The 111933-nt window shown below is 67.2% G+C and carries 107 protein-coding genes, 2 tRNA genes and 4 pseudogenes (2 of these 113 only partly in view); 52 read left to right on the top strand and 61 right to left on the bottom strand.

Annotated elements, in window-relative coordinates:
- A protein-coding gene (locus AC1RSI_RS02525; protein WP_052004996.1) for a divergent polysaccharide deacetylase family protein crosses the window boundary here: on the bottom strand, positions 1 to 180 show its beginning. Its footprint begins 1011 nt before the window's first position; only the first 180 of its 1191 coding nucleotides appear in the window; the start codon lies at positions 178 to 180; the stop codon falls past the left edge of the window.
- A 171-nt stretch (positions 181 to 351) separates the two neighbouring features.
- Here AC1RSI_RS02525 and ppc point away from each other — a divergent pair, with 171 nt between their 5' ends.
- Positions 352 to 3051, top strand: coding sequence for a phosphoenolpyruvate carboxylase (gene ppc, locus AC1RSI_RS02530; protein ID WP_328287931.1), 2700 nt, complete (start codon positions 352 to 354; stop codon positions 3049 to 3051).
- Positions 3052 to 3190: 139 nt separating this feature from the next.
- Positions 3191 to 3529: a UrcA family protein gene (locus AC1RSI_RS02535; protein WP_035308186.1), complete on the top strand. Its 339-nt coding sequence runs from the start codon at positions 3191 to 3193 to the stop codon at positions 3527 to 3529.
- A gap of 48 nt (positions 3530 to 3577) precedes the next feature.
- Here AC1RSI_RS02535 and AC1RSI_RS02540 read toward each other — a convergent pair whose 3' ends face one another.
- Both AC1RSI_RS02540 and AC1RSI_RS02545 read right to left on the bottom strand, forming a co-directional pair.
- The gene (locus AC1RSI_RS02540; protein WP_035308188.1) at positions 3578 to 4543 is read right to left on the bottom strand and encodes a magnesium and cobalt transport protein CorA; all 966 of its coding nucleotides are present in this window, start codon (positions 4541 to 4543) and stop codon (positions 3578 to 3580) included.
- A 130-nt stretch (positions 4544 to 4673) separates the two neighbouring features.
- The gene (locus AC1RSI_RS02545; RefSeq protein WP_035308190.1) at positions 4674 to 6857 is read right to left on the bottom strand and encodes a M3 family metallopeptidase; all 2184 of its coding nucleotides are present in this window, start codon (positions 6855 to 6857) and stop codon (positions 4674 to 4676) included.
- Between the two features lie 128 nt (positions 6858 to 6985).
- Here AC1RSI_RS02545 and AC1RSI_RS02550 point away from each other — a divergent pair, with 128 nt between their 5' ends.
- On the top strand, positions 6986 to 7843 hold the full coding sequence (locus AC1RSI_RS02550; protein WP_008262261.1) for a glutamate racemase: 858 nt from the start codon (positions 6986 to 6988) through the stop codon (positions 7841 to 7843).
- 186 nt (positions 7844 to 8029) lie between these two features.
- On the opposite strand, the gene AC1RSI_RS02555 is transcribed toward AC1RSI_RS02550, so the two are convergent.
- Positions 8030 to 8893: a cation diffusion facilitator family transporter gene (locus AC1RSI_RS02555; RefSeq protein WP_230307665.1), complete on the bottom strand. Its 864-nt coding sequence runs from the start codon at positions 8891 to 8893 to the stop codon at positions 8030 to 8032.
- Positions 8894 to 8911: 18 nt separating this feature from the next.
- Between AC1RSI_RS02555 and AC1RSI_RS02560 the strand changes: the two genes are divergently transcribed.
- On the top strand, positions 8912 to 9085 hold the full coding sequence (locus AC1RSI_RS02560; protein WP_230307664.1) for a hypothetical protein: 174 nt from the start codon (positions 8912 to 8914) through the stop codon (positions 9083 to 9085).
- 6 nt (positions 9086 to 9091) lie between these two features.
- On the opposite strand, the gene AC1RSI_RS02565 is transcribed toward AC1RSI_RS02560, so the two are convergent.
- Genes AC1RSI_RS02565 through argH form a run of 4 tightly spaced genes read right to left on the bottom strand, consistent with a single transcriptional unit; the run spans position 9092 to position 12742 of the window.
- Entirely contained in the window at positions 9092 to 9748 is a 657-nt protein-coding gene (locus AC1RSI_RS02565; RefSeq protein WP_154726430.1) for a hypothetical protein, read from the bottom strand.
- A gap of 49 nt (positions 9749 to 9797) precedes the next feature.
- The gene (gene lysA / locus AC1RSI_RS02570) at positions 9798 to 11072 is read right to left on the bottom strand and encodes a diaminopimelate decarboxylase (protein WP_154726429.1); all 1275 of its coding nucleotides are present in this window, start codon (positions 11070 to 11072) and stop codon (positions 9798 to 9800) included.
- Positions 11073 to 11078: 6 nt separating this feature from the next.
- Entirely contained in the window at positions 11079 to 11309 is a 231-nt protein-coding gene (locus AC1RSI_RS02575) for a hypothetical protein (RefSeq protein WP_008262007.1), read from the bottom strand.
- Entirely contained in the window at positions 11306 to 12742 is a 1437-nt protein-coding gene (gene argH, locus AC1RSI_RS02580) for an argininosuccinate lyase (RefSeq protein ID WP_164952696.1), read from the bottom strand. Before argH ends, AC1RSI_RS02575 begins: the two co-directional genes overlap by 4 nt.
- Between argH and AC1RSI_RS02585 the strand changes: the two genes are divergently transcribed.
- The gene (locus AC1RSI_RS02585; RefSeq protein WP_154726428.1) at positions 12741 to 13406 is read left to right on the top strand and encodes a TlpA family protein disulfide reductase; all 666 of its coding nucleotides are present in this window, start codon (positions 12741 to 12743) and stop codon (positions 13404 to 13406) included. The genes argH and AC1RSI_RS02585 overlap by 2 nt on opposite strands.
- A 4-nt stretch (positions 13407 to 13410) precedes the next feature.
- Here the strand turns inward: AC1RSI_RS02585 and AC1RSI_RS02590 are convergent, their stop codons facing one another.
- The gene (locus AC1RSI_RS02590) at positions 13411 to 13719 is read right to left on the bottom strand and encodes a hypothetical protein (protein ID WP_154726427.1); all 309 of its coding nucleotides are present in this window, start codon (positions 13717 to 13719) and stop codon (positions 13411 to 13413) included.
- 499 nt (positions 13720 to 14218) lie between these two features.
- Positions 14219 to 14295, bottom strand: a tRNA-Met gene (locus AC1RSI_RS02595).
- 221 nt (positions 14296 to 14516) lie between these two features.
- Between AC1RSI_RS02595 and AC1RSI_RS02600 the strand changes: the two genes are divergently transcribed.
- The 4 genes from AC1RSI_RS02600 (at position 14517) to AC1RSI_RS02615 (ending at position 19718) form a co-directional block, all read left to right on the top strand.
- Positions 14517 to 15752: a PQQ-dependent sugar dehydrogenase gene (locus AC1RSI_RS02600; protein WP_154726426.1), complete on the top strand. Its 1236-nt coding sequence runs from the start codon at positions 14517 to 14519 to the stop codon at positions 15750 to 15752.
- Positions 15753 to 15810: 58 nt separating this feature from the next.
- Entirely contained in the window at positions 15811 to 16032 is a 222-nt protein-coding gene (locus tag AC1RSI_RS02605) for a hypothetical protein (RefSeq protein WP_154726425.1), read from the top strand.
- Positions 16033 to 16303: 271 nt separating this feature from the next.
- A complete protein-coding gene (locus AC1RSI_RS02610; protein WP_008260643.1) occupies positions 16304 to 17509 on the top strand; it encodes an acetyl-CoA C-acetyltransferase in 1206 nt (401 codons plus the stop codon).
- 16 nt (positions 17510 to 17525) lie between these two features.
- The gene (locus AC1RSI_RS02615; protein WP_154726433.1) at positions 17526 to 19718 is read left to right on the top strand and encodes a 3-hydroxyacyl-CoA dehydrogenase NAD-binding domain-containing protein; all 2193 of its coding nucleotides are present in this window, start codon (positions 17526 to 17528) and stop codon (positions 19716 to 19718) included.
- A 583-nt stretch (positions 19719 to 20301) separates the two neighbouring features.
- On the opposite strand, the gene recA is transcribed toward AC1RSI_RS02615, so the two are convergent.
- The 6 genes from recA to AC1RSI_RS02645 all read right to left on the bottom strand — a co-directional run bounded on the left by recA (position 20302) and on the right by AC1RSI_RS02645 (position 26144).
- Positions 20302 to 21381, bottom strand: coding sequence for a recombinase RecA (gene recA, locus AC1RSI_RS02620; protein WP_008261712.1), 1080 nt, complete (start codon positions 21379 to 21381; stop codon positions 20302 to 20304).
- Positions 21382 to 21550: 169 nt separating this feature from the next.
- Entirely contained in the window at positions 21551 to 23434 is a 1884-nt protein-coding gene (locus AC1RSI_RS02625) for a M20/M25/M40 family metallo-hydrolase (protein WP_492322610.1), read from the bottom strand.
- 67 nt (positions 23435 to 23501) lie between these two features.
- Positions 23502 to 24458 carry a right-handed parallel beta-helix repeat-containing protein gene (locus tag AC1RSI_RS02630; RefSeq protein ID WP_291753705.1) on the bottom strand — a complete coding sequence of 319 codons (957 nt, stop codon included), beginning with the start codon at positions 24456 to 24458 and terminating at the stop codon, positions 23502 to 23504.
- A gap of 1 nt (position 24459) precedes the next feature.
- Entirely contained in the window at positions 24460 to 25284 is an 825-nt protein-coding gene (locus AC1RSI_RS02635; protein ID WP_154726962.1) for a phosphatase PAP2 family protein, read from the bottom strand.
- Positions 25281 to 25673, bottom strand: a complete 393-nt coding sequence (locus AC1RSI_RS02640) for a hypothetical protein (RefSeq protein ID WP_221205239.1) — start codon at positions 25671 to 25673, stop codon at positions 25281 to 25283. Before AC1RSI_RS02640 ends, AC1RSI_RS02635 begins: the two co-directional genes overlap by 4 nt.
- Before the next feature lie 192 nt (positions 25674 to 25865).
- Complete coding sequence (locus AC1RSI_RS02645; RefSeq protein WP_008261484.1) at positions 25866 to 26144, bottom strand: hypothetical protein; 279 nt, start codon at positions 26142 to 26144, stop codon at positions 25866 to 25868.
- Positions 26145 to 26245: 101 nt separating this feature from the next.
- Between AC1RSI_RS02645 and AC1RSI_RS02650 the strand changes: the two genes are divergently transcribed.
- Positions 26246 to 27250 (top strand): LLM class flavin-dependent oxidoreductase, encoded by a 1005-nt coding sequence (locus AC1RSI_RS02650; RefSeq protein WP_154726963.1) that lies wholly within the window; start codon positions 26246 to 26248, stop codon positions 27248 to 27250.
- Between the two features lie 9 nt (positions 27251 to 27259).
- On the opposite strand, the gene AC1RSI_RS02655 is transcribed toward AC1RSI_RS02650, so the two are convergent.
- Positions 27260 to 28234: an alpha/beta fold hydrolase gene (locus tag AC1RSI_RS02655; protein WP_447941399.1), complete on the bottom strand. Its 975-nt coding sequence runs from the start codon at positions 28232 to 28234 to the stop codon at positions 27260 to 27262.
- 47 nt (positions 28235 to 28281) lie between these two features.
- Between AC1RSI_RS02655 and AC1RSI_RS02660 the strand changes: the two genes are divergently transcribed.
- Positions 28282 to 29118 carry an aldo/keto reductase gene (locus AC1RSI_RS02660; protein ID WP_008264070.1) on the top strand — a complete coding sequence of 279 codons (837 nt, stop codon included), beginning with the start codon at positions 28282 to 28284 and terminating at the stop codon, positions 29116 to 29118.
- Positions 29119 to 29168: 50 nt separating this feature from the next.
- Here the strand turns inward: AC1RSI_RS02660 and AC1RSI_RS02665 are convergent, their stop codons facing one another.
- The 4 genes from AC1RSI_RS02665 to AC1RSI_RS02680 form a co-directional block, all read right to left on the bottom strand.
- Positions 29169 to 29918, bottom strand: a complete 750-nt coding sequence (locus AC1RSI_RS02665; protein ID WP_154726965.1) for a glucose 1-dehydrogenase — start codon at positions 29916 to 29918, stop codon at positions 29169 to 29171.
- Positions 29919 to 30016: 98 nt separating this feature from the next.
- Complete coding sequence (locus AC1RSI_RS02670; protein WP_008263087.1) at positions 30017 to 30310, bottom strand: ArsR/SmtB family transcription factor; 294 nt, start codon at positions 30308 to 30310, stop codon at positions 30017 to 30019.
- A 69-nt stretch (positions 30311 to 30379) separates the two neighbouring features.
- Entirely contained in the window at positions 30380 to 30778 is a 399-nt protein-coding gene (locus AC1RSI_RS02675; RefSeq protein WP_154726967.1) for an HIT domain-containing protein, read from the bottom strand.
- Positions 30779 to 30780: 2 nt separating this feature from the next.
- The gene (locus AC1RSI_RS02680; protein WP_447941398.1) at positions 30781 to 31695 is read right to left on the bottom strand and encodes an SIMPL domain-containing protein; all 915 of its coding nucleotides are present in this window, start codon (positions 31693 to 31695) and stop codon (positions 30781 to 30783) included.
- 138 nt (positions 31696 to 31833) lie between these two features.
- Here AC1RSI_RS02680 and mdh point away from each other — a divergent pair, with 138 nt between their 5' ends.
- Entirely contained in the window at positions 31834 to 32796 is a 963-nt protein-coding gene (mdh, locus tag AC1RSI_RS02685) for a malate dehydrogenase (protein ID WP_035308980.1), read from the top strand.
- Between the two features lie 233 nt (positions 32797 to 33029).
- Here mdh and zapE read toward each other — a convergent pair whose 3' ends face one another.
- Complete coding sequence (zapE, locus tag AC1RSI_RS02690; protein ID WP_154726482.1) at positions 33030 to 34121, bottom strand: cell division protein ZapE; 1092 nt, start codon at positions 34119 to 34121, stop codon at positions 33030 to 33032.
- Between the two features lie 141 nt (positions 34122 to 34262).
- On the opposite strand from zapE, the gene AC1RSI_RS02695 reads away from it, so the two are divergent.
- Together AC1RSI_RS02695 and rarD are read left to right on the top strand one after the other, a co-directional pair.
- Positions 34263 to 35309, top strand: a complete 1047-nt coding sequence (locus AC1RSI_RS02695) for an aspartate-semialdehyde dehydrogenase (protein WP_035308977.1) — start codon at positions 34263 to 34265, stop codon at positions 35307 to 35309.
- A 194-nt stretch (positions 35310 to 35503) separates the two neighbouring features.
- A complete protein-coding gene (gene rarD, locus AC1RSI_RS02700) occupies positions 35504 to 36430 on the top strand; it encodes an EamA family transporter RarD (RefSeq protein WP_154726481.1) in 927 nt (308 codons plus the stop codon).
- Here rarD and AC1RSI_RS02705 read toward each other — a convergent pair whose 3' ends face one another.
- From AC1RSI_RS02705 to AC1RSI_RS02745, 9 genes are all read right to left on the bottom strand, one after another.
- Complete coding sequence (locus AC1RSI_RS02705) at positions 36431 to 37042, bottom strand: hypothetical protein (protein ID WP_154726480.1); 612 nt, start codon at positions 37040 to 37042, stop codon at positions 36431 to 36433. It lies immediately after the preceding gene.
- A 9-nt stretch (positions 37043 to 37051) separates the two neighbouring features.
- On the bottom strand, positions 37052 to 38185 hold the full coding sequence (locus AC1RSI_RS02710) for a serine hydrolase domain-containing protein (RefSeq protein WP_154726479.1): 1134 nt from the start codon (positions 38183 to 38185) through the stop codon (positions 37052 to 37054).
- Positions 38186 to 38224: 39 nt separating this feature from the next.
- Entirely contained in the window at positions 38225 to 39139 is a 915-nt protein-coding gene (locus AC1RSI_RS02715) for a hypothetical protein (protein WP_154726478.1), read from the bottom strand.
- Between the two features lie 112 nt (positions 39140 to 39251).
- Complete coding sequence (locus AC1RSI_RS02720) at positions 39252 to 39521, bottom strand: ATP synthase F1 subunit epsilon (protein WP_008260049.1); 270 nt, start codon at positions 39519 to 39521, stop codon at positions 39252 to 39254.
- Positions 39521 to 40036, bottom strand: a complete 516-nt coding sequence (locus tag AC1RSI_RS02725) for a hypothetical protein (RefSeq protein ID WP_035308967.1) — start codon at positions 40034 to 40036, stop codon at positions 39521 to 39523. The genes AC1RSI_RS02720 and AC1RSI_RS02725 overlap by 1 nt, the downstream gene beginning before the upstream one ends.
- 2 nt (positions 40037 to 40038) lie before the next feature.
- Positions 40039 to 41574 (bottom strand): F0F1 ATP synthase subunit beta, encoded by a 1536-nt coding sequence (gene atpD, locus AC1RSI_RS02730; protein ID WP_008261723.1) that lies wholly within the window; start codon positions 41572 to 41574, stop codon positions 40039 to 40041.
- A 37-nt stretch (positions 41575 to 41611) separates the two neighbouring features.
- The gene (locus tag AC1RSI_RS02735; RefSeq protein WP_154726477.1) at positions 41612 to 42490 is read right to left on the bottom strand and encodes a F0F1 ATP synthase subunit gamma; all 879 of its coding nucleotides are present in this window, start codon (positions 42488 to 42490) and stop codon (positions 41612 to 41614) included.
- Positions 42491 to 42524: 34 nt separating this feature from the next.
- The gene (gene atpA / locus AC1RSI_RS02740) at positions 42525 to 44057 is read right to left on the bottom strand and encodes a F0F1 ATP synthase subunit alpha (RefSeq protein WP_154726476.1); all 1533 of its coding nucleotides are present in this window, start codon (positions 44055 to 44057) and stop codon (positions 42525 to 42527) included.
- Positions 44058 to 44132: 75 nt separating this feature from the next.
- Entirely contained in the window at positions 44133 to 44687 is a 555-nt protein-coding gene (locus AC1RSI_RS02745) for a F0F1 ATP synthase subunit delta (protein WP_008260465.1), read from the bottom strand.
- 265 nt (positions 44688 to 44952) lie between these two features.
- Here AC1RSI_RS02745 and AC1RSI_RS02750 point away from each other — a divergent pair, with 265 nt between their 5' ends.
- The 3 genes from AC1RSI_RS02750 to AC1RSI_RS02760 all read left to right on the top strand — a co-directional run bounded on the left by AC1RSI_RS02750 (position 44953) and on the right by AC1RSI_RS02760 (position 47566).
- On the top strand, positions 44953 to 45849 hold the full coding sequence (locus tag AC1RSI_RS02750; protein WP_154726475.1) for an endonuclease/exonuclease/phosphatase family protein: 897 nt from the start codon (positions 44953 to 44955) through the stop codon (positions 45847 to 45849).
- A gap of 111 nt (positions 45850 to 45960) precedes the next feature.
- Positions 45961 to 46788, top strand: coding sequence for a TerC family protein (locus AC1RSI_RS02755; RefSeq protein WP_008260276.1), 828 nt, complete (start codon positions 45961 to 45963; stop codon positions 46786 to 46788).
- A gap of 4 nt (positions 46789 to 46792) precedes the next feature.
- A complete protein-coding gene (locus AC1RSI_RS02760; RefSeq protein WP_154726474.1) occupies positions 46793 to 47566 on the top strand; it encodes a glutaminyl-peptide cyclotransferase in 774 nt (257 codons plus the stop codon).
- 69 nt (positions 47567 to 47635) lie between these two features.
- Here AC1RSI_RS02760 and katG read toward each other — a convergent pair whose 3' ends face one another.
- The gene (katG, locus tag AC1RSI_RS02765; RefSeq protein WP_154726473.1) at positions 47636 to 49906 is read right to left on the bottom strand and encodes a catalase/peroxidase HPI; all 2271 of its coding nucleotides are present in this window, start codon (positions 49904 to 49906) and stop codon (positions 47636 to 47638) included.
- A gap of 142 nt (positions 49907 to 50048) precedes the next feature.
- Between katG and AC1RSI_RS02770 the strand changes: the two genes are divergently transcribed.
- The 3 genes and pseudogenes from AC1RSI_RS02770 (at position 50049) to AC1RSI_RS02780 (ending at position 51873) form a co-directional block, all read left to right on the top strand.
- Positions 50049 to 50948 (top strand): hydrogen peroxide-inducible genes activator, encoded by a 900-nt coding sequence (locus AC1RSI_RS02770; protein ID WP_008259481.1) that lies wholly within the window; start codon positions 50049 to 50051, stop codon positions 50946 to 50948.
- A 23-nt stretch (positions 50949 to 50971) separates the two neighbouring features.
- Positions 50972 to 51088 (top strand): annotated as a pseudogene (locus AC1RSI_RS02775) (ketopantoate reductase C-terminal domain-containing protein); the annotation flags it as partial.
- A 146-nt stretch (positions 51089 to 51234) separates the two neighbouring features.
- Complete coding sequence (locus AC1RSI_RS02780) at positions 51235 to 51873, top strand: hypothetical protein (protein WP_154726471.1); 639 nt, start codon at positions 51235 to 51237, stop codon at positions 51871 to 51873.
- Between the two features lie 75 nt (positions 51874 to 51948).
- On the opposite strand, the gene acnA is transcribed toward AC1RSI_RS02780, so the two are convergent.
- Positions 51949 to 54675, bottom strand: a complete 2727-nt coding sequence (gene acnA, locus AC1RSI_RS02785; RefSeq protein ID WP_154726470.1) for an aconitate hydratase AcnA — start codon at positions 54673 to 54675, stop codon at positions 51949 to 51951.
- Between the two features lie 372 nt (positions 54676 to 55047).
- Here acnA and ccmA point away from each other — a divergent pair, with 372 nt between their 5' ends.
- From ccmA to AC1RSI_RS02820, 7 genes are all read left to right on the top strand, one after another.
- Positions 55048 to 55671 (top strand): heme ABC exporter ATP-binding protein CcmA, encoded by a 624-nt coding sequence (gene ccmA / locus AC1RSI_RS02790; protein ID WP_447941396.1) that lies wholly within the window; start codon positions 55048 to 55050, stop codon positions 55669 to 55671.
- Positions 55668 to 56375: a heme exporter protein CcmB gene (ccmB, locus tag AC1RSI_RS02795; protein WP_154725892.1), complete on the top strand. Its 708-nt coding sequence runs from the start codon at positions 55668 to 55670 to the stop codon at positions 56373 to 56375. Before ccmA ends, ccmB begins: the two co-directional genes overlap by 4 nt.
- Before the next feature lie 54 nt (positions 56376 to 56429).
- A complete protein-coding gene (locus tag AC1RSI_RS02800; RefSeq protein ID WP_154725893.1) occupies positions 56430 to 57149 on the top strand; it encodes a heme ABC transporter permease in 720 nt (239 codons plus the stop codon).
- 1 nt (position 57150) lies between these two features.
- The gene (ccmD, locus tag AC1RSI_RS02805; protein WP_154725894.1) at positions 57151 to 57351 is read left to right on the top strand and encodes a heme exporter protein CcmD; all 201 of its coding nucleotides are present in this window, start codon (positions 57151 to 57153) and stop codon (positions 57349 to 57351) included.
- The gene (locus tag AC1RSI_RS02810) at positions 57348 to 57944 is read left to right on the top strand and encodes a DsbE family thiol:disulfide interchange protein (RefSeq protein WP_154725895.1); all 597 of its coding nucleotides are present in this window, start codon (positions 57348 to 57350) and stop codon (positions 57942 to 57944) included. The genes ccmD and AC1RSI_RS02810 overlap by 4 nt, the downstream gene beginning before the upstream one ends.
- Positions 57945 to 58002: 58 nt before the next feature.
- Positions 58003 to 58269: a hypothetical protein gene (locus AC1RSI_RS02815; RefSeq protein WP_154725896.1), complete on the top strand. Its 267-nt coding sequence runs from the start codon at positions 58003 to 58005 to the stop codon at positions 58267 to 58269.
- 277 nt (positions 58270 to 58546) lie between these two features.
- Positions 58547 to 59047: a MarR family winged helix-turn-helix transcriptional regulator gene (locus AC1RSI_RS02820; RefSeq protein ID WP_447941395.1), complete on the top strand. Its 501-nt coding sequence runs from the start codon at positions 58547 to 58549 to the stop codon at positions 59045 to 59047.
- Between the two features lie 62 nt (positions 59048 to 59109).
- Here the strand turns inward: AC1RSI_RS02820 and AC1RSI_RS02825 are convergent.
- The 6 genes and pseudogenes from AC1RSI_RS02825 to AC1RSI_RS02850 all read right to left on the bottom strand — a co-directional run.
- Positions 59110 to 59904 (bottom strand): annotated as a pseudogene (locus tag AC1RSI_RS02825) (methyl-accepting chemotaxis protein); the annotation flags it as partial.
- A gap of 173 nt (positions 59905 to 60077) precedes the next feature.
- Positions 60078 to 60587, bottom strand: a complete 510-nt coding sequence (locus AC1RSI_RS02830; RefSeq protein WP_447941390.1) for a lytic transglycosylase domain-containing protein — start codon at positions 60585 to 60587, stop codon at positions 60078 to 60080.
- Between the two features lie 601 nt (positions 60588 to 61188).
- Positions 61189 to 61449 (bottom strand): hypothetical protein, encoded by a 261-nt coding sequence (locus AC1RSI_RS02835; RefSeq protein ID WP_447941388.1) that lies wholly within the window; start codon positions 61447 to 61449, stop codon positions 61189 to 61191.
- 136 nt (positions 61450 to 61585) lie between these two features.
- Entirely contained in the window at positions 61586 to 62050 is a 465-nt protein-coding gene (locus tag AC1RSI_RS02840) for a GcrA family cell cycle regulator (protein WP_205682270.1), read from the bottom strand.
- Positions 62051 to 62170: 120 nt separating this feature from the next.
- Positions 62171 to 62599, bottom strand: a complete 429-nt coding sequence (locus AC1RSI_RS02845; RefSeq protein WP_248120193.1) for a single-stranded DNA-binding protein — start codon at positions 62597 to 62599, stop codon at positions 62171 to 62173.
- Positions 62600 to 62633: 34 nt separating this feature from the next.
- Complete coding sequence (locus tag AC1RSI_RS02850; RefSeq protein WP_205682268.1) at positions 62634 to 62990, bottom strand: single-stranded DNA-binding protein; 357 nt, start codon at positions 62988 to 62990, stop codon at positions 62634 to 62636.
- A 180-nt stretch (positions 62991 to 63170) separates the two neighbouring features.
- Between AC1RSI_RS02850 and AC1RSI_RS02855 the strand changes: the two genes are divergently transcribed.
- The gene (locus AC1RSI_RS02855) at positions 63171 to 63779 is read left to right on the top strand and encodes a DUF433 domain-containing protein (protein WP_248120191.1); all 609 of its coding nucleotides are present in this window, start codon (positions 63171 to 63173) and stop codon (positions 63777 to 63779) included.
- Positions 63776 to 64207: a type II toxin-antitoxin system VapC family toxin gene (locus AC1RSI_RS02860; RefSeq protein WP_314137145.1), complete on the top strand. Its 432-nt coding sequence runs from the start codon at positions 63776 to 63778 to the stop codon at positions 64205 to 64207. The genes AC1RSI_RS02855 and AC1RSI_RS02860 overlap by 4 nt, the downstream gene beginning before the upstream one ends.
- Before the next feature lie 5 nt (positions 64208 to 64212).
- Here the strand turns inward: AC1RSI_RS02860 and AC1RSI_RS02865 are convergent.
- From AC1RSI_RS02865 to AC1RSI_RS02885, 5 genes and pseudogenes are all read right to left on the bottom strand, one after another.
- Positions 64213 to 66693, bottom strand: a pseudogene (locus AC1RSI_RS02865) (strawberry notch C-terminal domain-containing protein); the annotation flags it as partial.
- A gap of 19 nt (positions 66694 to 66712) precedes the next feature.
- Entirely contained in the window at positions 66713 to 67816 is a 1104-nt protein-coding gene (locus AC1RSI_RS02870) for a copper resistance protein B (protein ID WP_492322611.1), read from the bottom strand.
- A 725-nt stretch (positions 67817 to 68541) separates the two neighbouring features.
- Positions 68542 to 70410: a copper resistance system multicopper oxidase gene (locus AC1RSI_RS02875; protein ID WP_314137057.1), complete on the bottom strand. Its 1869-nt coding sequence runs from the start codon at positions 70408 to 70410 to the stop codon at positions 68542 to 68544.
- 136 nt (positions 70411 to 70546) lie between these two features.
- Entirely contained in the window at positions 70547 to 71035 is a 489-nt protein-coding gene (locus tag AC1RSI_RS02880) for a DUF305 domain-containing protein (protein WP_447941385.1), read from the bottom strand.
- Between the two features lie 212 nt (positions 71036 to 71247).
- The gene (locus AC1RSI_RS02885; RefSeq protein WP_282438953.1) at positions 71248 to 73599 is read right to left on the bottom strand and encodes a heavy metal translocating P-type ATPase; all 2352 of its coding nucleotides are present in this window, start codon (positions 73597 to 73599) and stop codon (positions 71248 to 71250) included.
- Between the two features lie 99 nt (positions 73600 to 73698).
- Between AC1RSI_RS02885 and AC1RSI_RS02890 the strand changes: the two genes are divergently transcribed.
- From AC1RSI_RS02890 to AC1RSI_RS02900, 3 genes and pseudogenes are all read left to right on the top strand, one after another.
- A complete protein-coding gene (locus tag AC1RSI_RS02890; protein ID WP_248120162.1) occupies positions 73699 to 73974 on the top strand; it encodes a metal-sensitive transcriptional regulator in 276 nt (91 codons plus the stop codon).
- A 138-nt stretch (positions 73975 to 74112) separates the two neighbouring features.
- Entirely contained in the window at positions 74113 to 75216 is a 1104-nt protein-coding gene (locus AC1RSI_RS02895) for an acyltransferase family protein (RefSeq protein WP_248120160.1), read from the top strand.
- 395 nt (positions 75217 to 75611) lie between these two features.
- Positions 75612 to 75662: pseudogene (locus tag AC1RSI_RS02900) on the top strand (hypothetical protein); the annotation flags it as partial.
- 181 nt (positions 75663 to 75843) lie between these two features.
- On the opposite strand, the gene hutC reads toward AC1RSI_RS02900, so the two are convergent.
- On the bottom strand, positions 75844 to 76572 hold the full coding sequence (gene hutC, locus AC1RSI_RS02905) for a histidine utilization transcriptional repressor HutC (protein ID WP_248120159.1): 729 nt from the start codon (positions 76570 to 76572) through the stop codon (positions 75844 to 75846).
- On the bottom strand, positions 76569 to 77972 hold the full coding sequence (locus AC1RSI_RS02910; protein WP_248120156.1) for a formimidoylglutamate deiminase: 1404 nt from the start codon (positions 77970 to 77972) through the stop codon (positions 76569 to 76571). The genes hutC and AC1RSI_RS02910 overlap by 4 nt, the downstream gene beginning before the upstream one ends.
- Positions 77973 to 78058: 86 nt before the next feature.
- Here AC1RSI_RS02910 and hutI point away from each other — a divergent pair, with 86 nt between their 5' ends.
- The 5 genes from hutI to AC1RSI_RS02935 are packed head-to-tail and all read left to right on the top strand — an operon-like array spanning position 78059 to position 83847.
- On the top strand, positions 78059 to 79264 hold the full coding sequence (hutI, locus tag AC1RSI_RS02915; RefSeq protein ID WP_248120154.1) for an imidazolonepropionase: 1206 nt from the start codon (positions 78059 to 78061) through the stop codon (positions 79262 to 79264).
- Positions 79249 to 80793, top strand: coding sequence for a histidine ammonia-lyase (gene hutH, locus AC1RSI_RS02920; protein WP_248120225.1), 1545 nt, complete (start codon positions 79249 to 79251; stop codon positions 80791 to 80793). The genes hutI and hutH overlap by 16 nt, the downstream gene beginning before the upstream one ends.
- Positions 80793 to 81614, top strand: a complete 822-nt coding sequence (gene hutG / locus AC1RSI_RS02925) for an N-formylglutamate deformylase (RefSeq protein ID WP_248120152.1) — start codon at positions 80793 to 80795, stop codon at positions 81612 to 81614. Before hutH ends, hutG begins: the two co-directional genes overlap by 1 nt.
- Positions 81611 to 83278 (top strand): urocanate hydratase, encoded by a 1668-nt coding sequence (hutU, locus tag AC1RSI_RS02930; protein WP_248120150.1) that lies wholly within the window; start codon positions 81611 to 81613, stop codon positions 83276 to 83278. The genes hutG and hutU overlap by 4 nt, the downstream gene beginning before the upstream one ends.
- Positions 83275 to 83847 carry a HutD/Ves family protein gene (locus AC1RSI_RS02935; RefSeq protein WP_248120148.1) on the top strand — a complete coding sequence of 191 codons (573 nt, stop codon included), beginning with the start codon at positions 83275 to 83277 and terminating at the stop codon, positions 83845 to 83847. Before hutU ends, AC1RSI_RS02935 begins: the two co-directional genes overlap by 4 nt.
- Positions 83848 to 83865: 18 nt before the next feature.
- On the opposite strand, the gene AC1RSI_RS02940 is transcribed toward AC1RSI_RS02935, so the two are convergent.
- From AC1RSI_RS02940 to AC1RSI_RS02950, 3 genes are all read right to left on the bottom strand, one after another.
- The gene (locus AC1RSI_RS02940; RefSeq protein WP_248120147.1) at positions 83866 to 84600 is read right to left on the bottom strand and encodes a PepSY domain-containing protein; all 735 of its coding nucleotides are present in this window, start codon (positions 84598 to 84600) and stop codon (positions 83866 to 83868) included.
- A 10-nt stretch (positions 84601 to 84610) separates the two neighbouring features.
- Complete coding sequence (locus AC1RSI_RS02945) at positions 84611 to 85309, bottom strand: PepSY domain-containing protein (RefSeq protein ID WP_248120145.1); 699 nt, start codon at positions 85307 to 85309, stop codon at positions 84611 to 84613.
- Between the two features lie 74 nt (positions 85310 to 85383).
- On the bottom strand, positions 85384 to 88071 hold the full coding sequence (locus AC1RSI_RS02950) for a TonB-dependent receptor domain-containing protein (RefSeq protein ID WP_248120143.1): 2688 nt from the start codon (positions 88069 to 88071) through the stop codon (positions 85384 to 85386).
- Positions 88072 to 88572: 501 nt separating this feature from the next.
- Between AC1RSI_RS02950 and AC1RSI_RS02955 the strand changes: the two genes are divergently transcribed.
- A complete protein-coding gene (locus AC1RSI_RS02955; RefSeq protein WP_248120141.1) occupies positions 88573 to 89850 on the top strand; it encodes an ATP-grasp domain-containing protein in 1278 nt (425 codons plus the stop codon).
- Positions 89851 to 90278: 428 nt separating this feature from the next.
- Here the strand turns inward: AC1RSI_RS02955 and AC1RSI_RS02960 are convergent.
- Together AC1RSI_RS02960 and AC1RSI_RS02965 are read right to left on the bottom strand one after the other, a co-directional pair.
- Positions 90279 to 90353, bottom strand: a tRNA-Gly gene (locus tag AC1RSI_RS02960).
- A 219-nt stretch (positions 90354 to 90572) separates the two neighbouring features.
- Positions 90573 to 91355 carry an SDR family NAD(P)-dependent oxidoreductase gene (locus AC1RSI_RS02965; RefSeq protein ID WP_040349825.1) on the bottom strand — a complete coding sequence of 261 codons (783 nt, stop codon included), beginning with the start codon at positions 91353 to 91355 and terminating at the stop codon, positions 90573 to 90575.
- 55 nt (positions 91356 to 91410) lie between these two features.
- Between AC1RSI_RS02965 and AC1RSI_RS02970 the strand changes: the two genes are divergently transcribed.
- Entirely contained in the window at positions 91411 to 91800 is a 390-nt protein-coding gene (locus tag AC1RSI_RS02970; protein WP_008258645.1) for a YkvA family protein, read from the top strand.
- A 157-nt stretch (positions 91801 to 91957) separates the two neighbouring features.
- On the opposite strand, the gene AC1RSI_RS02975 is transcribed toward AC1RSI_RS02970, so the two are convergent.
- On the bottom strand, positions 91958 to 92959 hold the full coding sequence (locus tag AC1RSI_RS02975) for an NADPH:quinone oxidoreductase family protein (protein ID WP_035307540.1): 1002 nt from the start codon (positions 92957 to 92959) through the stop codon (positions 91958 to 91960).
- Between the two features lie 144 nt (positions 92960 to 93103).
- On the opposite strand from AC1RSI_RS02975, the gene AC1RSI_RS02980 reads away from it, so the two are divergent.
- Positions 93104 to 93973, top strand: coding sequence for an isoaspartyl peptidase/L-asparaginase family protein (locus tag AC1RSI_RS02980; RefSeq protein ID WP_008261662.1), 870 nt, complete (start codon positions 93104 to 93106; stop codon positions 93971 to 93973).
- Positions 93974 to 94054: 81 nt separating this feature from the next.
- Entirely contained in the window at positions 94055 to 96904 is a 2850-nt protein-coding gene (locus AC1RSI_RS02985) for a M16 family metallopeptidase (protein ID WP_492322612.1), read from the top strand.
- A gap of 64 nt (positions 96905 to 96968) precedes the next feature.
- On the opposite strand, the gene AC1RSI_RS02990 is transcribed toward AC1RSI_RS02985, so the two are convergent.
- The 3 genes from AC1RSI_RS02990 to AC1RSI_RS03000 form a co-directional block, all read right to left on the bottom strand.
- Positions 96969 to 97799: a S1 family peptidase gene (locus tag AC1RSI_RS02990; protein ID WP_008264237.1), complete on the bottom strand. Its 831-nt coding sequence runs from the start codon at positions 97797 to 97799 to the stop codon at positions 96969 to 96971.
- 15 nt (positions 97800 to 97814) lie between these two features.
- Entirely contained in the window at positions 97815 to 98255 is a 441-nt protein-coding gene (locus AC1RSI_RS02995) for a DUF350 domain-containing protein (RefSeq protein WP_008263805.1), read from the bottom strand.
- Positions 98256 to 98324: 69 nt separating this feature from the next.
- Positions 98325 to 98657: a metalloregulator ArsR/SmtB family transcription factor gene (locus tag AC1RSI_RS03000; protein WP_008263381.1), complete on the bottom strand. Its 333-nt coding sequence runs from the start codon at positions 98655 to 98657 to the stop codon at positions 98325 to 98327.
- A gap of 90 nt (positions 98658 to 98747) precedes the next feature.
- Between AC1RSI_RS03000 and AC1RSI_RS03005 the strand changes: the two genes are divergently transcribed.
- Together AC1RSI_RS03005 and AC1RSI_RS03010 are read left to right on the top strand one after the other, a co-directional pair.
- Positions 98748 to 99659: an acyl-CoA desaturase gene (locus AC1RSI_RS03005; RefSeq protein WP_008260768.1), complete on the top strand. Its 912-nt coding sequence runs from the start codon at positions 98748 to 98750 to the stop codon at positions 99657 to 99659.
- Complete coding sequence (locus tag AC1RSI_RS03010) at positions 99656 to 100102, top strand: hypothetical protein (protein WP_040349827.1); 447 nt, start codon at positions 99656 to 99658, stop codon at positions 100100 to 100102. The genes AC1RSI_RS03005 and AC1RSI_RS03010 overlap by 4 nt, the downstream gene beginning before the upstream one ends.
- Here the strand turns inward: AC1RSI_RS03010 and rlmN are convergent.
- Both rlmN and AC1RSI_RS03020 read right to left on the bottom strand, forming a co-directional pair.
- Complete coding sequence (rlmN, locus tag AC1RSI_RS03015) at positions 100062 to 101234, bottom strand: dual-specificity RNA methyltransferase RlmN (RefSeq protein WP_035309125.1); 1173 nt, start codon at positions 101232 to 101234, stop codon at positions 100062 to 100064. The genes AC1RSI_RS03010 and rlmN overlap by 41 nt on opposite strands.
- A gap of 81 nt (positions 101235 to 101315) precedes the next feature.
- Positions 101316 to 101615: a DUF6356 family protein gene (locus AC1RSI_RS03020; RefSeq protein ID WP_008263032.1), complete on the bottom strand. Its 300-nt coding sequence runs from the start codon at positions 101613 to 101615 to the stop codon at positions 101316 to 101318.
- A 154-nt stretch (positions 101616 to 101769) separates the two neighbouring features.
- On the opposite strand from AC1RSI_RS03020, the gene AC1RSI_RS03025 reads away from it, so the two are divergent.
- Entirely contained in the window at positions 101770 to 103125 is a 1356-nt protein-coding gene (locus AC1RSI_RS03025) for a trypsin-like peptidase domain-containing protein (RefSeq protein ID WP_008264152.1), read from the top strand.
- Between the two features lie 346 nt (positions 103126 to 103471).
- Positions 103472 to 103807 (top strand): DUF2794 domain-containing protein, encoded by a 336-nt coding sequence (locus tag AC1RSI_RS03030; RefSeq protein ID WP_154726339.1) that lies wholly within the window; start codon positions 103472 to 103474, stop codon positions 103805 to 103807.
- Between the two features lie 7 nt (positions 103808 to 103814).
- On the opposite strand, the gene AC1RSI_RS03035 is transcribed toward AC1RSI_RS03030, so the two are convergent.
- Positions 103815 to 104369 (bottom strand): hypothetical protein, encoded by a 555-nt coding sequence (locus AC1RSI_RS03035; RefSeq protein WP_154726340.1) that lies wholly within the window; start codon positions 104367 to 104369, stop codon positions 103815 to 103817.
- Positions 104370 to 104545: 176 nt separating this feature from the next.
- Positions 104546 to 105295 carry a Bax inhibitor-1/YccA family protein gene (locus AC1RSI_RS03040; protein WP_008263679.1) on the bottom strand — a complete coding sequence of 250 codons (750 nt, stop codon included), beginning with the start codon at positions 105293 to 105295 and terminating at the stop codon, positions 104546 to 104548.
- Positions 105296 to 105425: 130 nt separating this feature from the next.
- Between AC1RSI_RS03040 and thpR the strand changes: the two genes are divergently transcribed.
- The 5 genes from thpR (at position 105426) to mmcB (ending at position 108368) form a co-directional block, all read left to right on the top strand.
- Complete coding sequence (gene thpR, locus AC1RSI_RS03045) at positions 105426 to 105965, top strand: RNA 2',3'-cyclic phosphodiesterase (RefSeq protein WP_008264190.1); 540 nt, start codon at positions 105426 to 105428, stop codon at positions 105963 to 105965.
- Positions 105962 to 106537: a GNAT family N-acetyltransferase gene (locus AC1RSI_RS03050; protein WP_008262253.1), complete on the top strand. Its 576-nt coding sequence runs from the start codon at positions 105962 to 105964 to the stop codon at positions 106535 to 106537. Before thpR ends, AC1RSI_RS03050 begins: the two co-directional genes overlap by 4 nt.
- Positions 106538 to 106598: 61 nt before the next feature.
- A complete protein-coding gene (locus tag AC1RSI_RS03055) occupies positions 106599 to 107132 on the top strand; it encodes a lipocalin family protein (protein ID WP_492322613.1) in 534 nt (177 codons plus the stop codon).
- Between the two features lie 149 nt (positions 107133 to 107281).
- On the top strand, positions 107282 to 107818 hold the full coding sequence (locus tag AC1RSI_RS03060; protein ID WP_492322614.1) for a carbonic anhydrase: 537 nt from the start codon (positions 107282 to 107284) through the stop codon (positions 107816 to 107818).
- Positions 107819 to 107921: 103 nt separating this feature from the next.
- A complete protein-coding gene (gene mmcB, locus AC1RSI_RS03065; protein ID WP_291752269.1) occupies positions 107922 to 108368 on the top strand; it encodes a DNA repair putative endonuclease MmcB in 447 nt (148 codons plus the stop codon).
- A gap of 1 nt (position 108369) precedes the next feature.
- On the opposite strand, the gene AC1RSI_RS03070 is transcribed toward mmcB, so the two are convergent.
- Positions 108370 to 109158: a C40 family peptidase gene (locus AC1RSI_RS03070; RefSeq protein ID WP_008259698.1), complete on the bottom strand. Its 789-nt coding sequence runs from the start codon at positions 109156 to 109158 to the stop codon at positions 108370 to 108372.
- Between the two features lie 82 nt (positions 109159 to 109240).
- Positions 109241 to 110620 (bottom strand): leucyl aminopeptidase family protein, encoded by a 1380-nt coding sequence (locus tag AC1RSI_RS03075; protein ID WP_492322615.1) that lies wholly within the window; start codon positions 110618 to 110620, stop codon positions 109241 to 109243.
- A gap of 75 nt (positions 110621 to 110695) precedes the next feature.
- Between AC1RSI_RS03075 and AC1RSI_RS03080 the strand changes: the two genes are divergently transcribed.
- Positions 110696 to 111511 carry a tetratricopeptide repeat protein gene (locus tag AC1RSI_RS03080; RefSeq protein ID WP_492322616.1) on the top strand — a complete coding sequence of 272 codons (816 nt, stop codon included), beginning with the start codon at positions 110696 to 110698 and terminating at the stop codon, positions 111509 to 111511.
- 247 nt (positions 111512 to 111758) lie between these two features.
- Positions 111759 to 111933 carry the beginning of an HAD-IA family hydrolase gene (locus AC1RSI_RS03085; protein ID WP_492322617.1) on the top strand. It continues 491 nt past the right edge of the window, so only the first 175 of its 666 coding nucleotides appear in the window; it begins with the start codon at positions 111759 to 111761; its stop codon lies beyond the right edge, outside the window.

The following is a 111933-nucleotide window of genomic DNA, read 5'->3' on the forward strand; positions in this document are numbered from 1 at the left end:
CGGGTCGCCGAGGACGGTCAGAAACAGGGCCGTCGCGGACAGCAGGAAGAGGCCGGAAAGCCCCGCGATCACCGGCGGCTTCTTCAGCGCGGCGACGACGGGTTTCAGGCTCGGCTTTCCACGCGCCGCGGGCGGAGAACCGGCGGCGGCGGCGAGGGCGGACTGGCGTTTGGCGAACATGGACACGGGGCGGAATCCTTCACGCCCAGTCTTGCATCGCGCCGGTTAAGAAACCCTAACGGCGGGTTCACCATGACCTTTCCTATCGCGACCTGTCATGGAACGTGCGTTGACGGCGGCGTTTCGGCTCTTTCACATGCCGGTCTCCCCGCTGCCGACTAGGACATGCCGATGATGACCCCCGCCGCCGACGACGCCCTGCGTGAAGAAGTCCGACTGCTGGGCGGCATTCTGGGCGAGGTCATTCGTCAGGAAGGCGGCCAGGATCTGTTCGATCATGTCGAGGCGGTGCGCCAGGCCTCGGTCGCCTATCACCGCGACCCGGCCTCGCATCCGGCCAAGCGGCTGGAGAAGCTGTTGACCGCCATGACGGTGGATCAGGCCGCCGGCCTGGCCCACGGCTTCGCCCTGTTCTCCCTGCTGGCCAATATCGCCGAGGATCGCGCCACCCGTCGTCGCGCCCAGGACCAGGTCGTGGCCGGCGCCCGTCCCGATACGCCCGAAGGCGCCCTGCAACGGCTGGCCGAACAGAAGGTGGACAAGGCGGCGGTGCGCGCCCTGCTGGACGAGGCCCTGGTCTCGCCGGTCCTGACCGCCCACCCGTCCGAGGTGCGGCGCAAGAGCGTCATCGACCGGATCGCCGCCGTCAGCGACATGCTGGACGCCTGCGACAAGGCCGGCGACGCCTGTTCCGCCGCCCAGATCAACCAACCGCTGCGCCGCCAGATCGTCATCCTGTGGGCCACGCGTCTGGTCCGCACCCAGGGACTGGTGGTGCAGGACGAGATCGACACCGTCGTCTCCTTCCTGGACCGCATCTTCCTGCGCGTCGCACCGAAGCAGTTGTCGGCCTGGCGGCGCCTGCTGGACGCCCCGGACCTTCAGCCCTTCATGCGGGTCGGCACCTGGGTCGGCGGCGATCGGGACGGCAATCCGAACGTCGACGGCGCCGTGCTGGCCGCCGCCTTCCGCACCCAGTCCCGCGCCGTCCTGGGTTATTACCTGGAAGAGGTTCACGCCCTGGGCGCCGAGCTCAGTCTGGCGGCCGAACTGGCCCAGGTCTCGCCGGAACTGGCCGTCTTGGCGGACGCCGCCCACGACCCGTCCCCCCATCGCGCCGACGAACCCTATCGACGCGCCCTGACCGGCGTCTACGGTCGCCTGGCCGCCACCTATGAGGCGCGGGGCGGAACCCCGCCGCCCCGCCGCGCCGTTGTCGCCGCCGAGCCCTACCCCGGCCCCGACGCCTTCGAGGCCGATCTGAAGATCATGCGCGACAGCCTGATGGCGTATAATGGCGAGGTCTTCGCCGACGACCGGCTCAGCGACCTGGTCACCGCCGTCGAGATCTTCGGCTTTCACATGGCGACCCTGGACCTGCGCCAGAACTCGGACGTCCACGAACGGGTCGTCGCCGACCTGCTGAAGACGGCCGGGGTCTGCGCCGACTATTCCGGTCTGGACGAAGAGGGGCGGCTTTCGGTGCTCGCCGCGGAACTGGCCTCGCCGCGCCTGTTGTTCAGCCCCTATGCCGACTACGCCGCCGAAACCCTGAAGGAGCGCGGCATTCTTCAGGCCGCCGCCGAGGCCCTGGCCGCCTTCGGCCCCCAGGCGATCCGCACCCATATCGTCTCCAAGACCGACGCGGCCTCGGACCTGCTGGAGGTCTATCTGCTGCTCAAGGAGGTCGGCCTCTATCGCCCCGAGGATCCCGCCGCCTGCCCGATCCAGGCCGCCCCCCTGTTCGAGACCATCGAAGACCTGCGCGCCTCGCGTCCGACGCTGGAGCGCCTGCTGAAGGAGCCGTCCGCCCTGGCCGTCGCCAAGGCGCGCGGCGTTCAGGAAGTGATGATCGGCTATTCGGACTCCAACAAGGACGGCTCGTATCTGACGTCCGGCTGGGAGCTGCACGAGGCCTCGCGCGCCCTGGTCGAGGTGACCAAGGCCGCCGGCCTGAAGCTGCAGCTGTTCCACGGGCGCGGCGGCACGGTCGGGCGCGGCGGGGGTTCGTCCTTCGCCGGGGTGCTGGCCCAGCCGGAAGGCACGGTTCAGGGCCGCATCCGCACCACCGAACAGGGCGAGGTCATCGCCAACAAATACGGCGAGCCCGAGATCGCCCTGCGCAACCTCGACGCCCTGACCTGCGGCGCCGTCCTGGCCTCGCTGGACCAGGGCAAGGATCACGTGTTCACCGCCGACCACGGCGCCACCCTGTCGGACCTGTCCGCCCGGTCGATGGCCGCCTATCGCAAGCTGGTCTATGAGACCGACGGCTTCGTCGACTATTACCGCGCCGCCACCCCCATCGCCGAGATCGCCGATCTGAAGATCGGCTCGCGCCCGTCATCGCGCACCGCCTCGACCCGGATCGAGGATCTGCGCGCCATTCCCTGGGTGTTCAGCTGGTCGCAGAGCCGGGTCATGCTGCCCGGCTGGTTCGGTTTCGGTTCGGCCGTCCAGGGCCAGGACATGGCCGAACTGAAGGCCATGGCCGAGGTCTGGCCCTTCTTCCGCACCCTGGTCCAGAACATGGAAATGGTCATGGCCAAGTCGGACATGACGGTCGCCCGCCGTTACGCCACCCTGGTGCCCGATCCGGCGCTGGCGGCGCGCATCTATGGCGAGATCCGCGACGAGTGGCAGAGAACCCACGACGCCGTCCTGGCCATCACCGGCCATGACAGGCTGCTGGGCGGCCAGCCCGAGCTGGATCGGCTGATCCGGCTGCGGATGCCCTATGTCGAGCCGCTGAACCATGTGCAGATCGAACTGATCCGCCGCCGCCGCGCCGGGGATGAAGACCCCCGTGTTCGCGAGGGGATTCTGCTGGCGATCAACGGCGTGGCGGCAGGGCTGCGCAACAGCGGCTGATTACAGCCGCAACCATGACGACGATTTAATCCGCCTGTCTTGGATCGGCGGCTGAACCCTCATTGAGCTGTTACACAACACGCGTATTGCGCCTTCGTCGCCGTTTCGAGCGATTATCTTTCTCTTTAGGAGCAAAGCGATGAAGGTTCTCTCCCCCGTTCTCTTCGCCGTCGCCGTCCTGTCCGTGTCCCCCGCCCTGGCCCAAAGCGATGACGCGCGGATCGCCTTCCGCGATCTGGACCTGTCCTCGGCCGCCGGCGCCGCCGCCTTCGACGGCCGCATCGACCAGGCCGCCGCAGACCTGTGCCGCAACTTCACCGTTACGGGCAGCCGGATCGTTCGCAGCCACGCCTGCCGCTCGGCCGTTCGCGCCGAGGCGATGCGCCAACTGCCGCGTTCGCGCCAGGTCGACTACGCCCGCGCCCCGCGCGACGCCCGTCAGGTCGCCCAGGTCGTCGGCCTGTTCGCCAACAGCTGATCCAAGACCGGCGAAGGGCGCCCGTCGCCCTTCGCCGCATCGGCCGGCCTACAGCCACTTCGTGCGTTTGAAGGTGATGTAGAGGCCGACGCAGACCGCGACGATCAGACCCATCACGGCCGCGTAGCCGTAACGCCAGTGCAGTTCGGGCATGAACTCGAAGTTCATGCCGTAGATGCCGGCGATGGCCGTCGGCACGGCCAGCAGCGCCGCCCATGAGGCCAGCTTGCGGGTGATCACCCCCTGCCGCTGCTGTTCCAGCAGATTGGCGACCTCGAACACCGAGGCCAGGATGTCCGTCAGCCCGTTCAACCGGCTGTTCACCCGACGCACATGGTCGGCGATGTCGCGGAAATAGGGTCGGATGTCCGGGTCGATACAGGGCAGGTCCAGCGACTGCAGCCGACCCGCCACCTCCTCCATCGGCCCCAGGATGCGCCGGAACTTCAGCAGTTCGCGGCGCAGGGTGAACAGGCGGCGGATCTCGCGCCGCGACAGGAAGGCCTCCAGCGCGCGCTGCTCCAGCTCCAGCACGCTGTCCTCGGCTCCGTCGACGATCGGCACATAGGCGTCGGCGATGAAGTCCAGCACCCCGTGCAGGACGAAGTCGGGACCGGCGCGAAGCTGTTCGGGGGAGGCCTCCAGCTGGGCGCGCAGGGCCGTGTGCGACCGGGCCGAGCCGTGGCGAATGCTGATAACGTGGTCCGTGCCGACGAAGACGTGGGTCTCGCCATAGCGGATGACGTCGTCCACCTTTTCGGCGGTGCGGGCGACGACGAACAGTTCGTGGCCATAGACTTCGACCTTGGGCATCTGGTGGGCCGACAGGGCGTCCTCGACCGCCAGGGGGTGAAGGTGGAACCGCTTCACCAGGACATCGAACTCGGCGTCGGTCGGCTCGTGCAGGCCGATCCAGACGAATTCGCCGGGTTTCATCGTCAGGCCCTTTTCCGTCAGCGGCGCCGCCCGTACGCGCTTGCCGTCACGATAGACGTAGGAGGCGACGACGGACATGCGGGCTCTTCTCTCGGCGGATTCTGATCCTGATCTAGGCCAGGTCGCGCCCAAACGAAACGGCCGGCGGATCGCTCCGCCGGCCGTTCGCTCATTCAGTCCAACTCGGCCGAAGGCCGACAGGCCAGGATCAGGACACCGGGAAGCCGCGGACCTTCAGCAGGGCCGCCACGTCCGGGGCGCGACCGCGGAAGGCGCGATAGGCTTCGGCCCGGTCGGTAGTGTTGCCCGGCGCCAGCATGATCGACTTGAACCGGCCCGCGATGTCCGGATTGAAGACGTCGCCCGACTCCTCGAAATAGGCCCAGGTGTCGGCGTCCATCGTCTCGGACCACAGGTAGCTGTAGTAGCCGGCCGAATAGGCGTCGGACGTGAACAGGTGATTGAACTGCGGCAGGCGGTGCCGCATCACGATCTCCCTGGGCATGCCGATGCGCGCCAGGCTGGCCTTCTCGAAGGCGTCGATGTCGGTCGGCGGCGTGGTTTGCGTGTGCAGGTCCATGTCGACGATGGCGGACGACAGGTAGCTAACCGTCGCATAGCCCTGGTTGAAGGTGGACGAGGCCTGGATCTTGTCGACCAGGGCCTGGGGCATGGCCTCGCCGGTCTGATAGTGTTTCAGATAGCCGTCCAGGATCGGCCGGCTCAGCACCCAGTGCTCGTGGACCTGCGACGGATATTCGACGAAGTCGCGCGGCGTATTGCCGAACGACGGATAGGTCACGTTCGACGAGAAGTAGTGCAGGGTGTGGCCGAACTCGTGGAACAGGGTCTCGGCGTCGTCCAGCGAGATAAGCACCGGCTCGCCGGGCTCGGGCTTGGTGAAGTTGTTGTTGTTCGAGCCCAGGATCACCTTCGATCCGTCTAGCGTCGAGAAGGACCGGTAGGTGGTCATCCAGGCGCCCGAACGCTTGCCCGGACGGGCGTAGTCGTCGGTGTAGTAGAGGCCGATCAGCTTGCCGGTGGCCTTGTCGTGCAGTTCATAGACCTCGACGTCCGGCTCGAAGGTCGGGACCGAACCCTTGGGCAGTTTGGTGAACTTGAAGCCGTACAGACGTTCGGCCATGGCGAAGGAGCCAGCGCGGACGGCGTTCAGTTCGAAGTACGGCTTCAGCTGGTTCTGATCCAGGTCGTACTTGGCCTTGCGCACCTTCTCGGCGAAGTAGAGGTAGTCCCACGGCTCGATGTCGAAACCGGCGATCGCCTTCATGTCGGCGACCTCCTCGGCCACGCGGGCCTTGGCGGGAGCCCAGACGCGGTCCATCAGGTTCTGCGCATTGGCCGGGGTCTTGGCCATGGTGTCCTGCATCCGCAGTTCGGCATGGTTGCGATAGCCCAGCAGCTTGGCCCGCTGATCGCGCAGCTTCACGATCTCGGCGATGGTCGCATTGGTGTCGTTGGCGTCGCCGTTGTCGCCGCGATTGACGAACTTCTTCCAGACCTGCTCGCGCAGGGCCCGGTCGTCGGCGAAGGTCAGGAAGGGATCGACGGCCGAACGGGTGTTCAGAATGGCCCAGCCCTGGAGATTGCGGCTGCGCGCGGCCGAGGCGGCGGCGGCCTTGTTCGAGGCGGGCAGGCCGGCCAGGCCGGCTTCGTTGGTGATCAGGGTCCAGGCGTTCTCGTCGGCCACCACCTTCTGGCCGAAACGGGTGAAGGCGTTGGACAGGGCGGTGTTGATCCGGCCCAGCTCGGCCTTGCCGGCCGCGTCCAGATTGGCGCCCGAACGGATGAAGGCGTCGCGACGACGCTCGGCCAGACGCTTCTGCTGGGCGCTCAGGCCCATGGCGTCGGCGTTGTCGGCGACGGTCTTGACGCGCTGGAACAGGGCCGCGTTGAAGGTGATCTCGTCCGAGGCCGCCGACAGGATGGGCGACAGTTCGGTGTCGACCGCGTCATAGGCCTCGCCGCCGATATTGGAGGTCATGACGCCATAGAGGTTGGACGCCCGGTCCAGCGGCTCACCGGCCAGCTCCAGCGCCGCCATGGTGTTGGCGAAGGTCGGGGCCTCCGGGTTGTTCGCGATGGCGGCGATGTCGGCGCGTTGCAGCTCGATGCCTTCCAGCATGGCCTCGCGCAGCTTGGCCGGGGTCACCTTGTCGAACGGCGGCAGGCCGTCATACGAACCGGTCCACGGCTGCAGCAGTTCGGCCTTGGGCGTCGCGGCCGGCAGGACGGCGCGGGCGATGCGGCCTTCTTCAGCCAGGTCCATGGCGGTCGGCGCGCCGGCGGCGGGCGTAGCGCCGGATCCGGTGGAGGCGCAGGCCGAGAGGGCCATCAGGCTGCCGCCCGCGATGAGAAGCTGGCGTCTGTGCATGGAATGCTCCGTGGAAAAATCATGTCGGTGTCACACTTAGGCGCACCGGACCGGATCGTCACCTGTCCCGCCCGTTAAAGGCCCGTAATCTTGTTGGATCGATCGTCGCACTGTTCTAAAGCCCGGATATGGCTATTGGCGTTTTCGACTCCGGCGTGGGCGGCCTGACCGTCCATCGCGAACTGACCCGGCGCTTTCCGCAGCGCGACTTCGTCTATCTGGCCGACCAGGCCCACGCGCCCTATGGCGGGCGCGGCGGCGAGGACATCGTCGAACTGACCAGGGCGGGGTGCGAGCGGCTGTTCGAGGCCGGCGCCTCGGTCGTGGTCCTGGCCTGCAACACCGCCAGCGCCATCGCCCTGCGCCGTCTGCAGCAGACCTGGATCCCCGGCCTGCGCGAACGGCTGGGCCGGCCGGTCAATGTGCTGGGCATCATCGTGCCGACCATCGAGGCCGCGACCGGCAAGCCCTGGAGCTTCGAGGCGGAGCGCGCCGCAGAAGGGGATAAGGTCGAGGCGATCGCTGTCACCGGCGTCTTCTGCACCGCCGCCACCGCCATCAGCCGCGTCTTCGAGATCGAGATCGACAAGCGGCGCGAGGACATCGCCGTCTTCTCCGAACCCTGCCCCGGCCTGGCGGGCCTGATCGAGCTGGGCGCCCCGCGCGAGGAGTTGAAGGTTGTGGTGGACGACCACGTCGACGCCCTGCGCCGCCGCATCGGCCGCCACCCGGACAAGGCCATCCTGGGCTGCACCCACTATGAGATCATCGCCGAACTGTTCGCCTCGGCCCTGCCGGCGGGCACGGTGCTGATCAACCAGCCGACCGCCGTGGCCGATGCGCTGGAGCGGTATTTCGCGCGGCACCCCGAATTCGAACTGGGCGACAGCGGCCGCCGCGACTTCCTGACGACGGGCCAGGCCGGTCCGCAGTCGGAAATGGTGTCGCAATTCTGGGGCGCGCCGCTGGCGTTCGCCCAAGCGTAGGGGCGGACACGGCGCCGACGCGGTGCTCCGCCACCGCACGTCATCCTAGGCCTTGTGCCTAGGATCCATACTCCCGGTGTCGGACTATGAAGCGCAGACTTTGCCGCTCTTCGCTATGCGGCGGGTCCTGAGTCTATGGATCCTAGGCACAAGGCCTAGGATGACGGTTGTGGGGGTGGGTGGAACTCAACACCCCGGACAGTCCGGCAGGGCCTCGCTTTCCAGCTGGAGCGTCGTGTGGCGGATGGAATGGCGTTTCGCCAGCGCCTGAGCCTCCATCAGCAGGGCGACGCCGTCCTCGCGGTCGTGGACCAGATGGGCCGTCAGGGCGGTCTCGGTCGTGGACAGGCCCCAGACGTGCAGGTCGTGGACCGCGCGCACGCCCGCCAGCCCCAGCAGCGCCTTTTCCAGCTTGGCCACGTCCACGTCGGCGGGCGCCCCGTCCATGGCCAGATTGACCGAGTCCTTCAGCAGGCCCCAGGTCGACCACAGGATCACGGCGACGATGACCAGGCTGACGATCGGATCGACCAGGGACCAGCCGGTCAGCATGATCAGCCCGCCGGCCGCCACCACCCCCAGCGACACGCCGGCGTCGGCCATCATGTGCAGATAGGCGCCCCGCGCGTTCAGGTCGTGCTGGGACTTCATGAACAGCAGGGCGGTGCCCAGATTGATGAAGAAGCCGATGGCCGCCACCGTCATGATCACGCCCGAGCCGACCGGCGCGGGTTCTGCAAAACGCCGCACGGCCTCGAAGGCGATGGCCCCGCAGGCGAAGATCAGCAGCAGGGCGTTGCCCAGGGCCGCCAGCACCGTCGCCTTGCCGAAGCCGTAGGTGCGCCGGCCGCCCGCCGCCCCGTGCGCCCCGCGCCGCGCCAGCCAGGCCGCGCCGCCCGCCATGGCCAGGCCCAGGACATCCGACAGATTATGCCCGGCGTCGGCCAGCAGGGCGGTCGAATCCGCGATCAGGCCCGCGCCGAACTCGCAGAACACGAAGGCCAGATTGACCACCAGGCCGACGGCGTAGCGCCAGTCGCCGGTGTCCACCGGTCCATGGGCGTGCCCATGCCCATGATGATGGTGGTGATGGCTATGCGAAGAGTCATGGCCGTGATCATCATGATCGTGCCCATGATCGGAATGGTCGTGTTCGAGCGAGACGTTCATGGCTTCGCCTATACGCTCTTTGCGCCAACGGCCAAGCTGGTACTTGATAACGCATTGAATGTTATCATGTAATATCCATCAATGCGGCTGGAAAACGATCACCAGCCCCAGGGCGATCAGGGCCACGCCCAGCACCGCCCCTTCATAGCGCGCCCACCGCTCCATCCGCAGGATCGACGCGCCCGCGCTGGCCAGGCCCGTGAACACCGCCATGCCGGCGATGGTGCCGACGGCGAAGACCAGGGTCAGCAGAGCCAGGGCCGCCAGGCCCTGGGAGGCCGAAGACAGATAGATGGGCAGCAGCACCTCGCCCGGCGACACCGCCATCATGGCGACCAGGCCCAGGAAGGCGGCCTTGTCGGACACGGCCGGCGGCGCGGCCTCCATCGTCGGGCCGCCCGCTGTTGCAGGCCGCAACACCGTGGCGCGCGCCAGGTAGAAGGCGCCGAACAGGAACAGCAGCACCGCCGCCAGATGAGGCAGGAGCCCCTCGACCCACTGATCCAGCGCCAGGCCCGCCGCCACGATCAGGCCGCCGACCACCGCCGTCGAGGCGATATGGGCCAGGCCCGCCGCCGTTACGGCCAGCAGCACGCGCGACGCCCGCCAGCCCTGCGCCCGACCCACCAGGGTGAAGGGCAGCCAATGGGTCGGCAGGGCGGCGTGCAGGAAGGCCGCGACGAAGCCGCCCCCGAGCAGGGACAGCAACACGGACGGTTCGGAGACGGGCGACATGGGCGGGCCTATACTCCGTTACTTTATAACGGTCGAGACCAATTCCACCTTACAGCCAGTCGGCGAAGGGTTCCCGGTCCAGCATGTCTTCATAGGTGGGGCGCGGCCGAATGACGGCCCACTGGTCGCCGTCGACCAGAACCTCAGGGACCAGGGGGCGGCTGTTGTATTCGCTGGCCATGACGGCCCCATAGGCGCCGGCCCCGGTGAAGACCACCAGATCCTCGGCCTCCAGCGGCGGCAGGCTGCGGTCGCGCGCAAAGGTGTCGCCCGTCTCGCAGACCGGCCCCACCACGTCATGAGACAGGGCGGCGCCGGGACGGGGATTGACCGGCTTGATGTCGTGGAAGGCGTCGTACAGGGCCGGCCGCATCAGGTCGTTCATCGCCGCGTCCAGCACCAGGAAGCGCCGCCCGTCCGAGCGTTCGTTGACCTGGATCACCTGGCTGAGCAGCACCCCGGCGTTTGCGGCCAGCAGCCGGCCGGGCTCGAACGCCGCCTCGACGTCCAGCCCGGACAGGACCCGCGCGGCCATGGCCACATAGTCGGCCGGGGACGGCGGTTCGACCCCGCCCGAATAGGGCACGCCCAGGCCGCCGCCCAGGTCCAGCCGCGTCACCGCATGCCCCTGGGCCCGCAGGTCGCGCGTCATCTGGGCCAGCACGGTGAAGGCGGCCTCCAGCGGGGCCAGGTCGGTGATCTGGCTGCCGATGTGACAGGCCAGGCCGACGGGCGTGACATGGGGCGAGGCCGAGGCGCGGGCGTAGAGGGCCATCGCCTCCTCGACCGGCACGCCGAACTTATCGCCCTTGCCGCCCGTGGTGATCTTGGCGTGGCCGCCCGCCCCCACATTCGGATTGACCCGCACGGCCACGGCGGGCGACGCCTGCATCAGGGCGGCGACCGCGATCAGCCGATCCAGCTCGGCGCCGGATTCGATATTGATCTGGCGCACGCCGACGCCGATGGCGAAGACCATCTCGACATCGGTCTTGCCGACGCCGGAGAAGATGATCCGGTCAGCCGGAATTCCCGCCGCCAGGGCGCGACGAATCTCGCCCTCGGACACCGTATCGGCGCCCGAGCCCAGCCTGGCCAGGGTCGCCAGCACCGACAGGTTGGAGTTGGCCTTGACCGCAAAGGCGATCAGGGCCTCGCCCAGGGCCTCGCGATGGGCGTCGGCGGCGGCGCGCAACAGGCCGTAGTGCCGCTTCAGCGTCGCGGTGGAATAGACATAGACGGGCGTCCCCACCTCGTCGGCGATGATCTCGAGCGGGACGCCTTCGGCGTACAGGGCGCCGTCCTTCAGGTCGAAATGATGCAAGGCGGCCTAGCGGGGATCGTTCTGGGCGGCGCCGGCGCCGATCGGATTGGAGGGACCGCCGTCGATCGGCACGCTGCTGGACGGGCGGTTCAGGGTCGCCGGTTCGGGCAGGCCGGGGGCGCGGCTGCTGCGCGGCGCGCGCTCGGTCTCGCGCGCCGGCGATTCCAGGTCGGCCATGCGGCCGCAGCCGGCGGCCGACAGGGCGAGCAGGCCCGCGAGGATCAAGGTCTTTTTCATAGGCGGGCTCTCCAGTCGGCGATGCGCGCGCGGACCTGTTCCGGCGCGGTGCCGCCATAGCTCTGACGGCTTTGGCACGAAGCCTCGGCGGTCAGCACCTTGTAAACCGCTTCCGTGATCCCGGGCTCCAGTTTCTGCATTTCCGTCAGCGGCAGTTGCGACAGGTCCACGCCCATCGCCTCGGCCTGTTTCACCGCCGCGCCCGTCACATGGTGCGCCTTGCGGAACGGCAGGTTCAGTTCGCGCACCAGCCAGTCGGCCAGGTCAGTCGCGGTCGAGAAGCCGGCGCCGGCGGCCGCCGCCATCCGTTCGGTATTGGGCCGCAGGGCCGAGACCATGGCCGTCATGGCGACCAGGGCCAGGTCCAGGGCGTCGAACGCCTCGAACACCGGCGGCTTGTCTTCCTGCATGTCCTTGGAATAGGCGAGCGGCAGACCCTTCATCACGGTGGACAGGGCGACCAGCGAGCCCAGGATCCGGCCGGTCTTGGCCCGGACCAGTTCGGCGGCGTCTGGATTGCGCTTCTGCGGCATGATCGACGACCCGGTCGTCAGGTCGTCCGGCAGGCTGGCGAAACCGAACATCGGCGTCATCCAGACCACGATCTCCTCGGCCAGGCGCGACAGGTGTCCCGCCGTGATCGAGGCCGCGGCCAGGCTTTCCAGCGCGAAATCGCGGTCGGACACCGCGTCCAGCGAATTGGCCATCGGCCGGTCGAAGCCCAGTTCGGCCGCCGTCATGTGGCGGTCGATCGGGAAGGGCGAGCCGGCCAGGGCGGCGGCGCCCAGCGGGCTCTCGTTCATCCGCGTGCGGGCGTCGGCGAACCGGCCGGCGTCGCGGCCGAACATCTCGACATAGGCCATCAGATGGTGACCCAGGGTCACGGGCTGGGCGGTCTGCAGATGGGTGAAGCCCGGCATCAGATCGTCGGCGTGCTGTTCGGCCCGGTCCAGCAGGGCGGCCTGAAGCGCCTTCAGCTGGCCGATGGTGCGGTCGGCGGCGTCGCGGACCCACAGGCGGAAATCGACGGCCACCTGGTCGTTGCGGCTGCGGGCGGTGTGCAGCCGGCCCGAGGGTTCGCCGATCAGTTCCGACAGCCGGGCCTCCACATTCATGTGGATGTCCTCGAATTGGTCACGGAAGGGGAAGGTCCCGCCGACGATCTCAGACTCGATGGCGTCCAGCCCGCCCAGAATGGCTTCGGCGTCGGCCGGCTGGATGACGCCCTGCTTGGCCAGCATGCGGCAATGGGCGCGCGATCCGGCCAGATCCTGACGCCACAGACGCTGGTCCACGCCGATGGAGACGTTGATCGCCTGCATGATCTCGGCGGGGCGCGACGAAAAGCGGCCGCCCCACATGTCTTGACCTGCGGGCTTGGCCGGGGCCTTAGAAGCACTGGCTTGGGCGGTATCGGAGGCGGCGTCTGTCATGAGTGGCTCGAGAAAGGCGATCTGGGCGGTCGTCGGCGCGCTCGTGCTGTTCAGCACGCTCGCCGGCGCCGGCGGCTTGGCGATGTCGCTATACGCCAATCATCGGCAGAAGGCGCAACCCCAGACGACGCCCGTGGCGAAAAGCGATCTGGCCCGGTTCGCCGTCGGGCCGCTGGCGTCGCTGGAGACGCCGACCGAACTGAAGACCGCGCCGGAATACATGTTCCGCGACCGCAACGGTACGGCGGTGCGGTTCTCGACCTTCGAGGGCAAGGTGGTGGTGGTCAATCTGTGGGCCATGTGGTGCGCCCCGTGCCGCACCGAAATGCCGACCCTGGCCCAGTTGGCCCGGTCCTATCAGCGCAACGAGGATCTGATCGTCCTGCCGATCAATGTCGACGCCTCGCCCGACGCCCTGGCCGACGCCAGGAGCTTCATCGACGTTCACGAGCCCCTGCCGCTGTACAGCGACCTCAAATTCCAGCTGCCGTTCGAGTTTCCGGGCAAGGGCAAGATGCCCCAGACCATCTTCCTGGATCGCGAAGGCCGTATCCGCGCCACCTTCTCGGGCGAAGCCGACTGGAACAGCCCCGAGGCCCACGCCCTGATCGACGCCCTGCTGGCGGAAGGCGCGCCCCCGGCCGGAGCGACGCCGCCCGCCTGAGGCGTCAGTTGTCGGCCGGCACGCGCTGGTCGGTGTTCGGGTTGACGGCGCCGGGCCTGCCCTCGGCGGCGGCCTCGGCCTGGTTTTCCTCCAGCTCGTCGGCGACATTGCCGGCGCCGGTTTCGACCGCCTGGGCGGCCTTCATAGCGCCGGACTCGATGACTTCGCCCGCCTGGGCGGCGACTTCGCCGGTGCGATCCGCAGCCGCCTCGGCGTTGGCTTCGGTCTTTTCCTGCTCGGCCTCGGTGCAGGCGGCGGCGCCCAGGGACAGGACGGCGGCGGCTGTCAGCAGGGCTTTCGTTCGGATGGTCATGAGGTCTCTCCGGTCAAGGTTGTCGGCCGCTGAACGCGGCAGGACCGGGCCGGTTGCCAAAAGAGCTTCTGCGAGGTCGTTTGCCACAGACGCAACTTCAGGTAACAAAAGAAAACCCACAGTTGCTTGCCGGCTATAAACATGGTTCCCTCTCTTAGGGAATAGTCCCCAGGAGGAATGAAATGAAATTGTTCCGTTCGAGCTTCGCCCGGTTCAGCGCTGCCCTCGCGATGGCCGCTACTGCGTCGCTTGCTTCCGTGACTGTGGCGTCTGCCGATCCATCAGATCCTGTCTGCATCATGCCGCCCGAAGACTACTGCACATACTTGGGCGGCTATACCTACGGTACGACGGCTTGGAAGCAATGCTATCGCACCGCCAGCGCGCTATATTACGGCGAGTACTGCGGCGGCATTTGGTCATAAAATTCCAACAGAACCTATCGGTCCGCTCTCTAAGGGCGGACCATTTCCCTTGGGCATCGGAGCTTATGAGAAGGTGGTGACTGGAGGCGGGATCGAACCGCCGACCTGTGGGTTATGAATCCACCGCTCTAACCATCTGAGCTACCCAGTCGCATCCCGTCTCCGGGCGTCCGCGCGACCTGGGGCCAGCGCGAAAGAGGCGTGCCTATATCGCCGTCGGGCGCGCGGTTCAAGTCGTCTCGACGCAGATCGTGCGGCGATGCGGCGCAGGACAGGCCTCGGCGGGAACGGTAACGCTGAAGGGGTCGTTGCCGATGTCAGCCCCCAGTCCGTCCCAGATCCCCTCAAGACCTCGCCGGAGCTTCCCCCGCCATGCGCCTGATCGTCCTCGCCGCCTCGACCTCCCTGCTCGTCCTCGCCGCCGCCTGCGGCGCCAACGGCGAGAGCGCTCCGGCCTCAAGCCAGGCGGGCGCGGCGCTGGAGACCCGGCCGGCCAACAACCCCGACCAGCAGCCCGCCTTCCCCGGCCAGACCCGGGCGCCGGGGGTGAAGACCGACGTCGCCTTGAGCCACAGCGTCGTCGCCTCGGGCCTGACGCATCCGTGGGGCCTGGCCCTGATGCCCGACGGGCGCTGGCTGGTGACGGAAAAGCCCGGCCGGCTGCGCATCATCACGGCCCAGGGCCAGGTCGGCGAACCGGTTCAGGGCCTGCCCCGCGTCGATGCACGCGGCCAGGGCGGCCTGCTGGACGTCATCACAAGCCCCGGATTCGGCCAGGACCGGCTGATCTACTGGAGCTATGCGGAGCCTCGTGAGGGCGGCAACGCCACCTCAGTCGCCCGAGGTCGCCTGTCCGACGACGGGGCGCGGGTGGAGGACGCCCAGGTCATCTTCCGCGCCCTGCCCGTCTATGACGGCGACAAGCATTTCGGCTCGTCCCTGGCGTTCGCATCGGACGGCAAGCTCTTCATCACCCTGGGCGAACGCTCCGACAGGCCGATGCGGGCGCAGGCCCAGGACCTGGGCTCGCACATGGGCAAGACCATCCGGATCAACGCCGACGGCTCCGTGCCCCAGGACAATCCCTTCGTCGGCCGTGAGGGCGCCCTGCCCGAGATCTGGAGCCTGGGCCATCGCAACGTCCAGGGGATCGCCGTCCAGCCCGGCACGGGCGCAGTCTGGACCATTGAGCACGGCACGCGCGGCGGTGACGAGGTCAACCTGGACAAGCCGGGCCTGAACTATGGCTGGCCTGACGCGGCCTATGGCGTGGAATACGCGGGCGGACAGATCACGGGCGGCAATACGCAGGCGCAGGGCACGGAGCAGCCGGTCTATTACTGGGATCCGGTCATCGCGCCGGGCGGGGCGGCCTTCTATCAGGGCCCCATGTTCCCCGGCTGGGACGGCGATCTGCTGGTGGCCGGTCTGAAGGAGAAACATATCGCCCGGCTGGTGATCGAAAATGACCGCGTCGTCGGCGAGGAGCGGCTGCTGACCGACCTGGGCGAACGCGTCCGGGACGTGGCCGTGGGACCGGACGGCGCGGTCTGGGCCATCACCGACGAGGACGACGGCAAGCTGGTCAGGCTGGCGGTCGCGCAGTAGTCTGGCTGCGCCGGGGGCAGGGCCGAAACGCCGACGCGTTTCGGAAATAGGAGACACCATGCGCACCCTCTTCTTCGCCATCCTGATGACTGCACCGCTGATGACAGCCTGCGCCTCGACCGGCCAGACGAACACCTATCAGGAAGATCTCAAGCGGCTTGAAGCCAGTTGCACCGAGCGTCAGGGCATTCTGACCCCGACCGGCCTGCAAAGCGGCCGGCCCGAGACCGAATACGCCTGCCGCATCACGGGCGGCGCCAGCCGCATTCCCCCGCGCTGACGGGCCACCGGAGCCGGCCCGACCCGCGCAACCGTGACGGTCGCGGCCGGCTTAGTGCGCGCCTTAATGTCTGGCGCGACCTCCGACCTACCCCCATCTGGATTTGTGCGGCCCCGTCGCCGCGGCCGTTCACGCGGCTTATTACTTGACGTTGACGTAAACGTAGGGTTCTTGGCGTTCGAGCTTAGACCCGTCCTTTCCCCGACCGTCGCGCGACGCCCAATCCTCATCGGGCGCCGCGCGCAGGGGCCGAAAATGGAGACTCACGCCCATGGCTGACGCCTATATCTACGACGCCGTCCGCACCCCGCGCGGCAAGGGCAAGAAGGACGGCTCGCTGCACGAGATCACCGGCCTCAGCCTGGCGACCCAGGTTCTGGAGGCCCTGCGCGACCGCAACGACCTGGACACCTCCAAGGTCGACGACGTCATCCTGGGCTGCGTCACCCCTGTGGGCGAACTGGGCGCCGACATCGCCCGCACGGCGGTGCTCTCGGCCGGCTGGTCGCAATATACCGCTGGGGTTCAGGTCAACCGTTTCTGCGCCTCGGGCCTGGAAGCCGTGAACATGGCCACGGCCAAGGTGAAGTCCGGCGAGGCCGACTTCGCCGTCGGCGGGGGGGTCGAGGCCATGAGCCGCGTGCCCATGGGTTCGGACATGGGCGCCTGGCCGACCGATCCGTCGTCGGCCTTCCCCACCTATTTCGTGCCGCAGGGCGTGTCGGCCGACATGATCGCGACCAAATACGGCTTCAGCCGCGACGACGTGGACGCCTATTCGGTCGAGAGCCACAAGCGCGCCGCCCAGGCCTGGGCCGAGGGCCGGTTCAAGAACTCGGTTCTGGCGGTCAAGGACCAGCTGGGCCTGACCATCCTGGACCGTGACGAGACCATTCGTCCGAACACGGACATGCAGACCCTGGGCGGCCTGAACCCCTCCTTCGCCATGATGGGCGAAATGGCCTTCGACAGCGTGATCAACCAGCGCTACCCCGAGGTCGAGCGCGTCAACCACGTCCATACCCCCGGCAACTCGTCCGGCATCGTCGATGGTTCGGCCGGCGTGCTGATCGGTTCGCTGGAAGCCGGCCAGGCCCTGGGCCTGAAGCCGCGCGCCAAGATCCTGGGCGGCGCCTCGATCGGCTCGGAGCCGTCGATCATGCTGACCGGCCCGGAATATGTGACCCGCAAACTGCTGGGCAAGCTGGGCATGACGCCCGACGACATCGACGTGTGGGAGCTGAACGAGGCCTTCGCCGCCGTCGTGCTTCGCTACATGCAGGCCCTGAACATCGACCACGCCAAGATGAATGTGAACGGCGGCGGCATCTCGATGGGCCACCCCCTGGGCGCCACCGGCGCCATGATCACCGGCATCGCCCTGGACGAGCTGGAACGCTCGAACAAGTCGACGGCCCTGATCACCCTGTGCATCGGCGGCGGCATGGGCACCGCCACCGTCATCGAACGCGTCTGATCCGGAGCGAATGACTATGGAAAACTTCAAGATCGACATCGACGCCGACGGCATCGCCGTCATCGCCTTCGACGTGCCGGGCCGTTCGATGAACACCCTGACCTCTTCGGTGATGAAGGAAATCCCCGAGCTGGTCGAACGCATCAAGACCGACGAGTCCATCAAGGGCGCCGTCATCACCTCCGGCAAGGCCTCGGGCTTCTGCGCCGGCGCGGACCTGGGCGACATGGCCGGCGGCGTCCTGTCGGGCGGCGGCGACCTGCAGAAGGCTTTCGACGCCGGCTGGAAGCTGAACGGGGCCTTCCGCGCGCTGGAAACCTGCGGCAAGCCTGTGGCGGCGGCGATCAACGGCCTGGCCCTGGGCGGCGGACTGGAGTTCACCCTCGCCTGCCACTATCGCGTGGTCGAGAACGACAACAAGATCCAGCTGGGCCTGCCCGAGATCAAGGTCGGCCTGTTCCCCGGCGGCGGCGGCACCCAGCGCCTGACCCGCCTGGTCGGCGTCCAGAACGCCATGATGGCGATGAGCGAAGGCAAGTCCTTCCGCCCCAACGACGCCAAGGGCGCCGGCATCGTCCATGAGGTCGTCGAAAAGGGCCAGTCGGTCGAGGCCGCCAAGACCTGGATCAAGAACGGCGGCAAGGCCGTGCAGCCGTGGGACGACAAGTCGTTCAAACTGCCCGGCGGCGGCCCCTATCACCCGGCCGGCATCCAGAACTTCATGGTCGGCAACGCCATGCTGCGCAAACAGTCCTACGGTAACTATCCGGCCGTGGTGAACCTGATGAAGGCCGTCTACGAAGGAACCCAGGTTCCGATGGATGCGGCCCTGCGGATCGAGACCCGCTATTTCATCAAGACCCTGATGACGCCCCAGGCCCAGGCCATGATCCGCAGCCTGTTCCTGTCCAAGCAGGAACTGGACAAGGGCGCCGTGCGTCCGGCCGACGTGCCCAAGTCCGATCCGAAGAAGGTCTCGGTCCTCGGCGCCGGCATGATGGGCGCGGGCATCGCCTATGTGCAGGTCATGGCCGGGATCGAGACGGTGCTGATCGACCAGACCCAGGAAGCCGCCGACAAGGGCAAGGCCCATGTCGAGGAACTGCTGAAGAAGCGTCTGTCGCGTGGTCAGATGACTCAGGACAAGTTTGACGCCACCCTGGCCCTGGTCACGGCGACGACCGACTATGACCACATCAAGGGTTCGGACCTGGTGGTCGAGGCCGTGTTCGAAAGCCGCGAGATCAAGGCCGATGTCACCAAGCGCGCCGAGGCTCAGCTGGCCGAGGGCGCCGTGTTTGGCTCCAACACCTCGACCCTGCCGATCACCGGCCTGGCCGAGGCCTCGGTTCGTCCCGAGGACTTCATCGGCATCCACTTCTTCTCGCCCGTCGACAAGATGATGCTAGTCGAGATCATCCTGGGCGAGAAGACGGGTCAGGCCGCCATCGCCAAGGCGCTGGACTATGTGCTGAAGATCAAGAAGACGCCGATCGTCGTCAACGACAGCCGCGGCTTCTACACCTCGCGCTGCTTCTCCACCTTCCTGATGGAAGGCATGGCGATGCTGGAAGAGGGTTACGGCCCGGCCCTGATCGACAATGTCGGTCGGATGACCGGCATGCCGCGCGGCCCGCTGGAGATGCACGACGACGTCGCCCTGGACCTGTCCTACAAGATCGCCAAACAGACGGCGCTGGACCTGGGCGACAAATATGTCCCGTCGGAAGGCGCCGACATCGTCGCCAAGATGGTCGAGGGCGGACGCTACGGCCGCAAGAACGGCAAGGGCTTCTATGACTATGATCAGAAGCCCAAGACGATCTGGAAGGGACTGAGCGACCTGGCGCCGACCACCAAGGGCATCGACAAGCCCGAGGAGGCGACCGCCTTTGCCCAGATCGACGAGCTGAAGACCCGCCTGCTGTATCGCCAGGCGGTCGAGGTCGCCCGCTGCTGGGAAGAGGGCGTCATCGACGACCCGCGCGAAGCCGACCTGGGCGCCATCCTGGGCTGGGGCTTCGCGCCCTGGACCGGCGGCCCCATCAGCATGATCGACGGCATCGGCCTGGCCCAGTTCGTCGAGACGGCGGACCGCCTGGCCGCCACCTATGGCGACCGGTTCAAGGTCCCGCAGCTGCTGCGCGACATGGCGGCCAAGAACGAGACCTTCTACGGCAAGTTCGCCCCGGAGAAGGCCGCCGCCTGATCGGTTGCGGACATCGTAGAACGACGGAACGGGCGGCCTTCGGGTCGCCCGTTTTGGTTAGATAGCCACGCAGCAACCCATACGCGTGTCATGTTCACGCGATATGATGCGGTCAATCCAAACGTTCACTGGCCACCATGTTTGCTGTTCAATTCATCCTATCGATCGCCACCCTGATGGCCACCATGACCTTGTTTCCCCTGGCTGGACGCCTGGAGGCTGACGCAAGGCGACATGGAAATAGACTTCAACCGCCCTCGTCCCTGGCCAGTTACGAGCGTGGTCGTCTCGTCATTTACTGGATCCTGGGTCGGGCGCCGTCTCCAGACGTGCCGGTCGGGAGCAAGGCTGCGGTCTGGCTGGCGCGCGCCTTAATCGTCGCCAACAGCCTTGTCGGACTATTTGGCCGGTATCTCGCCCAATGACGGCATAAATCCACGCTCGGCCGCCTGGGCCTGGCGGATATGGTGATCCCAAAAAAGACCCGCCCGACACGAGGTCGGACGGGTCGCTCCGCCGTCCCTCGCGGGGTCGGTGGCGGGTCGCTTGGGGCGACGGAGTGTCTAGGAAGGCGAGACGGTCGTCAGCCTTCGAGATCCTGGCCTTCGTCCGGCTCGGGCGTGCCCAGCAGTTCGTCGGCGATCTTGCTGGTCGAGGCCCGCACCGCCTTCTCGATCGAGGCGGCGATGTCGGGGTTCTGTTTCAGGAATTCGCGCACATTCTCGCGGCCCTGACCGATCCGGGTCGAGTCATAGCTGAACCAGCTGCCCGACTTCTCGATCACCCCGGCCTTGACGCCCAGGTCGATGATCTCACCCAGTTTGGAGATGCCCTCGCCGTACATGATGTCGAAGATGACCTCGCGGAACGGCGGGGCGACCTTGTTCTTGACCACCTTGACCCGGGTGGTGTTGCCGACCACCTCATCGCGGTTCTTGATCGCGCCGGTGCGGCGGATGTCCAGACGCACCGAGGCGTAGAACTTCAGCGCATTGCCGCCTGTCGTCGTCTCGGGCGAGCCGTACATGACGCCGATCTTGTGACGGATCTGGTTGATGAACAGGACGATGCAGTTCGACTTGGAGATCGAGGCGGTCAGCTTGCGCAGCGCCTGGCTCATCAGACGCGCCTGAAGGCCGGGCAGGCTGTCGCCCATCTCGCCCTCGATCTCGGCGCGCGGGGTCAGGGCGGCGACGGAGTCGACGACCACGATGTCCACAGCGCCGGAGCGCACCAGGGTGTCGACGATCTCGAGCGCCTGTTCGCCGGTGTCCGGCTGGGACACCAGCAGATCATCCAGGTTCACGCCCAGCTTCTGGGCGTAGCCGGGGTCCAGCGCGTGTTCGGCGTCGACGAAGGCGGCGGTGCCGCCGGCCTTCTGAACCTCGGCCACGGTGTGCAGGGCCAGGGTCGTCTTGCCCGAGGATTCAGGGCCGAACACTTCGATCACCCGCCCGCGCGGCAGGCCGCCGATGCCCAGGGCCATATCCAGGCCCAGGGATCCGGTGGACACCGAGGGGATCACGTCGGCGACCCCGCCCTTGCCCAGTTTCATCACCGAGCCCTTGCCGAAGGCGCGATCGATCTGAGCGATCGCCGCCTCCAGGGCCCGTTGCTTGTCGCCGTCTTCCTTGCCCACCAGTTTCAAAGCCGCCTGTGCCATTGCCTTCGTCTCCCTTGCCATGATTCCCGTCAGAAGCTTGGGAGAGACCCGCCATGGACCCGCCCCCGTTTTTGTGAGGCCGACTATGTGCACGGTTTGTTCCAGTTCACAAGATGTTCTCATCCGGAACCGATGAGAACATCCGAATCCTACGTCCGATTTTGACGGATCAAGGAACGGCGACCGGCGCCTCAGCGGCCGGCTCGGCATGGCGGGCCGCCAGGGACAGGCCGCAGCCCAGGATCAGCATGGCCGCCGCCAGCCCGGCCAGGGTGTGGCGCGCGCTTCCCCCACCCGGGGCCAAGGGCCGGGCCAGGGCGACGATCAGCACGGCGATCAGGCCCAGCGCGCCTGGCTGGTCCATCCCCACGCCCAGGAAGACGAAATGGCCCAGCCCCGCCAGCCAGCCGCCGACGACCCCGGTGGCGACCGCCGCGGGCGCCAGGGCGGCCCACCGCTCCAGCCGCGCCCCGATCCCCGCCGCCAAGGCCGCTGCGCCGGCCGCCGCCAACCCGGTCCAGACGAACAGCAAGGCCGCCTCGGGCGCCAAGGCCTGAACCAGCCCGCCCAGGATCAGCACCAGGACGACGGCCCCCAGCCAGCCGCCCCAGACCGTCTCGTCCTCGCCGCCAGGCCACAGGCTCAGACCCACGGCGACCAGGGCCGCACCCAGCACCACCGGATCGAACCCGCCCAGGCCCGTGGCCAGAACCGCCGCCGCGGCGATCACCCCCGCCAGCAGACGCCGCCCGATCAGGGCCCGCCCCGCCAGCAGGGCGAACATCACCCCCAGCACGGCCAGGCCTACGCCCGCCTCCATCCAGGGCAGGCGGCGCAGCAGGACATAATAGGTCTCGGCCGATTCGATCCGGCCGCCGACCGGCCCGGCCAGAACCCGCACCGCCTGGGCCACGACGATCCCGGCGGCCAGCAGCCAGACGCCCCCGCTCAGCCCCTTGCCGAACTGACGCAAGGTCAGGCCCGTGGCGTGACGCGCGCCCCAGGCGGCGAAACCGGTCAACAGAAAGGCCAGACCCAGCAGCCCCCACCCCGTCCCCGGCCCGTGCCGCAACACCCCCAGGCCGAAGATATCGGCGTAGACGGCGTTCTGCGTGGCCTTCGGCAGGACGGGCGCCCGCACCAGGGCGTCGGTCATTTCCAGCGCCTGGGATCCGATATGTTGCAGACTGCCCTGGTCCAGGGCGTCCGGCGTCGAAATGGGCGAATGGTACTGCGCCGGCCGGCCGATGAAGGCCAGGTTGATCCCGGCCAGGCCCCGGTCGGCGGCCAGGGTGAAGTCGGTGCCGTTGGGCATCAGCCGATAGACAAAAATGGCCAAGGCGTTGCTGGCCGCACCCCCGTCGGCCCGGCGCGTCGCCCGAGCGTAAAGGTCGATGGTCTGGGCGTTGCCGGGGCCGGTCTCGAACATCATGGCCCGACCGCCGCCGCCGCGCGCCTCCAGGTTCACCACCGCCCCGACCCGACCCCGCAACGGATGTTCGCTGAAGAAGGCCCGCGCCCCGTCCAGGTTCAGCTCCTCCCCGTCGGTGAGCAGCACGACCAGCCCCCTGTCGACCGGTCCGCGCGCCCTGATCGCCCGCACCGCCTCCAGCACCGCCGCCACGCCGCTGGCGTCGTCGGCGGCGCCCGGCGAGCCGGGCACGCTGTCATAATGAGCCATCAGCACCACGAGGGGCAGGCTGGGGTTCCGGCCCGGCAGGACGCCGACCAGATTGACCACCGACAGGCCTTCGACCGACTCGCCCCGGTCCTCGATCCGGCGCACGGCGGCGGGCGACAGGGCCCCGGCCTGGAGCGTGGGCGCCAGGCCCAGCTGCGCCATTCGGCCCTGCAGATAGGCTTGGACCAGGGCGTGATCGGTCGAACCTATGGGACGGGGGGAGCGGGCCATGACTCGCACGTCCGCCATGGCCCGCTCCGCCGAAAATCCGGTCGCGGCGGCGCTTGTCGGCGCGGGCCGAGGCGTCTGTGTCGTGATCACGGCCAACCCCAGCGCCGCCGCCAGGGCCGCCAACAACAAGACCAGCCGCATTAGATGCATCCCCCGAGGCGTCATCGCGCCAATAGGGCCGAGCTGGCGTCATTTCGCAAGTGCGGGGTCAGGGACGCGTCCGGTTCCGTTCGACCCGGTTGCCGGTCGCCCCGTCGCCGTCGTCGGCGCTGGACCCGAACGGATAGCCGGCGTCATCGCCGCAATAGGACCGGTTCCCCTCGCGCGCGCCCACCACCACCGTCCGGGGGCGCAGCCAGCCGACGCCGGAAAACACATTATCCGTGATCTGATTATAGGACGGCGTCTGGTGACGGATCACCCCGTCCTCGCCGCAGTTGCGGTACAGGAAGACCCCGCCGCGGCCGCCCAGGGCGAAGCGGTTGCCGATGATGCGATTGGCGCCCGATCCGTCCACGGCGATCTGTTCACGCCCGGTGCGAATGGTGAAGTCATTGTCCTGGATCACCGTTCCGGCGCTCTCTGCGTCCAGATAGACGGCGGTCGAGACCGACCGGCCCGAAAAGCGCGAGCGCGCCACCACGGTCTGCGTCACCCCCGGCCCGACATACAGGGGGATGGTCCCCACGCCCTCGAACCGCACCCGCTCCAGAATCGTGCCCAGGGGCGCCGCGCTCTGGGCCGCCGTCGTGTGATCGGGCGTCCGTGACGAGGCCAGCAGGTCGCGCATCGACCCGCCCGCCCCCATGCCCCAGATCCGCACATTGCCGACGACGGTGCAGTTGCGCACATAGGTCTGGACCGGACGGCTCCAGCCGTCGCCCTGACGCCGCGACCAGATCGCCACCGTCGGCGTCTGTGACGTCGCCTCGCGCGCCGGTCGGATCACCCCGCCGCCGCAGTCGATCCCCGCGCCCGAGGCCTCGGCCCCCTCCATCAGAACAGGCCGCCGCACGGCGACGCCCGCCAGGTCGGCGCGGCACGTCAGGCGATAGGCTTGATCGGACGGGGCGGTCAGGTCGCGCACCTCGGCCAGGGTGCAGGCCCGCGCGCCTGCGGGATCGCCCGCCTGAACCGCCGCCAGCAGGATCAGGCCGCTCCACATCTCAGGGCAGGGGAACAGCCAGGGCCGCGCGCTCGGCCGCGCAGCCGGGATTGGTCCGTCCCGTCGCCCGCGCCGCCGCCAGTTCGTCGCGCGCCGCCGCGATCTCAGCCTGGAAGTCCGGCGTCGCGACGATTTCGGCGACGACAGCCCGCCCCAGCGCCTCGCCCGCCAGCCCATCGCTGGGATAGTCCATGGCGCAGATCTGGCGGCTCACGCCGATCTCATGGCCGATGCGCCGCACCGCCGCCGCACGATCAGGCGCGATCAGGGCCAGGGCCTCGGCATAGGCGGTTCCCACCGCCGCGCCGGCGGAGGGCGCGGACGGGCTGCGCCGCATCGCCGGCGTCAGGGTCTGGCAGGCCCGGCGCGCGGGATCCTCGGCGACCGGCCGGGCGCGACGACCTCGCGCCTGGGCCTGGGCCAGCACGACCGCCGCCTGGGCGTCATGAAAGACCTTGGCCATCATCCGGTCCAGCGTCGGCGTCTCGGCCGACCCCAGCCGCACCCCCAGGGCGCAGTCGAAATGCTGAAGCGCCAGCGGCGGGCGCAGTTCGGCATGGGCGGTCGCCATCAGCCAGCGGTCCGAATCCTCCAAGGCCGTGAACCGCGCCGAGGCCGCCCGGTCGGCCGCATCCTGCGTCGATCCCGCCACGGGCGCGGGCGTCGCCGCCTGGGCCAACCGCGCGACGACGCCGGGCGACAGATAGCCTTCGTCGGTCGCGCTGAAGATCGGATGGGGCGCAGTCCGCCCGGCCGGGGCGCAGGCCGCCAGGGGCAGCGAAGGCAGGATCACCGTCGCCGCGATCAGGGCGGCGACCGGTCTCACAGACCCGCGCTCCAGCTCAGCTGCACCGAGGTCTCGCCGCCGGCGCCCGGCGCCGCCACCACCTGAAGATTGGTCGCGCCCGCCTGGCCGCCCGCAGCGCCATAGGCCCGGGCGTCGCCCTGGTTCATGCCCATGACCGAGGTCAGCCCCGCCTCCTCGGCGCGGGTGCGATAAAAGGCCACCACCTCGTCGGGCGTGGCGGCGGTGGTGAAGGTGACCAGCCCGCCCTCGCCGTCCGGCCCGGCGGCGGTCGTCGCCGGCTGGTCCAGGGCGGCGCCGGGGTACAGGGCGGCATAGGCGGGCGCGCCGGGCGCAGCGGGGATATCCGCCGTCATCGCCTCGGGCGCAGGCGCAGCCTCTCCCTCCGACGGCGAAGCCGGGGCGGTCATTTGGTCAGGGGCGGCGAGGGAGGCCTGGGCCGGCGCCTTTTCGGTCCTGGACCGGTCGTCGCAACCTGCAAGGCAAAGCAAGACTAAGGCGGCCGAGGCCGCCAGACGGCGTATCATCGGGGAATCGTCCCTTGGACCCATGGTCAAGGCGCCACCGTGGCGCAAGGATGCGGCGGCAGCAAGGCGTCGGCGTCAATCGTCGTTTTCAGCGCGGCCCCGTGTCCCCGCCGAGGCCCGCCCTTCTTCGGCGAGGGCCTCGTTGATCTCGAGCGAGTCGGGATCATCGTCCGATCCGCTGGCGGACCCGCCGCGCAGCGAGCCGGCGCGGGTGTCGGAGCCGGAATCTGTGCCGTCCAACGCCTCGATCAGGGCGTCAGCCTTGTGCCCCAGGTCCGGCTTTTCGCCCATGTCGGCGGCCTCGCGCGCATCCTCGCACTCGGCTTCGGTCTTTTCGGCGTCAACGTCCGTCATGGCTCATGTCTCCGGGTTCGTCGAAGGTAAAGCGCCCGACCCGGTTGCGGTTCCCCGCTCCCTGCCCTTGAACCTCGGCCGTCAGCCCCGATCTAGGCGTCATGATCCCGTTCTCAGTTCTCGACCTCTCCCCCATCGTCGAAGGCGGCGACGCCAGCCGCGCCCTCGACGAGACCCTGGCCCTGGCCCAGGCCGCCGACCGGCTGGGCTATGAGCGGTTCTGGCTGGCCGAACACCACAACATGCCCGGCATCGCCAGCGCGGCGACCGCCATCGTCATCGGCCATGTGGCGGCGGGCACCCAGCGCATCCGCGTCGGCTCCGGCGGCGTCATGCTGCCCAACCACGCGCCCCTGGTCGTCGCCGAACAGTTCGGCACCCTGGAGACCCTGTTCGCCGGCCGGATCGACGTCGGCCTGGGCCGCGCGCCCGGCACGGACGGCGCCACCGCCCGCGCCCTGCGCCGCTATTTCGAGGGCGCCGACCAGTTCCCGCGCGACGTGGTCGAATTGATCCAGTGGTTCGAACCGGCCGCCGACAACCAGCCCGTCCGCGCGGTCCCGGGCGCCGGCCTGCGCGTGCCGATCTGGCTTCTGGGGTCCAGCCTGTTCAGCGCCCAGCTGGCCGGCCAGCTGGGCCTGCCCTACGCCTTCGCCAGCCATTTCGCGCCCGAACTGCTGCTGGAGGCCCTGGCGCTGTATCGCCGCAGCTTCACCCCGTCTGACCGGCTGGCCCAGCCCTACGCCATGGCCGCGATCAACGTCTTCGCCGCCGATACGGACGCGGAAGGGGTGCGCCTGTCCACCTCGATGCAACAGAGTTTCGCCCGTCTCTCGACCGGCAAACCGGGCAAGCTGCCCCCGCCCGTCGACGACATCACCGCTGTCCTGACCCCGCAACAGATCGAGGGGGCGCGCAGCCGCCTGCTCTATTCCGCCGTCGGCGGGCCGGACACGGTGCGGAAACAGCTGACCGACTTTATCGCCCTGACCGGCGTCGATGAATTGATGGTCACCGGCATGGCCTTCGACAACGCCGCCCGCATCCGCAGCCTCGAGATCGTCGCGGAAGTTCGCGGGCGGATGGAGACGGCGGAAGCGGCCTGACCAGCCGGTTCACTCCAGTCCGGTCAGAAACGCCAGCAGCAGCCCAGTCACCTCATCCGGCCGCTCCTGCTGGATCCAGTGGCCAGCGCCGGGCAGGACCACCGAACGCGTCAGGTTCGGAACCCAGTCCTTCAGCCCGGTCTCGGCCGAGCCGGCATAGTGTCGGACCGGATCGTCCTCGCCGACGATGAACAGGGCCGGCTGGAGAATCCGCTGCTCCTGCGCGAAGGCGGTCAGCGACCAGTTCAGATCGATCGCCCGATACCAGTTCAGCGGCCCGTCGAAGCCGCCGGCCGTGAAGGCTTCGACATATTCGGCGAAATGGGCGGGGGTCATCCACGGCGGCAGGTCGGCGCCGTCGTCGATGCTGTCCAGCAGGCCGACGCCGCGCACCATGAAGCCGGTCGCCCGTTTCGACGCGGGGGTGGCGCCGTCATAGGACCAGAACAGTTTCCTCAGCGTCGTCGCCGGATCAGCCTCCAGCGCCAGATGGGCGTCCGCCGCCTGGAACCGGCTGATATAGAGATCGCCCAGCCCGGCCCGTTCGGACAGGATGGCCATGACGGTCGTCGGCGGGCCCTGGGGGCGACGGGGCTGGAACGGCACGGACAGGCCGGCCACCGCCGTGAACAGATCCGGCCGCAACAGGGCGCAATGCCAGGCGACCGGCGCCCCCCAGTCGTGGCCCACGACGACGGCGCTCTGTTTGCCCAGCGCCCGGACCAGATCGACCATGTCCCCGACCAGATGCAGGATCGAACAGGCGTCGACGCCCTTGGGCTTGTCCGTGCCGCCGTATCCGCGCATGTCGGGGGCGACGACGTGGTATCCCGCCGCCGACAGGGCCTCGACCTGCGCCCGCCAGCTGATCCCCAGTTCCGGAAAGCCGTGGATCAGCAGGACCAATGGCGCGTTGAGGTCTTCGAACCCCGCCTCCAGCATCTGTTGGACAAGGCCGTCGGTCTTGATAAGCCGGGTGCGCATCTCAACCTCGCAGGCGGCTCTTCCGCCGCTCATCGAACAGGACGGACATGACCCGCCTCGTCACCTTTGCAGACGGTACGACCGTTCCCGCCCTGGGCCAAGGCACGTGGGAGATGGGCGACGATCCCGCCTGGCGCGACGAGGAGCAGCAGGCCCTGGCGCGCGGCATCGACCTGGGCCTGACCCTGATCGACACGGCCGAGCTCTACGGCGACGGCCGTTCCGAACGGCTGGTGGGCGAGGTCATCGCCGGGCGCCGCGACGAGGTCTTTCTGGTCTCCAAGGTCCGGCCCGAGAACGCCTCGGAAATGAAGATGATGCTGGCCTGCGAGAAGTCGCTGGAACGGCTGGGGACCGACCGGCTGGACCTGTATCTGCTGCACTGGGAAGGCAATGTCCCGCTGGAAGAGACGGTCGCCGCCTTCCAGGAACTGGTCGACGAGGGAATGATCGCCCGCTGGGGCGTGTCCAATCTGGATCTGCGCGCCATGGAACGGCTGATGGAGATCGAGGGGGCCGAGGACTGCGCCGTCAACCAGCTGCTCTATAATCTCGGCTCGCGCGGGGTGGAGTTCGACCTGTTGCCCTGGATGCAGGCCCGCGACATGCCCATGATGGCCTATTCGCCCCTGGGACGGGGCGAGTTGCTGGAACAGCCCCTGATCCGCGACATCGCAAACCGCCACAGCGCCGACCCGGCTCAGGTGGCGCTCGCCGCCATCCTGCGCCACGACGGGGTCATCGCCATTCCCAAGGCCGGCTCGATCGAACACGTCGAGGCCAACGCCGACGCCCTGGAGATCCAGTTCGACCTCGAGGACATCGAACGCCTCGACGCCGCCTTCCCCCCGCCCACGCGCGAGACCCCGCTGGACATCATCTGAGGGATGCGGACGCGGCCGGACCCCGGCCGCGTCCCTCGCCACGGCTTGATTTAGCGGTTTCCGCCTGCCACCGCGATGATTTCACCGGTGATCCAGGCGCTGTCGAGCGAGGCCAGGAAGACAGCGACAGGCGCGATGTCAGACGGCTGACCCATGCGGCCGAGCGGGGTCTGGGCGACCATCTGGACCTCCAGATCCGAGCCGATGATGCCCGTGGCGTGGGTGCCCTCGGTCTCGACGGCGCCGGGCGCAATGGCGTTGACCCGGATCTTGCGCGGGCCGAGCTCCTTGGCGAGCACGCGGGTGATCGAGTCCACGGCGGCCTTGGTGGCCGTGTAGACCGAGGCGGTCGGGATATCGACGGTGGTGGCGCCCGAGCTGATGTTGATCACGCTGCCGCCGTCGGGACTGAAGCGCTTGGCCGCCTCGCTGGTGGCCAGCAGCAAGCCCAGAACATTGGTGTCGAACTGGCGACGGTACTCGGCCTCGGTAAAGTCCTCGATCGGCGCGAAGGCATAGACGCCGGCGTTATTGACGAGGATGTCCACCCCGCCGAACGCCTTCTGGGTCTCGTCGAATAGCCGCGTAACATCGTCGCTGCTGGCCACGGACGCCTGGACGGCGATGGCCTTGCCGCCGGCGGCGGTGATCTCGGCCACGACCTTGTCCGCCCCTTCGCGGCTGGAGGCGTAGTTGACCGCCACTGCGGCGCCCTCGGCGGCCAGGGCCTTGGCGATGGCCGCTCCGATGCCTTTCGATGCGCCGGTGACGACGGCGGTCTTGCCTGAAAGCTTGCTCATGATCTCTCTCCGGTCGCCTTCAGCGGCGAACGGTTTGATATTTAGATAACCATCGAACTGATTCAATAAGCGGGGCTGTTGATTTTCTGAAACCTGCCTCAGATTTCCGCGAGCTGGGCCAAATAGGCGTTCAGGACGTCGCGCTGCAGCACCAGGAAGGCGAACTTGCCCTGCCGGCAGATCTGGATCAGGCCGGCGGTCTCCAGTTCCTTCATATGGTGCGAGAAGGTGGGGGCGCTGACCGAGACAAGCTGGGCGACCGCGCCGCAAGGGGTGGGTTCGCTGGCCGCGCCGATCTCCTTAAGGATCTGACGGCGACGCGGCTCCGCCAGGGCCTTGGCGATCAGGTTCACCTGGCGTTCGTCCAGCCGGATGCGCAGCGCGTCTTCCATAGGGCTCATATGCGGTGCGAGAGCGGCTGACGCAAATGGGGCGCGACGCCACGTCGGTCGTCGGTTCGGCTACCCGCCTCGGATCACGTCCAACAGCCGCGCCCGCGCCTCCGCCGCATAGGAGACCGCCGGCCCTCGCCCCCAGACCGGATCGGGCCACAGGCCGTCGTCGCGACGGCGGCCGACGACATGGAGGTGCAACTGGGCCGTCACATTGCCGATGGCCCCCACGTTCAGCTTCTCGACCGTTCCCAACCGCCGCACCAGCGCGCCGGCCCGCACCGTCTCCTCCATCAGCGCGGCCCGCTGTTCGACGCTCAGGTCTTCCAGCTCCACCGCCCCCTCGACACGCGGGATCAGGATCAGCCAGGGAAACCGTGCGTCGTCCTGCAGCCGCACATGGCACAGCGGCCATTCGGCGGCGGCGACCGATCCGGCCTCGAAGGCGGGCGCGACGACAAACCCCATGCTCAGTTCAGTCCGTAGATGACGCAGGCGCTGTCGGTCATGACCTGCAACGGCGGCTGAAGCGCCAGCCGTGCGGCCTCGATCTGAGCCTCGCTCGGCGCTCCGCCCGCCATCTCGGCAACTGGCGCAGGCACACGAACCGCCAAACGTGGCGGCGGCGGAGCGTTAACGCGCGACCCCGTCACCATCATCTCGTCCACCGTCGTCTCCTGCCCACCCCCGGCGGCATAGGCGGGCCAGCCCGCCAGTACGTCGGTCTGGCAGACACGGCCCGACGGATCGATGATCTTGACCCGGCCCAGGGTCGCGCCGGCGTTGGTCGCCGCAGCCTCGGCCCGGCGCCGCGCATCCTTCATCGCCTCGGCCTGCAGATTGGCCTTCCAGCTGTTCTCCGGATCCAACTGGAAATTCACCTGGCCGATCGACGTCGGGCGCGAGGCCACGATGGTGGCGTACACCCGCTCGATCAGGCTGACGTCGCGGACGGTCACGTTGACCGAGGCGTCGGCTTGATAGCGCGCCACCCGGTCGGCGCGGGTGTTGTCGCGCATCACCCCGTTCTCGTCACGATACTGGTCATAGAGGGGGCGGGTGGTGACGCTGGTCTCGACCCGCACCTTGTCCGCGCCATAGGCCGACAGAGCCTGGCTGAGGGCCCGCACCTGGTCGGCGGCGGCGCGCGAGGCCTCGGCGACGCTGCGGTCCACCGACTGGAAGGAGGCGGAGACGAAGGCGCGATTGGCCTGGAGTTCGACCCGCACCTGGCCCACCGAGGCGATGACCGGATCGCGCATCCACCAGGGCGCGGGAATATAGCGGTCGCCGATGGTCGCGGGCGGGGTCTGGGCCAAGGCGGGGGCGGCGGAGACGAGGGGGGTAGCGCCCAGCAACAGGGCGAGAGCGAGGGAAGAGCGCATCAAAATCCTCCGGTTGGACCGCAACCTTCGCAAGCCAGACCAAGGCCGTAAAGCGAGGTTCTTGCGACAGCCGCGAGAGGGGTCTAGACCGCCCGCACGATTAATCCCCTTTCGCACACGCAATAAACGGAGACATCCATGGCTCGCGCGAAGATCGCCCTCATCGGCGCCGGCATGATCGGCGGCACCCTGGCCCATGTGGCCGCGCGCGAAGCGCTGGGCGACGTGATCCTGTTCGACATCGCTGAAGGCACCCCCCAGGGCAAGGCGCTGGACATCGCCGAGGCCACCGCCGTCTTCGGCTCGGACGTGGCCCTGAAGGGCGCCAACGACTATGCCGACATCGCGGGCGCCGACGTCTGCATCGTCACCGCCGGCGTGCCGCGCAAGCCGGGCATGAGCCGCGACGACCTGATCGGCATCAACCTGAAGGTCATGAAGGCCGTCGGCGAGGGCATCAAGGCCCACGCCCCCAACGCCTTCGTCATCTGCATCACCAACCCGCTCGACGCCATGGTCTGGGCGCTGCAGAAGTTCTCGGGCCTGCCCAAGGAGAAGGTCGTCGGCATGGCCGGCGTGCTCGACTCGGCGCGCTTCGCCTACTTCCTGGCTGAAAAGACCGGCGTGTCGGTTCAGGACATCCACGCCTGGACCCTGGGCGGACACGGTGACGACATGGTGCCGATGGTGCGCCACTCGACCGTCGGCGGCCTGCCCCTGCCGGACGCCGTCAAGGCCGGCTTCCTATCGCAGGACGAGCTGGACGCCATCGTCGACCGCACCCGCAAGGGCGGCGGCGAGATCGTGGCCCTGCTGAAGACCGGCTCGGCCTTCTACGCCCCGGCCGAAAGCGCGATTGCGATGGCCAAGTCCTATCTGCTGGACCAGAAGCGCGTCCTGCCCTGCGCCGTCTGGCTGTCGGGCGAATACGGCCTGTCGGACCTCTATGTCGGCGTCCCGGCCATGATCGGCGCCGCCGGCGTCGAGAAGGTGATCGAGTTCACCACCAACGACGAAGAAAAGGCGATGTTCGAAAAGTCCGTCGCCTCGGTCCAGGGCCTGCTGCAGGCCTGCAAGGACATCGACGCCTCGCTGGCTTAAGCGATCGCACAGATCGAATGACGAAGGGCCTGCGGAGCAATCCGCAGGCCCTTTTTCTTTGCGCTTTCCAGATCTTCCCCCGCTTGCGGGGGAAGTGTCAGCTCGTCGAGCGCAGCGAGACGGCTGACGATGGGGGAAGTTCTCTTCCAGCCAAACAAGACTCCCCCTCCGACCCTGGTTCGCTTCGCGAACGCCGGGCCACCTCCCCCGCAAGCGGGAGAGGGTCTTTCGTGTCACTCCCGCACGTGGGCCAGCCAGTCCTTGCTCTGCATCTCGTTGAAGCGCGACACGGTGCGTTCGAACTCGAACGCCCCCACACCCTCGGTATAGAGGGCCTCAGGCCGGGCGGCGGCCAGGACGATCAGCTTGGTCTTGGCCTCGTACAGAGCGTCCACCAGCGTCACCAGGCGGCGCGCCTCCTGCTGGTTCGACGGCCCCAGGATCGGCACGTCCTCCAGGAACAGGGTGTGAAACCGCGCGGCGACGGCCAGATAGTCCTGCGGCCCCAGCGGCCGGCCGCACAGGTCCGCAAACCGCGCCCGCGCCATCGAGCCCACGGTCCGCTCCACCACCACGTCGCGGCCCAGGACGGCAAGGTGCGCCGGCTCTTCCGGCTCGCCGCCCTTCAGTTCGCGCCAAAGCTCTTCGAACCCGGCCCGGTCGTCCGGCGTGTGCCAGACCTGGGCCGAACTCAGCCGGTCCAGCCGCCAGTCGCGCGCACCCGCCGTCTGCACCACGGCGCAGCGGTCGCGGATGATGTCGATGAAGGGGACGAACAGCTGGCGGTTGATGCCGTTCTTGTACAGGTCCTCCGGCGCCCGGTTCGAGGTGATGGCCAGCACCACCTTGTCCTCGAACAGGGCCTCGAACAGCCGGCCCAGGATCATGGCGTCGGCGATGTCCGTCACCTGAAGCTCGTCGAAACACAGCAGCCGGGCTTCGGAGGCGATCAGCTTGGCGATGGGCGGAATGGGATCGTCGCCCTTATGCGTCCCGAACACGGCCTTGCGGCTTTTGGAGTCGCCCTCACGCCACTGGCGCACCAGGTCGTGGACCCGGGCCATGAAGGCGTGGAAATGGGCGCGTCTTTTCCGGGGCTCGGGCGTGGCCGAATAGAACAGGTCCATCAGCATGGACTTGCCCCGCCCGGGCGGTCCCCACAGATAGATCCCCTTCACCTCGGGCGGGCGTCCGAACAGGCCGCGCCGGGCCAGATCGGTCTCCAGCCGCTCCAGGGCGACGAGCACTTCGGCCTGGGCCGGATCGGGCGTCAGCACGCCCTCTTCCACGCGGATGTCGTAGGCGTTTCGGATGCGGGAGGTCATGAGCCCCTGCTTAAAGTCCCCGCCGCCGAAAAGCGATTGCTTCGCGGCTGCGAACGCCTAAATGCACACCACACAACACATCGCGCTCAAGCAGCGAGGCCCCGTGGGCCGAGCGATAGCGCGTCCGAAGGACCAATCATCATGGGTTATCGCGTCGCGATCGTCGGGGCCACGGGCAATGTGGGCCGCGAAATGCTGAACATCCTCGAGGAGCTGGAATTCCCCGTCGATGAAATCCACGCCATCGCCTCGCGCAAGTCCAAGGGGGTCGAGGTCTCGTTCGGCGACAAGACCATCAAATGCCAGGACATCGAACAGTTCGACTTCTCCAAGGTCGATCTGGTCCTGATGTCGGCCGGCGGCGAGGTCTCGCGCGCCTGGTCCGAAAAGATCGGCAAGGCCGGCCCCATCGTGATCGACAACTCCTCGGCCTTCCGCAAGGACGCCGACGTGCCCCTGATCGTGCCCGAGGTGAACCCCGACGCGGTCAAGGACGCCAAGAAGAAGAACATCATCGCCAACCCCAACTGCTCGACCATCCAGCTGGTCACGGCGCTGAAGCCCCTGCACGACGCGGCCAGGATCAAGCGGGTCGTGGTCTCGACCTATCAGTCGGTGTCCGGCGCCGGCAAGGAAGGCATGGACGAGCTGTGGAACCAGACCAAGGCCATCTACGGCCTGGGCGACGCGCGCCCCAAGAAGTTCCCCAAACAGATCGCCTTCAACGTCATCCCCTATATCGGCTCCTTCCTCGAGGACGGTTCGACCGACGAGGAGCAGAAGATGTCGGACGAGACCCACAAGATGCTGGATCCCGACATCAAGGTCACGGTCACCTGCGTCCGCGTGCCGGTCTTCGTCGGCCACTCAGAGGCTGTGAACATCGAGTTCGACCGCCCCATCGCCCCGGACGAGGCCCGCGCCATCCTGCGCGAGGCGCCGGGCGTGCTGGTGATCGATAAGCAGGAGCACGACGGCTATATCACCCCCGTCGACGCCGCCGGCGAACACGCCGTCTATGTCAGCCGCATCCGCAAGGATCCGACCGTCGAGAACGGCCTGAACCTGTGGGTCGTGTCCGACAATCTGCGCAAGGGCGCCGCCCTGAACGCCGTCCAGATCGCCCAGCTGCTGGACGAGACGGGCGTCATCACCTCGTCGTCGGGGTATCGTTCGATCACGGTGTAATGTCTTTCGTCATCCTCCGGCGCGCGTAGCGCGACCGGGGGACCCAGCGGCGCGCGTGAGCGCGAACCTGTCGCGGACGCGATTTCGGCCGTCATGCTGCTGGGAGATTTCGCCTTCGGCGCCGCTGGGTTCCCCGGTCTGCGCCGCGAAGACGCGGCTTGCCGGAGAATGACGAAAGTGAAGTTGAGTCGCCCATGACCGCCGCCGCCGCCCCCAATGATCCCCGCGCGGTCGCCACCGCCATCGCCTGCTACAGCCTGTGGGGCCTCTTGCCCCTGCTGTTCATGGCCATGGCCGCCCACGGCTTCGGCGCGCCCGAGATCCTGGCCCATCGGGCGGTCTGGTCGGTCTTCGTGGCGGGTCTGTTCCTGCTGCTGGCGGGCCAATGGGGCGAAGCGAAACGGGTGCTGGCCACGCCGCGCACCCTGGCCTGGCTGGCCCTGTCGGCGGCGATGATCGCGACCAACTGGAGCCTGTACGTCTTCGCCACCACCCATCATGCGACGCTGGAGGCCAGCCTCGGCTATTACATCAACCCGCTGCTCAACATGGCGGCGGGGGCGGTGTTGTTCCGTGAACGGATCGACCGCTGGAGCGGCCTCGCCATCGGCCTGGCCGCCGTCGGGGTGGTGATCCAGACCATCGCCCTGGGCCATGTGCCGATCATCGGCCTGACCCTGGCCGTCACCTTCTGCGCCTATGCGGTGATCCGAAAGCGCGTGCCTGCCTCGGCCCAGACCGGGTTGTTCGTCGAATGTCTGGTGCTGCTGCCCATCGGCGCCCTGTTCCTGGCCTGGCTGGCCACGCACGGCCAGGCGACGGGTTTCGCCTCCCCCGCCGGTCTGGCCTGGGCCCTGGTCAACGGCCCGGCGACGGTCATCCCCCTGGTCCTGTTCGCCTGGTCGGCGCGGCGTCTGCCCCTGTCCACCCTCGGCTTCATCCAGTTCCTGGCGCCGACGCTCCAGTTCGCCTGCGGCGTCTGGGCGGGCGAGGCCCTGACGCCGCTGCGCATCGTTTCCTTCGGCTTCATCTGGGCCGGGGCCAGCGTCTTCGCCATTGGGGCAAGCATGCGCAGCCGGGCCGCGCGCATGTCATCTCGGAAGTTTAAAGCTTCCCAATAGCTATTGGTCTTGCCCTTTGAACGTTGGCAGAACCTTACTCTTAAACGTTGGCGATGAGATAAGTTGAGCATAACTTTCGCTGCGCTCACTTGCGATTATGTGATGCGCTGCGATATGCGCCAGATCATATGCTGTATCCTTATGACCTAAATCTCGCCTTATCCAACCGTACAAATACGCCAACCGGGCCAGCATATCCCCCACGTTGCCATTCGCATCGACGGTTTCGATAGCCTCAAAAGACTTTACGGCTTTTGCGCTCCCCCAGACAACCAGCTTGTATCGAGCGTCATTCAACCGCTTAGCAATTTCGTCTGGATCACTATCCTTGCCCCACGGCTTCGACTTACTCATCAGCTCATTAAGAACATCTAATATCTCGGCATATATCTTTGCCTTTTCGGGGAACAGCCGGGCCTCTGCTTCTTTCTCTTTTGTTCTAACGAACGTGACCAGAGCAGTAACAGTCGTGGCAATCACAGCAATAAGCGCTACACTTTGCTGCGCAGACATGTCGCGAAAGAGAGCTTGCGTCACCATCCAGATCAGCCAAAAGCCAAATGCTAGAATGGCGCATGCCAAGATGAGACCGACGATATTAGATATCTTCATGCAGCCTGCCTAAATCGATTCGTATAACGACGATACAAGCCGCCGGGGGCGAGGGTCGCCGATCAGGTGCGGCGACTGACGCGTCATCACATAGGCGGCCGACAGCCGACGCGACGGGTCGGCCATGGCCATGGACCCGCCCCAGCCATAGTGCCCCCAGGCTTCGCCCGGACCGAAGACGTTCAGCCCGTCGTTGCGCATCAGGCCCGCCGCCCAGCTGATCACATAGGGCAGCACCTTGTCCGGGCCGTGGATCCGTTCGCGCGTCAACTGGTCCAGCGTCCCGGCCGACAGCACCGACCGTCCCTCCAGAACGCCCCCATTGGCGACCACCCCCATGATCCGCGCCAGGCCCAGGGCCGTGCCGTGCAGATTGGCCGAAGGGATCTCCATCTTGCGCCATTCGGCCGACCCCCGCCCGCCGGGGGCCGAGCCCCGGTCCAGGAAGGCCGCCTGTTTGATCGGATCGACGGTTCCCAGACTGGGCGCCGCCGTGGGCTTGCGCATCTGGGCCACCCGGCCATGCTCGCTCTCGGGCAGGCCGATCCACAGATCCAGGTCGGGGAAGTCCGCCCGCAAGGCCTGGCCCATGGTCCGCCCCGTCGCCAGGCGGAAGACCTCGTTGGCCATGTAGCCGACCGTGACGGGATGATAGCCGGACGCCGTGCCGGGCTCCCACATCGGCGCCTGGGCCGCCAGCCGCGCCAGCACGGACGCCGCCTCGAACCAGACCGACGGATCGACCGCCTCGGAAAAGCCCGGCAGGCCCGCCTGGTGGCTCATCAACTGGCCCACGGTGATTCCGGCCTTGCCCGCCGCCCCGAACGCGGGCCACAGGCTGGCGACCGTCTGCTCGTAATCCAGCCGGCCCGCCTCGACCGCCGTGGCGATCAGCAGGGCCATCACCGCCTTGCCGGTCGAGAACACCGGCGTCAGGGTCGTCTCGGTGAAGGCCGTGGTCCGCGCCGTGTCGGCATGCCCCGCCCACAGATCGATGACCGTCTCCCCCCCGATCATCACACTGAACCGCGCCGCCTGCTCGTTCAGCCCCTCGGGCGCGTCGGTGAAGTTGGCGGCGAACGCCTCGCGCACGGCGTCGAAGCGCGGTTCGCAATGGCCTTGAATATCGATGGGGTCGGTCATGGCGCGGTCATAGCCCCGGACCTCCGGCCGGGGAAAGGGTCAAAGGACATCCGGCCTGTCCTCACCCTTCCTCGTCGTCACAAGGATAAGGGTCGCATCGTCTTTGAGTTTCCCCCATACGATCTGGACCCAGCCATCGCGGACCTGACGTGCGTGGTGACGATCCTCGATCACGGCATAGTCAGTCTTTTCCGCCATCCACGCCGCGACTTGGTCCGAAGCAAAGCCATGGGCCAGGATGAAACACTGGGCCTCGTTCATGGATATGTCCACCGAGCGCAGGGCGCGGGGCGTCCCCGCCGCCCAAGATTTTTGGCCGTATTGTCCGGCTTCTTCAGCGAAGTGGGCGGGGCCGTCCACCGGCGGCAAGTCCAGAAGCTCCGCCTCTCCGGCCGCAAGGCAGAAGGCCAGCCCTGTAGCCAAGGCCTCTATCGGCGCGCTCTCACCGGACATGTCGCTGACCTGCTTGGGCTCGTTCTTTCTGGAGGCGACAGATAGAACCACGCCCCCGTCTCCCCCCACAGGCCTTGAGTAGGCGAGAACACCGCCGCCGTCGAACAGACGAAGATAAGCCGTACCCGCCTGGTTATATGGCTCATAGCCCTCTCGCGCTTCGAACAAAGCCGCCACATCGGCTTCCGAGGCTTTGAACGCATAGACCGAACAACTGCCGTCGTTCGGCTCAACCATGATCCCGCCGAAACTGTCCGGCGCGCCCGTGGCCCATCTTTGCGCGCCGTACCGGCCGTCGAGTCTCTGAAAATCCCTGGGGCCTTCGACAATCGGAGGGGCGTCAGTCATGTCGGCCTCCGCCACGGCGACACAATAGTCCACGGCGGCGGCGAGTGGCGTCCGGTCGACGGCTATGGGGGCGTCGGTCTGTGCGCCCGGCGTCACCAACGCAGCCATCGCCACCAGGGCCTTGAACCAGACTACCGAACCCATGCCATTCATCCCGACAAGCGCGAAGGTTGTCTCCGCGCTACCGAAGTTCCATCACGGTCGCATGACAAAAAGGCCCCGCACCGAAATGCGGGGCCTCAATCTTTACGACCCTTGGAAAGGATCAGGCCGCGACGACCTCGGTCGCCTGTTCGGCCAGGATGGTCAGGCCTTCGCCGTTGACGTCGGCGAAGCCGCCCTTGACGTCATACTGGGTCCGGGCGGCGCCGACATAGACGGTCACCAGACCCTCGCGCAGGGCGGTCATGAACGGGGCGTGGTCCGGCAGGACGCCGAAGTCGCCCTCGACGCCCGGCGCATCCACCTGGTCCACCAAGCCCGAGAAGACCTCGCGTTCCGGCGAGACGAGGGAGAAGGAAAGTTTGCCAGCCATCAGTCCGATGTTCCGATTTGATAGGATGCGATGGAAACGGGGTAGGCGCCGCCCGTTCCCCATATCGACAGAAAGATCATGTTGGTGGCGACGCTTCGCTCGAAAAGAACGCCCTTGCCGTTCACATCATCGGACTCGCTATCGAACGTCCAAGAGCGTTCAGCGCGAGTCTTTACGATGAAGCTATCGCCAGCCTCCGGGCCGCTCAGGTCCAGCACGCTGCAGCTTTCGCCGCCCGTCTCTGTCGGTCGAGCCACCATGATCCGAACAGGATCAACGGGTGTGCCGGACCGTGTGTAACTTCGAGAAACCTCGCCGTCTCGGGCCGTCATGGCCGCGCCCTTAAATCCTCTATCAAGGAAGAACGCAGCCTCAGCCGTAGCTGGGGGGAAACGACCATCAGCCAGAAAAGCGTCGCAGGCCCCCGCCATGGCTTCAAAATCTCCGACCTGAGCTTGCGCCGAAACGGGCGCCAGCAGGAAGGAAACAATGAGGCTGACGAAGGCCTTGCGCATGATCAGGCTTCCGCCGCCATCTTCTCGGCCTTGGCGACCGCCTCTTCGATGGCGCCGACCATGTAGAAGGCCGATTCCGGCAGGTGGTCGTATTCGCCGGCGACGATGCCCTTGAAGCTGCGGATGGTGTCGGCCAGTTCGACGAACTTGCCGGGGGCGTTGGTGAACTGCTCGGCCACGAAGAAGGGCTGCGACAGGAAGCGCTGGATCTTGCGGGCGCGCGATACGACCAGCTTGTCCTCTTCCGACAGCTCGTCCATGCCCAGGATGGCGATGATGTCCTTCAGGCCCTTGTACTGCTGCAGGACTTCCTGGACCGAACGGGCGACGTTGTAGTGTTCTTCGCCGATGACCAGCGGGTCCATGATCCGCGAGGTCGAGTCCAGCGGATCGACGGCGGGGAAGATGGCCTGTGCGGCGATGTCACGCGACAGCATGGTGGTCGCGTCCAAGTGGGCGAACGAAGCGGCGGGCGCCGGGTCGGTGGGGTCATCGGCCGGGACGTAGATGGCCTGGACCGAGGTGATCGAGCCCTTCTTGGTCGAGGTGATCCGCTCTTGCAGATTGCCCATCTCGGTGGCCAGCGTCGGCTGATAGCCCACGGCCGACGGGATACGGCCCAAGAGAGCCGACACTTCCGAACCGGCTTGCGTGAAGCGGAAGATGTTGTCGACGAACAGCAGGACGTCCTTGCCCTCTTCGTCGCGGAAATACTCGGCCTGGGCCAGGCCGGTCAGGGCGACGCGGGCGCGGGCGCCGGGAGGCTCGTTCATCTGACCGTAGACCAGGGCGCATTTGGAACCCTCGGTCGAGCCGCCGTTCTTGGCCGGGTCGACGTTCACGTTCGACTCGATCATCTCGTGATACAGGTCGTTGCCTTCGCGGGTGCGCTCGCCCACGCCGGCCAGGACCGAATAACCGCCGTAAGCCTTGGCGATGTTGTTGATCAGTTCCTGCATGGTCACGGTCTTGCCCACGCCGGCGCCGCCGAACAGGCCGGTCTTGCCGCCCTTGGTGTAGGGGCAGATCAGGTCGATGACCTTGATGCCCGTGACCAGGATTTCCGACGAGTTGGTCTGCTCCTCGAAGGTCGGGGCCTCGCGGTGGATCGGGCGGTACTGGGTGGTCTGGATCGGGCCGGCTTCATCGATCGGCTGGCCGACGACGTTCATGATCCGGCCCAGCACGCCCGGTCCGACCGGGGTCTGGATCGAGGTGCCGGTGTCCGATACGGGCTGGCCGCGCGTCAGGCCCTCGGTCGTGTCCATGGCGATGGTGCGGACCATGTTCTCGCCGAGGTGCTGGGCGACTTCCAGCACCAGAGTGAAGGGCTCGCCCGTCTTCTGGTCGATGTTCTGGGTGTGCAGGGCGTTCAGGATCGCCGGCAGGTGGCCGGTGAACTCGACGTCCACGACGGCGCCGATGACCTGGGCGATCTTGCCCGTGGCGACGGCGGAGACGGGAGCCGCTGCGGGAGCGGCCTTCTTGGCGGCCGGCTTGCGGGCGGCGGGCTTCTTGGGGGCGACGGTGTCGGTCATGGCTGGGGTCCGTATCGGAATGTCTGTTCGGTCGGGATCAGAGGGCTTCGGCGCCGGCGATGATCTCGATCAGCTCGGTGGTGATCTGGGCTTGGCGCTTGCGGTTGTACTGCAGCGTCAGGGCGTTGATGAGGTCGCCGGCGTTGCGCGTGGCGTTGTCCATCGCCGCCATCTGCGACCCGAAGAAGCCCGCCTGGTTCTCGTACAGGGCGGCCAGGATCTGGGTCGTCAGGTTGCGCGGCAGCAGGGTCTCGAGGATTTCCTCTTCCGACGGCTCGTAGTCATAGACCGCGCCGTTCAGGTCGATCGGGGCGGCGTCGCCCTCGACCACGGCGGGGATCAGCTGCTTGCCGGTCGGCACCTGCTGGATGACCGATTTGAACTGGCTGTAGAACAGGGTGACCACATCGGCCTGACCGTCCTCGAACGCCGTGGCGATCATTTCGGCGACCGGCTGGGCCAGCGGCAGGCCGATGGTCTTCTGGGCGCTCAGCTCGAAGGTGTGGACCACCTTGTCGCCGTACAGACGGGTCAGCTGATCGCGCGACTTGCGGCCGACGGCGATGATCTTCACGTCCTTGCCGTTGGCGATCAGGCTGCCGATCCGCTCGCGTGCGGCGCGGATGACGTTGGTCGAGAAACCGCCCGCCAGACCCTTGTCCGCCGTCGCCACCACGATCAGGTGACGCTGGTCCTGACCCGTGCCGGCCAGCAGCTTGGGCGCGTCGGCGCCCGAGACGCCGGCGGCCAGGTTGGCGATGACCGAGGCCATCTTGCGCGCATAGGGCCGGGCGCTCTCGGCCTGGTCCTGGGCGCGTTTCAGCTTGGCCGCGGCGACCATCTGCATGGCCTTCGTGATCTTCTGCGTGGCTTTCACGCTTCCGATCCGATTGCGCATTTCCTTGAGGCTGGCCATCCGGCGTTGCTCTTCCTCTAACTACCGGCGGGGTTCAGGCGAAGGTCTTGACGAAGGCGGCCAGGATGTCCTTGAGCACGGCTTCGATATCCGAGGTCAGGTCCTTCTTGGTGCGGATGCCTTCCAGCAGGCTGGCGTGGTTCGCATGGATGCGGGCCAGCAGTTCCTTCTCGAACCGGCCGACGTCGCTCACGGCGATGCCGTCGATATAGCCGCGCGTGCCGGCGTAGACCGAGACGACCTGTTCTTCCATCGCCAGCGGCGAGTATTGCGGCTGCTTCAGCAGCTCGGTCAGGCGGGCGCCGCGGGCCAGCAGCTTCTGGGTCGAGGCGTCCAGGTCCGAGCCGAACTTGGCGAAGGCGGCCATTTCCCGGTACTGGGCCAGCTCGCCCTTGATGGTGCCGGCGACCTTCTTCATCGCCTTGGTCTGGGCCGAGGAGCCGACGCGCGACACCGAGATGCCGACGTTCACGGCCGGGCGGATGCCTTGGTAGAACAGGTCGGATTCCAGGAAGATCTGGCCGTCGGTGATGGAGATGACGTTGGTCGGGATATAGGCCGAGACGTCGTTGGCCTGGGTCTCGATCAGCGGCAGGGCGGTCAGCGAGCCCGAACCGTAGTCCTCGTTCAGCTTGGCCGAACGTTCCAGCAGGCGGCTGTGCAGGTAGAAGACGTCGCCCGGATAGGCTTCGCGGCCCGGCGGGCGGCGCAGCAGCAGGGACATCTGGCGATAGGCCACAGCCTGCTTGGACAGGTCGTCATAGACGATCAGGCCGTGCATGCCGTTGTCGCGGAAATATTCGCCCATGGCCGTGCCCGAGAAGGGCGCCAGGAACTGCAGCGGGGCCGGCTCCGACGCCGTGGCGGCGACGACGATGGTGTATTCCATCGCCCCGGCCTCTTCGAGGGTCTTGACGATCTGGGCGACGGTCGAACGCTTCTGGCCGATGGCGACGTAGATGCAGTAGAGCTTGGCGCTCTCGTCGTCGGTCTTGTTGACGTTCTTCTGGTTCAGGATGGTGTCGATGGCGACGGCGGTCTTGCCCACCTGACGGTCGCCGATGATCAGCTCGCGTTGGCCGCGGCCGACGGGGATCAGGGTATCGATGGCCTTCAGGCCGGTCTGCATCGGCTCGTGGACCGACTTGCGCGGGATGATGCCCGGCGCCTTGACGTCGACGCGGCGGCGCTCGGTGAACTGGATCGGGCCCTTGCCGTCGATCGGCTCGCCCAGCGGGTTGACGACGCGGCCCAGCAGGCCCTTGCCGACCGGCACGTCGACGATCTCGCCAAGGCGGCGCACGTCGTCGCCCTCGGCGATGGCGGCGTCGGCGCCGAAGATCACGGCGCCCACATTGTCGCGTTCCAGGTTCAGGGCCATGCCCTTGACGCCGGCCTTGGTGAATTCGACCATTTCGCCGGCCTGGACATTGTCCAGACCGTGGATGCGGGCGATGCCGTCGCCGACCGACAGCACGCTGCCCACGTCGGAGACATCGGCTTCGACGCCGAAGTTGGCGATCTGCGACTTGAGGATGGCCGAGATTTCAGCGGCGCGGATGTCCATGACGGGCTCTCTGTTCTTCAGTCTTCTGCGGGTGCGCCGATCAGGCGCGCTTCATTCTTGGGGCGGGGAGCGGGCTTACGCTCGCTTGAGGGCGAACTTCATCTGGTCGAGCTTGGTCTTCAGCGAGGCGTCGAACAGTTTCGAGCCGACCTTGATCTTCAGGCCGCCCAGGATGGCCGGATCGACCCGCGTGGTCAGCTCCGGCGCCTTGCCCAGGCTGGCGTTCAGCGCGGTCTTGATCGCGGCCAGCTGCTTGGCGTCCAGCGCCTGGGCCGAGACGACCTCGGCGGCGACGATGCCGGCGTGCTTGGCGTAGCGGGCTTCGAACCCGGCGATCACATGGGGCAGGTCCCGCGCGCGGTGGTTCTGGGCCAGCAGGCCCAGGAAGTTGGCGGTAGTCTGTTCGAACTTGGCCTTGGCGGCGATGGCGACGAGGCCCTTGCCCTGATCCTCGGCCGAAATGACCGGCGAGGTCGCCAGGCGGCGCAGGTCGGCGCTCTCAATCCAGGCGGCCTTCAACGACGTCAGGTCAGCACGGACGGCGTCCAGGCGGCCGGTTTCCAGCGCCAGATCAAACAGCGCCTGTGCGTAGCGATCGCCGACTTCCGTCGTTCTGAAATCATCAGCCACTGATTAGGGTCCGAGGTCGTTGTGTCAGGGTCGCGACCGAATGCGAGGGTCGCAACGGTCAAAAGCTTGAAATGCTTGCGGAAAGCACGACAGAGGCCGTATTCGTGAATACGCCCCCTTCAAGCCGGGCGCCTGATAGCACGGGGTTTTGCTGCTCGCAACATTGTGTGAAGGGGTGATGAAGCCGCACCCTGTCGCATCGGGTGTCGCACCCCGGTCATCCCTCCATGTGAAATCACGGGCCGACCTACCGACGAGAGCCGAGATGAAACCGCACCCGCTGCTGATCACCGCCGCCTGCGCCCTCCTGGCGCCCTGCGTCGCCGCCCCGTCGCACGCCCGAGCCGGCGGCCTGACCGCCCCTGCGGATGCTCCCCGCTCCGTGCGGCTAATGAGCTACAACATCCGCTATGACGCGCCCGACGACACGCCGAACTGGCTGCAGCGCCGGCCGCACATGGCGCGCCAGATCGCCTTCTTCGATCCCGACGTCCTGGGGGTTCAGGAGGCGCTGATTCCGATGGTCGCCTATCTGGCCGATCAGGCGCCGGCCTATGACCATTACGGCGTCGGCCGCGACGACGGCGCCCAGGCGGGCGAGACGACGACCCTGTTCTGGCGCCGCGCCCGATTCGAGGCGGTCAGCACCCAGACCCTGTGGTGCTCGCCCACGCCGGACCGTCCGTCCAAGGGGTGGGACGCCGCCCTGCCGCGCACCGTGACCCGCGTCGTGCTGCGCGACCGGGCCAGCGGCCGGCTTCTGGACGTGCGCAACGCCCACATGGACCATGTCGGCGCGGTCGCCCGTGAACAGTGCGCCGCCCTGGCCGCCGATCTGGCCCCGGCGCCGGTCGAGGGGGCGACGGCGGCGGTGGTGCTGATGGGGGATTTCAATGCCGGGCCGGACACGGCCCCCTATCGCCGCGTCCTCGCCGCCGGGCTGCGCGACGCCCGCGCCGTCAGCCCTGTCGTGTTCGGTCCCGCCGGCACCTACAACGACTTCGACATCGCCAGGGACAATGACGGCGTCGCAATCGACCATGTCTTCGTCGCTCCCGGCCTCTCGGTCGAACGCTACGGCGTACCCACCGATTCCTTCAGCGGCCAGGTGATCTCGGACCATTTCCCCGTGGTCGTCGATGTCGCGCCGGACGAAAAATGATCGCACAATTGAGGACCGGGGTGCGACCATTGCGCCGCCCCCGACCGCTTGATCGGAACCTGCGGCGGCCCTAGCGCTTAACGCTGACGCTTTTCCACCTAGGACACCTAAATGCTCGACAGCATTACGCCCCTGCTCTCCGACCCGGCCGCCTGGGCCGCGCTGGTGACGCTCATCGTGATGGAGGTCGTGCTCGGCATCGACAACCTGATCTTCATCTCGATCCTATCGAACAAACTGCCCGAGCATCAGCGCCAGAAGGTGCGGCGCATCGGCATCGGCCTGGCCCTGGTCATGCGCCTGGCCCTGTTGTCGATCATCGCCTGGCTGGTGGGCCTGGTTCAGCCGGTCTTCACCCTGATGGGCAACGAATTCTCGTGGAAGGACCTGATCCTGATCGCGGGCGGCCTGTTCCTGGTCTGGAAGGCCACCAAGGAGATCCACCACACCGTCGATCCCACGCCCACCCACGACGTGATGGACAAGAAGGACGTGATGATCACCAACGCCGGCGCGGCGATCTTCCAGATCATCCTGCTGGACCTGGTCTTCTCGATCGACTCCATTCTGACGGCCGTCGGCATGACCGAACACCTGCCGATCATGGTGGTGGCGGTTCTGGTCGCCGTGACCGTGATGCTGCTGGCCGCCGACCCGCTGGCCAACTTCATCAACGAGAACCCCAGCGTCGTCATGCTGGCCCTCGGCTTCCTGCTGATGATCGGCATGGTGCTGATCGCCGACGGCTTCGGCTATCATGTGCCCAAGGGCTATATCTACGCCGCCATGGCCTTCTCGGCCGGGGTCGAGGCCCTGAACATGCTGGGCCGTCGCTCCGCCACCAAGAAGGAAAAGGCCACGGCCGCCCGCGCCCAGGCCAACCAGGCCGAGGCCCGCGCCAGGAAGGCCGAGGCGGAAGCCGCCGCCGAGAAGGCCTGAGCCGATGACCCGCCTGTCGTCACGCCTCGCCGGCCTCGTCTCCGGCCTGCTGCTGGCGACAGGCGGCGGCCTTCCGGCCCGGGCCGAGGTTCCGGTCCAGGCCTATGAAGTCGTGCGCGCCTATCCGCACGACAAGACGGCCTTCACCGAGGGCCTCTTCTTCCACGACGGCGCCCTGTACGAGAGCACGGGCCTCTACCCCTCCTTCATCCGCCAGGTTCAGCTTGAGACGGGCGAGGTGGTGCGCCAGCGCGACCTGCCGACCGTCTATTTCGGCGAAGGCATGACCACGCTGAACGGCAAGCTCTACAGCCTGACCTGGCGCAACCACATCGGCTTCATCTGGAAGCTGGACGACTTCTCGCCCCTGGGCGGCTTCTCCTATCCGGGCGAGGGCTGGGCCCTGACCACCGACGGGCGGCGGCTGATCATGAGCGACGGCACGGATCAGCTGCGCTTCCTCGATCCCGACACCCTGGCCGAGACCGGCCGCGTCTCCGTCACCGCAGACGGCGAGCCGCTGGATCAGATCAACGAGCTGGAATGGATCGACGGCGAGGTCTTCGCCAACCTGTGGCAAGACAACCGTATCGCCCGCATCGACCCGGAGACCGGCGTCGTGAAAGCCTTCATCGACCTGACGGCCCTGGTCCCCCAGGATGCGGGCCTGGACCCGAACGACGACGTCCTGAACGGCATCGCCTGGGACGCAGGCGGCAAACGCCTGTTCGTCACCGGCAAACGGTGGCCGCAACTGTTCGAGATCAAGCTGCGCTGATCCCCGACACAGCGAGGGGGCGGACGCCTGCATGCGTCCGCCCCCTCGCCGCCTGTACTCCGGCTTAAATCAGCCGTGCAGGTCGAACCGGTCCAACTCCATGACCCGGGCCCAGGCCGCCACGAAGTCCTCGACCAGTTTCTTCTGGCCGTCCGACCCGGCGTAGACCTCGGCCAGGGCGCGCAGCACGGCGTTCGAGCCGAACACCAGATCGACGCGCGTGCCGGTCCATTTCGCCTCGCCCGTCTTGCGGTCTCGGCCTTCGAACACCGCCTTGGCGTCCGAGGTCGCCTGCCACTTCACGTCCATGTCCAGCAGGTTGACGAAGACGTCGTTGGTCAGGGCGCCGGGCCGGTCCGTCAGCACCCCGTGGGTCGCCCCACCGACGTTGATGTTGATGGCGCGCAGCCCCCCGATCAACGCCGTCATCTCGGGCGCGGTCAGGGTCAGACGCTGGGCCTGGTCGATCAGCAGGGATTCGGCGGGAACGGCGTAGCGGGCCTTCTGATAGTTGCGGAAGCCGTCAGCGACCGGCTCCAGATAGCCGAAGGATTCGACGTCGGTCTGGGCCTGGCTGGCGTCCGTCCGTCCCGGCGTGAAGGGCACGACGACCTCATGTCCCGCCGCCCTGGCCGCCTGTTCGACACCCGCCGCGCCGGCCAGCACGATCAGGTCGGCCAGCGAGACCTTCTTGCCGCCGACCTGAGCCTGGTTGAAGGCGAACTGCACGCCTTCCAGCATCTTCAGCACCCGCTCCAGCTGCTCGGGCTGATTGACGGCCCAGTCCTTCTGCGGCGCCAGGCGAATGCGCGCGCCGTTTGCGCCGCCCCGCTTGTCCCCGCCCCGGAAGGTCGAGGCCGAGGCCCAGGCCACGCCGACCAGTTCCGACACGCTGAGACCCGTGGCCAGCACCTGGGCTTTCAACGTGGCCACATCGCCGGCGTCGATCAGCGGATGATCGACGGCCGGCACGGGATCCTGCCAGACCAGTTCCTCCTTGGGGACTTCCGGGCCCACGTAGCGCGAGCGCGGCCCCAGGTCGCGGTGGGTCAGCTTGAACCAGGCGCGGGCGAAGGCCTCGGCGAAGGCCTGGGGATTGTTCAGGAAGCGACGCGAGATCTTCTCGTATTCCGGGTCGAACCGCAGCGACAGGTCGGTGGTCAGCATGGTCGGCCGGCGCATCTTCGACGGATCATGGGCGTCGGGGATGATGAAGCCCGCATCCTTGGCCACCCACTGGTGGGCCCCGGCCGGCGACTTCTCCAGCTCCCATTCGAAGGCGAACAGGTTCTCGAAGAAGAAGTTGCTCCACTGGGCCGGGGTCTGGGTCCAGGTGACTTCCAGGCCGCTGGTGATGGCGTCCCCGGCCTTTCCGCTGCCGAAACTGGAGGCCCAGCCCAGGCCCTGCGCCTCCAGGCCTTCGGCCTCGGGCTCGGGTCCGACATGGTCGGCCGGGCCGGCGCCGTGGGTCTTGCCGAAGGTGTGGCCGCCGGCGATCAGGGCGACCGTCTCCTCGTCGTTCATCGCCATCCGGGCGAAGGTGTCGCGGATGTCGCGCGCCGCCGCGATCGGATCGGGATTGCCGTCCGGGCCCTCCGGGTTGACGTAGATCAGGCCCATCTGGACCGCCGCCAGCGGGTTCTCCAGATCGCGAGTATGCTCACGACCGTCCGCGTTGTCGTCGGTCACCAGCACGGCCTCGTCAGCCGGCTTGTCCACGCCGTGCGAGCCGCGCGCATAGCGCTCGTCGCCGCCCAGCCAGGTCGTTTCACGGCCCCAGTAGACGTCCTGATCCGGCTCCCAGGTGTCCTCACGTCCGCCGGCGAAGCCGAAGGTGCGGAAGCCCATGGTCTCCAGCGCCACATTGCCGGTCAGGATCAGCAGGTCGGCCCAGGAGATGGCCTGGCCGTATTTCTGCTTGATCGGCCACAGCAGGCGGCGCGACTTGTCGATGTTGACGTTGTCCGGCCACGAGTTCAGCGGCGCAAAACGCTGCTGGCCGCGACCGCCGCCGCCCCGTCCGTCGCCGACGCGATAGGTGCCCGCGCTGTGCCAGGCCATGCGGATGAACTGGGGCCCGTAATGGCCGAAGTCCGCCGGCCACCAGTCCTGCGAGTCGGTCATCAGCTGGCGCAGATCGTTCTTCAGCGCCTCATAGTCCAGTTTGGAAAAGGCCTCGCGATAGTTGAACCCCTCGCCCAGCGGGTTGGAGCGCGACGAATGCTGGTTCAGCAGGTCGGTGCGCAGCTGCCCCGGCCACCAGTCGCGGTTCTGGACCCCGCCCCCGGCCACCGGCTCGGTCTTTGCGGCTGAGAACGGACATTTGGCTTCGGTGGTCATGGCGGTCTTCCCTGTGATGGCGCGATGCGGCGGGCGTGTTGACGATAGCCCCTCGGCTGACGTGGCTATTCAACGCGGTCCAGCTTCATAAGACCAATCGATTATCTTTGATTTTTGTATAGACCCGCTCTATTCGTCCAAAATGCTCCCCACCCTGCGTCAACTCCAGTATCTGAAGCTTCTCGCCGAACACGGCAGCTTCTCCCGCGCCGCCGAGGCCGCCCACGTCAGCCAGCCTGCCCTCAGCGCCGGGGTGCAGGAGCTGGAACGGATCCTGGGCGCCCCCGTGGTCGAGCGCGCGCGCGGCGCCGTCATCATGACTGCGGTGGGGGTCGAGGCCGTGCGCCGAGCCGAGGACGTGCTGGCGCGGACCGAGGACCTGGTCGAGGCGGCCAAGAACGCCGGCCGGCTGCTGTCGGGCCGATTCCGCCTGGGCGTCATCCCGACCGTGGCCCCCTTTCTGCTGCCCGCCAAACTGCCGTCGCTGAAGATCGCCTATCCGAACCTGAAGCTGTTCATCCGCGAGGATCTGACGCCCCGTCTGATCGCCGCCCTGAAGGCGGGCCAGATCGACGCCGCCGTCATCGCCCTGCCCTACGACGCGCCGGGGGTCGAACACGCCCGCATCGGCGACGACGAGATCATGGCCGCCGCCCCCCACGACCACGCCCTGGCCGCGCCAGGCCCCATCCGGCCCGGCTCGCTGCGGGCCGAGGACCTGATCCTGCTGGAAGACGGCCACTGCCTGCGCGACCACGCCCTGGCGGCGCTGGACATCGAGGCCCCGCGCGGCGACGACGTCTTCGCCGCCACCAGCCTGCACACCCTGATCCAGATGGTCGGCTCGGGCCTGGGGGTCAGCTTCCTGCCCAAGATGGCGGTTCAGGCCGGCCTGGCCGACACCCCTTCCGTCGTCATCCGCGCCTTCGAGAACCAGGCCGACGGCGTCCCCCCCCACCGCGAAATCGTCGTCGCCTGGCGCTCCGGCTCCAGCCGCGCGGCCGAGGCCCGGCTGCTGGCGGAAGCGCTGAAGCTGGACTGAAGAAGCGTCGCAAATGGCGGGCACGCCCCATGGAACTGGACGCCCGCGACGGCGTCATCATCCGCCGGGGCACCCACTACGGCGTTCCAACCCCGGCCACCGCGATGATCGTGGCGCTCCTAAACGCGATTACGCTGTAGAAGGCGGTAGGGATCGGAACTCAAACTGAAAAACACGGCGGAGGAGTGCGCTGCCAAGCTCGCCCGCTGGCGAAAGCTGGAAAATCCTCGTTTAGCATCCACAATCGAAGCTACCGAACGCCGACACCCTCTGGTATATCGCCGTCATGGGAAATCCTATTGAGACTTTACGCACCGAAGGCGGTGTGATCGCACAAGCTCCCTGGAGCTTCGTGCTTTGCCTATTCGTTGTTGCGGGGGTGCTCTTTCTGATCATTCGGTCTCTGAAAGTCCAGGAAGTCGCCGATCTTAACTCTCGCCTGACCCTCAGAAATGACGAGATCGCGGACTATCGACGAAAGCTAGACGGAGCTTCGCCTGATGAGGCCAAGGCAAGGCTTGATGAACTTGAGGCGCAGGTTGCTCGGCTGCAACCGCGTCGTTTTGATGCGGCACAAAGAGAACTCATTCGCGCAGCCGTCGCTAACCAGCCGGCTTTGGTGTCCATAGCCGCTGATATGGCCGCTGGGGACGCGCGCGGACTTGTCGCTGATCTTTCAGGAGCCTTCCAGGGCGCGGGGTGGAGCGTCTCAAACCCGATGGTTGGTGGCCTGGGCAATCCACCACCCTCGGGATTGGGAATAAATGTAGCAGACCCTGAAAATCTTACCGACCCACAGGCTCGATTTGTAAGGGCGTTACAAGAGATCGGAGCCGAATTTGACTTAAGGCGCGGCGTCATGCGCGACATGCCCGGACATGCTGCGCCAGAGATTGAAATCTTAGTTACGACCGCTGTCAGGTAGTTTAACTCGGCACTCAACGAAAAGGGCCGGCGGATCCCTCCGCCGGCCCCTTCTGTTTCAGCCTGAGGCCGCCGATTATTCGGCCGCGATCGGGGCTTCGGTTTCCGGGCCGCGGGCCAGGTTGCGCAGGACGTAGGGCATGACGCCGCCGGCCAGCAGATAGTCCATCTCGGTCTGGTTATCGATGCGGCAGCGGACCGGGAAGCGGGCCATCTTGCCGTCCGACGGACGGAACAGCTCGACCCACAGGTCCTGACGCGGACGCAGCTTGCCGACATTGGCGTCGGACAGGCCGCGGATGGTGACGATCTCCTCGCCGGTCAGGCCCAGCTTCTGCCAGCCGTCCTGTTTGAACTGCAGCGGCACCACGCCCATGCCGACCAGGTTCGAACGGTGGATGCGCTCGAAGCTTTCGGCGATGACCGCGCGGACGCCCAGCAGGCGCGTGCCCTTGGCCGCCCAGTCGCGCGACGAACCGGTGCCGTATTCCTTGCCGGCGAAGACGACCAGCGGCCGGCCTTCCGACTGGTAACGCATGGCGGCGTCATAGATCGACATGGTGTCGTTCGACGGGAAATGCTTCGTCACGCCGCCCTCGATCTCGGGCGTGATCCGGTTCTTGATCCGGATATTGGCGAAGGTGCCGCGCATCATGACTTCGTGGTTGCCGCGGCGGGCGCCGTAGCTGTTGAACTCGGCCGCCTCGACGCCGTGGCTGGTCAGATAGACGCCGGCGGGCGAGGTCTTCTTGATCGAACCGGCCGGAGAGATGTGGTCGGTGGTGATCGAGTCGCCGAAGATGGCCAGGACGCGCGCCTCGACGATGTCCTGGACCGGAGTCAGGTCCATCGACAGGCCTTCGAAGTACGGCGGGTTGGCGACATAGGTGGAGGCGTCGTCCCACTCATAGGTCTGGCCGCCCGTGACCTTGATCGCCTGCCAGTGCTTGTCGCCCTTGAAGACGTCCTTGTAGCGTTTGGCGAACATGGCCGGGGTGACCGACTTCTTCTGGATGTCGGCGATCTCCTGCGAGGTCGGCCAGATGTCCTTCAGGAAGACGTCGTTGCCCTTCTTGTCCTGGCCGATCGCATCCTTGGTGATGTCGATCCGCATCGAGCCGGCGATGGCGTAGGCCACGACCAGCGGCGGCGAGGCCAGATAGTTGGCCTGGACGTCCGGGTTCACCCGGCCTTCGAAGTTGCGGTTGCCCGACAGGACCGAGGTCGCGACCAGGGCGTTGTCGTTGATCGCCTTCGAGATCGCCGGATCCAGCGGGCCCGAGTTGCCGATGCAGGTGGTGCAGCCGTAGCCGACCAGATTGAAGCCCAGGGCGTCCAGGTCCTTTTGCAGGCCGGCGTCGGTCAGATAGTCGGTGACGACCTGCGAACCGGGGGCCAGCGAGGTCTTGACCCAGGGCTTGGCCTTCAGGCCCAGCGCATGGGCCTTGCGCGCCACCAGGCCGGCGGCGATCAGGACCGACGGGTTGGAGGTGTTGGTGCAGGAGGTGATGGCCGCGATGACGACGTCGCCGTCGCCGACCGTGAACTTCTCACCCTCGACAGCCGCACGCGGGGCGTCGGTCGGACGGGCGAAGACGTCGACCAGGGCGGTTTCGAAGGCCGGGGCGGCGGTGGTCAGTTCGACGCGGTCCTGCGGACGCTTCGGACCGGCCAGCGACGGCACGACCGAGGCCAGGTCCAGTTCCAGAACGTCGGTGAAGACCGGGTCTTCCGAGGTCTCGTCGATCCACAGGCCCTGGGCCTTGGCGTAGGCTTCGACTAGGGCGACGCGCGCCTTGTCGCGGCCCGTAGCGGTCAGATAGCCGATGGTGGCGGCCGAGACGGGGAAGAAACCGCAGGTGGCGCCGTATTCCGGGGCCATGTTGGCGATGGTCGCCTGGTCCTCGATGGTCATGTTCGGCAGGGCGTCGCCGAAGAACTCGACGAACTTGCCGACCACGCCCTTCTTGCGCAGCATCTGGGTGACGGTCAGCACCAGGTCGGTCGCGGTCGTGCCTTCCGGCAGACGGCCGGTCAGTTTGAAGCCGATGACCTCAGGGATCAGCATCGGGATCGGCTGGCCCAGCATGGCCGCCTCGGCCTCGATGCCGCCGACGCCCCAGCCCAGGACGGCCAGGCCGTTGATCATGGTGGTGTGCGAGTCAGTGCCGACGACGGTGTCCGGATAGGCGACGGTCTTCTTGCCTTCGTCCAGGGTCCAGACGGTCTGGGCCAGGTTCTCCAGGTTCACCTGGTGGCAGATGCCGGTGCCGGGGGGCACGACGCGGAAGTTGTTGAAGGCCGACGAACCCCAGCGCAGGAAGTTGTAGCGCTCGATGTTGCGCTCATATTCGCGCTCGACGTTCTGGCCGAAAGCCTTGGCCGTGCCGAAGTGATCGACCATGACCGAGTGGTCGATGACCAGATCGACCGGGACCAGCGGGTTGATCTTGGCGGCGTCGGCGCCCAGGGCGCTCATGGCGTCGCGCATGGCGGCCAGATCGACCACGGCGGGAACCCCGGTGAAGTCCTGCATCAGGACGCGGGCTGGGCGGAAGGCGATCTCGTGCTCGACCGAGCCCTTGTTCTCGACCCAGGCGGCGACGGCCTTCAGGTCGTCCTGCGTCACCGAGACGCCGTCTTCGTTGCGCAGCAGGTTCTCCAGCAGCACCTTCATCGAGCGCGGCAGACGGGAAATCCCGGTCAGACCCGCTTCCTCGGCGGCCGGAAGGCTGTAATAGGCGTATTTCTTGCGCCCGACGGAAAGGTCCTGGCGGGTGTTGAAGCTGTCGGTGGACGGCATGGAGAGTTTTCCTCTGGTCAGCGCCGCCCGACAATCCGGTTGCGCCTTCGCGCGGCAGACGCAGCGGCTCACAGGGCCCCTGCGCGCGCGGCGAAAGCCTGCTGCGGCAATCGTGCCTATAGTCCGCTCATCGCGCACCGTCCATGTGTCCACACCCTCGACGCGGACATTGAGAAAGGTTCTCAAAACAATGCGTATTTTCTCCCTCCCCGTTCCGGGGAGGGGGGCTGAGCGGAGCGAGGCCGGGTGGGGCGGGCCGCGCGACCCATCGCTCGCCTTGTTTCCAGGAAATCGTGCGCCCTCGCCGGGCCGCCCCCACCCCGTCGCTGCGCGACGCCCCTCCCCGGCGCGGGGAGGGAGAGTGTCGCCGTCATGATCCACACCCTCTCGATCTCCGACCTGACCGTCTCACGCGGCGAGCGCCTTCTGTTCCAGGGGCTCGACCTGCGCCTCCAGGCCGGCGAAGCCGTGGTGCTGACGGGCGCCAATGGCGCAGGCAAGACCAGTCTGCTGCGCACCATCGCCGGCCTGTTGCGGCCGGATGCGGGAGAGGTCGCCTTCCACGACGGCGACGGCAATCCGCTGGACGAGCGGCTGGCGCGCGGCCGCGAAACCCATTTCCTCGGCCATCAGGACGGACTGAAGACCAGCCGAACGGCGCGCGAAGAACTGGGCTTCCAGTGCGACTGGCTGGGCCATGTCCAATGCGGCATGGACGATGCGGTCGAAGCTTTCGGCCTCGCCCCCCTGCTGGATCTTGAAGTCCGACGCCTGTCCGCCGGTCAACGCCGCCGCCTGGCCATGGGCCGGCTGGTCGGATCGCCGCGCGCCCTGTGGCTGCTGGACGAGCCGATGGCCCCGCTGGACGCCCGCTGGCGCGCCGTCTTCGCCGACCAGATGCGCCGCCATCTCGACGCCGACGGCCTGATCCTCGCCGCCGTCCACGACCCCCTGCCCCTCCCGGCCCGCACCCTGGACCTGGGAGCCCTGACGTGAGCCGTCCTGTAGACGCCGAACCCCGCCCGCCCGGCCTGCGCGGCGCGACGCGCGTGCTGTTGGAGCGGGAGCTGGATCTGGCCTGGAGCGGCGGGGGCGGTCCCCTGCTGGCCTGCGGCTTCTTCGCCTGTCTGACCGCCGTCCTGCCCCTGGCCGTGGGCGGCGATCCGCGCACGCTTTCGCCCGTGGCGGGCGGGATCGCCTGGCTGGCCCTGGCCCTGGCCTCGCTGCTGTCGCTGGAGCGGCTGTTCGAGCGGGATCTGGAGGACGGGGCGCTGGACCTGTTGGCCCTTGGCCATCTGCCGCTGGAATCGGTCGTTCTGATCAAGGCCCTGGCCCAGTGGATCGCCGTCGGCCTGCCCCTGGCTCTGACCGCGCCGGTCGCCGCCCTGGCCCTGGGCCTGCCGCCGGCCTTGGTCCCGCTCACCGCCCTTTCGGCCCTGATCGGCGGGGCGGGTTTCGCCTGCACCGGAACCCTGGGCGCGGCCCTGGCCCTGGGCGCCAAGCGGGGCGGCCTGCTGGTCGCCGTCGTCGTCCTGCCCCTGTTCATTCCGCCGGTCGTCTTCGGCGCCGGAGCGCTGGAACGCGCGGCATCCGGCCAGTCGCCCGCCCCGGCTCTGGCCTTCCTGGGCGCCTATGTCCTGTTCGCGGGCGTCGTCGCCGCCTTCGCGGGAGCCGCAGCGGTGCGTAACGCCCAGGGATGACTGAGTTGATCCGCCGCTTGCCCGCCGTCGCGACCCCGCGTAATCGCTGACGCCATGTTCGGCCTGTCCAACCCGCAGCGTTTCATGGCCTTCACCGGCCCTCTGACGCCCGTCCTCTGGGCGGTCGCGGCCGTGTTGCTGACGGTCGGAACCTGGCTCAGCTTCACCGTTCCGGCCGACTATCAGCAGGGCGACACGGTGCGGATCATGTTCGTCCATGTGCCCGCCGCCGTCTGGGGCCTGGGCGCCTATGCGGCCCTGGGGGTCTCCAGCTTCTTCGCCCTGGTCTTCCGCCACGCCCTGGCCGACGCCGCCGCCCGCGCGGCCGCCCTTCCCGGCGCCGCCTTCACGGCCCTGGCCCTGTTCACCGGCTCGCTGTGGGGCCAGCCGATGTGGGGAACCTGGTGGGTCTGGGACGCGCGCCTGACCAGCGTGCTGGTCCTGTTCCTCTTCTACCTCGGCTATATGGCGCTGCGGGCCTCGATCGACGACGAGCAGAAGGGGGCGCGCGCCGCCGCCGTCCTGGGCCTGGTCGGCCTGATCAACCTGCCCATCGTCAAATTCTCGGTCGACTGGTGGAACACCCTGCACCAGCCGGCCAGCTTCCTGACCCCCGGATCCTCGGGCCTGGATCCGGTCTATCTGCCGCCCTTCCTGACCATGCTGGCGGCCTATGGGGTTCTGTTCGCGGCCCTGTGGCTGACAGCGATCCGCACCGAGGTCCGCCGTCGCCGCGTCCTGACCCTGCGCGCCCGTCAGGGCCTGGAGGCGTAAAATGCTCGACCTCGACATGACCCCCTACGCCGCCTTCGTCTGGCCCGCCTGGGGCGTCAGCGCCCTGGTCCTGGCCGCCCTGACCGCCCGCGCCGTCATCGCCTCCCGCAAATGGCGGCGCGAGCTGGACCGCTTGGACACAGCCGCCAATGAGCCGGATCGTCCTCAAGCCGCGCGACGCGCGATAGGCCCCAAAGAATGAACCGTTGGCTGGTTTGGATACCGCTTGTCATCCTTGCGGCGCTTATCGGCGTCCTGGCGCTCAAGCTGGGAGATGTGGTCGCTAATAGAATGGCGGAAAGCGCTAGCAGTCAGCAGTACAAGCCCGACGCCATGGTCGGCCAGCCCATCCCCGAGACGGTCATGCCCATGCTCACCGGCGACACCGCCGGCCCCGGCAATCTGGACTTGAAGACGGCGGGCGTCGGCCGGCCCATGCTGGTCAATGTCTTCGCCTCGTGGTGCGCCCCCTGCCGGCTCGAACACCCCAAGCTTCTGGCGTTGAAGGCGCGGGGGATCGCTGTCGTCGGCGTGGCCTACAAGGACGAGCCGGTCGCCACCCGCGCCTTCCTGGACGAGCTGGGCGACCCCTATTCGATGGTTCTGGTGGACCACGAGGGTCGGGCCGGTCTGGACCTGGGCATTTCCGGCGTGCCCGAGACCTTCGCCGTCGACGCCATGGGCCGGATCACCGCCAAACAGTCCGGTCCCCTGCTGAACGACGCCGACATCGAACGACTCGTCGCCTCCATGCAGGCCCCGCCCCGGCCCGCTCCCGGTGAAAAATCGCATTAACTCTCTTTCGAGAGGCCTTGTTAACGATTGATCGCTCCGGATGCGTTAACGTTTGGGCATGAGCGCGATTCGCCCCGGTTTGCCGCAGCCCGTCCCGTCGCAAGGTCTCGACCTGCCGACGGCGCGAAACGCGCAGGCCGCCTTCTTCCGCGCCGCCCTGGATCAGGCCTCACGCGTTCAACCCAGTCAGGTGCCCGCCGCCGCCGTCATGTCCACGGTGCGCACCGCCAATCCGGCGCGCCCCGTCGAACCCGCCCCGGCGGCGCCGGAACGCGAAGAGCCCCGGATCATGCGCCCCGGCTCCTATCTCGACATCAAGGTCTGATCCGACCCAAGCAGAGCGCGACCCTCGGGCCGCCAGGGCGATGCGCTTTGCCGTAGAGCGCGTCGGGACACGTCGTCCCTCAGGATTTTGAGCTGGACACGGAGGGATACCCCTTATTGCGCTCACCTGGGCTTTCAAGGACTCTCAACGCCGAAAACGAGAGACGGCGATGGCAGAGCGCTTCGAAACCGGCCGCTGGGAGAAGACGACGTGCCAATGTCCCAAGTGGGGCGACGTGCAAACCTGCGGACCGGCCAATCATCACGCGGTGGGGACCATGCTGCAGTCCGCCGTCATCCGGCTTGCGCGTCGATGGACGGCGCGGGTGGACGAGGTGCTGGCGGAAGGCGGCCTGAACGCGGGCCAGCTGGCGGTTCTGAACCTTCTGGCCCAACGCCCCTCCGGCTTGATCCAGAGGGAGGCGGCCGATGCGCTGGCGCTTTCGGAGGCCGTCATGTCGACGCGTGTCACCGGCCTTCTTGCGGCGGGTCTGGTGGAGCGCCAGGCCCTGAAGGGGGATCGACGCGCCCACCTCCTGCGCCTTACCGACAGTGGACGAGAGGCGGCGAAACTCTGGTCGGCCTGCGCCTCATGCGTGCAATACAGCGTCGAAAGCTCTGTCTCGCTCCAGGACCTCTCGACCGCCCTCGCCGTCCTGTCCCGGATGAACGCCGCCCTTGGCGCGCACGATTGTTCCGTTACGACGGACGCAGACCCGGCGCCGCAGCCCCGAGGCTGCGCCTGCATGCCCGGACCGGTCTCTATGCTCGGCGCGTGACCGGTATTCCCATTCGCTCCTGAGCCGCGCCTGGGCGTCCCGAAGATCGGGACGGCGGCTCGCTAGAACGCCTCCCAGTCCGATGTCGCCGGCGCAGCCTGGACCCGTCCGCCGCCGACGGCGACGAGGCGGACCGGGCGAGGCTCGGGCGCGGCCTGCTGTCGGGGTGAGCTTCCCGCCGTTCCCAGCTGAAACCGCCCGATCATCGTCATCAGCCCTTCGGTCTCCTGACGGAGCGAATGTGAAGCGGCCGTGGACTCCTCGACCATGGCGGCGTTCTGCTGGGTGACCTGGTCCATCTGGTTGACCGCCACATTCACTTCGCTCAGGCCCGAGGACTGCTCACGGGCCGAGGTGGCGATGTCGCTGATCAGGGCGTCGATTTCGGCCACGCGCTCGACAATGACCCCGAGAGCCTCTCCGGTCTCGCCGACCAGTTTGACGCCCTTGGTGACCTGCTGCGAGCTGCCCGCGATAAGTCCCTTGATTTCCTTGGCGGCTTCCGCAGATCGTTGGGCGAGCGCCCGCACTTCGGAAGCGACGACGGCGAAGCCGCGGCCGGCGTCTCCAGCGCGCGCCGCCTCGACCCCGGCGTTCAGGGCCAGAAGATTGGTCTGGAAGGCGATCTCGTCGATCACCCCGATGATGTTGGTGATTTCAACAGCGGATCGCTCGATTTCCGACATGGCGGAGATCGCCTCGCCCATGACGTCGCCCGAGCGTTGGGCGTCCCCCCTGGCCCCGAGCGCGACGGCGGCCGCCTTCTGCGCATTGGCGGCGCTGCTGTTGACGGTCGAGGTGAGCTGATCGAGCGCCGCGGCGGTCTCTTCCAGACTGGAGGCCTGCTGTTCGGTCCTGTGCCGAACGTGCAGACAGGGAGGCCCATTGCCGCCAGTGGACCACAGTCGCGCAAGGGTCTCGGGCTTCATGCGAATGCCGTACTGGACCAAGAAGGCGGACGCCTCCTTGCGGGTCAGGAGATCCTCGTCAGCCGCCTCTGACGCAGGAACCACAGGCTCTGCTGCGGGGATCATCGACCGGGCTCCGGCGACCGGCACTCGCGGGAGTTCCGGGCGCCGCGCCCGGCCGTGAGCGCGAGGTAACAGTCCACTGCGGAAGCCACATAGGCCTGGGTCTCCGCGATGTGCGGGATGCGGCCGAGACGAGCGACGCGGTCCGGTCCCGAGTTATACGCTGCAAGGGCGAGGCGGACCTCCCCGAAACGAAGCAACTGCCGCGCCAGATAGTCGGCCCCGCCATTCAAGTTCTCGATCGGGTCAAATCGGTCGCGAACAGCGAGGTCGGCCGCCGTCCCCGGCATCAACTGGGTCAGGCCGCCGGCCCCGGCCGGGGACACGGCATCGACCCGATAAGCGGATCCGTCGGCGACGAGTTCGTCGCACAGCAGGATGTTGCGGCGATCCAGATAGAGCGTCCGGAACTGCTCCCGCGGGAGATAGGCTAAGGTTGTCCGCGCATAGGCCAGGACTGTGTTCCATGACGACAGGACCGGGCGGGCGCAGGCGGCGCTTCGGGCCAAGGACGGCATTCTCCTGGAGGATATCCAGAACGGATCTTTCGACTGGGCGAAACACTACCGGCACCGGTTCGTCGTGACCGAAGGGACGGTCGAGGAGATTTTCACCCAGCGGTTCACCGCCGGCTTTACCAACGGTCCTTGCTTCGCCTTCGATAACGCCATCGCTCATGGCCAGAGCGGCGGCCCGATCATCACCCCCGACGGGCGCGTCGTGGGATTGAACTCGGCGACTGCGGAAAACTTCTTCAACCGACCGATGTCGCTCGGGTCGATGTTCTTTCCGCTCCTGCTCAACGGTGTGAGAGCGAGCGTTACAATGGGCGCCCCAGGCGCCAGCCTGACGATGAAGATGCGACGCCCCCTGATCGAGATGGTCTTGCAGGGCGCGATCAAATCGGACGGCAGCGAAACCCATGTCGCCATCCACGATACACCCGAGGGAAAAGCGATCGGCGCACGCATTCCGCGGGATGACCAGCCCCACGCCCACGCGGACTCTCCGCCTTTCAGACCGGCGCTCCCAAACAACTCGTCACGGAATACTGGCGTTTCGTCCCCACGAAAGCCGAGGATCAACCACCCGCCGACCCGGCGTAAAGAGTCAGCGGGCGACCCCGTGGAGTCCGTCCTGGAGCCCGGAGGTTTCCCCTTCGGTCCAGCCGTTGGGCCGCCAGCCACTGAGAAAGGCTTCCATGGCCACCTGAACCGGGCCGCTGATGTCGCGTTTGCCGGCTTCCATTTCGAGGATGCGGGCCTCAAGCTTGTCCGGCGCGCCGGCCAGCCGGAGCGCGCGCGCCATGGTCAATGGATCCCACCCCAGAATTTGACGGGCGACTTTCAGTTCAGCGGCGGAAGCAGCCATCGGGACCTCGTGCGGCCAGAGGCCGAACAGCGGGCAGCTCGACCTTGGCGACCCGGACAAAAGACGAACGGCGACCTCGCAGAGGCCGCCGTTCCGATCATATTGCCTCAAGATTGTAGCAAGGGCGTGGCAAATCTCAGTCAAGCCGCGCCAGCCGATCGAGGATGCGGGGCGTGTCCGCCGCAGGCCGATAGGCGACGGCGGCATGCACGGCACAGAAGGCTCCGCGCGTGACCGGCTGACCGCACAAACTGAAGTCAGCGGCGCCGGGCTCTCCGAAAGGCCAGCGGCACTGGCAGCGCCGAACCGAGAGAACTGTGGCCAGCCCATGCTGCTTTGCGACCTCTGGGGGAGCGTCAATCGGCCGGGCCGCCAAGGACCTGGTCGGTGCGAAGGTTGGTGGCTTTGGACCGGCGTCGGGGCGTTTGGGCGGACGGCCGGACCGGCCGGCCGACAGACCCATGCGATGGACTTTGCCGAGCACGGCGCTGCGCGTGATGCCATTGGCGAGATCGCGCGCGATCTGCGCGGCGGTCTGGCCCTCGAGCCAGAGTTTCTTCAGACGGCCGATGCGGTCATCGGTCCAGGCAGAGGCAGTCATGGGAAGCTCCGAGGCTGACGAACCCATTCGGCTCACCCCGCGCCGCCCTGCCTTCACCTCCCGCCACAAGGAAAAACGGCCCGACGCTCGCGCGCCGGGCCGCCCTCTTCCGTCCGCCGTTTAGAACGGGATGTCGTCGTTCAGGTCGTAGCCACTGGCCGGCTCCTGGACTTGGCGGTCGGTGCCGCCCTCATCGCCGGTGCCGCCTTCCGCAGCTTCGCGCCGGTTCTTCAGGCGGATATCGCCGACGATCACCCGCATGTCGTAGTGTTCGACGCCGTCTTTCCCGGTCCATGTGTCGTTCTCGACGTGGCCCTGGATGACGACCCGACTGCCTTTCCGAGCAAACGGGCCGATGTATTTCTCGGCCGTCGCCTCGTTGAAGCAGATGCAGTTGAAGCCGGTGGTCCGTTCGCCGGGCGTGCCGTCGGCCTTGCGGAAGCGGGTGGTCTCGAGCACGCGGAAGCTCGCCCGCTTCTTGCCCGTGCCTTGAGCGGCGAGAACGGACGGGTTGGCGGTCAGATAGCCTTCGATGATCACGGTTTGCATGGTCAGTCTCCTGAGAATTGAATGTTGATAGGAATCAGGCGGCGGCGCGGTCGGCGCTGCTGTCCTGGGTGCCGCGGTCCTCGGCCCAGTCGAGGACGGTGAGCCGGTTGATGACCAGTTCCTTGGCCGTCCGCTCGGTGCCGTTCTTGGCCGCGTAGGCGGTGTCGATGAAGGCGCCGATGACGACGGCCTCACACCCCTGCGCGAGGCCCCGGGCAATGACCTTTTCGTTCAGGCCCTTGGACCAGCTGACGCAGTTGACGCCGACCAGCCTATCCTTGCCGGCATTATCGACACCACGGCTCTCGAGCAGGCGAAACACGGCCTTGCCGAAATCGTCGGTGATCTGGGGGTCGGCCGCCAATCGGCCGGTGAACATCACGTTTTGCATGTCAGTCTCCTATGGAACCGAAGCGCCGAGAGAGCGGATCTCCCTCATTCCACTTCACACGAAGCCTCCCTTCCTCCGCTCCTTTGGACGGTGTTCGGTCACGCACGCGATCCTGGACCACATCGACATTGCCGAATCCCAATGCGATCCTATATTGGATTATATTAGGAGACCTGTTCGATGCCCGATCCCCAGTGGACCTTGCCCGAAGCGGCGTTCGTCCTTGATCAACCGCTCGACGCGATCAAACGCGACGTCAATCGGAGACCGCTCAAACCAGAGGCCTCGGGCCCGTCCAGACGCGCCGTGCGATGCGTCGGTCTGACCGATCTCGTCTATCTCGACATGGTGGCCACCTATCGCCACACCCTGACGCCTTCCGCGCTCGACGACCTCTACGTCGCCGTGGCCAAGGAGCCTGCGCAGTCCGCCAGCGTCTCTGTCGGGCCACTCATCGTCCACCTGAAGCGGCATCGGACCAATGTCGCGCAACGCCTGAAGGCGCTGGAGGCCGTGGATCGCGCCATAGAGATCAAGCACGGCGCTCCCGTCGTGAGAGGCACCGACATCGAGGTCCACCGGTTGGCGGCACTCTCGGCAGGCGGGGCGACGGATGAGGAGATCCTTGAGGACTATCCGTCGCTGTCGCTCGCCAAGATCAAGGCGGCGACCGCTTATGCGCGCGCCCATCCCAAATCCGGTCGTCCTTACCCGGCAACGTCGGCGAAGCGCGCGATGCAGGGGGCTGACCTTACCGGGCTCGAGCGGTTCATGCGGCCGAGGGGATGATCTATCTGCTCGATACCAACATCGTCAGTCAGAGCAGCAAGCCCAACCCGTCCGCCAACATCTTGGCATGGCTCCGGTCGGTCGATGACCACGACCTGTGCATCAGCGCCATGACCGTCCGCGAAATGCGGTACGGAGCGGCGCGGGCGACAGCCGCGGGCCATCCGACCGCACCGGCGATCACACACGGGGTGGACGCGGTCATCGCCGCCTATCAGGGCCGTATCCTGCCCATCAGCGAAACCGTAGCGGCGGCCTGGGGCCGGATGCTGGCCGAGCGAGACGGCGATGAGGAGGATACCGCCTTGGCCGCTACCGCACTGGTCCATGGTCTGACCCTCGTGACCGCCAACATCAAGGATGTGACGGGTCGGGGCGTCCCCCTTTTGAATCCATCCCGGTCGCCACCGAAGGCGACGCCCGCCTGACCCGCTCAGGCGGCCTGCCCGTCGAGGACCGTCTGAACGGGATGACGGCGCAGGACCGCTTCCAACACGGTCGGTTGATCGATCGGTATGAAGACCCGTGGCGTGAAGGCGATGATCTCGACGAAACAGCCGAGCGCCAACAGGGCGTCGCGGTCGGTGCGACCGCCGACCACCTCGATGCGCCAGCGGTCCATCACTCGCGCCCGCTTGAGCCATAGCCCGCCCTCCAGCGAGAGCTGGACGTTGCGGTTCAGGATCGTGGCGGCGGTCTTCGGGCCGTCCGCCCAAACCTCGGCGACGTCGGTCAGGCCCAGGCTCGTCTTGAGCGTGAGGGCCTGGACGGCGTCCAAAACCCGCCCCAGCCAGCGGCGCCCGTCCGGTGCCCGGACGCGACGGACGGAACAGCCCCGCGCCGGCAGACGCCCCCAGATCGGCAGCAACAGACCGGTGGCCAAGGTGAGTTCGCGGGTCCGCCAAGGATCGGTTCGGGCGACCTCCTCGTCCCAGACGCGACACCAGTCCGATTTGTCCGCCGGCTTCCACGCGGATTCCGCGAATGTCTTCTCGGGCATGGTCTGCCGATCATCGGGACGAACAAGCCTCACCGCGGTGATCAGGCGGTTTTCCTCCGTGGATGTGGTCAGGCCCAGTTCGGCGATCGCCGCCCGGCCGGACTTCTCGTTAATGACCAGCTGGTGGGCGACATCCTCCGCCCAGGTCAGGGCATCGTCAGAGACGAGGATCTCGCGCCGGACCTTGAGCGAGAAGGTCACAAGCGCTGTCTCGGCCCCTGTCGACACATCGGTCCGGATCGTTTCCTGGTCCGTGACCTCAAGCGCCTCGGCCTCGATGTCCTCCAGGCCCCTGTCCAGATCACCCGAGGCGGCGGCGCGTTCGAGTATGCCCGACAGGATGCGGTCGAAGTCCGCGAACAGGGCATTCTGGTCGGCGATGCGCAGCGCCAGCAGCCGGTTGAGGAAGGTATGGATCGGCGGCAGGTCGTCGGAAGGTTTGAGCCCGCCGTCGTCATCGAGCAGCCTCAGGCTCGTCCTGGCCATGAAGGTCTCGAGTGTCATCGAGTCCAGCTCTCCGAAGGCGAGCGCGCCGTAGAAAACCAGTAAGGCGCGGCGCGCCCAAGGGCTTTCCAGATTGTCCTCGGCCCGGAAGAGGCCCGCACCGGCGGTGCGTCGCTCCCCGCGCGTGAGCGCGCCCAAGGAGTCCAGGCGTCGGGCGATCGTCGAGGTGAACCGCTTCTCGCCCTGAATGTCGGTGGTGACCGGGCGGAACAGCGGCGCTGATGCCTGGTGGGTGCGGTGACTGCGGCCCAAGCCCTGGATGGCGGCGTCGGCCCGCCAGCCCGGCTCGACCAGATAGTGCACCCGCCGTTGCTGGTTCGGAGCCGCCAGATCGGCATGGTAGCTGCGCCCGGTGCCGCCAGCGTCAGAGAAGATCAGCACCCGCTTGCGACCGGACATAAAGGCGTCGGTCTCGGCCCGGGCCGCCGAGGCGCCGCGTCGCTCCACCAACCGACGCCCGTCGCGCACCGCCACCCGGCGTGACCGGCCGGTGATCTCGGCGACGGCGTCCGTGCCGAAAGCCTCCAGCAGGGCGTCGAGCACGCCCGGAACGGCGGGCAGGCAGGCCATCCGCTCGATCAGGGCCTCACGCAGGACGAGCGCCTCCTGGCTGACGGCGGGCCGCCCCTCATCCATGACCGGGACCATGGTCACATTGCCGTCGTCATCCTCGATCGCCTCCATCAGATGGGTGGGGAAGGCTTCGCGCAGATAGTCGAGGACATATTCGCGCGGGGTCAGATCGATCGAGAGGTTATTCCACTCCTCAGGCGGAATGGACGACAGCCGGCGCTCCATGACCGCCTCATTGGTCGAGACGATCTGAACGACGGCCGATCGCTCCGAAGCCAGGTCGTCGCGGATGGAGGCGATCAGGCTGGGTGCCTTCAGCCCGGCCAGAAGATGGCCGAAAAACCTCAGCTTGGCGCCCTCGAAGGTGGAATGGACCGCAGACGCCTCCTGGCCACTCTTGGGCTTGCCGTCCTCATCGTTCAGGCCCGTGGCCTTCAGGGCCTCGGTGAGGTTGGCGTGGATCAGCTGGAAAGCATCCGCCCAGGCGTCCCAGATGCCGATGTCGTCCGGCGTCAGCGGGTGAACGAGCGGGTCGTATTCGACACCCTCGAACGACAGGCTGCGCGCCACATAGAGCCCCAGCGCCTTGAGCTCGCGCGCGACCAGTTCCATGGCCGCGACCCCACCCCGATCCATGGCATCGAGGAAGTCGGCACGCGACATAAACGGCGCCTCCGGCCCGCCCCAGAGGCCAAGCCGCGCGGCATAGGCGAGGTTCTCCGCCGTCGTCGCGCCGGTCGCGGACACATAGAGGATCCGCGCGTTCGGCAGCCGGTTCTGCAACGCAAGACCCGCCATGCCCTGGAGCGAGGCCTTCCTGGTTCCGCGCGCGCCCTTGGGGGGCACAGCGGACCTGTTAGAACCAGGTCCGGATGCCAACCACCAGCCGGGTCTCCTCGGCGCTGCGACCCTCGGCTTCGAGGAAGTCCCGCGTATCGCCGAAACGTCGTGTCCATTCCACGCCGATATAGGGCGCGAACTCCTTGCGGATTTCGTAGCGAACACGGACCCCCAGCTGGAGCGACGACAATCCGGAGCCGATTGAAAGCTCGGGAATATCCTCCGCCGACAGGACCACTTCGGCGCGCGGTTGCACGATCCATTTCTGGGTGATCCGCTGGTCGTATTCGGCCTCGGCCCTGGCCGTCAGTTCGCCCTTGGTCGACAGGAAGGCGGCCGCATCGACCTCGAACCAATAGGGCGCCAAACCCTGGATGCCGAGCACAAGATCGGTGCGGTCCCCCTCGGGCCGATAGGTCTGGCGAACCCCAGTCTGAACGTCGAAGAAGGGCCGGATAGCGCGGCTATAGAGCGCCTGGACCTCGGCCTCCTCGACGCCGTCGCCGAAGGCGCCTTCTCCCTCGGATTTCCACCAGAACCGGTTGATGTCGCCACCGCTCCAGCCCTGGGCGTCCCACGCATATCCGCTCTCGCCGTCAGCGAAGGTCGTTTCGAGCTGATCAATGATGACCGCGGTGGTGCGCACATCGCCATTCTCCACACGCAGTTGTTCCCGAGCCGCAGCCATCTCGGCGGGATCGAACAACAGATCGGCTGCGTGGGGCGGTCCGCTGACCGCCCCTGCTGGGGCGAACGCCTGCGCAGGTCTTCCCGGGTTGTTCGCACTGGTCGGCACGTCAGGCGGCATCGCCATGCCCGACATGTCATGGCCTGCGGGCATCGCCGACATATCGTGCCCGGCCGGCATCGAGCCCATCGCGGACATGTCGTGACCCGCAGGCATCGCTGGAGCGGGTTGAGCCTGGCCCATCGTCGACATGTCGTGTCCGGCTGGCATCGATCCCATAGCGGACATGTCATGGCTCGCCGGCATCGCCGGAGTGGGCTGGGCCTGTCCCATCGTCGACATGTCGTGACCTGCGGGCGCAGCCGAAGCGGGCTGAGCCGGGCTCATCGTAGACATGTCGTGACCGGCCGGCATCGAGCCCATGGCGGACATGTCGTGGCCTGCGGACCCAGCCGGAGCGGGCTGGGTCGAACCCATCGTTGACATGTCGTGACCGGCGGGCATCGGACCCATGGCGGACATATCATGACCGGCCGGCGCCGCCCGTGCGGGCTGAGCCTGCCTCATCGTCGACATATCGTGGCCAGCGGGCATGGAGCCCATGGCGGACATATCATGACCTGCCGGCGCAGCCGGAGCGGGCTGAGCCGGGCTCATCGTCGACATATCGTGTCCGGCGGGCATCGGACCCATGACGGACAAATCATGACCGGCCGTAGCCGCCTGTGCGGGCTGAGCCTGGCCCATCGTCGACATATCGTGGCCAGCGGGCATGGAGCCCATGGCGGACATATCATGACCTGCCAGCGCAGCCGGAGCGGGCTGAGCCGGGCTCATCGTCGACATGTCGTGACCTGCGGGCGCAGCCGCAGCGGGCTGAGCCTGGCCCATCGTCGCCATATCATGGCCTGCGTGGGGGTCGACCGCGACCGGCGGCGACTGCTCCGGCACGGAGCCGGCTGGACACACCGGCGCGCCAGGCGTCCCGATACGGGCCGCATCCGCCGTCGGCGAACCGCGGCGCACACAACCGGCAGGAAGAACGGGTGCAGCCTGCGCGGCCGCGGGCGTCGTTCCGTGGCCCGCATGACTTTGCGCGAACACAGGGCCGGCCGAGGCGGCCAGGAGCAATGGGATAAGGCTAATGGATCCGCGGATCATGACGAGGCCCCTTCCATCGGGCGGACGGTGACGACGTTGAACATGCCTGCGTGCATGTGCATCAGCATGTGACAGTGGAAGGCCCAGTCGCCGGGGTTATCCGCCGTGAGATCGAAACTGACCTTGCCTCCCGGCGGCACATTCACCGTGTGCTTCAGCGGCTGGTGACCCGCGGGACCGCCGGTCACCAGTTCGAAGAAGTGGCCGTGCAGGTGGATGGGGTGGGCCATCATACTGTCGTTCACGAGGGTGACACGCACCCTCTCGTTCAACTCGAACCGGAAAGGCTCGACGCCTTCGCTGAACTTGCGACCGTCGAAGCTCCACATGAACCGTTCCATATTGCCGGTCAGGTGGATTTCCATGGCGCGGCTCGGCGCACGCTGATCGCGGTTCGGCGACAAGGCGACCAGGTCGGTATAGACGAGCACGCGGTGATCGACGTTCTCCAGGCCCATCGGGCGCTCGCCGAGCCGGTTGGTCGGAGACATGGCGACCGCATCGACGCCGACACCCACCTCCATGTTGGGAGGCGCATTTTCCGGGTCGCGCATATTCATCCCGGCCATCGACATGCCCGCCATGGCGCCGGCGGCCGGCGCCGGGCTCGCGCCGTGGTCCATGCCCGCCATCGGCGTCTGGGGAGTCATCTCGGCCATGGAGCCGTGGTCCATACCGGCCATCGCCTGGCCGCCCATCGCGCCGTGGTCCATTCCGCTCATCGGCTGCCCGCCCATCGCCCCATGATCCATGCCGCCCATTCCCATGTCCTTCATGGTCAGATTGGGCACTTCGCGGAGCGGAGGGACCTCCGCCGTCATGCCCAGGCGGGGCGCGAGGGTCGCCACCCCCATACCCGAACGGTCGATCGCCTCGGACACGATGGTGTAGGCTCGATCTTCGGTGGGGCGGACGATGACGTCATAGGTCTCCGCCACCGAGATCTGAAACTCATCGGTCTCTACGGGACGGACGTTCTCGCCATCGGCCTGAACCACAGTCATCGCCAGGCCGGGAATGCGGATGTTGAAGATCGACATCGCCGAAGCGTTGATGATGCGAAGCCTGACACGCTCCCCCGGCCGGAACAGACCGGTCCAGTTCTCCTGCGGCCCATGGCCGTTGACCAGATAGGTGTAGGTGGAGCCGTTGACGTCGAGGATGTCGCGCGGGTCCATGCGCATCTGCCCCCACATCCGACGCTCTTCCAGGCTCATCCTGTCGCTGCCGTCCAACAGGCCCGCAAGCGTGGTGCGTTGCCGATTGAAATAGCCCGGGCTCTTCTTGAGCTTCTCGAGGATTTCGTGGGGATGAATGAAGCTCCAGTCCGAGAGGACCAGGACGTGTTCGCGATCGTAGCCGATCGGATCGACCCCCGCCGGATCGATGACGATCGGACCGTAATGGCCCATGGCCTCCTGAAGGCCGGAGTGGCTGTGATACCAGAAGGTGCCCGACTGCCGCACGGGGAACTCGTAGACGAAGGTCTCGCGCGGCCGGATGCCGGGAAAGCTGATCCCGGGCACACCGTCCATCTGGAAGGGCAGCAGGATGCCATGCCAGTGAATCGAGGTGTCCTCGTCCAGACCGTTGGTCACGGACAGCCGGACGTTCTGGCCTTCGCGCAGACGCAGCACGGGCGCCGGCAGGACGCCGTTGATCGTGGTCGCCATCGCGGTGCGGCCGTTCAGGGTGAACGGCGTCTGCCCGACGGTCAGGGCGATGTCGGGTCCGCTCAGGGTCGGAAGGTCCGAACGCAGGCCGGGTGATCCGGTCTGCGCCCAGGCAGGCATCAGCCCCTGAAGGCTCAACAGGCCGCCTCCGGCGACGGCCCCGCGCAGCAGCGCCCGGCGATCGAGTTTCATGGGATACTCCTCAAAGTCATGCGGCCGTCTCGCTCTTCAGCGAGGACCTCTAGGGGTTTACGCAGGCGGCGCTCCCCGCCCTCGCGACAGGCTGACGCAGGACCGCGGAAAACGGGTCGGAGCGCCCTACCGGGGCTTACGGTCGCGCGAGCAGCGCCTTCATCTGGGCGATCTCACGCTCTTGGCCCTGAACGATCTCGTTACACAGACCCCGAACCTCGGGATCCTTCAACGAAGCCTGCCGACACATGAGGATGGCGCCGGAATGGTGCGGGATCATCGAGCGCAGGAACTCCCTGTCCCCCACCCCGGCCTGGGTCCGCATGCCGATGAAGCTGAGCGCGAATACGAGCGCCGCGACCCCGCCGATCAGGACATTCGTGCGCTTCGAGGGATACATCGAGCGCATGAAAACCAACATGAGGATCGCCATCGGCGAAACCATCATCAGGGTCATGTAGACGTTGTTGAGGTTGAGGTAGAAATGATCGAGCGACGCGATCATCGTGTACATCACCAGATACATGATGATGAAATCGAGGGTCAGTTCGATCGCAAACGAACGGTAGCTCCCCTTCATGGGAGCCATGCCCTTCATGTCGTGAGTGTCCTGCATCGGCTGCATGTCAAAATCCTCCGCCGACGATCCATCGGCATGGTCCGGGTTTCCGGCGTGATCCGTCCGGGCCGCCGCCTGAACCTCGTAATCCTGCGTTACGGCGACGGTTCCGACCCGATTAAATAAACCCGGAACCGCGTTCGGACAGCGAGGGGGACTGCGCCAAAATGCGTAATGAAGCCGCTTGCGCGCCTCTTTCGAGGACGCGCCGGCTCGGATCAAAGCTTTATGGCCCGTAGACGGAGCGCATTGCCGATCACGCTGACCGAAGACAAGGCCATGGCCAGGGCCGCCAGCGCCGGCGACAGCAATAGACCGAAGGCGGGATAGAGCAGTCCCGCCGCGATCGGAATGCCGAGCGCATTGTACCCGAACGCGAAGAGGAGGTTCTGGCGTATGTTCCCCATCACCGCTTTCGACAGTCTTCGCGCCCGGACGATGCCCTGAAGGTCACCGCCCAAAAGCGTGACGCCGGCGCTTTCGATGGCCACGTCGGATCCCGCGCCCATGGCCACGCCAACGTCGGCGGCGGCCAGGGCCGGAGCGTCGTTGACGCCGTCCCCGGCCATAGCGACGATCCGCCCTTCAGCGCGCAGTCGCTCGACGACCGCCGCCTTGTCCTGCGGCAAGACCTCGGCCTGGACCTCGTCGATGCCCAGTTTGCGAGCCACGGCCTCGGCGGTCGTGCGGTTGTCGCCCGTCATCATGACCAGGCGCAGGCCCGCCGCTTTAAGCGCCCGGATGGCCTCGGGCGTGGTCGCCTTGATCGGGTCGGCGATGCCGAGGACGCCTGCGGCCTTGCCGTCAACGGCTGCGAAGATCGCCGTGGCGCCGTCGCGTCGCAGCGTCTCGGCTTCAGCTTCCAGCGCCGAGACCTCGACACCGATTTCGCCCAGGTAACGGGCGTTGCCGAGGGCCACGCGCCGCCCGTCGACGACCCCTGAAACCCCGCGTCCGACCGGGCTGTCGAACTCGCTGGCTTCGGAGAGGACAAGTTTGCGTTCAGTCGCGGCCCGGACGATGGCGTCGGCCAGGGGATGTTCGCTGCCGCGTTCAAGGCTGGCCGACAACCGCAGCAGTTCGACCTCGTCGAACCCGGTCGCGAGCCGGACAGCGGTCACGGAGGGACGCCCCTCAGTCAGGGTGCCTGTCTTGTCCAGGACCAGGGTATCGACCTTTTCGAAACGCTCGAGCGCCTCGGCGTTCTTGATCAGGACGCCGGCGTGGGCGCCGCGACCGACGCCCACCATGATGGAAATCGGGGTGGCCAACCCCAGTGCACAGGGACAGGCGATGATCAAAACCGAAACCGCCGCGACGAGGGCATAGGACAGCCGGGGCTCCGGACCGATCAATCCCCAGATCAAGGCCGCGAGGAGGGCGATCGCGATCACGGCGGGAACAAACCAGCCCGACACCGTATCGGCCAGCCGCTGGATCGGCGCGCGGCTGCGCTGGGCCTGGGCCACCATCTGGACGATTCGCGACAGGAGCGTGTCCGCGCCGACCTTGTCGGCCCGCATCACGAAAGACCCGGTCTTGTTGAGCGAGCCGCCGACGACGTTCGATCCGATCTCCTTCGTCACCGGCATGGACTCGCCGGTCACCATCGACTCGTCGATGGACACCCGCCCGTCCAGCACCTCCCCGTCGACGGGCACCTGTTCGCCCGGCCTGACGCGCAACCGGTCGCCGACGATGACCAGATCGAGCGTGATATCCTCGTCGGTTCCATCGTCCCGCACCCGCCTGGCCGTCTTGGGTGTCAGATCCAGCAAGGCGCGGATGGCGCCGGACGTCTGTTCTCGCGCGCGCAACTCCAGAATCTGGCCGACCAGGACGAGGACGGTGATGACCGCCGCCGCCTCGAAATAGACCGGCGCGCTTCCATCCATGCGCAGGAAGGCGGGCGGGAAAAGAGCGGGGAGGAAGACTGCGACCACGCTGTAGACCCAGGCCACGCCGACGCCCATGGCGATCAGGGTGAACATGTTCAGACGGCGCGTGCGCAGCGAGGTCCAGCCGCGCTGGAAGAACGGCCAGCCCGCCCACAGAACGACGGGCGTGGCCAGGGCGAACTGGATCCAGTTCGACGTCTGGCCCGGAATACGCATCGCCAGGCCGGTCAGATGCCCGCCCATCTCCAGCGCGAATACCGGCACGGTCAGCACGAGACCGATCCAGAAGCGGCGCGTGAAATCGATCAGCTCATGGTTTGGGGGTGCGACGGCGGTGACGGTTTCGGGCTCCAGCGCCATGCCGCAGATGGGACAGGACCCGGGGCCCGGCTGCCGGATCTCCGGATGCATCGGGCAGGTGTAGATCGCGCCGGGGATTTCCGCCGGGGGCGTCCGCTTCTCATCAAGATATCGACCGGGTTCAGCGACGAACTTGGTGAGGCATCCCGCAGAACAGAAGGAATAATCGGCCCCGTCGTGATGGGCATGATGCGCCGTCGTCGCCGGATCGACGGACATGCCGCAGACCGGGTCGATCACGGTTCCTGCGTCATCGGGCGCTTTCGCCGTCGAACAGCGACTGTGATCGTGCGGATGAGAAGGCGAGGACATGACAGGCTCCTTGAAGGGCTGAATGCTAGTTATACCCTATGGGGGTATGCGACAAGGTCCGGGTCACGCTATATCCAGCCTATTGGATCGGAGGCCCGGATGCAGGCAGAGACAAAGCCCAAGGTGTTGAACCGCCTGAACCGCATCGAAGGGCAGGTGCGCGGCATCGTGCGGATGGTCGAGGACGAGCGCTATTGCGTCGATGTGCTCACCCAGCTCCAAGCTGTGCGGGCCGCTCTGTTGCGTGTCGAGAGCGAGGTGCTGAAAGATCACCTTGACCACTGTGTGATGGGAGCCATGACCGGCGACGATCCTGCGGATCGGAAGGCCAAGGCGACAGAGTTGATCGCGCTTCTCGGCCGGGCGTCCCGATAGGATCGCTCGCCCTTGCGCCGATCCGCCAAGGGCTCCCACGTCAGAACGGCGCCTTCCCCGATCGGCGTGAGGGATGTCCGTTCCGCGCGCGTAGTCCATTGGACAGGCAGAGAGTCCTGTACGGGGCGGGGCTCGCAAATGACATCCGTATCGCCGACCCGCGAGGGCTATCCCGCCGATCTTCGCGCGCTGACCAGCCTGAGGGCTTTTCTGGCTCTGGGCGTGGTCCTGTTCCATTACCAACTCCAGTGGGACCCCGCCCTGGGCTTCAGTCCGATCATTGAACGCAGCCGTCTCGCCGTCGACGCCTTCTTCATGCTGTCGGGCTTCATCCTGGCCCATGTCTACGGTCCGTCCTTCGCGGCAGGGACCTTCAGCTACAGGCGCTTCATCTTCGCGCGCCTGGCGCGGCTCTATCCGCTTCATTTGACCGTCTTGCTGGGTGTGCTGGTCATGGTGCTGGGCGCGTTGGCGTTCGGCGTCCGCTATGACCCGTCGACCTTCACCGTCAGGGGCTTCTTCGAGACCCTGTTTCTGGTTCAGGCATGGTTTCCCAGCGCGGTGGGCCAAAACTGGAGCGGCCCGGCCTGGTCGCTCTCCGCCGAGTGGTTCGCCTATCTGCTTTTCCCGGCATTCGCCTTCCTGGCCGTGAAGTTCGGGCGCAGACCATGGGCATTGGTGATCGTCAGCCTGATCGCCTACGTCCTTATCGACGCCGTTTACCGGACGTTTTTCGGAAAGGTCCTGCCGCGCGCGGAGGACGACATGGGCATCCTGCGGATCGTTCCCGCCTTCCTGCTCGGCATGGCGCTTCACGGACTGGGGCGCGGCCTGACCTGGTCCCGCGCCACGGTCGTCTGCCTGGCTCTCGGGTCGACGATCCTGCTCCTGACCGCCATGCAGATGTCGCTGGACGACCGGATCATCGTCGCCCTGGCCGCGCCGGTCGTCTTCAGTTGGTCCATGCTGGGCAAGAGCCATTGCGAGGGCGTCCTGGCGTCACCGCCCCTGGTGTTCGCGGGCGAAGTGTCCTTCGCCCTGTACCTGGTTCACATGCCGGTCATCGTGGCCTGGAAAGGCGTGATCGCCGAAATGCGCGGCATCGACAGCGCGTTCAGGATCACACCCCTGGAACTGGTCGGCCTGTTCGTGGCGACGTGCGCGCTCGCCATCGCTCTCCACCTTCTGGTCGAAAAGCCGGGCCGGCTGTGGATTCGCGAGCGCAGCGCACGCTGGTCATAAGGCGAACGGATAGCCCGATCACCAAGGAAACCCCGGACGGGACGCAGCGTCGCACCGCTGGGCTTTGGGTCGCCAAGCCGTTGAGTCTCATCCATCGTCTCGTCGCCCCGTGACGAACTGGAGAACACGCCGATGAGAATCCGAACCTCCCGACGATCCCTGATGCTGGGTCTTTCCGTGGTCGTCCTTAACGGCGGGGCCGCCCAAGCCGCACCGGCCAAGCGCCTGACAGCCTACAAGACCCCATGGTGTGGCTGCTGCGGCGGATGGGTCACTCACATGCGGCAGGCGGGGTGGACGGTCGAGGTCGTCGAGCTTGAAGATCTGGCGCCCATCAGACGTCGTCACGGTATCCCGGACACCATGGCGTCCTGCCATACCGCCGTGGTGGGCTCATACGCGATCGAAGGTCACGTCCCGTCGGCGATGTCGATCGTCTGCTGCGCGAACGCCCGGCCGCCCGCGCGCTCAGCGCACCCGGGATGCCGGCCGGTTCGCCGGGCATGGAAGCCGCCGGGCGCGAGCCCTATACGACCCTGCTCGTCCTGCACGACGGTTCGACGCGCCCCTTCGGCCGTCACAACGGCGCCTGAGGCGAAGCGGCTTATAGATCGCGGGCTCCGGCCCTTACGCCTTTTCCCCTCTCGGGGCGAAACGGGCGACGAGATCGTAGGCTTCCCCGGGGAAGGTCAGTCGAACGTGGGTAATGGGGTCGTCTCCCCGCCATGTCCGCCTTTCGAGCGACAGGCAGGCGACCGAAGGTTCGATCAGGAGCAGTTTGGCCGATGCCTTGGACGTATTGATCGCGCTGATCTTGTGCTCGGCTTCGGTCCAGGGAACGAACCCCAGAAGCCACGTTCCCGGCGGGGTCCGGGTGAAATCGACCGCTTCTGCGGCCGGTACGGCGCTCAGACTGATCAACCGTTCCTCGATCGCGAAGGGACGCCCGCTCGCCCGGTGAAGACACTGCAAGGTGAGGATTCGGCCTGAGACGGCAAGCTCCAGGCTCTTGTTGTCTCGCCGGCTCGCCGTGCGGATCTTGCGAGACAGAAGTTCGTATCCGTAGGGCTCGCCTCGCCCCGTGATCTCCGCCTGGATGTCGGGGATATCCAGCACCGCCGAATGGATGCGCGGACGGGCGACGAACGACCCCGCCCGTCGTCGACGAACGATCAGGCCGTTGTCGGCCAGAGGCGTCAGCGCCTTGTTCACCGTCATCCTGGAACAGCCATATTGGGCCATCAGTTCGTGTTCGAATGGAATGCGGTGACCCGGCGCCCAATCCCCTGACAGAATCCGTTCCGCGATCTCGGAGCGGATGCGTTTGTGCAGGGTGGTGTCAGCGCCGCCGGTCATGCGTTCCCAAGGTCCAGAATCCTCGACAGCACGCGAGCATACCGCCGGGTTGTTTCGGCTTGCGCCACATGACGGCCATTCCTCACGACTTGTCCACCCCGCCGCCAGACGGCGTCCACCCGGCGGTCACGCGAGGCGAAGATCCATTGATCGAGGCGGACGTCTCCGAACACCCTTTCGTCCGCGCCTGACTCGTTGGCCAAGGCGACGAGATCGGCGACCTGGTCGACCGCCAGCCCGTGACTGATCGAATCCCCGGCCGCCTGCGCGCCGCCGGCGAGCGCCGCACGGAACATCGCGCCGCCCGTCGAACCGCCCGCTTCATCAGCCATTACGTTGCGCGATCGTTCGCCCAATCTTTGGGAATATTCGAGCATCCGCAGTTCCTGCGCCGCGTCGATCAGGACGTTGGAATCCGACCCTACGCCCCAGAGGCCCCCCGCCGCCAAATAAGCCGCAGCCGGGAATATTCCATCGCCCAGATTGGCCTCCGTGATCGGGCAAAGACCGGCGACCGCGCCGCTGTTGGCCAGTCGCCGGGTCTCCGAGGCGGACATGTGGGTGGCGTGAACCAGACACCACCGGCGATCGACCTCGACCGTGTCGAACAACAGATCGACCGGCCGGGCGCCCGACCAGACCAGGCAGTCGTCCACCTCGCGGACCTGTTCGGCGATGTGGATATGCACGGGGCCGCGCGTCATGCCGCAGACAACGCCGAGTTCCTCGCGGGTCACCGCCCTTAGACTGTGGGGCGCGACGCCGATGACACTGTCAGGCAGGATCGAGATCGCCCTTTCACTGGCTTGCATCAGACGGTGGAAGCCATTCAGATCATTGACGAACCGCCGCTGCGGCTCTGCAGGCGCCGCGCCACCGAACCCCGAATGGGCGTAGAAGACCGGCAGCAACGTCAGGGCGATGCCGGTCTCCGCCGCCGCCGCCGCGATCGCCTCAGCCATCTCCCCGACATTGTCATACGGCCGACCGTCGAGGTCGTGATGCAGATAGTGGAACTCGGCGACGCGCGTGAAGCCCCCTTCAAGCATTTCGGCGAAGGCCATGGCGGCGATAGCGGCCAGCTCGTCGGGACGCAGCCGATCGACGAAGCGGTACATGGTCTCACGCCAGGTCCAGAAGCTGTCGCGCGATGGTCCCCGCGCTTCGGCCAGCCCCGCCATACCGCGCTGGAACGCATGGCTATGTAGATTGGACAGTCCGGGAACGCCGGTCACATGGATGTGGTCGCCGGGTTCGGCCACGACCCCGGTCAGAATCACATCGATCAAGCCATTGCGAAGTCCGATACGGACGGACTGCGCCCATCCCGTGTCGAGTAGGGCGTGCTCGAACCAAAGCCAGGTCTCTGGCGATGCGGCGTTCTGGGCGTCGACTGTCACTGGACAATCCTCATCGGTCTGCAATATGTCTATACAATACCGGGGCGGTCGGCTAGCGATTCCTGTGAGATGTTGGATGGCGGACCATGGAATGTGATCGCGTCTGGACCAATGCACGGCTGGCGACGGTCGCGCCCGACGCTTCTGGTCTCGGGATCGTCGAGAATGGGGTCATCGCCGCCCGTGACGGGTTCATCGTCCACGTCGGCGCTGCCTCCGAAGCACCTTCGTTTGATCCCGCCGAGATCATCGACTGCGGGGGCCGGTGGATCACCCCCGGCCTGATCGATCCGCACACCCATCTGGTTTACGGCGGCGACCGCGCCCACGAGTTCGAAGTCAGGCTGGCCGGCGCCACCTATGAGGAGATCGCGCGCGCGGGCGGCGGCATCGCCTCGACGGTCGCGGCGACACGCGCGCTCGACGAGGCCGGTCTGATCGCCACGGCCTTGCCCAGGCTCGACGCCCTGATCGCCGAGGGCGCGACCACCGTCGAGATCAAGTCCGGCTATGGCCTGTCGCTTCAACACGAGCGGCTGTCGCTTCAAGCGGCGCGGCGGCTGGGCGAACTTCGCCCCGTGTCGATCCGCACGACCTTCCTCGGCGCTCACGCCCTGCCCCCCGAGTTCGCGGGCCAGGCCGACGCCTATATCGACCTCATCTGCCGCGAGATGATCCCTGCGCTCGCCGCCGAAGGCCTGATCGATGCGGTTGATGCGTTCTGCGAAGGTATCGGCTTCACCCCCGCCCAGACGCGCCGGGTGTTCGAAACGGCCAAGGCGCACGGCCTGCCCGTCAAACTCCATGCCGAGCAGTTGTCGAACCAGCACGGCGCGGCGCTCGCCGCCGAATTCGGCGCCCTGTCGGCCGACCATCTCGAATATCTGGATGACGCCGGGATCGCCGCTATGGCCCAGGCGGCCGTCGTCGCCACCCTGCTGCCCGGCGCCTATTATTTCATGCGCGAGACCCGCCTGCCGCCGATCGAGGCCTTGAGGACGGCAGGCGTTCCGATGGCTCTGGCCACCGATTGTAATCCCGGCACCTCGCCGCTGACCTCCCTGTTGCTGACGATGAACATGGCCGCGATCCTGTTTCGGATGACGGTCGACGAATGTCTGGCCGGCGTCACCCGCGAGGCCGCCCGCGCCTTGGGCCAACTCGACGAGATCGGCACGCTTGAGGTCGGCAAACGCTGCGACCTCGCCGTCTGGGACATCGAGCGGCCCGCCGACCTTGTCTACCGCATGGGGTTCAATCCGCTCCATGTCCGTGTCTGGAGAGGTCAATGACCGAAACGATTACTCTGAAGCCGGGCGAGGTCAGCCTGTCCGAGTGGCGCGCTGTCTATCTGGGCGCGGGGGCCGTCCTGCACGCGAGCGCCGCCGAGCCGATCCGGGCCAGCGCCGCAGCGGTCGAGCGCATCCTGGCGCGCGGCGAGCCAGTCTACGGGATCAACACCGGTTTCGGAAAACTGGCCTGCGTCCGCATCGAGGCGGGCGACCTGGCCACGCTTCAGCGCAACATCGTCCTGTCCCATGCGGCCGGCATAGGAGACCCGTCGCCAACGCCGGTGATCCGCCTGATGATGGCCCTGAAACTGGCCAGCCTCGCCCAAGGCGCGTCCGGCGTGCAGCCAGAGACGGTCGCTTTGCTGGAGGCGCTGATCGTCCGCAACCTGACGCCGATCATTCCGTGCCAGGGATCGGTTGGCGCATCCGGCGACCTGGCGCCTCTGGCCCATATGGCCGCCGCCATGATCGGGGTGGGCCAGATCGAGGCTGGGGGCGTCCGTCGTCCTGCCGCCGAGGCGCTCGCCGAGGCGGGGCTGGAGCCCCTGACGTTGGGGCCGAAAGAGGGCCTGGCCTTGCTTAACGGCACCCAGTTCTCGACCGCGAATGCGCTCGCCGCCGTGTTCGGTGCCGAGACCTTGTTCCAGAGCGCGCTCGTCTCCGGCGCCCTGTCCACGGAAGCGGCCAAGGGATCGGACACCCCGTTCGATCCGCGCATCCACGTCCTGCGCCGTCACGCCGGTCAGATCGAGACGGCGGCGGCGCTGCGATCCCTCATGGGCGGCTCGGACATCCGGGCGTCCCACGCCGTCGACGACGAACGAGTCCAGGATCCCTATTGCCTGCGTTGCCAGCCCCAGGTGATGGGCGCGGTGCTCGACGTGCTGCGACAAGCCGCCACCACCCTGTCGATCGAGGCCAACTGCGTCAGCGACAATCCGCTGATCTTCTGGGACACGGACGAAGCCCTGTCCGGCGGCAATTTCCACGCCGAACCCGTCGCGTTCGCCGCCGACATGATCGCGCTCACCATCTGCGAGATCGGCTCCCTGTCGGAGCGGCGGATCGCGATGCTGGTGGACCCGGCATTGTCCGGCCTGCCCGCATTCCTGACCGCGCGGCCGGGGCTGAACTCGGGTTTCATGATCCCCCAGGTGACCGCCGCTGCGCTCGTCTCGGAGAACAAGCAGAAGGCCTATCCGGCCAGCGTCGATTCCATCCCGACCTCCGCCAATCAGGAGGACCATGTCTCAATGGCCGCCCACGGCGCGAGGCGGCTTCTGGCGATGGTCGAATCGGCCAACGCCGTCGTCGGCATTGAACTTCTGGCTGCGGCCCAAGGCTGCGACTTCCATCGCCCACTGGGGTCGAGCACCGCGTTGGAAGCTGTCCGCAGCCTGATCCGCGAGGGCGTCCCGCATCTCGACGAAGACCGCCATTTCCATCCCGACATCGAGGCCGCCCTCTCCTTGGTACGGTCCGGCGCGGCGGTCGAGGCGGCCGGCGTCGCGCTTCCCGGGATCTGCTGATGGACTGGCTTGAAATCCATCGTGGAACCGCACCCCTGATCATCAGCCTCCCGCACACCGGCTCGGATATTCCGGACGAACTCGTGGGCGAATTTGTCTCGCCCTGGCTGGCGACGAAGGACGCTGACTGGTGGGTCGATAAGCTTTACGCCTTCGCGACCGATCTCGGCGCGACCACGGTGCGAACCCGGCTGAGTCGGAGCGTCATCGACGTGAACCGCGACCCTTCGGGCGCCTCTCTGTATCCCGGTCAGTTTACCACGGGCCTGTGCCCACGGGAGACATTCGACGGGGAGCCGCTGTACAAGATCGCAGGTCCGGATGCGCATGAGATCGAGCGGCGCCGCCAATCCTATTTCGAGCCCTACCATGTCGCTCTGCGCGATGAGATCGCCCGCATCTGCCGCCAGCATGATCGCATCGTCGTCTACGACGCCCACGCTATCCGATCGATGGTTCCCAACCTGTTCAACGGCGAACTGCCCAATCTAAACATCGGCACCAACGATGACCTCTCGTGCGATCCGGCCCTGACCCGCGCGGTCGAAGCCGCCTGCGACGCCGGGGCGTTCACCCGCGTCACCAACGGCCGATTCCGGGGCGGCTGGATTACGCGACACTATGGCAGGCCCGAGATCGGGATTCACGCCGTCCAGATGGAGCTGGCCTGTCGCGGCTATATGGACGACCCGGCCAAAGCGCCGGACCCCACGACATGGCCCTCAGCCTATGACCCTCAACAGGCTGAGCCCCTACGCGCCACCTTGCAGGCCGTCCTGACGGCCTGCCTGACCTTTGCTGAAACTCCGAGCCCGTCATGAACCGCAACGACCCCACCCGCGTCATCCGCAGCCCCCGCGGCCCCGAGCGCACCTGCAAGAGCTGGCTGACCGAGGCGGCGCTGCGGATGCTGATGAACAACCTCGATCCGGATGTCGCCGAACGGCCCGAGGAACTGGTCGTCTATGGCGGTATCGGTCGCGCCGCCCGCGACTGGAAGAGTTTCGACACCATCGTCGAGACCCTGCGCAGGCTCGAGGACGACGAGACCCTGCTGATCCAGTCGGGCAAGCCGGTCGGGGTGTTCCGCACCCACGCCGACGCCCCGCGCGTCCTGCTGGCCAACTCCAACCTCGTGCCCCACTGGGCGACCTGGGAGCATTTCAACGAACTCGATCGCAAGGGCCTGGCCATGTACGGCCAGATGACGGCCGGGTCGTGGATCTACATCGGGGCGCAGGGCATCGTTCAGGGCACCTATGAGACCTTCGTCGAGATGGGTCGCCAGCACTACGACGGCGACCTGTCGGGCCGCTGGCTGCTGACGGCGGGTCTTGGCGGCATGGGCGGAGCCCAGCCCCTGGCGGCGGTGATGGCGGGGGCGTCGTGCCTCGCCATCGAGTGTGACCCGAGCCGGATCGCCATGCGTCTGCGGACCGGCTATCTCGATCAATCGACCGAGGACCTCGACGAGGCGCTGGCGCTGATCAAGGCAGCCTGCGAAGCGAAGACTCCGATCTCGGTTGGATTGCTTGGCAACGCGGCCGAGCTTCTGCCCGAACTGTTCCGGCGCGGCGTCCGGCCTGACCTGCTGACCGACCAGACGTCCGCGCATGACCCGATCAACGGCTATCTGCCCAAGGGCTGGACCGTGGATCGCTGGAACGCCATGCGCGCCCAGGCGCCCGATCAGGTCGAACAGGCGGCGCGCGCCTCCATGGCTGAACACGTCCAATCGATGCTCGATTTTCAGGCGGCTGGGGTGCCCACCGTCGACTACGGCAACAACATCCGCCAGATGGCCAAGGAGGCCGGCGTCGCGAACGCCTTCGACTTCCCCGGCTTCGTCCCCGCTTATATCCGCCCGCTGTTCTGCCGGGGCATCGGCCCGTTTCGCTGGGTGGCCCTGTCCGGCGATCCCGAGGACATCGCCAGGACCGACGCCAAGGTGAAGGAACTGATCCCCGACAATCCTCACCTGCACAACTGGCTCGACATGGCGGCCGAGAAGATCAAGTTCCAGGGACTTCCCGCCCGCATCTGCTGGGTCGGACTGGGCGACCGTGACCGGCTCGGTCTCGCCTTCAACGAAATGGTGGCCTCGGGCGAGCTGAAGGGCCCGATCGTCATCGGTCGCGACCATCTTGATTCCGGCTCAGTCGCTTCGCCCAACCGCGAGACCGAGGCCATGCGCGACGGCTCGGACGCGGTGTCGGACTGGCCGCTATTGAACGCCTTGCTCAGCACGGCATCAGGCGCGACCTGGGTGTCGCTGCACCATGGCGGCGGGGTCGGGATGGGCTTTTCCCAGCACGCCGGAATGGTGATCGTCGCCGACGGGACCGAGGCGGCGGCCAGGCGGATCGCGCGCGTGCTGTGGAACGACCCGGCGACCGGAGTCATGCGCCATGCCGACGCCGGCTACGACATCGCCCTGAACACCGCCCGCGAGAAAGGGCTCGACCTGCCCGGCGTTCTCGGATGATCACCACGGTCCTTCCCGCATCGGAACGGACCGCCACACCTTGGAAGAACGGGGGCGGCGTCACCCGCGAGGTCGCGGTGTGGCCCCCGGGCGCCGGCCTCGACGATTTCGACTGGCGCGTCAGCATGGCGGAGGTCAGGGAGCCGGGCGCCTTCTCCCTCTTCCCCGGCGTCGAACGCTGCCTGACGGTGATCGAGGGCGGACTGCGCCTTACCTTCGGCGGAGGGCACGCCGTGTCGATAAACGCACGCTCCGAGCCGTCAATCTTTCCGGGCGATCGGGCCTGTCACGGCCTGCCTGTCGGGGGGCCGGTGGTGGACCTCAATGTGATGGTTCGTCGAGGCCGTTTTCGCTCGCAGGTCGAGCGGCTGTCAAACGCCCGATGGCGCCCCATTGGTGACGTCGCACTCCTGATTGCGCTCGAACCCCTCAGTGTCATCGAGGAGACCAGGTCAGACCAAAGGACCACCTTGGGGGCCCTCGACGGACTGATCTGCGGCTTCGCCCCTGCGGCTCCAACGCTTCAGGTCGGCGGCCGCGCTCTCGGCGTGTCGATATCGGCCCTGTGATACTTGGCGAATCCTCGCTTACCGACGACGGGAGGCGATGGCGGTGCGCGCCCGGGCGACAGGCTCCGTGACATAGCTGAAATCGGAGGGACGGAAGGCGCGGAACAGCAGGATCAGCCCGCTGATCGCCAGCCAGAGGATTCCCGTGGCGACGGTGATGATCAGAGGGTGGTTGAAGCTTTCGCGCTTGGTGTAATCCATGATGTGGATCATCCAGAACACGTCCCAGAGCCTCCAGGTGTCGGTGCGTCGCTCCAATACCTCTCCGGTCGCCTCGGAAAGCAGAAGGGTTGTCTTCTCAGGATCGGCGAACTCCACCCGCCACAAGGGCAGCGGCAGTTTGCGCGTTTCGACGTCGCCTTCGGTGACCCTTCGCACGGAGGCGACAGCCTGGGCGCCGCTGAAGGCGGCTGTCGCCAGCGCGGACGCCCGGCCGGCGTCGATGGCGAGGGGCGCGCCTGTTACGGCGTCGATCAACCGGACGCCGGTGGGCGTCGCCGCCTGGTAGACATAGGCTGAGCCCAGCGGTTTCAAGCGAAGACTGGTGATCGGCTGGCCGATCCTCTCGGCCACCTGGCCCAGCGGCAGAACGGCGCCAGGAATGACGACGGCGGCGGGTTCACGCACCGAGGTCGCGCCCGAGACCTTGTCGGTGTCAAGCAGCGCCATCATGGCCCCGCTGAAGCTCCAGAGGATGAACTGGAGGCCCAGGATGAGGCCGACCCATTTGTGGAGTGTGCGGATCAGGAACATCGGTGCGGCCTCACGCTTTGGCCGGACGCGCGCGGCGCCGACGACGGAAACTGTAGAAGAGAAGCCAGGCCCCGGTGAGAGAGGTGATGAAGGCCATCCAGGTCGCGATGCGCAACAGGATGTTGTTCACATTGTCCCGGGTCTCGTAGTCCATGATGTGCAGCATCCAGACGAAGTCGAACGTCCGCCAGAGGTCGTGGCGCTTGGCCATCAGTTCCCCGGTCTGGGGCGAGATGTAGAGGGTCGGCTTCCACGCTCCTTCGTACTGCACGCGCCACAAGGGCGCGGGCCGGCCGCGCAACTCCCCGGGCGCTTCGCTGAGGAGCTCGGCGTCTACGATTTCGCCTTGCTCGGCGAAATGCGCGTTGGCGCGCGCCCGAACGGCGGCCTCGCCCAGCGGCGATAGCTGCGTGCCGGTCTGCGCATCGACCAGTCGAGACCCGCCGGACCCGCCAATGATATAGACCGGGCGCCCCAACTGGGTTTCGAGCCTGACGGTTTCGGCGCCCGCCGCGAGCGCGCTTGGCTCGACCAGCGAAGCGAGGTTCAACGGCGTGGCCGGGATAGGCCGCACGAGACGGTCGCCGTGGATAATGTCGATATGGACGGCCGTCATGTAGAGGCCGCCCGCCGTCCAGAACACGGCCTGGATGGCGAGCAAAAGGCCGAGCCACTTGTGGGATGTTCTGGCAAGGGCCGGCAATCGCATGGGCGGTCTCTCGATAAGCTAGGTCGCAAAACGCACCCGCCGGGCGGCTGGAAGCCACCCGGCGGGCACAAGACTTAGTTGAAGCGGTAGGTCAGACGGACATAGCCGCGGCGACCCAGGAGATCATAGGTCATCGTGTCGGTGTTGCCGTCTGTCCAGCTCTTGATGAACGGAGCCTTCTTGTCGAACAGGTTATCGACGCCGAAGGCGATATCGGCGCTTTCTCCCAGGCGATAGGCGAACTGCGCATTGTGATAGAAGACATTCGGCGAGGTGTAGCCGATGTCCGTCGGTGCGGCGTTGAAGTCGGTCGCTTCCCCGATCATCTGCACCGAATAGGCGCCCGTCCAACGCGCGTCTGTCACCGAGACGCTGGCCAGCGAACGCCAGTGCGGATAGCCGCCGTTGCCACCGCCGATATGGCCGGCGAATTCGATGGGGGCCCCGCCCTGGAACGGCGTGATCGTGTACTCGTCGAGATAGGTTGTGTTCCAGTCGAGGCTGACCTGACGGTCCCAGAGGTCAAAGGCGTAGCGCAACCCGATATCGACGCCCGTCATCTGTTCCTCACCCGCGTTGGAGGGTTGAGCCGACAGATAGTTGACCTCGCCCGTTAGGGTGCTGCGAGTGAAGTTCGTCGGGCCGCAGAATGGATGGCTCAGTCCGACCGAGGCGTAGCAGACCGCCAGGCGGGTCGACCCCGGGATGGAGCGGATCGCATCGGTGATCTTTATGTCGAAATAGTCGACGGTCATCGACAGGCCTGACAGCTGCGAGGGTTGCCAGACCAGGCCGAGCGTGAGGGTTTCGGTCGATTCCGGTTGAAGAGCGGAGTTGCCTCCCACCGTCGTCAGAATAGAGTTGCCCAGTTGCACATAGTTCGCCGGCACGCCGGAAGCTCGACAGTTGGCGACCAGGGTGGCGTTGGCGCTGGTGGAATAGCGGCTGCACGGATCGGTCGTCGTCAGATTGCCCTCGGCGACACCGCCGAACAGTTCCGGAACGCTCGGGATACGGAAGCCCGTGCCGAAGGTCGCCCGCAACCGAAGGTCGTTGATGACCGTCCAGTTGAGACCCAGCTTGTAGGTCGTGTTGTCGCCGAACAGGTTGTAGTCCGAATAGCGAACGGCGGCGTCCAGATCGAGCGCTTGGATGAAGGGCAAGTCCGCTAGCAGAGGTGCGGACAGCTCCAGATAGGCTTCCTTGGCGGTGACGCTGCCCGCAATGGGCGACTGCTGGTTGGTGTTGGCGATGCCGAGCACCGTCAGCGCATCCGGATTCCGGTAGCCTTCCTCCTCACGGTAGACGAGGCCTGCGGCCATGGCGAGAGGGCCGGCGGGAAGCTGCAGCACCGTGCCGGTCACGTCGGCGGTGACGCTGCGCTGCTCGTTGCCGCCGGTGTCGCGAGAGGTGAACAGGATATAGTTGAGGACCTGGGGACTGATGTCTCCGAAGCCGAGGTAGTCGCCGCAGGGAATGGCCGCGCCGGCGGCGGAACTGCAAACCGCCGTGTTGAGCGTGTTGCGAACCCTCTCCAGGTTGGCGACGTTGGTGCTGCCGTCGACACCGGTGCTACGTCCCCAGTTGGCGGCGACTTCCCAGCTCCAGTCGCCCATGAAGTCGCCCCGCGCGCCTCCTACGAAACGATAGGTGTCCGTCTCCTGGAAGAACTGGCGCGGGCCGGGTTCCAGAAGTCGGCGCTGGATGAGCGTGATGTTCTGACCCGTCGGATTCGTCGGGTTCGTGGCGGGGATGGCCAGGTTTCGCAGCGTTCCGGGCGAGGCCACCTGATTACTCTTGCGATGGGTGAAGAAGGCTTCTCCGAACAGGGTGACGTTGTCGGTCAACCGGTAGTCGGCAAGGAAGGCCGTGCTGAACCGTTCGATCGGGGAGACCGCGTTCAGATAAGAGTTGGAGTTGAAGTTGTGCTTGGCGGCGTCATACGGCTCGTAGAAATTCCCGTTTCCGCCCGGCGTCTGGTTGAAGTTGATCTGCTGACCGTTTGGCAATACGGCCCGCCCGCCGATCGTCGAGGCGCTCGATACGCAGACCAGCTGACCGCCAACTTCGCCGAGTCCGCAAGCGGCGCGATCAGCCAGATTGACCGCTTCGGTTTGCTGATAAGACAGGCCGGCGACGACCCGACCCCGGTCGCTGTGGATTCCCCAGAGCAGGTCTAGAGTGTAGTCTTGGCCATCGCCCTCGTCTGTGATGCCGTACTTGCCGGAGAGCTTGAGGCCTTCGAAGTCGTTGGCTGTGATAATGTTGACCACGCCTGCGACCGCGTCGGCGCCGTAGATCGCCGAGGCACCGTCCTTTAGGACGTCGATACGCTGAATGATCGCGGTGGGGATCATATTCAGGTCGGGTGCGCTGTTGGCGCCGGTACCCCCATTGACCACGCGACGGCCGTTGATGAGCGTCAGAGTTCGGTTGATGCCGAGGCCGCGGAGATTAACCTGTGCGGTGCCGTAGCCGTTGCCGGTCCAATAGGCGTTGGTCTGCCCCCCGGCGTTGCCTGCAGAGGCCGGCAAGCGCTGCAGTAGGTTCTCGAGATTCGTGATCCCGGTGTTGGCGATCTGCTCTTCGGTGATCACCGTGGCGGGGCCGACGCCGCTGATGTCCGCCCGTTTAATGCGGGTCCCTGTCACGACGACTTCATCGATATTGGTGGTCGCATCCTGGGCCGAGGCGGCCGCAGCACCCAGGGTCGAGGTGATGACCGCACCTGCGAACAAAAGCCTCTTTCTCATACGGTTCATCGTGGTTCCCCTTGCCGGTTCAGCTCCCGATAGCCGTCCCTGTGCGGACAAAGCTCCGACCCTCACTACGTCGAGTCAAGACATGTATAGACATATTAAGAGGTCAGAAGTTCTCTTCGCCTTGCTAAAAGGAAGCAAATACGATAAAATAATTGCTCGGAAAGACGATAATGCGCAATAAAACTCCCGCCTTATCGGAACCAAGGGTTGGACGTGGCTTTTTCAAGGCGTGGCCAAACTTGTTCGCAAAAGCGATGGTGCAGCGCAAAAGCCACAGAGCTCAAGACGTTGGCGTTGAACATAGCTTTACGCAGGGCGACGCCCGGCCCCTCCAAAAAAGTCGGCTGTCGCGATCATTTTTATCAAGGGCAATTTTAGCGCACCGGCGAGGTTCCGGATCACTCTCACGGAAGGGCGGTTCAAATTCGCAGAACGCCTATCTTGAGGCCACCGTCTCGGGCTAAGCCTTGCTTTCTCACGTCAGAGGGCCACAGCACCCTGATGAGTGAAATCGGAGACCTGGACGAAGGCGACCGTGTCGCTAGGCTCAACAGGGATTGTTTCTGCGTCACCCTGGACCAGACCAGCTTGATGGCGGCCGTCAGCGCGGAAGCCGACAATGCGGAGCTCGTCGGTGCGCTTCTCGCTTCGACGCCCAACCTGTTCTCGGGCGGACCCGTCTTCATATCGGCGGTCGACCTCAGGGCAATGCTCGACGTCGTCGCCGCCATCGAAGCCGCAGCGACGATCCCGGCGTATCAAGACGGGGTTCTGCGCTGGGCGCCGGCGATCGCTCGCCCGGACTTCGGCCCGCGCGGAGTTTTCATGGGCTATGATTTTCACTTGGGCGGGGACGGCCCCAAACTTATCGAGGTGAATACGAACGCCGGGGGCGCATTCCTGAACGCCTTGTTCGCTCGCGCCCAGGGCGCATGCTGCCGGGAGGCCCGTGAAGCCACGGGCTCCAGCCCGTCCGTCGCGTTTGAAACCGCTGCCTGGCGAATGTTCCTGCACGAATGGTCTCTGCAGGGACGGTCCGGACAGCCGCGCACGGTCGCTATCGTTGATGACGCCCCCAAGGATCAGTTTCTGTTCCCGGAGTTTCTGCTGGCGCAGGGTGTCCTAGAGCGGCACGGTGTGAAGGCCTGGATCGTTGATCCCTCCGAACTCCGCATGCGCGAGGGTCGCTTGGAGCATGACGGCCAAGTTGTGGATCTTGTCTACAACCGCCTGGTGGATTTCGCCCTCGACGCCGCCGGGCACGAAGCCTTGCGCCAGGCCTATCTCGACGACGCCGTCGTGCTGACCCCTAACCCCCGCAATCACGCTCTGTTCGCCGACAAGCGGAATCTCAGCCTGTTGTCGGACGCGGTCATGGTCGCCGGTTGGGGGCTCGCGACCCACCACCAGCGCAGCCTTTCGGCGATCCCGCGGACACGCCTGGTGACAGCCGAAAACGCGGAGGAACTCTGGGCGGAACGCAACCGGCATTTCTTTAAGCCGGCCGGAGGTCATGGCGGGAAAGCCGTTTATCGGGGCGACAAGATCACAAGGCGGGTATGGGCGGACATCCAGCTCGGCGGCTACATCGCCCAGGAACTCGCCAAGCCCAGTGAACGTCTGGTCAAGGTCGACGGCGAAATTCAATCCCTGAAGCTGGACGTCCGGCTCTATACCTACGAGGGCGCAGCCTTGGCGAACGCGGCGCGTCTCTATCAGGGCCAGACCACAAATTTCAGAACCCCGGGCGGCGGCTTTGCTCCGCTCTTCGTCGTTTAGGCCCAAGCTCTTCGGGATCAGGGTACTTCAGTCATCGAATCTCGCGCTGGCCCAAAGTAGCGCGAGCGTCAGAGCTCAGGGCAGGGTGCCGAGAGCAGCCATTTCAACCCGAGCGCAAGGCGAAGTTGGTGACGGCCATCGGATCTGATCGCACCCCGCGACGGTCTAGGCAGGAACGCAGCAGCCCCACCAGGGAGGCAACAGTGCCGCGCCTTCACGCGAGGCGAGGCTCGAGTTCGACAAACGAGACGGCATGCTTTTTCAGGGCGCTTCACCCGATTTCACTGCAATCCACTCCGGCCCAAGCAGGCAGACACGGGAAACCAAGGGGCATTTGGTAGCGGTGTGGTAGCGGCAGGGAAAAAGGAGGGAGGCGATCCCGAAGGACCGCCTCTGCCTAACCTCTTGATAGCCTTAGCTATCTCGACTGGAGCGGGCGAAGAGATTCGAACTCTCGACCCCAACCTTGGCAAGGTTGTGCTCTACCACTGAGCTACGCCCGCACTCCGTAGGAGCTAGGTGCGCTCCCCGTCGAGGAGGGGGCGTATAGCGGAGGGTTGCGGCAGGCCGCAACCCCTTTTTTTGGGCTATCGCACTTCGTGCTGCTTGAGCCCAATTTCTCGGACCGTTTCAGCACCCCACACGCCCTTGGCGCTCAAGCAGCGAGCTTCGTCATTCCCGCGAAGGCGGGAACGCGTCGCGAGCGTAGCGCCCCCCGCGCCTCAGCGCGGCGCCAGTCTGATAGCCCCGTCCAGGCGGATGCACTCGCCGTTGATATAGACGTTGCGCGCCAGCTCCAGCACCAGGGAGGCGTAGTCGGCGGGCGTGCCCAGGCGGCTGGGGAAGGGGATGGCGGCGGCCAGGGCGTCCTGGATCTTCTGGTCCATCCCGGCCATCATCGGCGTCCACATGATGCCGGGCAGGATGGTGTTGCAGCGCACCCCTTCCTGGGCCAGATCCCGCGCGATCGGCAGGGTCATGGCGTAGACCCCGCCCTTGGACGCCGAATAGGCCGCCTGGCCGATCTGGCCGTCCTGGGCCGCCACCGACGCCGTATTGACGATCAGGCCGCGCTCGCCGTCCGCCATCGGCTCCAGCGTCACCATGCCCGCCGCCGACTGCGACAGGACGCGGAAGGTGCCGAACAGATTGACCCGCACGGTGCGTTCGAACTGGGCCATGTCGTGGGCCTTGATCTCGCCGGTGTCCTTCTTGCGCGAGACGGTCTTCATTCCGGTGGCGATGCCGGCGCAGTTGACGGTCAGCCGCTCCTGGCCGTGGGCGGCGCGGGCCTTGGCGAAGGCGGCGGCGACCGAGGCGTCGTCGGTGACGTCCACTTGGCAGAAGACGCCGCCGATCTCGGCCGCGATGGCCTCGCCCTTCTCGGCGTTCAGGTCGAACAGGGCGACCTTGGCCCCGGTGGCGGCGATGGCGCGCGCCGTGCCTTCGCCCAGACCCGAGGCGCCGCCCGTGACCACGGCGGAAATGGTGCTGTCGAGTTTCATCCCGGTCATTCCTATGTTGTACTGAACCTGAGTTTCGTTTGAGGATTTAGCGGCCATGAGCGCCAAAGCCAAACCCGTCGACGCCCTGGACCCGCGAAAGGCCCTCGTGCCCTCTGTCGTCAAGGTCAACGAGGTGCGCATCGCCAAGGGCTTCTGGCCCAAGATCCAGCGCACGGCCGCCCGCATCCCCTTCGCAGATCAGGCCCTGGCCGCCTGGTACGCCGCGCGCGACCCGGCGACGCCCTTGCCGGCCAAGGGCATGATCTTCGCCGGCCTGGCCTATTTCATCATGCCGATCGACGCGATCCCCGACCTGTTCGCCGGCATCGGCTATACCGACGACGCGGCCGTGATCGCCGCCCTAATCGCCACCCTGGGCGCCAACATCAAACGCCGCCACCGCGACCAGGCCGAGGACGCGGTTCAGCGGCTGAAGGGGAAATAGTCCAACCCCTCTCCCCTTGCGGGAGAGGAGACCGCGCACGGCGGCGCAGCCGTCGTCCTGGCGCGGTCGGGCGAAGGGTCGCGCCGGCCTCGCCGTTTCGCACAAACCCCTCATCCGGCCCTTCGGGCCACCTTTTCCCGCAAGGGGAGAAGGTGGCTCAATCCCCCACCGTCACAACGATCTTGCCCAGAGCCTGACGGTCGCCCAGCGCCTTGATCGCCTCCCCGGCCTTCTCCAGCGGGAAGGTCTGCGACACGCGCGGCCGGATCTTGCCTTCGGCGTACATCTGCATCAGCTCGGTCATGTTGGCGGCGTGCCCCTTCGGATCACGCGCCACGGCCGCGCCCCAGAAGACCCCGATCACAGACACCGACTTCAGCAGGGTCAGGTTCAGCGGCAGGGACGGGATTCCCGCCGGGAAGCCGACCACCAGATAGCGCCCGTTCCAGTCCATGGCCCGCAGCGCCGGATCGGCGTAGTCGCCGCCCACCGCGTCATAGACCACGTCGGCCCCGTCTCGCCCCGTCGCCAGTTTGAACTCGCCCGACAGTTCCTTCTGCGCCGCCCTGTCCATCGGCCCGGTTGGATAGATCAGGCCGTTGTCGGCCCCCAGGTCCAAAGCGAACTGGACCTTGTCATTGGTCGAGGCGGCGGCCACGACCCGCGCCCCCATGGCCTTGCCCAGTTCGACCGCGGCGGCGCCCACGCCCCCGGCCGCCCCCAACACCAGCAGGGTCTCTCCGGCCTTCAGCTGCGCCCGGTCCTTGAGCGCATAATAGCTGGTGCCATAGGTCATGATCAGGGCCGCCGCCTCTTCGAAGCTCATGGCCTCTGGAATGGGAATGACCGTCTCGACCCGCACCGCCAGCCGCTCCACCAGCCCGCCCCAGCCGGGCACGGCGATGACCCGGTCGCCCTTGGCCACGCCCTTGACGCCCTCGCCCACCGCCTCGACCACGCCAGCGACCTCGGCGCCGGGCGAGAACGGCCGTTCGGGACGGAACTGGTATTTGTCCTCGATGATCAGCGTGTCGGGATAGTTGATCCCCACGGCCTTGACCTCGATCACCACCTCGCCCGCCTTGGGCGTGGGATCGAGCACGTCTTCCACCACCAGGGTTTCGGGACCGCCAGGAGCCTTGGACAAGACAGCGCGCATTATTCCTCCTTGGCCTAGCGCGCTTCGCACGACTTGAGGCCGTTGGTTTATTGGACAAGCCGACATGGCGCGGCCTTCATCCCAACGCTAAAGAGCGCCACGCCCGATTGAAAGAGGCGACAGAAACAGGCTCAGGAAGACGACATGACCGCCCTCATCCTCCATGGCGGCGCCGGCGCCCGGCGCGAACGCAACTATGACGCCGAGGTCGCGCACATGCGCCAGGTGGTCGAGGCCATGAAGGCGCGGCTGGACGTGGGCGACAGCGCCCTGGACGTCGCCGTGGCGGCCGTGACCATGCTCGAGGATTCCGGCCTCTATGTCGCCGGCAAGGGCGCCTCTCCCAATCTGGCCGGCGCCTATGAGCTGGACGCCAGCCTGATGGACGGATCGACCAAGCGCGCCGGGTCGGTCGCCGCCCTGCAAGGCTTCCGCAACCCCGTCGTCGCCGCCCGCGCCGTCATGGACCGCACGCCCCACGTCATGCTGGTCGGCGAGGGCGCGGCCCTGTTCGCGCACGATCAGGGGCTGGAGCCCATCGTCGACGAGGCCGCCTGGTACACCGGCGCCGGCCAGGGCGAGGACAATCATCCGCCCGGAACCCTAAGCCACGGCACGGTCGGCGCCTGCGTGCTGGACAGCCGGGGCCGCCTCGCCGCCGCCACCTCGACCGCCGGGGTCTTCGGCAAGATGCCGGGCCGCGTCGGCGACACCCCCATCCCCGCCGCCGGAACCTGGGCCGACGGCCACGCCGCGACCTCCTGCACCGGCCAGGGCGAATATTTCATCCGCGTCGCCGCCGCCGCCCAGGTCGCCTGGCGCGTCGCCGCCGGCCAGACCCTGGCCGCCGCCACCCAGGCCGTGATCGACGAGATCGGCGGGATGGGGGGCGACGGCGGAATGATCGCCCTCGACGCCGCCGGAAACATCGCCTGCCCTTTCAACAGCCAGGGCATGAAGCGCGCCTGGCTGACGTCCGCCGGCGATATCGGCGTCGAGGTGTTCGGACGCTGAAGATTACAGCTCTGTAAGGTGCGTTGCGGGCAATCGCTGATACGGTCCAGCCGCCCGGCGTTCCGGGCCTTGGAGAGCCGCATGAAATTCCGCCTGTCCCTTACCGTCGCCGCCTCGGCCCTGCTGCTGGGGCTGGCCGCCCCCGCCTTCGCCGCCCCGGCCCCCGCGCCCGCCGCTGTCCAAGCCGCCCAGGGCGTGGTCGTGCCGCCGCTTGGCTTCGCCAAGCGCGTGCTGCCGAACGGGCTTGAGGTCTATACGGCGCGCGACGCCGACACCTCGAACGTGACGGTCCAGGTCTGGTACAAGGTGGGGTCCAAGGACGATCCCGCCGGCCGCTCGGGCTTCGCCCACCTGTTCGAACACCTGATGTTCAAGGCGACGAAGAACCTGCCGCCCGAGACCTTCGACCGGCTGACCGAGGACGTGGGCGGGTCGAACAACGCCTTCACCGCCGACGACACCACCGCCTATTTCGAGACCGTCCCCGCCAACCACCTGCAGCGGATGCTGTTCGCCGAGGCCGAGCGGATGGGCTCCCTGGTCGTGGACGAGCCGACCTTCGTCGCCGAGCGCGACGTGGTGAAGGAGGAATACCGCCAGCGCATTCTGGCCAATCCCTACGGCCGGCTGTTCGGCCTGTTCGTGCCCGAGACCCTGTATCAGGAGAGCCCCTATCGCCGCGCCGGCATCGGCTCGATCGAGGAGCTCGAGGCCTCGTCCCTGGACGACGTGCTGCGCTTCCACGCCACCTATTACCGGCCCGACAACGCCTATCTGATCGTGGCGGGCAATTTCGACCAGGCCCAGTTGGACCGCTGGATCGACCAGTATTTCGCCCCGCTGAAGAACCCGACCACGCCGCTGCCGGCCAATAATGTCGTCGAGCCCGAGCCGACCGGCCCGCGCGACGCCACCTATTATGCGCCCAACGTGCCCCTGCCCACCGCTGTCGTCGGCTGGCCGACGGTCAAGTACGCCGACGCCGATCGCGCCGCCCTGACCGTGCTGGACGGCATCCTGTCCACCGGCGAGTCGAGCCGCCTGTACCGGTCGCTGGTCTATGATCAGCAGATCGCCGCCCAGATCGGCTCGACCCCCGACTTCGCCCAACAGGCCGGCAATCTGACCGCCCTGGCCATCATGGCCCAGGGCCATACGGCCGAAGAGGGCGTGGCCGCCCTGAACGCCGAGATCGCCAAGCTGCGCGACGCCCCCGTCACCGCCGCCGAACTGACCGAGGCCAAGAACGAGATCGTCGCCGACGCCCTGCGCAGCCGCGAGACGGTGGACGACCGCGCCACGGCGCTGGGTTTCGCCCTGATCAACACCGGAGACGCCGCGGCCGCCGACCGCGAGATCGCCCAGATCCAGGCCGTCACGGTCGCCGACATCCAGCGCGTGGCGCGCAAATATCTGACGCCGCAGCGCCAGGCGACGATCCGCTACCTGGCCGCCGACGAGCAGAACCCGCCCTCGGTTCAGAAGATGAACGTCGACGCCCCGGTCAAGGTCGCCGACCTGGCGCCGGCCGGAACCCCCGCCGTCCTGCTGCCCGAGGCCCAGCGCACGCCCCTGCCGCAGCCCGGCGCCGAAGTGGCCCCGGTCACGCCCAGCGTCGCCGACTTCCGTCTCGACAACGGCCTGCGCGTCCTGGTCGCCCCGACCGACGGCCTGCCGCTGGTGTCGGCCCGTCTCAGCTTCGACGCCGGCTCGGCCGACGATCCGGCGGGCAAGGCCGGGATCGCCGCCATGACCGCCGCCCTGCTGACCCAGGGCACCAAGACCAGGACGGCGCCCGAGATCGCGACCCAGATCGAACAACTGGGCGCCTCGGTCGGCGCCGGCGCCGGCGTGGACTTCACCAATGTCTACGCCAACGCCCCGGCCAACGCCTTCCCGGCGACGGTCGCCCTGATGGCCGATCTGGTGAAGAACCCGGTCTTCGCCGCCGAGGAGCTTGAGCGTCAGCAGGCCCAGGCCCTGGACGGCCTGCGCGTCGCGCTCAGCCAGCCGAGCTCCATCGCCAGCATGACCGTGGGCCGCGTCATCTATGGCGACGCCCCCTATGGCGCGACGCTCACGCCACAGACGGTGCCGGCCATCACCCCCGCCGACGTCGCCGCCTTCCACGCCGCCCGCTATCGGCCGTCGGACGCCACCCTGGTCTTCTCGGGCGACATCACCCCCGCCGCCGCCCGCGCCCTGGCGCAACAGGCGTTCGGCGACTGGCGCCCGGCCGGGACGGCGCCCGCCGGCGCCGCCAATCCCGCAGGTCAGGCCCTGGCCCCGCGCATCGTGGTGGTGAACCAGCCGGGCGCCGGTCAGGCCGCCGTCACCGCCGCCATCCGCGGCGTGTCGCGCACCGACGCCGACTATTTCCCGCTGACGGTGGGCAACACCCTGCTGGGCGGCGGCTTCTCGTCGCGGCTGAACCAGGAAATCCGCATCAAGCGCGGCCTGTCCTACGGCGCCGGATCCTCGCTGGGCGTCCGCGCCGACGCGGGTCTCTTCACCGCCTCAGCCCAGACCAAGAACGAGACCGCCGACGAGGTCGCCGACCTGATCCTGGCCGAGATCGCCAAACTGGGCGCCGAAACCCCGACCCAGACCGACCTGGCCCCGCGCCGGGCCACCCTGATCGGCGGCTTCGGCCGCTCGCTGGAGACGGTCGACGGCCTGGGCGCCCTGGTCGCCAACCTGGCCCTGTACGACCTGCCGATGAGCGATCTGGCCGACTACGCCGGCCGCGTCCGCGCCGTGACGCCGGAACAGGTCCAGGCCGCCTTCGCCGACCACCTGCCGGTCAATCGCGCCAGCCTGGTGATCGTCGGCGACGGTTCGCTGTTCCTCGACGCCCTGCGCGCCAAACACCCGAACCTGGAGGTCATCGAGGCCGGGGACCTGAACCTGAACAGCGGCGCGCTGAAATAAAGGCGGCCATCTAGACCCCGTCATCCTCGGGCTTGTCCCGAGGATGACGGGTTAACGGCCCGCCTCAAACCGACAGACACACCACCTGCGCCACGCGCAGGTCCCGCCGCAGGGCATCCGCCACCCGGCCATAGTTGTCGATGGTCACCGGCTCGCCCAGCGCCACCTCGTCCGCGCGCTGTTCGCCGCGAATGGCGGGAGCGAAGGATTCCGGCGCCGTGGTGTAGATTCGCCCCCGGCGCGGGGCCTCGGCGATAGTGACCCCCAGGACGCGGCCGCGTCCATCCATCACCGGCGCGCCCGACAGACCCGACAGGGTGCCCTCCAGTCCGTCGGTGCGTCCGACCTCGGCCCAGGCCAGGACCGGCTCGTCACGGGCGCCGCGCCCGAACACCTTCAGGGTCTCGCGACCCAGCAGGCGCGAGGTCACCTCGCCGGCCCGCCCTTGGGGGAAGCCGGGATGAAAGGCGCGCTGGCCCTTGCGCAGCGGCGTCTGGGCGGCGACCGGCAGGGCGGGCGGGCCGCCGTCGGTAATGAGCAGCGCCACGTCGGCGCGGGGCGCCAGGCGCACGTCGGCGGCCACGGCCCGGCCGCCGCCGATCACCAGGGCCGGGCGACGACAGCCCTCGACCACATGGCGGGCGGTGATCCAGCGGCCGCGCCCGGCGATGGAAAAGGCGGTGCCGGAGCGGGGCCTGAACGGCGTGTCCGGCGCGTCCAGGGTGACGGCCGCATCGAAGGGGGTGACGGGTCCCAGCAGGGCGCCCTCGATCTCGTCCGGCGGCGGCGGCGCGGGCGGAGCGTCGGCGTTCTCGCGCCGGCCCAGCGACACGGCCAGCAGCACGCCCGCGACCGCGCTGTAGATGGCCCAGTCCGGCAGGCGGGGGAATTGCATGGGTCAGCCCGCCGATCAGCCGGTCAGGGCGGCGGACAGGATCACGGCCGTGGCGAGCTTGGCCCCCACCAGGACCACGGCGGCCGAGACCTCGCCGTCCTTGATCCGCTGCGGCAGGCCGTGCAGCATCAGGTCCACGACCCGGAAGGCCAGCAGTTGCAGCACCAGGGTCGCCACCCCCCAGATGGTGATGTCCCGAACCGAGGTCGAGACCGACAGGGACACCGCCAGCGGAATGGCCAGACCAACCAATATCCCGGCGAAGGCCACGGCGGCGGCCGGATTGCCCTCGCGGATCAGGGCGATCTCCTTCCACGGCGTCAGCATGGCGTAGATCGCCGCCCCCGCTGCGAGCAGCAGCAGGGTGACGGCCAGGTGCATGACCATGACCGGAAAGCCCGAGGCGAAAGCCTGCACCTCGGCGCTGGACAGAACGTCGGACAGTGATGGGTCCATATCCACACGCCTTGCCCGATTGCCGCCCCAATCCGCAAGCGCGGCGAAGCAACACCTTGTGACGAAAGATTACAGACCGTCGTCCTTCGGCGTGTTCGCTCGCGCCTTGGCCAGGGCCGCGCTCTCGCGTTTCAGCGGCTTGGCGACCGGGCAGACCTCCTGGACATAGCCGTTCAGGGTGTTGGTCAGTTGGTCGGGCGCCAGGCTGTAGTGAACGTACTGGCCCTTCTTTTCGCTGGTCACCAGACCCGCGACCTCCAGCACCGACAGATGCTGGGACACCGCCGGCTTGGAGATCTCGAACTTGGCCGCGATCTCGCCAGCGGTCAGGTCCGCGTGGGCAAGATAGGCTAGGATTTTGCGACGGACGGGACTGGAAAGGGCTTCGAACACGCGTTGCATAGGGCGGTATTTAAGCGATTTGCTAACCGCTTGCCAGTGACTCATTTCGGTGTTTAAGTGATTACCTAACTACCTACCGGGAGGCGCGACATGCACCACCATGATCCCTGCGCCGTGAACAGCCTGGTCGCGACACCCGGCTGCAGCCCGACCGAGGGTCGGGTGGTCTGGGACCCGCTTCATTCGCTGTGGAACGGCGGCATGCTCGCGGCCACCCTGATCTTCGGCGCCATGACCTTCAGCCTGGCCGCTGTCGCGGCCTTCGTGGTCACGACGGGGGCGACCCTGCTGCTGGGCCATTCGGTCGGATTCCATCGCCGGCTGATCCACGGCAGCTTCGAATGCCCGCTGTGGCTCGAGCGGGTTTTGGTCTGGTTCGGGACCTTGGTCGGCATGAGCGGTCCCTTCTGGATGATCCGCAGCCACGACATGCGCGACTGGGCCCAGCGCCAGACCGCCTGCCACGACTATCTGGCCCACCGGCGGCCTATGGCGGTCGACGCCTGGTGGCAGATGCACTGCCGGCTGGTGCTGGAACGACCGCCGCGTTTCGATCTGGGCCGGATCGGCTGCGATCCCTTCTATCGGTTCCTGGAACGGACCTGGATGCTGCAACAGCTTCCTGTCGCAGCGGCGCTGTGGCTGATGGGCGGCTGGGGCTTCGTGGTCTGGGGCGTCTGCGCCCGGGTCTCGGCCAGCGTCATCGGCCATTGGTTCGTCGGCCATCTGGCCCACCGTCGAGGCCCGCAGACTTGGCTGGTGCGCGAGGCGGGCGTCCAGGCCCATGACGTGCCCTGGGCCGCCATCCCGACCATGGGGGAGGCCTGGCACAACAACCACCACGCCTATCCGGGCTCGGCGAAGATCGGCCTCTATCCCGGCCAGAGCGACTGGGGGTTCCGGTTCATCCAGTTGCTGGAACGGCTGGGTCTGGCCTGGGACGTGCGGACGCCGGCGACGATGACGGAGCGGGCGGCTCAGTTAGGGCGAGCTTCGGCATGAACCGCGAGCGCATTCCCTTCGACCATCTGTTTCGCGCCTTAATCTTCGGAGCGGTCGCGGGCGGAGCCAGCTTTTCGGGTCAACTCGTTTTTTTGGCCATGTGGGATCAGCTTTCAGCAACGGACTATCCGACACACCTCTTCGCTTGGCTGATTGGGATAATCCTCGTCTTCAGCGTGGCTACGCCCGTCTTTCTCATCGGCATCGTGATGGTGGGCTGGCCAGCCTGGGCCATGACGCACAGAATGGGGCTGCGCTCGCCTTTGGTCGGGGCCGTGATTGGCGCGCCCAGCGCGAGTCTGGCCCAGTGGATTCTCTGGCCTATCGTTCCGCCATACCTGCTCATTTTTCCCGGCGCGGCCGCAGGCTATGTCGCTTGGTGGATGGTCTACAATCGTCCGTTCAGGCCGCTTCCGCCCCCGCCGCCTGCTCCGCCTTCCTGAGCGCGCTCGCCCGCACCTTCTCGCTCTCGGACTTCAGCTGGCCGCAGGCGGCCAGGATGTCGCGGCCGCGCGGCGTGCGGATGGGGCTGGCGTAGCCGGCCTTGTTCAGGATGGCGGCGAAACGCTCGATCGTCTTCCAGTCCGAGCATTCGTATTCGACGCCCGGCCAGGGGTTGAACGGAATCAGGTTGATCTTGGCCGGAATGCCCTCGATCAGCTTCAGCAAGGCCCGCGCCTCTTCGGGACTGTCGTTGACGCCCTTCAGCATGACGTATTCGAACGTCACCCGCCGCGCGTTCGACAGGCCCGGATAGGCCCGGATGCCCGCCATCAGCTGGTCCAGCGGATATTTCTTGTTCAGCGGCACCAGGACATCGCGCAGGGCGTCGTTGGTGGCGTGCAGGCTGATGGCCAGCATGGCCGCCGTGCGCGTGCCAAGGGCGTCGAGCTGCGGCACCACGCCCGAGGTCGAGACCGTGATCCGCCGACGCGACAGGGCGATGCCCTCATTGTCCGAGATGATGTCGATGGCGTCGGCGACATGGTCCAGATTGTAGAGCGGCTCGCCCATGCCCATGAAGACGATGTTGGACAGGCGGCGGTCTTCTTTCGGAGACGGCCATTCCTCCAGGTCGTCGCGGGCGACCTGGACCTGGGCCACGATCTCGGCGGCGGTCAGGTTGCGGACCAGCTTCTGCGTGCCGGTGTGGCAGAAGGTGCAGTTCAGGGTGCAGCCGACCTGGCTGGACACGCACAGGGCGCCGGCCCGGCCCACGTCGGGGATATAGACGGTCTCGATCTCGATGCCCGGGGCGGTGCGGATCAGCCATTTGCGGGTGCCGTCCTTCGACACCTGGCGTTCGACGATCTCGGGCCGGGCCAGGGTGAAATGCTCGGCCAGCTTGGCCTGCATGTCCTTGGCCACATTGCTCATGGCCGAAAACTCGGTGACGCCGTAGTGGTGGATCCAGCTCCACACCTGGCTGGCGCGCATCTTGGCCTTTTCGGGCGGACAGACGTTCGCGTCGATCAGCGCCTGGCGCAGGCCCGCGCGCGTCAGACCGGACAGGTTGACGGGGGCCTTCAAAGCGGGCGCGTTGGAGACACGGGAAAGATCGAGCGTGATGCTCAAGGCGGCGATCCTGGATGCGGTTTAGCCGGCCTATATAGCACGAACCCCGGCAATTGCATGGCCGGGCGGTTCCCGACCCGACTAGAGCCCCACGTCCCACACCCCAGCATCGCGCATCCGGGTCAGTTTCGCCTCTTCCGCCCGGCCGCCCATTTCCTGGGCCATGCAGCGCACGGCGGTGGAGACTGTGGTCTTGTGCACGCCAGGGATCAGGGCATGGGCGAAGGCGGCGCCGGCCAGCCGCAGCAGGCGGAAACCGAAGACGGCCGAGGCGGCCATATGCTGGAGATAGGTCTCGCCGACCTGGCGGGGGTGCTCGCGGAACAGGCGGTCGAACGCCGTCGAACCCGAGCGGGCGCGGTCGATCGTCGTCTGGCTCATGCGGCGGCTCCGGGTGTTCGCGAACGCCGATGGTCATGTGGGAGCGGGCCTGACGCAAGCCTTGTTTTGCAACCGCCCGAAACAAGCCGCCGCCGAGCCCATCGTCATGCGCGAGAACTCGGGCTAGAGTCGCGTCTCGATCAAGGAAATCTCGATGACGCTTCGCTCCACGGCCGCCTCGACCCTCGCTCTTGCGGCCGCTCTGCTGGCCTTCGCCGGTCCGGTCCTTGCGCAGTCTCCGGCGCAGTCCGGCCCCAGCTATCTTCCCTATGACGCCCGGCGCGGAGTCTTCAGTTTCGCCGCCGGCCTGGAGGCCTCCCTGCCCGCCGTGGTCCAGGTGACGACCCTGGGCCAGTCGCGCGGCCCCAGCTCGGACGCCGACGATCCCAAACCCTACGCCTCGGGCTCGGGCGTCATCGTCGACGCGGCCCAGGGCATATTGATCACCAACAACCACGTGGTCGAGAACGGGCGGAAATTCACCGTCGACCTGACCGACGGCCGCCTGTTCGACGCCGTCCTGGTCGGGGCGGACAAGGCCACCGACATCGCCGTGCTGAAGATCGTGCCCGACGGCCGGCCGCTGAACCTGAAACAGGTCCAGACGGTCGATTCCGACACCCTGCGGACCGGCGACCTGGCCTTTGCGGTCGGATATCCGCTGGGCCTGGACCAGACCCTGACCATGGGGGTCATTTCGGGCCTGAACCGTTCGGGCCTGGGCGACGCCGTCGAGGACTATATCCAGACCGACGCGGCCGTGAACTCGGGCAATTCGGGCGGGCCGCTGCTGGACAGCCGGGGGCGGCTGATCGGGATCAACACCTCGATCCTGTCGGGCGGCATGGGCGGGGGCAATGACGGCATCGCCTTCGCCGTGCCCACGCGGATCATGCTGTATGTCGCCGACCAGCTGCGCGCCCACGGCGAGGTCAAGCGCGGCGAGACCGGGGCCATCTTCGCCTCCCTGACCGCCGAACGCGCCCGCGAGATGCGGCTGGGCATCGTGCGCGGGGCCGTGGTCGCCGACGTGGCCCCCGGCTCGCCGGCCGAACGGGCAGGCCTGCGCGACGACGACGTCGTCACCCGCATCCAGGGCCGGCCGGTGGCCAACGCCGGGTCGGTCAACGCCACGGTCGGCGTCGCCGCGCCGGGGTCCAGCCTGAACGTGGTCTATCTGCGCGCCGGGCACGAGGCCACGACCGCCCTGACGGTTGCGACCCCCGTCGAGGGCGCGGTCCATATCGGCGCGGACCGGGTGCTGGCTTACGGCGCCACCCTGCGCGACCTCGATGGCGAGGTTCAGGTCGTCGCTGTCGAGGGCGGCTCGGCGGCGGCCCAGGGCGAACTGATCGCCGGCGACATCATTACTTCAGTCGGGGGCGCCCCGGTCGCAGACGCCCGCGCGGCGGCCGAGGCCCTGCGCGGATCGGCGGGCGCGACCGCGGTCGAGGCGCGCCGCAATGGCGATACGGTGACGGTGAACCTGGAAATCCCTCTTACGGCCTGAGGGTGCGGCCTAAAGGCTTCGGGTCGGGCGCCGACCGTGGCGCATCCGACCCGAGCCTGGCTCCAGAAAGAAACACCCGCCTTGCCTGGGAGGGGGAGGGGATCGGCAAGGCGGGCGCTCGCTTGGAGGAAGCATCGGCCGCCGGAGCCCTTTGTGGAAACATCCAGGGGGCTGGGGGGGGCTGTTCAGGATCCGGACGCTTCCGAACTCCGACGAGCCGATGATCGGTATCTCGCCTTCCAAACGGGCGGGCGAAGGACCGAAACAGGGCCATTTGGTGTCGCGGGCGTTTTCTTCCCCGCCAGACCCCTCTGGCGCCGCTCGCCGGGGCGACTAAGTTCAGACCATGAGCATGACCCCGCACGAGGCCCAGCCCCAATCCGGCACGGTCTTCTTCGAACGGCGCGAGCTGGACCTGATCCTGCGGGTCTATGGCCGCATGGTCGCCCAGGGGGAATGGCGCGACTACGCCATGGTCGGCCACAAGGACTTCGCCGAGTTCGCCGTCTTCCGCCGGTCGGGCGACGCCCCCTTCTACCGCATCGAGAAACGCCCAGCGCTCCAGGCGCGCCAGGGCCAGTGGGCGATCATCGGCGAAGGCGGCCAGATCCTCAAACGCGGCCGCGACCTGGCCCAGGCGCTACGGGTGTTCGACGGCCGGAAGTTCCAGGTGGTGGATTAAGACGGGCCTATTTCTTCGACGGCCGCGAGACGGCCCCGTACTCCATGACGACTATCAACTGCGGGCGTCGACGCCCGCCCGAAACGACTACGGGTTTCAGGACGAAATCCACTCGACTCGCGGAATCATAAGAAGGTGAGTTGAGACCCGCCATGAAGAAGTACCGCCCGTCGGGTATCTTCGGGAAGCTGAACACGCCGCCGGAACCGCATTCGACATCTTGGACATAGGCTGGGCTTTCCGGCCAAGCCCAGCGATGCAGACCCGGAACGCCGCTTCGCCACTCGCCGCCGGGCTCCAGCGCAAAGCCTAATCGATGTTCCAGAACCCAGCGATGATGCGGCGTGTCTGGGATCAGTCTGGCGGACAGCCCCTCGCAGGTCAGAGTTTCCGGCTCCACCGGCCGAGAGCCGTCCGGCGTCGCAATGATTGTAGGAGTCTTCACCTCGACATTGCCCGAAAGTGGAAACCCCTCGCGTTCGAACCAGGATTGCTCGACGGCCCCCGCATGCAAACGTTGCGAAACTTCTCGTTCCTCATTGGCCCTCTGAATAGCGGCCAATGTCAGGCACCCCCCGAGCGACGATGTAATGAGCAAGCTTGCGACAAGCCCAGCCAAGCACCGTCCGCGTTTCAACATCGCTCACCCCCATTTGGTCGAGCCAAGGCGTAAACACTATGCCGCAAAAAGAAAGGGCCCCGCGAGGGGCCCTTTCCGCGTCCGTCTTGCGACAGGTCTTAGTTCCGGTTGCCGCCCATGAAGGCCAGCAGGAATTGGAACAGGTTCACGAAGTTGATGAACAGGCTCAGGGCACCGAAGCCCGTGGCCACGCCCATGGCGTTCTGGTCGCCGCCCAGGGCGTAGTAGGTCATCTTCAGACGCTGGGTGTCATAGGCGATCAGACCCGCGAAGATCAGCACGCCCAGGCCCGAGATGATCAGGTACAGGGTCCCCGACTGCATGAACATGTTGACGATCATCGCGACGATCAGGCCGATCACGCCGAAGATCAGGAAGGTGCCCATGGCTGTCAGGTCCTTCTTGGTGGTGTAACCCACCAGGCTCAGACCGCCGAAGGCCGCCGCCGTGACCAGGAAGGTCGAGGCCAGCGATGCGCCCGTATAGCGCAGGAACAGGACGCCCAGACCCGCGCCGATCGAGGCCACCACGGCCCAGTACAGCAGGTTCACGCCCTTGGCCGTCGGGTTCTTCATGAAGAACATCGAGCCGAACAGCAGCACCAGGGGCGAGAACTGGACGATCATGCCCAGCATGGTCAGGCCGACGCGGCCGTCCGGCGTCACGCCGAACAGCAGTTGCTGCACCGCCGGCACATTGCCGGTGACATAGGCCAGGGCCGCCGCGACCACGAGGCCCAGAGCCAGCTTGTTGTAGACGCCCAGCATGAAGCCGCGCAGGCCGGCGTCCACCGACATGTCGGCCGTCTGCGGCAGGGGGCGGGCGTAGCCGTTGTTGAAATCGCTCATGGCGACGTGCTTTCTCCGATTGGCCGGAGAGACTTCTCCGATCACAGGGCTCGAATATCGTGAGCCACAGGCTCCACTGCAAGGAAAACCGGACTTGGAGGGCGCGGTTCCTGCCGCTACCTTCGGTCGCATGTTGCGCCTGTTCACCGCCCTGACCCTGCCGCCGGACGTCGAGGAGACGCTGAAACGCCGCCAGTCGGGCCTTCCGGGCGCGCGCTGGCGACCCCTGGACGCCCTGCACGTCACCCTGGCCTTCTACGGCGAGACCGACGAGCGCCGGGCTGACGACCTGGCCTCCGAACTGGCCCGCGTCGCCGGAGGCCCCTTCGAGATCGTGTTGAAGGGCGTCGGCGCCTTCGGCGACGATCACCGCAGCCACACCCTCTGGGCCGGGGTCGAGACGCCCAACGAAAGGCTGGCCGTCCTGGCGGGCCGCTGCAAGAAGGCCGGCGAACGCGCGGGCCTGAGGCTGGAGGCCCGCGACTACCGCCCGCACGTCACCCTGGCCTATCTGAAGCCCCAGACGAACCCGGACCGGATCGGCGCCTGGATGGCGGGCCACAATCTGCTGCACTCGCCGCCCATCCGCATCGACCGCTTCGGCCTCTATTCCAGCGTCCTGACCGGCGACGGCAGCCAGTATGCGCTGGAGCGGGAGTATCTGCTGTGACCTACGCCGTTCCGCCGCACGTGACCCTGGGTCCGACGCTGGAGACGGCGCGGCTTATCCTGCGTCCGCCGGCGGTCGAGGATTTTCCGCGCTGGGCCGAATTCATGGCCGATGAGGAGACCGCCCGTTTCATCGGCGGCGTCCAGTCCCCGCCCCAGGTCTGGCGCACCCTCTGCGCCGTCGCCGGCATGTGGGCCCTGACGGGCGAGGGCATGTTCTCCATCCTGGAAAAATCGACCGGTCTATGGGTCGGACGGATCGGCCCCCTCCACCCCTATGGCTGGCCGGGCCGCGAGGTGGGCTGGAGCCTGCACCGCGACGCCACCGGCAAGGGCTATGCGGTCGAGGCCGCAGCCGCGACGATGGACTACGCGTTCGACGTGCTGGGCTGGGACGACGTGATCCACTGTATCGATCCCGACAACCTGCCCTCGGCCCGGGTGGCGACGCGGCTGGGCTCGATCAATCGCGGACGCGGCCAGTTGCCCGAGCCGATGCAGGATCATGTCATCGACCTGTGGGGTCAGACGCGCGCCGACTGGGCCGTCAATCGGGCGCGCCTGAACCCCTGACGGCAACCGAAGGCCGGCTTGCAACGTATCCGTTTTTCAAACCCGAACGAGGATACGCCCGATGATCCGCGCCGCCCAGATTACCGCCTCCCTCGTCGCCGCCGCCCTGATCGCCCTGCCCTCCGCCGCCCTGGCCCAGTCGCGGGCCGTCGATCTGGACCGGTTCGACGGCCGCTGGTTCGAGATCGAGCGCAGCCATAACGACGTCCAGAAGGACTGCAGCCGGGCCCAGATCGACTTCACGCGTCAGGATCGACCCGACCGCTACGGCATCGTCGTCACCTGCACCCGCCGCGCCGACGGGCGCAACGAGGTGCTGCGCGCCAACGCCCGCATCGCCGACACCACGACCAACGCCAAATTCCGCTTCACCCTGCCCGGCCTGCTCAGCTTCGGCGGTCTGGCGGGCCAGAACTACTGGGTCTGGGTCCATGATCCGGAATACAGCTGGGCCATCCTGGCCCTGCCGAACAAGTCCGACTGGTGGATCTGGCATCGCGACCAGAGCGTCTCCGCGGCGGAACGCAGCCGCCTGATGGCCCGCGCCCGCGCCCTGGGCCTGGACATGAGCCGGGTGGTCAGCACGGGGCGCTGAGAGGCCCGGATCGACGTCGCAACACGCCGCGCTCGCCCGCCCCCAAGCCTTAAGGCCGTATTATCCCCCTGGTCCGCACGACTACTGAATAGTCAAGCTGGACGAACGCGGTTACCCGTGACATCGCCCTCAACCACGGAGCGATCATCGTGACCGACTGCTGCGCCCACAACACTCCCACCCTGTCGCGCCGGAGCGCCTTCGGTCTGATCGCCCTGGGCGGCGGCGTCAGCCTGCTGTCCACCCTGGCGCCCGGCGTCGCCCGGGCGCGGGGCCACACCGACATCCTGCTGCTGACCTGCATGGACTATCGCCTGACCGATGACACCATCGCCTATATGGAAGGCCACGGTCTCCATGACAAATACGACCACGTCGTCCTGGCCGGCGCCTCGCTGGGCGCTCTGACCGACAAATTCCCCAGCTGGGGCGAGACCTTCTGGACCCACATGGACGTCGCCATCGACCTCCACCACATCCACAAGGTCATGGTGATCGACCACCGCGACTGCGGCGCCTACAAGGTCCTTCTGGGCGCCGAGACCGTCGATACGCCCGACAAGGAACTGGCGGTCCACACTCAGCAGCTTCACGCCCTGCGCGATGCGATCAAGCAGCGCCACCCCCACGTGGAGGTCGAGCTGGCCCTGATGGATCTGGACGGCGAGGTCGAGGAGATCGCCTGAGGCGCATCCCCTCCCAGGAGCCCATCCATAATCCTGAGCCCGATCGGGGCCGCCGGACGATCCGCCGCTTGCGTCCGGAACGTATCCGGAACATAAATCCGGCATGGCCGCCACCGCAGTCTCGCTCGAACTGGTCTTCAGTCGGCCGGAAACCACCCTGTCGGTCACGCGGGGGACGGCGCGGCTGATGCTGGACATGGGCTATGCGCCCCTGCTCGAGGTCTGCCTGCCCAATGGACGGCGGGCCGACGTCATGGCGGTCGGGCCGAAGGGCGACATCGTCATCTGCGAGGTCAAGTCAGGGGTGGAGGACTATCGCGTCGACCGCAAATGGCAGGAATACGGGCCGTTCTGCGACGCCCTGTATTTTGCGGTCGCGCCGGAGTTTCCGCAGGACATCCTGCCGGAGGCGCCCGGGCTTATCGTGGCCGACGGCTTCGGCGGGGCTGTCGTGCGGACGGCGCCGGTCAGTCCGCTGGCGCCGGCGCGACGCAAGGCCCTGACCCTGGCCTTCGCGCGGCTGGGGGCGATGCGGACGATGCGGGATTGAATCAGAGGCGGCGGAAGACGGCGGAGGCGAAACCTTCGGCCGTCAGGCGCGCCTCGACCTCGGCCAGGGCCTCGATCACGACCCCGCCCTTGTCTCCGGTGGAATGGATGATCCGTTCGGCGTCGATCATCAGGGCCGAATGGCCGGTCCAGTCCTGATCGCCGCCGGGCGCCAGCCAGACCACGATGTCGCCGCGCAGGTGCGGGCCGGCGGGGGCCGCCTGGCCCAGTTCGGCCTGGGCGTCGGAGCGACGCGGACCGGGCAGGCCGCAGGCCAGCAAGGCCTGCTGCACCAGGCCGGAACAGTCGGTGGAGACGGAGGAGCGGGCGCCCAACTCGTGCGGCCGGCCCAGCAGGCGTTCGGCCACGGCGGCCAGGTCGCGTTCGAAATCGCCGACGGGTTGCAGATCCGTCTCGGCCAGGCCTTCGGCCGTCTCGACCACGAGGGCGTTCAGCGGCAAGGCGGCGTCCACGGCGGCGACGCGGCGGGTCGGCAGGGGCGCCCCGGCCGACAGACTGTCCAGCACCACCCAGCCGACCACGCCGTCACGGCGCGCCCGGCCCCAGGCCCGGCCGTTGGCCCGGTCCAGAACGTCGAAGATCTCGCCGTGCAGCAGCTGGTCGATGCGGGCGTCGCGGTCCGACAGGATGTCGGCCACGGCGACGCGGCAATGCATGGGCTCGGTCTTGCGATAGGCGGACGCGCGCACCAGCCCTTCCAGCGCCTGTTCGGCGAGGTCGGGGCGAGCGAGACGGTCGCCGGTCGGAAGAAGGTCGAGGACGTCGGTCAAACGTGGACTCGCATGGTTGAACCCAAACCCTATCGGCAGATGCCGAAGGGGCCGTTAACAGCCGTCTTTTTTCTGAAAGAAATCAACAGAACCGCGTTTTCAAATAGTGGAAACAAGCCCTTAGGGCCTGAGCCTCGCCGCCTTCGGGATAGCCGGGCCGGGCGCGGGGGTTCCAGGCGAAGATGTCCATATGCGCCCATGCGCCGGTGGTCGGGGCGAAGCGCTGCAGGAACAGGGCGGCCGTCACCGACCCCGCCTGGGCCCAGGCCGAGGAGTCGTTCTTCAGGTCGGCGATCTCGGTGTCCAGAGCGCTGCGATAGCCGGCCCACAGCGGCATCCGCCACAGGGGGTCGCGCACTGCGGTCGCCGCCGCCAGCAGGCCCTCGGCCAGGGCGTCGTCGTCGGTATAGAGGGGCGGCAGGTCCGGCCCCAGGGCGATTCGCGCCGCCCCGGTCAGGGTGGCGAAGTCCAGGGTCAGGTCGGGCCGATGCTCGCCCGCCCGCGTCAGGGCGTCGGCCAGGATCAACCGCCCCTCCGCATCGGTGTTGCCGATCTCGATCGTCAGCCCCTTGCGGCTGTTGAGTATGTCGCCCGGCCGGAAGGCGTCGGCCGAGACGGCGTTCTCCACCGCCGCCACGATGACCACCAGCCGCACCGGCAGATCGGCCTGCATGACCAGCCGCCCCAGGGCCAGGGCGTGGGCCGATCCGCCCATGTCCTTCTTCATGTTCCGCATCCCGGCGGCGGGTTTCAGATCCAGCCCGCCGGTGTCGAACACCACCCCCTTGCCGACCAGGGCCACCAGGGGCAGATCGGCCTGGTCCAGCTTCCAGCCGATCTCGATCAGGCGCGGGGCCCGGTGCGGCGCGGCGGCCCGGCCGACGGCGTGGACGGCGGGATAGTTCGCCTCCAGCAGGGCGTCGCCCTCGGTCACCGTGATCGCGGCCCCGGCGCTCTCGGCGATCTCGCGGGCGATGGTCTCGATCTGCAACGGTCCCATGTCGGCGGCAGGCGTATCGACCATCTCGCGCGCCAGGGCGCAGGCGGCGACGATGCGCGAGGTCTCGGCGACGTCCAGACCCTCGGGCGCGACCAGCCGCACCGGCGTCTTGTCCGGCCGGGCCTTGTAGCGGTCGAAGACATAGGCCCCCAACAGGAAGGCCAGGGCGGCGGCCTGGGCCTCGTGCGGTTCAGCCTCAAGGCGATAGAGGCCGCCGGGCAGGCGGGCGGACAGGCCCCGCGCCGCCATCGGATCGAAGACCGGCCCCGTTCCGACCAGGACCTGGCCAATCCCGTCGCCCTGGGGCGCGATCAGAAGCTGACCCGGCTTGCCCTCGAACCCGTGCAGATCGGCCCAGGGGCGCACGGCGCCGTCCAGCGCCTGATCCGGACCGACGAAGCGGATCGGCACGGCGTTTGCGCCGTCTTGTGCGGCGACCAGCAGGGGATGGAATACGGACATGACGGGCCTTCTTAACCAACAGTTGACGCGAACCGGCGAGTCTGGGGGCGACCGAGGACCGTCAGGACTCCACCCATGTCGCCCATGCCCGCCCTTCTCGCAACCGCCGCCCTGCTCAGCCTGTCGGCCGCACCGGCGCTTGCGGCCGATCCCGCCCCCGCCCAACAGGGCCGCACCCCGGCCCCGGCCGAGACCCGCGCCGCCTATGAGCGGATGGACGCCCTGTCGCGCTCGGTCTTCTGGGCCGGGGAGCAGGAGATCAATCCGGCCGATCCCGTGGCCGGGGTGAAACTGGCCCAGGCCCTGCGCGAAATGGGGCGGTACGACCAGGCGGTCCAGACCGCCGAGGGGGTGCTGACCGTCCAGCCGGCCAATCTCGACGCCCTGCTGGAGCTGGGCCGCGCCCATATCGCCCGAGGCCAGGCCTTCTACGGCGTCGCTCCGCTGGAGAAGGCGCGCGACCTGGCGCCGCGCGACTGGCGGGCCTATTCGCTGCTGGGCGTGGCCTATGAACAGGTGCGGCGGTTCGACGACGCCCACGCCGCCTGGAACCAGGCCCTGGTCCTGTCCCCCGACAATCCCGACGTCCTGACCAACGCCGCCACGGCCGCCCTGACCCGCGGCGACGCGCCGGGCGCTGAGACCCTGTTGCGGCGTGCGGCGGCCCAGCCCGCCGCCTCCAGCCGGGTGCGCCAGAACCTGGCCATGGTGGTGGGCCTTCAGGGCAAGATGGGCGAGGCCGAACAGATCCTGCGCCGCGAACTGCCGCCCGAACAGGCCGAACAGAGCCTGCAATGGCTGCAGGCGCGCAATTCCGCCGGCGGCGCGGCGGCCTCGGGCGGGACGACGCCGGACACGGCCCGGACCTGGAGTTCGCTTCAGGGCGGTTGAGCCGCGATTTCAGACTCACAAAAACATAGTCTGAATTGTCTGAATCGTCTGAAATCTCCCTCATCCGAACTCTGGCCGCCCCTGCGGCGATCACACCCCATCCAGGATCGCACGGATCGGAAGACCGACAGGTCGATGGCCGCGAGATTTCGTCAAGCCGTTGAAAACACAGGCGGCGAACCAGCGTCATTACGGGGGCTGGCCGGCGTCCGGTTGCCCCCGGTCCAGACCCGTGCTGGATAGGCGCATGGCTTCTCCCCACACGCCCAAGACCTATCAGGCCTTCCTGTTCGACCTGGACGGCACCCTGATCAGTTCGACCGCGGCCGCCGAACGGGTCTGGACCCGCTGGGCCGAGCGGCACGGCCTGGACGTGGCGCGTTTCATTCCCACCATTCACGGCGTGCGCGCGCCCGACACCA

The organism is Brevundimonas sp. GW821-FHT10E09 (assembly GCF_058809375.1).

Coding starts and splice junctions, on each gene's coding strand:
- AC1RSI_RS02965 (WP_040349825.1), bottom strand. CDS start 91,355: ATGAAACTCGACAGCACCATTTCCGCCGTGGTCACGGGCGGCGCCTCG.
- AC1RSI_RS02715 (WP_154726478.1), bottom strand. CDS start 39,139: ATGAATGGCATGGGTTCGGTAGTCTGGTTCAAGGCCCTGGTGGCGATG.
- AC1RSI_RS02890 (WP_248120162.1), top strand. CDS start 73,699: ATGCAGGCAGAGACAAAGCCCAAGGTGTTGAACCGCCTGAACCGCATC.
- AC1RSI_RS02550 (WP_008262261.1), top strand. CDS start 6,986: ATGGCTATTGGCGTTTTCGACTCCGGCGTGGGCGGCCTGACCGTCCAT.
- AC1RSI_RS02820 (WP_447941395.1), top strand. CDS start 58,547: ATGCTGCAGTCCGCCGTCATCCGGCTTGCGCGTCGATGGACGGCGCGG.
- AC1RSI_RS02990 (WP_008264237.1), bottom strand. CDS start 97,799: ATGCAATTCCCCCGCCTGCCGGACTGGGCCATCTACAGCGCGGTCGCG.
- AC1RSI_RS02955 (WP_248120141.1), top strand. CDS start 88,573: ATGAGTGAAATCGGAGACCTGGACGAAGGCGACCGTGTCGCTAGGCTC.
- AC1RSI_RS02535 (WP_035308186.1), top strand. CDS start 3,191: ATGAAGGTTCTCTCCCCCGTTCTCTTCGCCGTCGCCGTCCTGTCCGTG.
- AC1RSI_RS02540 (WP_035308188.1), bottom strand. CDS start 4,543: ATGTCCGTCGTCGCCTCCTACGTCTATCGTGACGGCAAGCGCGTACGG.
- AC1RSI_RS02755 (WP_008260276.1), top strand. CDS start 45,961: ATGCTCGACAGCATTACGCCCCTGCTCTCCGACCCGGCCGCCTGGGCC.
- AC1RSI_RS03080 (WP_492322616.1), top strand. CDS start 110,696: ATGTCGCCCATGCCCGCCCTTCTCGCAACCGCCGCCCTGCTCAGCCTG.
- AC1RSI_RS03000 (WP_008263381.1), bottom strand. CDS start 98,657: ATGCAACGCGTGTTCGAAGCCCTTTCCAGTCCCGTCCGTCGCAAAATC.
- AC1RSI_RS02645 (WP_008261484.1), bottom strand. CDS start 26,144: ATGACGGACGTTGACGCCGAAAAGACCGAAGCCGAGTGCGAGGATGCG.
- mmcB (WP_291752269.1), top strand. CDS start 107,922: ATGGCCGCCACCGCAGTCTCGCTCGAACTGGTCTTCAGTCGGCCGGAA.
- AC1RSI_RS02675 (WP_154726967.1), bottom strand. CDS start 30,778: ATGGGGTTTGTCGTCGCGCCCGCCTTCGAGGCCGGATCGGTCGCCGCC.
- AC1RSI_RS02885 (WP_282438953.1), bottom strand. CDS start 73,599: ATGTCCTCGCCTTCTCATCCGCACGATCACAGTCGCTGTTCGACGGCG.
- AC1RSI_RS02575 (WP_008262007.1), bottom strand. CDS start 11,309: ATGAAAAAGACCTTGATCCTCGCGGGCCTGCTCGCCCTGTCGGCCGCC.
- AC1RSI_RS02875 (WP_314137057.1), bottom strand. CDS start 70,410: ATGAAACTCGATCGCCGGGCGCTGCTGCGCGGGGCCGTCGCCGGAGGC.
- zapE (WP_154726482.1), bottom strand. CDS start 34,121: ATGACCTCCCGCATCCGAAACGCCTACGACATCCGCGTGGAAGAGGGC.
- AC1RSI_RS02665 (WP_154726965.1), bottom strand. CDS start 29,918: ATGAGCAAGCTTTCAGGCAAGACCGCCGTCGTCACCGGCGCATCGAAA.
- hutC (WP_248120159.1), bottom strand. CDS start 76,572: ATGACCGGCGGCGCTGACACCACCCTGCACAAACGCATCCGCTCCGAG.
- AC1RSI_RS02945 (WP_248120145.1), bottom strand. CDS start 85,309: ATGCGATTGCCGGCCCTTGCCAGAACATCCCACAAGTGGCTCGGCCTT.
- AC1RSI_RS02560 (WP_230307664.1), top strand. CDS start 8,912: ATGCCCATGATGATGGTGGTGATGGCTATGCGAAGAGTCATGGCCGTG.
- AC1RSI_RS02670 (WP_008263087.1), bottom strand. CDS start 30,310: ATGGAAGACGCGCTGCGCATCCGGCTGGACGAACGCCAGGTGAACCTG.
- AC1RSI_RS02760 (WP_154726474.1), top strand. CDS start 46,793: ATGACCCGCCTGTCGTCACGCCTCGCCGGCCTCGTCTCCGGCCTGCTG.
- AC1RSI_RS02590 (WP_154726427.1), bottom strand. CDS start 13,719: ATGACCATCCGAACGAAAGCCCTGCTGACAGCCGCCGCCGTCCTGTCC.
- AC1RSI_RS02860 (WP_314137145.1), top strand. CDS start 63,776: ATGATCTATCTGCTCGATACCAACATCGTCAGTCAGAGCAGCAAGCCC.
- AC1RSI_RS03030 (WP_154726339.1), top strand. CDS start 103,472: ATGAGCATGACCCCGCACGAGGCCCAGCCCCAATCCGGCACGGTCTTC.
- hutI (WP_248120154.1), top strand. CDS start 78,059: ATGGAATGTGATCGCGTCTGGACCAATGCACGGCTGGCGACGGTCGCG.
- AC1RSI_RS02710 (WP_154726479.1), bottom strand. CDS start 38,185: ATGACCGACCCCATCGATATTCAAGGCCATTGCGAACCGCGCTTCGAC.
- AC1RSI_RS03040 (WP_008263679.1), bottom strand. CDS start 105,295: ATGAGCGATTTCAACAACGGCTACGCCCGCCCCCTGCCGCAGACGGCC.
- AC1RSI_RS03005 (WP_008260768.1), top strand. CDS start 98,748: ATGCACCACCATGATCCCTGCGCCGTGAACAGCCTGGTCGCGACACCC.
- AC1RSI_RS02630 (WP_291753705.1), bottom strand. CDS start 24,458: ATGTGGAGCGGCCTGATCCTGCTGGCGGCGGTTCAGGCGGGCGATCCC.
- AC1RSI_RS02605 (WP_154726425.1), top strand. CDS start 15,811: ATGCGCACCCTCTTCTTCGCCATCCTGATGACTGCACCGCTGATGACA.
- AC1RSI_RS02705 (WP_154726480.1), bottom strand. CDS start 37,042: ATGAAGATATCTAATATCGTCGGTCTCATCTTGGCATGCGCCATTCTA.
- AC1RSI_RS03025 (WP_008264152.1), top strand. CDS start 101,770: ATGACGCTTCGCTCCACGGCCGCCTCGACCCTCGCTCTTGCGGCCGCT.
- AC1RSI_RS02585 (WP_154726428.1), top strand. CDS start 12,741: ATGAGTGGCTCGAGAAAGGCGATCTGGGCGGTCGTCGGCGCGCTCGTG.
- AC1RSI_RS02855 (WP_248120191.1), top strand. CDS start 63,171: ATGCCCGATCCCCAGTGGACCTTGCCCGAAGCGGCGTTCGTCCTTGAT.
- AC1RSI_RS03055 (WP_492322613.1), top strand. CDS start 106,599: ATGATCCGCGCCGCCCAGATTACCGCCTCCCTCGTCGCCGCCGCCCTG.
- AC1RSI_RS02800 (WP_154725893.1), top strand. CDS start 56,430: ATGTTCGGCCTGTCCAACCCGCAGCGTTTCATGGCCTTCACCGGCCCT.
- thpR (WP_008264190.1), top strand. CDS start 105,426: ATGTTGCGCCTGTTCACCGCCCTGACCCTGCCGCCGGACGTCGAGGAG.
- AC1RSI_RS02985 (WP_492322612.1), top strand. CDS start 94,055: ATGAAATTCCGCCTGTCCCTTACCGTCGCCGCCTCGGCCCTGCTGCTG.
- AC1RSI_RS02940 (WP_248120147.1), bottom strand. CDS start 84,600: ATGTTCCTGATCCGCACACTCCACAAATGGGTCGGCCTCATCCTGGGC.
- rarD (WP_154726481.1), top strand. CDS start 35,504: ATGACCGCCGCCGCCGCCCCCAATGATCCCCGCGCGGTCGCCACCGCC.
- AC1RSI_RS02545 (WP_035308190.1), bottom strand. CDS start 6,857: ATGCACAGACGCCAGCTTCTCATCGCGGGCGGCAGCCTGATGGCCCTC.
- AC1RSI_RS02720 (WP_008260049.1), bottom strand. CDS start 39,521: ATGGCTGGCAAACTTTCCTTCTCCCTCGTCTCGCCGGAACGCGAGGTC.
- AC1RSI_RS02565 (WP_154726430.1), bottom strand. CDS start 9,748: ATGTCGCCCGTCTCCGAACCGTCCGTGTTGCTGTCCCTGCTCGGGGGC.
- katG (WP_154726473.1), bottom strand. CDS start 49,906: ATGACCACCGAAGCCAAATGTCCGTTCTCAGCCGCAAAGACCGAGCCG.
- AC1RSI_RS02735 (WP_154726477.1), bottom strand. CDS start 42,490: ATGGCCAGCCTCAAGGAAATGCGCAATCGGATCGGAAGCGTGAAAGCC.
- AC1RSI_RS02880 (WP_447941385.1), bottom strand. CDS start 71,035: ATGCAGCCGATGCAGGACACTCACGACATGAAGGGCATGGCTCCCATG.
- AC1RSI_RS02870 (WP_492322611.1), bottom strand. CDS start 67,816: ATGTCCGCCATGGGCTCGATGCCGGCCGGTCACGACATGTCTACGATG.
- AC1RSI_RS02835 (WP_447941388.1), bottom strand. CDS start 61,449: ATGGCTGCTTCCGCCGCTGAACTGAAAGTCGCCCGTCAAATTCTGGGG.
- acnA (WP_154726470.1), bottom strand. CDS start 54,675: ATGCCGTCCACCGACAGCTTCAACACCCGCCAGGACCTTTCCGTCGGG.
- argH (WP_164952696.1), bottom strand. CDS start 12,742: ATGACAGACGCCGCCTCCGATACCGCCCAAGCCAGTGCTTCTAAGGCC.
- AC1RSI_RS02980 (WP_008261662.1), top strand. CDS start 93,104: ATGACCGCCCTCATCCTCCATGGCGGCGCCGGCGCCCGGCGCGAACGC.
- AC1RSI_RS03075 (WP_492322615.1), bottom strand. CDS start 110,620: ATGTCCGTATTCCATCCCCTGCTGGTCGCCGCACAAGACGGCGCAAAC.
- ccmA (WP_447941396.1), top strand. CDS start 55,048: ATGATCCACACCCTCTCGATCTCCGACCTGACCGTCTCACGCGGCGAG.
- AC1RSI_RS02840 (WP_205682270.1), bottom strand. CDS start 62,050: ATGACTGCCTCTGCCTGGACCGATGACCGCATCGGCCGTCTGAAGAAA.
- atpD (WP_008261723.1), bottom strand. CDS start 41,574: ATGACCGACACCGTCGCCCCCAAGAAGCCCGCCGCCCGCAAGCCGGCC.
- AC1RSI_RS02750 (WP_154726475.1), top strand. CDS start 44,953: ATGAAACCGCACCCGCTGCTGATCACCGCCGCCTGCGCCCTCCTGGCG.
- AC1RSI_RS02660 (WP_008264070.1), top strand. CDS start 28,282: ATGACCCGCCTCGTCACCTTTGCAGACGGTACGACCGTTCCCGCCCTG.
- hutU (WP_248120150.1), top strand. CDS start 81,611: ATGAACCGCAACGACCCCACCCGCGTCATCCGCAGCCCCCGCGGCCCC.
- ccmD (WP_154725894.1), top strand. CDS start 57,151: ATGCTCGACCTCGACATGACCCCCTACGCCGCCTTCGTCTGGCCCGCC.
- AC1RSI_RS02615 (WP_154726433.1), top strand. CDS start 17,526: ATGGAAAACTTCAAGATCGACATCGACGCCGACGGCATCGCCGTCATC.
- mdh (WP_035308980.1), top strand. CDS start 31,834: ATGGCTCGCGCGAAGATCGCCCTCATCGGCGCCGGCATGATCGGCGGC.
- AC1RSI_RS02600 (WP_154726426.1), top strand. CDS start 14,517: ATGCGCCTGATCGTCCTCGCCGCCTCGACCTCCCTGCTCGTCCTCGCC.
- AC1RSI_RS02995 (WP_008263805.1), bottom strand. CDS start 98,255: ATGGACCCATCACTGTCCGACGTTCTGTCCAGCGCCGAGGTGCAGGCT.
- AC1RSI_RS02810 (WP_154725895.1), top strand. CDS start 57,348: ATGAACCGTTGGCTGGTTTGGATACCGCTTGTCATCCTTGCGGCGCTT.
- AC1RSI_RS02970 (WP_008258645.1), top strand. CDS start 91,411: ATGAGCGCCAAAGCCAAACCCGTCGACGCCCTGGACCCGCGAAAGGCC.
- AC1RSI_RS02640 (WP_221205239.1), bottom strand. CDS start 25,673: ATGACCGCCCCGGCTTCGCCGTCGGAGGGAGAGGCTGCGCCTGCGCCC.
- AC1RSI_RS02815 (WP_154725896.1), top strand. CDS start 58,003: ATGAGCGCGATTCGCCCCGGTTTGCCGCAGCCCGTCCCGTCGCAAGGT.
- AC1RSI_RS02650 (WP_154726963.1), top strand. CDS start 26,246: ATGATCCCGTTCTCAGTTCTCGACCTCTCCCCCATCGTCGAAGGCGGC.
- AC1RSI_RS02895 (WP_248120160.1), top strand. CDS start 74,113: ATGACATCCGTATCGCCGACCCGCGAGGGCTATCCCGCCGATCTTCGC.
- AC1RSI_RS02695 (WP_035308977.1), top strand. CDS start 34,263: ATGGGTTATCGCGTCGCGATCGTCGGGGCCACGGGCAATGTGGGCCGC.
- AC1RSI_RS03020 (WP_008263032.1), bottom strand. CDS start 101,615: ATGAGCCAGACGACGATCGACCGCGCCCGCTCGGGTTCGACGGCGTTC.
- AC1RSI_RS03010 (WP_040349827.1), top strand. CDS start 99,656: ATGAACCGCGAGCGCATTCCCTTCGACCATCTGTTTCGCGCCTTAATC.
- ppc (WP_328287931.1), top strand. CDS start 352: ATGATGACCCCCGCCGCCGACGACGCCCTGCGTGAAGAAGTCCGACTG.
- AC1RSI_RS02950 (WP_248120143.1), bottom strand. CDS start 88,071: ATGAACCGTATGAGAAAGAGGCTTTTGTTCGCAGGTGCGGTCATCACC.
- AC1RSI_RS02935 (WP_248120148.1), top strand. CDS start 83,275: ATGATCACCACGGTCCTTCCCGCATCGGAACGGACCGCCACACCTTGG.
- AC1RSI_RS02725 (WP_035308967.1), bottom strand. CDS start 40,036: ATGCGCAAGGCCTTCGTCAGCCTCATTGTTTCCTTCCTGCTGGCGCCC.
- recA (WP_008261712.1), bottom strand. CDS start 21,381: ATGGCACAGGCGGCTTTGAAACTGGTGGGCAAGGAAGACGGCGACAAG.
- AC1RSI_RS02845 (WP_248120193.1), bottom strand. CDS start 62,599: ATGCAAACCGTGATCATCGAAGGCTATCTGACCGCCAACCCGTCCGTT.
- hutG (WP_248120152.1), top strand. CDS start 80,793: ATGGACTGGCTTGAAATCCATCGTGGAACCGCACCCCTGATCATCAGC.
- AC1RSI_RS02975 (WP_035307540.1), bottom strand. CDS start 92,959: ATGCGCGCTGTCTTGTCCAAGGCTCCTGGCGGTCCCGAAACCCTGGTG.
- atpA (WP_154726476.1), bottom strand. CDS start 44,057: ATGGACATCCGCGCCGCTGAAATCTCGGCCATCCTCAAGTCGCAGATC.
- AC1RSI_RS02680 (WP_447941398.1), bottom strand. CDS start 31,695: ATGCGCTCTTCCCTCGCTCTCGCCCTGTTGCTGGGCGCTACCCCCCTC.
- AC1RSI_RS02770 (WP_008259481.1), top strand. CDS start 50,049: ATGCTCCCCACCCTGCGTCAACTCCAGTATCTGAAGCTTCTCGCCGAA.
- AC1RSI_RS02625 (WP_492322610.1), bottom strand. CDS start 23,434: ATGCGGCTGGTCTTGTTGTTGGCGGCCCTGGCGGCGGCGCTGGGGTTG.
- AC1RSI_RS02780 (WP_154726471.1), top strand. CDS start 51,235: ATGGGAAATCCTATTGAGACTTTACGCACCGAAGGCGGTGTGATCGCA.
- AC1RSI_RS02850 (WP_205682268.1), bottom strand. CDS start 62,990: ATGCAAAACGTGATGTTCACCGGCCGATTGGCGGCCGACCCCCAGATC.
- AC1RSI_RS02610 (WP_008260643.1), top strand. CDS start 16,304: ATGGCTGACGCCTATATCTACGACGCCGTCCGCACCCCGCGCGGCAAG.
- AC1RSI_RS02655 (WP_447941399.1), bottom strand. CDS start 28,234: ATGCGCACCCGGCTTATCAAGACCGACGGCCTTGTCCAACAGATGCTG.